At 42.4% G+C, this 111,962-nt stretch carries 93 protein-coding genes; 58 read left to right on the top strand and 35 right to left on the bottom strand.

Annotated features, from left to right (window positions below):
* The first annotated feature begins 340 nt into the window (after nt 1-340).
* The 7 genes from A7P55_RS19400 to A7P55_RS19370 all read left to right on the top strand — a co-directional run bounded on the left by A7P55_RS19400 (nt 341) and on the right by A7P55_RS19370 (nt 21,566).
* The gene (locus A7P55_RS19400; protein ID WP_354667326.1) at nt 341-5,524 is read left to right on the top strand and encodes a YadA-like family protein; all 5,184 of its coding nucleotides are present in this window, start codon (nt 341-343) and stop codon (nt 5,522-5,524) included.
* Nucleotides 5,525-5,584: 60 nt separating this feature from the next.
* Nucleotides 5,585-6,403, top strand: a complete 819-nt coding sequence (locus A7P55_RS19395) for an OmpA family protein (protein ID WP_171553437.1) — start codon at nt 5,585-5,587, stop codon at nt 6,401-6,403.
* 418 nt (nt 6,404-6,821) lie between these two features.
* Entirely contained in the window at nt 6,822-18,029 is an 11,208-nt protein-coding gene (locus A7P55_RS19390) for an ESPR-type extended signal peptide-containing protein (RefSeq protein WP_171553436.1), read from the top strand.
* A gap of 70 nt (nt 18,030-18,099) precedes the next feature.
* Complete coding sequence (locus A7P55_RS19385; protein WP_171553435.1) at nt 18,100-18,918, top strand: OmpA family protein; 819 nt, start codon at nt 18,100-18,102, stop codon at nt 18,916-18,918.
* A gap of 222 nt (nt 18,919-19,140) precedes the next feature.
* Nucleotides 19,141-19,866, top strand: coding sequence for an AraC family transcriptional regulator (locus tag A7P55_RS19380; protein ID WP_171553477.1), 726 nt, complete (start codon nt 19,141-19,143; stop codon nt 19,864-19,866).
* Nucleotides 19,867-19,887: 21 nt separating this feature from the next.
* Nucleotides 19,888-20,778 carry a LysR family transcriptional regulator gene (locus A7P55_RS19375; RefSeq protein WP_171553434.1) on the top strand — a complete coding sequence of 297 codons (891 nt, stop codon included), beginning with the start codon at nt 19,888-19,890 and terminating at the stop codon, nt 20,776-20,778.
* Nucleotides 20,779-20,858: 80 nt separating this feature from the next.
* On the top strand, nt 20,859-21,566 hold the full coding sequence (locus A7P55_RS19370; RefSeq protein ID WP_171553433.1) for a hypothetical protein: 708 nt from the start codon (nt 20,859-20,861) through the stop codon (nt 21,564-21,566).
* A 144-nt stretch (nt 21,567-21,710) separates the two neighbouring features.
* On the opposite strand, the gene A7P55_RS19365 is transcribed toward A7P55_RS19370, so the two are convergent.
* Nucleotides 21,711-22,097, bottom strand: coding sequence for a carboxymuconolactone decarboxylase family protein (locus A7P55_RS19365; RefSeq protein WP_171553432.1), 387 nt, complete (start codon nt 22,095-22,097; stop codon nt 21,711-21,713).
* Nucleotides 22,098-22,587: 490 nt separating this feature from the next.
* Here A7P55_RS19365 and A7P55_RS19360 point away from each other — a divergent pair, with 490 nt between their 5' ends.
* Nucleotides 22,588-23,412 carry a hypothetical protein gene (locus A7P55_RS19360; RefSeq protein ID WP_171553431.1) on the top strand — a complete coding sequence of 275 codons (825 nt, stop codon included), beginning with the start codon at nt 22,588-22,590 and terminating at the stop codon, nt 23,410-23,412.
* Between the two features lie 14 nt (nt 23,413-23,426).
* Here the strand turns inward: A7P55_RS19360 and A7P55_RS19355 are convergent, their stop codons facing one another.
* Nucleotides 23,427-23,789 (bottom strand): helix-turn-helix domain-containing protein, encoded by a 363-nt coding sequence (locus A7P55_RS19355; RefSeq protein ID WP_171553430.1) that lies wholly within the window; start codon nt 23,787-23,789, stop codon nt 23,427-23,429.
* A gap of 423 nt (nt 23,790-24,212) precedes the next feature.
* Here A7P55_RS19355 and A7P55_RS19350 point away from each other — a divergent pair, with 423 nt between their 5' ends.
* The 3 genes from A7P55_RS19350 (at nt 24,213) to A7P55_RS19340 (ending at nt 29,051) form a co-directional block, all read left to right on the top strand.
* On the top strand, nt 24,213-25,958 hold the full coding sequence (locus tag A7P55_RS19350) for a YadA-like family protein (RefSeq protein ID WP_171553429.1): 1,746 nt from the start codon (nt 24,213-24,215) through the stop codon (nt 25,956-25,958).
* A 56-nt stretch (nt 25,959-26,014) separates the two neighbouring features.
* The gene (locus A7P55_RS19345; protein WP_171553428.1) at nt 26,015-27,868 is read left to right on the top strand and encodes a YadA-like family protein; all 1,854 of its coding nucleotides are present in this window, start codon (nt 26,015-26,017) and stop codon (nt 27,866-27,868) included.
* A gap of 298 nt (nt 27,869-28,166) precedes the next feature.
* Nucleotides 28,167-29,051: a hypothetical protein gene (locus tag A7P55_RS19340; RefSeq protein ID WP_171553427.1), complete on the top strand. Its 885-nt coding sequence runs from the start codon at nt 28,167-28,169 to the stop codon at nt 29,049-29,051.
* 188 nt (nt 29,052-29,239) lie between these two features.
* On the opposite strand, the gene ubiG is transcribed toward A7P55_RS19340, so the two are convergent.
* Genes ubiG through A7P55_RS19325 form a run of 3 tightly spaced genes read right to left on the bottom strand, consistent with a single transcriptional unit; the run spans nt 29,240 to nt 31,139 of the window.
* Nucleotides 29,240-29,953 carry a bifunctional 2-polyprenyl-6-hydroxyphenol methylase/3-demethylubiquinol 3-O-methyltransferase UbiG gene (gene ubiG / locus A7P55_RS19335; RefSeq protein WP_171553426.1) on the bottom strand — a complete coding sequence of 238 codons (714 nt, stop codon included), beginning with the start codon at nt 29,951-29,953 and terminating at the stop codon, nt 29,240-29,242.
* A gap of 14 nt (nt 29,954-29,967) precedes the next feature.
* Entirely contained in the window at nt 29,968-30,750 is a 783-nt protein-coding gene (locus A7P55_RS19330) for a helix-turn-helix transcriptional regulator (protein WP_171553425.1), read from the bottom strand.
* Entirely contained in the window at nt 30,750-31,139 is a 390-nt protein-coding gene (locus A7P55_RS19325) for a hypothetical protein (RefSeq protein ID WP_171553424.1), read from the bottom strand. The genes A7P55_RS19330 and A7P55_RS19325 overlap by 1 nt, the downstream gene beginning before the upstream one ends.
* A 433-nt stretch (nt 31,140-31,572) precedes the next feature.
* Between A7P55_RS19325 and A7P55_RS19320 the strand changes: the two genes are divergently transcribed.
* The 7 genes from A7P55_RS19320 (at nt 31,573) to A7P55_RS19290 (ending at nt 40,915) form a co-directional block, all read left to right on the top strand.
* Complete coding sequence (locus A7P55_RS19320) at nt 31,573-33,162, top strand: peptide chain release factor 3 (protein WP_065344059.1); 1,590 nt, start codon at nt 31,573-31,575, stop codon at nt 33,160-33,162.
* Between the two features lie 69 nt (nt 33,163-33,231).
* On the top strand, nt 33,232-34,059 hold the full coding sequence (locus A7P55_RS19315) for a hypothetical protein (protein ID WP_171553423.1): 828 nt from the start codon (nt 33,232-33,234) through the stop codon (nt 34,057-34,059).
* A 119-nt stretch (nt 34,060-34,178) separates the two neighbouring features.
* Nucleotides 34,179-35,096 carry an RsiV family protein gene (locus A7P55_RS19310; RefSeq protein ID WP_171553422.1) on the top strand — a complete coding sequence of 306 codons (918 nt, stop codon included), beginning with the start codon at nt 34,179-34,181 and terminating at the stop codon, nt 35,094-35,096.
* The gene (locus A7P55_RS19305; RefSeq protein ID WP_171553421.1) at nt 35,096-35,911 is read left to right on the top strand and encodes a TatD family hydrolase; all 816 of its coding nucleotides are present in this window, start codon (nt 35,096-35,098) and stop codon (nt 35,909-35,911) included. The genes A7P55_RS19310 and A7P55_RS19305 overlap by 1 nt, the downstream gene beginning before the upstream one ends.
* A 126-nt stretch (nt 35,912-36,037) precedes the next feature.
* Complete coding sequence (gene acnA, locus A7P55_RS19300) at nt 36,038-38,791, top strand: aconitate hydratase AcnA (protein ID WP_171553420.1); 2,754 nt, start codon at nt 36,038-36,040, stop codon at nt 38,789-38,791.
* Nucleotides 38,792-38,901: 110 nt separating this feature from the next.
* The gene (locus tag A7P55_RS19295) at nt 38,902-40,089 is read left to right on the top strand and encodes an MFS transporter (protein WP_171553419.1); all 1,188 of its coding nucleotides are present in this window, start codon (nt 38,902-38,904) and stop codon (nt 40,087-40,089) included.
* A gap of 61 nt (nt 40,090-40,150) precedes the next feature.
* The gene (locus tag A7P55_RS19290; RefSeq protein WP_171553476.1) at nt 40,151-40,915 is read left to right on the top strand and encodes a tRNA threonylcarbamoyladenosine dehydratase; all 765 of its coding nucleotides are present in this window, start codon (nt 40,151-40,153) and stop codon (nt 40,913-40,915) included.
* Nucleotides 40,916-40,931: 16 nt separating this feature from the next.
* On the opposite strand, the gene A7P55_RS19285 is transcribed toward A7P55_RS19290, so the two are convergent.
* A complete protein-coding gene (locus tag A7P55_RS19285) occupies nt 40,932-41,411 on the bottom strand; it encodes a CHAP domain-containing protein (protein WP_016542022.1) in 480 nt (159 codons plus the stop codon).
* 670 nt (nt 41,412-42,081) lie between these two features.
* On the opposite strand from A7P55_RS19285, the gene A7P55_RS19280 reads away from it, so the two are divergent.
* Nucleotides 42,082-42,561, top strand: coding sequence for a copper resistance protein NlpE N-terminal domain-containing protein (locus A7P55_RS19280; RefSeq protein WP_171553418.1), 480 nt, complete (start codon nt 42,082-42,084; stop codon nt 42,559-42,561).
* Between the two features lie 186 nt (nt 42,562-42,747).
* On the opposite strand, the gene dusA is transcribed toward A7P55_RS19280, so the two are convergent.
* From dusA to A7P55_RS19265, 3 genes are all read right to left on the bottom strand, one after another.
* Nucleotides 42,748-43,752, bottom strand: coding sequence for a tRNA dihydrouridine(20/20a) synthase DusA (gene dusA, locus A7P55_RS19275; protein WP_171553417.1), 1,005 nt, complete (start codon nt 43,750-43,752; stop codon nt 42,748-42,750).
* Between the two features lie 112 nt (nt 43,753-43,864).
* Nucleotides 43,865-45,058 (bottom strand): MFS transporter, encoded by a 1,194-nt coding sequence (locus A7P55_RS19270; RefSeq protein WP_171553416.1) that lies wholly within the window; start codon nt 45,056-45,058, stop codon nt 43,865-43,867.
* A gap of 19 nt (nt 45,059-45,077) precedes the next feature.
* On the bottom strand, nt 45,078-45,485 hold the full coding sequence (locus tag A7P55_RS19265) for a Rid family hydrolase (RefSeq protein WP_171553415.1): 408 nt from the start codon (nt 45,483-45,485) through the stop codon (nt 45,078-45,080).
* Nucleotides 45,486-46,351: 866 nt separating this feature from the next.
* Between A7P55_RS19265 and A7P55_RS19260 the strand changes: the two genes are divergently transcribed.
* The 3 genes from A7P55_RS19260 to A7P55_RS19250 are packed head-to-tail and all read left to right on the top strand — an operon-like array spanning nt 46,352 to nt 49,273.
* Nucleotides 46,352-47,479 (top strand): Re/Si-specific NAD(P)(+) transhydrogenase subunit alpha, encoded by a 1,128-nt coding sequence (locus A7P55_RS19260; RefSeq protein WP_016542049.1) that lies wholly within the window; start codon nt 46,352-46,354, stop codon nt 47,477-47,479.
* A gap of 12 nt (nt 47,480-47,491) precedes the next feature.
* Nucleotides 47,492-47,815: a proton-translocating transhydrogenase family protein gene (locus tag A7P55_RS19255; RefSeq protein WP_005051598.1), complete on the top strand. Its 324-nt coding sequence runs from the start codon at nt 47,492-47,494 to the stop codon at nt 47,813-47,815.
* Between the two features lie 3 nt (nt 47,816-47,818).
* On the top strand, nt 47,819-49,273 hold the full coding sequence (locus tag A7P55_RS19250) for an NAD(P)(+) transhydrogenase (Re/Si-specific) subunit beta (protein WP_171553414.1): 1,455 nt from the start codon (nt 47,819-47,821) through the stop codon (nt 49,271-49,273).
* Nucleotides 49,274-49,333: 60 nt separating this feature from the next.
* Here A7P55_RS19250 and A7P55_RS19245 read toward each other — a convergent pair whose 3' ends face one another.
* From A7P55_RS19245 to A7P55_RS19215, 7 genes are all read right to left on the bottom strand, one after another.
* Nucleotides 49,334-50,155 carry an SDR family NAD(P)-dependent oxidoreductase gene (locus A7P55_RS19245; RefSeq protein WP_171553413.1) on the bottom strand — a complete coding sequence of 274 codons (822 nt, stop codon included), beginning with the start codon at nt 50,153-50,155 and terminating at the stop codon, nt 49,334-49,336.
* Nucleotides 50,156-50,336: 181 nt separating this feature from the next.
* Nucleotides 50,337-50,957: an NUDIX hydrolase N-terminal domain-containing protein gene (locus A7P55_RS19240; RefSeq protein ID WP_171553412.1), complete on the bottom strand. Its 621-nt coding sequence runs from the start codon at nt 50,955-50,957 to the stop codon at nt 50,337-50,339.
* 176 nt (nt 50,958-51,133) lie between these two features.
* Complete coding sequence (gene rsfS, locus A7P55_RS19235) at nt 51,134-51,532, bottom strand: ribosome silencing factor (RefSeq protein WP_004655709.1); 399 nt, start codon at nt 51,530-51,532, stop codon at nt 51,134-51,136.
* Between the two features lie 81 nt (nt 51,533-51,613).
* A complete protein-coding gene (locus tag A7P55_RS19230; RefSeq protein ID WP_171553411.1) occupies nt 51,614-52,408 on the bottom strand; it encodes a TIM barrel protein in 795 nt (264 codons plus the stop codon).
* A 23-nt stretch (nt 52,409-52,431) separates the two neighbouring features.
* Nucleotides 52,432-53,298 (bottom strand): NAD(P)-dependent oxidoreductase, encoded by an 867-nt coding sequence (locus tag A7P55_RS19225; RefSeq protein WP_171553410.1) that lies wholly within the window; start codon nt 53,296-53,298, stop codon nt 52,432-52,434.
* 21 nt (nt 53,299-53,319) lie between these two features.
* A complete protein-coding gene (locus A7P55_RS19220; protein ID WP_004655703.1) occupies nt 53,320-54,108 on the bottom strand; it encodes a crotonase/enoyl-CoA hydratase family protein in 789 nt (262 codons plus the stop codon).
* A 128-nt stretch (nt 54,109-54,236) separates the two neighbouring features.
* Nucleotides 54,237-57,047 carry an ATP-binding protein gene (locus A7P55_RS19215; protein WP_171553409.1) on the bottom strand — a complete coding sequence of 937 codons (2,811 nt, stop codon included), beginning with the start codon at nt 57,045-57,047 and terminating at the stop codon, nt 54,237-54,239.
* 149 nt (nt 57,048-57,196) lie between these two features.
* On the opposite strand from A7P55_RS19215, the gene cysM reads away from it, so the two are divergent.
* The 5 genes from cysM (at nt 57,197) to A7P55_RS19190 (ending at nt 63,208) form a co-directional block, all read left to right on the top strand.
* Entirely contained in the window at nt 57,197-58,120 is a 924-nt protein-coding gene (cysM, locus tag A7P55_RS19210; protein ID WP_016164677.1) for a cysteine synthase CysM, read from the top strand.
* 88 nt (nt 58,121-58,208) lie between these two features.
* Nucleotides 58,209-59,030, top strand: a complete 822-nt coding sequence (locus tag A7P55_RS19205; RefSeq protein WP_171553408.1) for a 3'-5' exonuclease — start codon at nt 58,209-58,211, stop codon at nt 59,028-59,030.
* 9 nt (nt 59,031-59,039) lie between these two features.
* Nucleotides 59,040-60,449 carry a 23S rRNA (uracil(1939)-C(5))-methyltransferase RlmD gene (gene rlmD / locus A7P55_RS19200; RefSeq protein ID WP_171553407.1) on the top strand — a complete coding sequence of 470 codons (1,410 nt, stop codon included), beginning with the start codon at nt 59,040-59,042 and terminating at the stop codon, nt 60,447-60,449.
* Between the two features lie 31 nt (nt 60,450-60,480).
* Nucleotides 60,481-62,787, top strand: coding sequence for a bifunctional (p)ppGpp synthetase/guanosine-3',5'-bis(diphosphate) 3'-pyrophosphohydrolase (locus A7P55_RS19195; protein ID WP_171553406.1), 2,307 nt, complete (start codon nt 60,481-60,483; stop codon nt 62,785-62,787).
* A 31-nt stretch (nt 62,788-62,818) separates the two neighbouring features.
* Nucleotides 62,819-63,208 (top strand): hypothetical protein, encoded by a 390-nt coding sequence (locus A7P55_RS19190; protein WP_171553405.1) that lies wholly within the window; start codon nt 62,819-62,821, stop codon nt 63,206-63,208.
* 51 nt (nt 63,209-63,259) lie between these two features.
* Here the strand turns inward: A7P55_RS19190 and A7P55_RS19185 are convergent, their stop codons facing one another.
* The gene (locus A7P55_RS19185) at nt 63,260-64,033 is read right to left on the bottom strand and encodes an SDR family oxidoreductase (protein WP_171553404.1); all 774 of its coding nucleotides are present in this window, start codon (nt 64,031-64,033) and stop codon (nt 63,260-63,262) included.
* 101 nt (nt 64,034-64,134) lie between these two features.
* On the opposite strand from A7P55_RS19185, the gene mazG reads away from it, so the two are divergent.
* The 9 genes from mazG (at nt 64,135) to yjgA (ending at nt 70,793) form a co-directional block, all read left to right on the top strand.
* On the top strand, nt 64,135-64,941 hold the full coding sequence (mazG, locus tag A7P55_RS19180) for a nucleoside triphosphate pyrophosphohydrolase (RefSeq protein WP_171553403.1): 807 nt from the start codon (nt 64,135-64,137) through the stop codon (nt 64,939-64,941).
* Nucleotides 64,910-65,338, top strand: a complete 429-nt coding sequence (locus A7P55_RS19175; protein WP_171553402.1) for a ComEA family DNA-binding protein — start codon at nt 64,910-64,912, stop codon at nt 65,336-65,338. The genes mazG and A7P55_RS19175 overlap by 32 nt, the downstream gene beginning before the upstream one ends.
* A gap of 140 nt (nt 65,339-65,478) precedes the next feature.
* On the top strand, nt 65,479-66,933 hold the full coding sequence (gene pcnB, locus A7P55_RS19170; RefSeq protein WP_216078115.1) for a polynucleotide adenylyltransferase PcnB: 1,455 nt from the start codon (nt 65,479-65,481) through the stop codon (nt 66,931-66,933).
* Entirely contained in the window at nt 66,930-67,418 is a 489-nt protein-coding gene (gene folK, locus A7P55_RS19165; RefSeq protein WP_171553401.1) for a 2-amino-4-hydroxy-6-hydroxymethyldihydropteridine diphosphokinase, read from the top strand. Before pcnB ends, folK begins: the two co-directional genes overlap by 4 nt.
* A gap of 39 nt (nt 67,419-67,457) precedes the next feature.
* A complete protein-coding gene (gene panB / locus A7P55_RS19160) occupies nt 67,458-68,267 on the top strand; it encodes a 3-methyl-2-oxobutanoate hydroxymethyltransferase (protein WP_004655682.1) in 810 nt (269 codons plus the stop codon).
* Nucleotides 68,268-68,270: 3 nt separating this feature from the next.
* On the top strand, nt 68,271-69,116 hold the full coding sequence (gene panC, locus A7P55_RS19155) for a pantoate--beta-alanine ligase (protein WP_171553400.1): 846 nt from the start codon (nt 68,271-68,273) through the stop codon (nt 69,114-69,116).
* A 20-nt stretch (nt 69,117-69,136) separates the two neighbouring features.
* Complete coding sequence (rapZ, locus tag A7P55_RS19150) at nt 69,137-69,988, top strand: RNase adapter RapZ (protein WP_005146575.1); 852 nt, start codon at nt 69,137-69,139, stop codon at nt 69,986-69,988.
* A complete protein-coding gene (locus A7P55_RS19145; protein WP_004804467.1) occupies nt 69,985-70,254 on the top strand; it encodes an HPr family phosphocarrier protein in 270 nt (89 codons plus the stop codon). Before rapZ ends, A7P55_RS19145 begins: the two co-directional genes overlap by 4 nt.
* Nucleotides 70,255-70,256: 2 nt before the next feature.
* On the top strand, nt 70,257-70,793 hold the full coding sequence (gene yjgA, locus A7P55_RS19140; protein ID WP_171553399.1) for a ribosome biogenesis factor YjgA: 537 nt from the start codon (nt 70,257-70,259) through the stop codon (nt 70,791-70,793).
* A 39-nt stretch (nt 70,794-70,832) separates the two neighbouring features.
* Here the strand turns inward: yjgA and A7P55_RS19135 are convergent, their stop codons facing one another.
* Entirely contained in the window at nt 70,833-72,479 is a 1,647-nt protein-coding gene (locus A7P55_RS19135) for an acyl-CoA synthetase (RefSeq protein WP_171553398.1), read from the bottom strand.
* A 264-nt stretch (nt 72,480-72,743) separates the two neighbouring features.
* On the opposite strand from A7P55_RS19135, the gene thrS reads away from it, so the two are divergent.
* The 7 genes from thrS to A7P55_RS19100 all read left to right on the top strand — a co-directional run bounded on the left by thrS (nt 72,744) and on the right by A7P55_RS19100 (nt 78,370).
* The gene (gene thrS, locus A7P55_RS19130; protein WP_005210576.1) at nt 72,744-74,666 is read left to right on the top strand and encodes a threonine--tRNA ligase; all 1,923 of its coding nucleotides are present in this window, start codon (nt 72,744-72,746) and stop codon (nt 74,664-74,666) included.
* Nucleotides 74,667-74,671: 5 nt separating this feature from the next.
* Nucleotides 74,672-75,223 (top strand): translation initiation factor IF-3, encoded by a 552-nt coding sequence (gene infC / locus A7P55_RS19125; protein ID WP_081400781.1) that lies wholly within the window; start codon nt 74,672-74,674, stop codon nt 75,221-75,223.
* A gap of 169 nt (nt 75,224-75,392) precedes the next feature.
* Complete coding sequence (locus tag A7P55_RS19120; RefSeq protein ID WP_171553397.1) at nt 75,393-75,713, top strand: hypothetical protein; 321 nt, start codon at nt 75,393-75,395, stop codon at nt 75,711-75,713.
* A gap of 128 nt (nt 75,714-75,841) precedes the next feature.
* Nucleotides 75,842-76,462 carry a glutathione S-transferase N-terminal domain-containing protein gene (locus tag A7P55_RS19115; protein ID WP_004804476.1) on the top strand — a complete coding sequence of 207 codons (621 nt, stop codon included), beginning with the start codon at nt 75,842-75,844 and terminating at the stop codon, nt 76,460-76,462.
* Nucleotides 76,459-76,908 (top strand): hypothetical protein, encoded by a 450-nt coding sequence (locus A7P55_RS19110; protein ID WP_171553396.1) that lies wholly within the window; start codon nt 76,459-76,461, stop codon nt 76,906-76,908. Before A7P55_RS19115 ends, A7P55_RS19110 begins: the two co-directional genes overlap by 4 nt.
* A 120-nt stretch (nt 76,909-77,028) precedes the next feature.
* Nucleotides 77,029-77,880, top strand: coding sequence for an arylamine N-acetyltransferase (locus A7P55_RS19105; RefSeq protein ID WP_171553395.1), 852 nt, complete (start codon nt 77,029-77,031; stop codon nt 77,878-77,880).
* A 64-nt stretch (nt 77,881-77,944) separates the two neighbouring features.
* On the top strand, nt 77,945-78,370 hold the full coding sequence (locus A7P55_RS19100) for a YqaA family protein (protein WP_171553394.1): 426 nt from the start codon (nt 77,945-77,947) through the stop codon (nt 78,368-78,370).
* A gap of 33 nt (nt 78,371-78,403) precedes the next feature.
* On the opposite strand, the gene A7P55_RS19095 is transcribed toward A7P55_RS19100, so the two are convergent.
* Complete coding sequence (locus tag A7P55_RS19095) at nt 78,404-79,657, bottom strand: MFS transporter (RefSeq protein WP_171553393.1); 1,254 nt, start codon at nt 79,655-79,657, stop codon at nt 78,404-78,406.
* A gap of 237 nt (nt 79,658-79,894) precedes the next feature.
* On the opposite strand from A7P55_RS19095, the gene rpmI reads away from it, so the two are divergent.
* The 3 genes from rpmI (at nt 79,895) to A7P55_RS19080 (ending at nt 81,104) form a co-directional block, all read left to right on the top strand.
* Nucleotides 79,895-80,089 (top strand): 50S ribosomal protein L35, encoded by a 195-nt coding sequence (gene rpmI / locus A7P55_RS19090; RefSeq protein WP_004278281.1) that lies wholly within the window; start codon nt 79,895-79,897, stop codon nt 80,087-80,089.
* Nucleotides 80,090-80,100: 11 nt separating this feature from the next.
* Nucleotides 80,101-80,460, top strand: a complete 360-nt coding sequence (rplT, locus tag A7P55_RS19085) for a 50S ribosomal protein L20 (RefSeq protein ID WP_004664213.1) — start codon at nt 80,101-80,103, stop codon at nt 80,458-80,460.
* Nucleotides 80,461-80,552: 92 nt separating this feature from the next.
* Nucleotides 80,553-81,104 (top strand): NADAR family protein, encoded by a 552-nt coding sequence (locus A7P55_RS19080; RefSeq protein ID WP_171553392.1) that lies wholly within the window; start codon nt 80,553-80,555, stop codon nt 81,102-81,104.
* 48 nt (nt 81,105-81,152) lie between these two features.
* Here the strand turns inward: A7P55_RS19080 and A7P55_RS19075 are convergent, their stop codons facing one another.
* Entirely contained in the window at nt 81,153-82,280 is a 1,128-nt protein-coding gene (locus A7P55_RS19075; RefSeq protein WP_171553391.1) for a hypothetical protein, read from the bottom strand.
* A gap of 72 nt (nt 82,281-82,352) precedes the next feature.
* Between A7P55_RS19075 and A7P55_RS19070 the strand changes: the two genes are divergently transcribed.
* Both A7P55_RS19070 and A7P55_RS19065 read left to right on the top strand, forming a co-directional pair.
* On the top strand, nt 82,353-82,730 hold the full coding sequence (locus tag A7P55_RS19070) for a hypothetical protein (protein WP_171553390.1): 378 nt from the start codon (nt 82,353-82,355) through the stop codon (nt 82,728-82,730).
* Nucleotides 82,731-82,835: 105 nt separating this feature from the next.
* Nucleotides 82,836-83,033 (top strand): hypothetical protein, encoded by a 198-nt coding sequence (locus A7P55_RS19065; protein WP_171553389.1) that lies wholly within the window; start codon nt 82,836-82,838, stop codon nt 83,031-83,033.
* 56 nt (nt 83,034-83,089) lie between these two features.
* Here A7P55_RS19065 and A7P55_RS19060 read toward each other — a convergent pair whose 3' ends face one another.
* Complete coding sequence (locus A7P55_RS19060; RefSeq protein ID WP_171553388.1) at nt 83,090-84,091, bottom strand: hypothetical protein; 1,002 nt, start codon at nt 84,089-84,091, stop codon at nt 83,090-83,092.
* Nucleotides 84,092-84,321: 230 nt separating this feature from the next.
* Here A7P55_RS19060 and pheS point away from each other — a divergent pair, with 230 nt between their 5' ends.
* The 3 genes from pheS (at nt 84,322) to A7P55_RS19045 (ending at nt 88,051) form a co-directional block, all read left to right on the top strand.
* Nucleotides 84,322-85,302: a phenylalanine--tRNA ligase subunit alpha gene (gene pheS, locus A7P55_RS19055; RefSeq protein ID WP_171553387.1), complete on the top strand. Its 981-nt coding sequence runs from the start codon at nt 84,322-84,324 to the stop codon at nt 85,300-85,302.
* Between the two features lie 74 nt (nt 85,303-85,376).
* A complete protein-coding gene (pheT, locus tag A7P55_RS19050; RefSeq protein ID WP_171553386.1) occupies nt 85,377-87,758 on the top strand; it encodes a phenylalanine--tRNA ligase subunit beta in 2,382 nt (793 codons plus the stop codon).
* Entirely contained in the window at nt 87,755-88,051 is a 297-nt protein-coding gene (locus A7P55_RS19045; RefSeq protein WP_000126166.1) for an integration host factor subunit alpha, read from the top strand. Before pheT ends, A7P55_RS19045 begins: the two co-directional genes overlap by 4 nt.
* Before the next feature lie 95 nt (nt 88,052-88,146).
* On the opposite strand, the gene A7P55_RS19040 is transcribed toward A7P55_RS19045, so the two are convergent.
* The 3 genes from A7P55_RS19040 to trxA all read right to left on the bottom strand — a co-directional run bounded on the left by A7P55_RS19040 (nt 88,147) and on the right by trxA (nt 90,727).
* Nucleotides 88,147-88,416, bottom strand: a complete 270-nt coding sequence (locus tag A7P55_RS19040) for a hypothetical protein (protein WP_171553385.1) — start codon at nt 88,414-88,416, stop codon at nt 88,147-88,149.
* A gap of 388 nt (nt 88,417-88,804) precedes the next feature.
* On the bottom strand, nt 88,805-90,073 hold the full coding sequence (gene rho, locus A7P55_RS19035) for a transcription termination factor Rho (RefSeq protein ID WP_004804496.1): 1,269 nt from the start codon (nt 90,071-90,073) through the stop codon (nt 88,805-88,807).
* A gap of 327 nt (nt 90,074-90,400) precedes the next feature.
* A complete protein-coding gene (gene trxA, locus A7P55_RS19030) occupies nt 90,401-90,727 on the bottom strand; it encodes a thioredoxin (RefSeq protein WP_004804498.1) in 327 nt (108 codons plus the stop codon).
* Between the two features lie 273 nt (nt 90,728-91,000).
* Between trxA and ppx the strand changes: the two genes are divergently transcribed.
* Genes ppx through A7P55_RS19005 form a run of 5 tightly spaced genes read left to right on the top strand, consistent with a single transcriptional unit; the run spans nt 91,001 to nt 96,131 of the window.
* Nucleotides 91,001-92,521 (top strand): exopolyphosphatase, encoded by a 1,521-nt coding sequence (ppx, locus tag A7P55_RS19025; RefSeq protein ID WP_004804500.1) that lies wholly within the window; start codon nt 91,001-91,003, stop codon nt 92,519-92,521.
* A 28-nt stretch (nt 92,522-92,549) separates the two neighbouring features.
* Entirely contained in the window at nt 92,550-93,374 is an 825-nt protein-coding gene (locus A7P55_RS19020; RefSeq protein ID WP_016164700.1) for an acetyl-CoA carboxylase carboxyltransferase subunit alpha, read from the top strand.
* Complete coding sequence (gene tilS, locus A7P55_RS19015; RefSeq protein WP_171553384.1) at nt 93,311-94,702, top strand: tRNA lysidine(34) synthetase TilS; 1,392 nt, start codon at nt 93,311-93,313, stop codon at nt 94,700-94,702. Before A7P55_RS19020 ends, tilS begins: the two co-directional genes overlap by 64 nt.
* A 3-nt stretch (nt 94,703-94,705) precedes the next feature.
* The gene (proC, locus tag A7P55_RS19010) at nt 94,706-95,545 is read left to right on the top strand and encodes a pyrroline-5-carboxylate reductase (protein WP_171553383.1); all 840 of its coding nucleotides are present in this window, start codon (nt 94,706-94,708) and stop codon (nt 95,543-95,545) included.
* 16 nt (nt 95,546-95,561) lie between these two features.
* Complete coding sequence (locus A7P55_RS19005) at nt 95,562-96,131, top strand: YggT family protein (RefSeq protein ID WP_171553382.1); 570 nt, start codon at nt 95,562-95,564, stop codon at nt 96,129-96,131.
* A gap of 41 nt (nt 96,132-96,172) precedes the next feature.
* Here A7P55_RS19005 and A7P55_RS19000 read toward each other — a convergent pair whose 3' ends face one another.
* Both A7P55_RS19000 and polA read right to left on the bottom strand, forming a co-directional pair.
* On the bottom strand, nt 96,173-97,303 hold the full coding sequence (locus A7P55_RS19000) for an acyltransferase (protein WP_171553381.1): 1,131 nt from the start codon (nt 97,301-97,303) through the stop codon (nt 96,173-96,175).
* Nucleotides 97,304-97,430: 127 nt separating this feature from the next.
* Nucleotides 97,431-100,196, bottom strand: coding sequence for a DNA polymerase I (polA, locus tag A7P55_RS18995; protein WP_171553380.1), 2,766 nt, complete (start codon nt 100,194-100,196; stop codon nt 97,431-97,433).
* A 188-nt stretch (nt 100,197-100,384) separates the two neighbouring features.
* Between polA and A7P55_RS18990 the strand changes: the two genes are divergently transcribed.
* On the top strand, nt 100,385-103,237 hold the full coding sequence (locus A7P55_RS18990; protein WP_171553379.1) for a DUF2339 domain-containing protein: 2,853 nt from the start codon (nt 100,385-100,387) through the stop codon (nt 103,235-103,237).
* Here the strand turns inward: A7P55_RS18990 and A7P55_RS18985 are convergent.
* A complete protein-coding gene (locus A7P55_RS18985) occupies nt 103,234-104,151 on the bottom strand; it encodes a mechanosensitive ion channel family protein (RefSeq protein WP_171553378.1) in 918 nt (305 codons plus the stop codon). The genes A7P55_RS18990 and A7P55_RS18985 overlap by 4 nt on opposite strands.
* A 9-nt stretch (nt 104,152-104,160) precedes the next feature.
* A complete protein-coding gene (locus tag A7P55_RS18980) occupies nt 104,161-104,982 on the bottom strand; it encodes a hypothetical protein (RefSeq protein ID WP_171553377.1) in 822 nt (273 codons plus the stop codon).
* A gap of 93 nt (nt 104,983-105,075) precedes the next feature.
* Here A7P55_RS18980 and gspE point away from each other — a divergent pair, with 93 nt between their 5' ends.
* The gene (gene gspE, locus A7P55_RS18975) at nt 105,076-106,566 is read left to right on the top strand and encodes a type II secretion system ATPase GspE (protein WP_171553376.1); all 1,491 of its coding nucleotides are present in this window, start codon (nt 105,076-105,078) and stop codon (nt 106,564-106,566) included.
* Nucleotides 106,567-106,629: 63 nt separating this feature from the next.
* Here the strand turns inward: gspE and A7P55_RS18970 are convergent, their stop codons facing one another.
* The 7 genes from A7P55_RS18970 to A7P55_RS18940 form a co-directional block, all read right to left on the bottom strand.
* The gene (locus A7P55_RS18970; RefSeq protein WP_005291879.1) at nt 106,630-107,064 is read right to left on the bottom strand and encodes an organic hydroperoxide resistance protein; all 435 of its coding nucleotides are present in this window, start codon (nt 107,062-107,064) and stop codon (nt 106,630-106,632) included.
* A gap of 87 nt (nt 107,065-107,151) precedes the next feature.
* Nucleotides 107,152-107,589 (bottom strand): MarR family transcriptional regulator, encoded by a 438-nt coding sequence (locus A7P55_RS18965; protein ID WP_171553375.1) that lies wholly within the window; start codon nt 107,587-107,589, stop codon nt 107,152-107,154.
* A gap of 138 nt (nt 107,590-107,727) precedes the next feature.
* Nucleotides 107,728-108,090: a DUF4951 domain-containing protein gene (locus A7P55_RS18960; RefSeq protein WP_171553374.1), complete on the bottom strand. Its 363-nt coding sequence runs from the start codon at nt 108,088-108,090 to the stop codon at nt 107,728-107,730.
* A 211-nt stretch (nt 108,091-108,301) separates the two neighbouring features.
* On the bottom strand, nt 108,302-109,126 hold the full coding sequence (locus A7P55_RS18955) for a carbon-nitrogen hydrolase family protein (protein WP_171553373.1): 825 nt from the start codon (nt 109,124-109,126) through the stop codon (nt 108,302-108,304).
* A gap of 28 nt (nt 109,127-109,154) precedes the next feature.
* A complete protein-coding gene (gene gigB, locus A7P55_RS18950; protein ID WP_005207099.1) occupies nt 109,155-109,676 on the bottom strand; it encodes an anti-anti-sigma factor GigB in 522 nt (173 codons plus the stop codon).
* A 102-nt stretch (nt 109,677-109,778) separates the two neighbouring features.
* Nucleotides 109,779-110,747 (bottom strand): RsbU family protein phosphatase GigA, encoded by a 969-nt coding sequence (gene gigA, locus A7P55_RS18945; RefSeq protein ID WP_005207100.1) that lies wholly within the window; start codon nt 110,745-110,747, stop codon nt 109,779-109,781.
* Nucleotides 110,748-110,877: 130 nt separating this feature from the next.
* Complete coding sequence (locus A7P55_RS18940; protein ID WP_171553372.1) at nt 110,878-111,756, bottom strand: VacJ family lipoprotein; 879 nt, start codon at nt 111,754-111,756, stop codon at nt 110,878-110,880.
* Nucleotides 111,757-111,962: the final 206 nt, after the last annotated feature.

Genomic DNA, 111,962 nt, shown 5'->3' with positions numbered 1-111,962 from the left:
GATATCTTGGGTGGTGGTGTGACCAATGAAGGTGGTCGCCTCAACGGACCATTTACCGTGAATGACAAAGGCTATGACACAGTTGCCGATGCAATTCAGGGAGAAGCAGCGACAGCGAAAACCGAAGTGACCGAAGGTAAGAACATAAGTGTGACCGAGACGATCGGTGAGAATGGACAAAGTATTTATGAAGTCGCAACAGCGGATGATGTTTCCTTTGATTCGGTGCAAGTCGGTAATGTGAATATTGATGGCACCACAGGCAAGATCAGCGGTGTGACTGACGGTACGGTTGCCGCAGGTTCAACTGAAGCNNTTTGATTCAGTGCAAGTGGGTGACGTGAACATTGATGGCACGACAGGCAAAATCAGTGGTGTTGCAGATGGCACAGTTGCAGCAGGCTCTAAGGATGCAGTCAATGGTGGTCAGCTGAATGATAGCGTTGCGTCTACAGGCGATATCTTAGGCGGTGGCGTGACCAATGAAGGTGGTCGTCTCAATGGGCCATTTACCGTGAATGACAAAGGTTATGACACGGTCGCGGATGCGATCCAAGGAGAAGCTGCAGCAGCGAAAACCGAAGTTGAAGCTGGCAAGAACATGACCGTTGAAAGCCGTACCGGTGCCGATGGACAAACCATCTATGAAGTTGCAACCGCGGATGATGTTTCCTTTGATTCGGTGCAAGTGGGTGATATCAACCTCGACGGCAGCACAGGCAAGATCAGTGGTGTTGCTGATGGCACGATTGCAGCAGGTTCAAGCGAAGCGATCAATGGCGGACAACTCCACGGTGTTGCAGACAGTGTTCGAAGCGCAATTGGTGGTGAAACCGTCTTAAATCCAAACGGTTCAGTCACGACCAGCAATGTGGGGAACACAGGCGAAGGTAACATCCATGATGCAATTGATTCAGTGCGTAAAAATGCAGTGACAGCGAAAACCACGGTCACCGAAGGCGACAATATGGTAGTGACTGAGTCGACCAATGCAGACGGCAGTACCAACTATGAAGTTGCCACTGCACGTGATGTCGATTTTGATTCAGTGCAAGTCGGTAATGTGAATATTGATGGCACGACAGGCAAGATCAGCGGTGTGACTGACGGTACGGTTGCCGCAGGCTCTAAGGATGCAGTCAATGGTGGTCAGCTGAATGATAGCGTTGCGTCTACAGGCGATATCTTAGGCGGTGGCGTGACCAATGAAGGTGGTCGTCTCAATGGGCCATTTACCGTGAATGACAAAGGTTATGACACGGTCGCGGATGCGATCCAAGGAGAAGCTGCAGCAGCGAAAACCGAAGTTGAAGCGGGCAAGAATATGACCGTTGCAAGCCGTACAGGTGCAGATGGTCAGACTATTTATGAAGTTGCGACAGCGGATGATGTGTCATTTGATTCAGTGCAAGTCGGTGATGTCAACATTGATGGTGCGACAGGCAAGATCAGTGGTGTTGCAGACGGTACAGTTGCAGCAGGTTCAACTGAAGCGATCAATGGTGGACAACTCCACGGTGTCGCAGACAGTGTCCGAAGTGCAATTGGTGGGGAAACGGTATTGAATCCAAATGGTTCAGTGACCACCAGCAATGTGGGTAATACGGGTGAAGGCAACATTCACGACGCAATTGATTCAGTGCGTAAAAATGCAGTGACAGCGAAAACAACTGTGACAGAAGGAGACAACATCGTTGTAACTGAGTCGACTAATGCAGATGGCAGCACCAACTATGAAGTTGCCACTGCACGTGATGTCGATTTTGATTCAGTGCAAGTGGGTGACGTGAACATTGATGGCAGCACAGGTAAGATCAGTGGTGTTGCAGACGGCACGATTGCCGCAGGTTCTAAAGATGCAGTCAATGGTGGTCAACTGAATGATAGCGTTGCGTCTACAGGCGATATCTTAGGCGGTGGCGTGACCAATGAAGGCGGTAAGCTGAATGGTCCATTTACCGTAAATGACAAAGGCTATGACACGGTCGCGGATGCGATCCAAGGAGAAGCTGCAGCAGCGAAAACTGAAGTTGAAGCTGGCAAGAACATGACCGTTGCAAGCCGCACCGGTGCTGATGGACAAACCATCTATGAAGTTGCCACTGCACGTGATGTCGATTTTGATTCAGTGCAAGTCGGTGATGTCAACATTGATGGCAGCACAGGAAAAATCAGTGGTGTTGCAGACGGTACAGTTGCAGCAGGTTCAACTGAAGCAATCAATGGTGGTCAACTCCATGGTGTCGCAGACAGTGTTCGAAGCTCAATTGGTGGTGAAACAGTCTTAAATCCAAATGGTTCAGTGACCACCAGCAATGTGGGGAACACGGGTGAAGGTAACATCCATGATGCAATTGATTCAGTGCGTAAAAATGCAGTGACAGCGAAAACAACTGTGACAGAAGGCGACAATATCGTTGTAACTGAGTCGACTAATGCCGATGGCAGCACCAACTATGAAGTTGCGACTGCACGTGATGTTGACTTTGATTCAGTACAAGTGGGCGATGTCAATATTGATGGCAGCACAGGTAAGATCAGTGGTGTTGCAGATGGCACAGTTGCCGCAGGTTCAACTGAAGCGGTCAATGGTGGTCAGCTGAATGACAGTGTCGGCTCTACAGGCGATATCTTGGGTGGTGGTGTGACCAATGAAGGTGGTAAGCTGAATGGGCCATTTACCGTGAATGACAAAGGCTATGACACTGTTGCGGATGCTATTCAAGGCGAAGCTGCAGCAGCGAAAACTGAGGTTGAAGCTGGCAAGAACATGACCGTTGCAAGCCGTACAGGTGCGGATGGTCAGACTATTTATGAAGTTGCGACAGCGGATGATGTGTCATTTGATTCGGTGCAAGTGGGTGATGTCAACATTGATGGCAGCACAGGCAAAATCAGTGGCGTAGCTGATGGTACCATTGCAGCGGGTTCAACCGAAGCGATCAATGGTGGACAACTCCACGGTGTTGCAGACAGTGTACGAAGCGCGATTGGTGGTGAAACCGTCTTAAATCCAAACGGTTCAGTCACGATCAGCAATGTGGGTAACACGGGTGAAGGCAACATCCATGATGCAATTGATTCAGTGCGTAAAAATGCAGTGACAGCGAAAACCACGGTCACCGAAGGCGACAATATGGTGGTGACTGAGTCGACCAATCCAGACGGTAGTACCAACTATGAAGTTGCGACGGCACGTGATGTTGACTTTGATTCAGTACAAGTGGGTGACGTGAACATTGATGGCAGCACAGGTAAGATCAGTGGTGTTGCAGACGGCACGATTGCAGCAGGTTCTAAAGATGCAGTCAATGGTGGTCAACTGAATGATAGCGTTGCTTCTACAGGCGATATCTTGGGTGGTGGTGTGACCAATGAAGGTGGTCGCCTCAACGGACCATTTACCGTGAATGACAAAGGCTATGACACGGTCGCGGATGCGATCCAAGGAGAAGCTGCAGCAGCGAAAACCGAAGTTGAAGCAGGTAAGAACATGACCGTTGCAAGCCGTACCGGTGCCGATGGACAAACCATCTATGAAGTTGCAACCGCGGATGATGTTTCCTTTGATTCGGTGCAAGTGGGTGATATCAACATTGATGGCAGCACAGGCAAAATCAGTGGCGTAGCTGATGGCACCATTGCAGCGGGTTCAACCGAAGCGATCAATGGCGGTCAATTGCATGGTGTCGCAGACAGTGTCCGAAGCGCAATTGGTGGTGAAACCGTCTTAAATCCAAATGGTTCAGTGACCACCAGCAATGTGGGTAATACGGGTGAAGGCAACATCCACGATGCAATTGATTCAGTGCGTAAAAATGCAGTTACAGCGAAAACAACTGTGACAGAAGGAGACAACATCGTTGTAACTGAGTCGACCAATGCAGATGGCAGTACCAACTATGAAGTTGCAACAGCGAAAGACGTGAAATTTGACAGTGTCACGTCGACGGATGCAGAAGGAAATGAAACCATTCTGGATGCAAAAGGTGTCAGCTTGAAAGATCAGGATGGTAATACCACCATTCTAGGTCAAGACGGTCTTGGTTTCGCTGACCCGATGGGGAATAGCGTTGGTCCACGTATTAGTGCAAGAGGCATTGATGCAGGCAATACCGTGATCACAGGTGTTGCACCAGGACGTATTACAGCAGATTCAACGGATGCGATTAATGGCAGCCAATTAAAAGGTGTTGCAGACAGCGTATCAACTGCAATTGGTGGCAATACCACAGTCAACCCAGATGGAACTATTATCACCAAGGATATTGGCGGAACCGGTAAAAACAATATCAATGATGCGATTGGTGCCGTAGGTAAAGCAGCGAAAGAGGCTAAAACCACCGTAAGTAAAGCTGAAGGTGATGAAAATGTCACGGTTAGAGGTCGTCCAAATAACGAGGGCGGTACTGACTTTGAAGTTGGCTTGTCGAAGGACATTAACGTCGATAGTGTGACTGCGGGTGATACGGTGCTCAACGACAATGGTTTAAGCATTGCAGGAGGCCCAAGTGTCACTAAAGAAGGCATTGATGCAGGTGATAACAAAGTCACAGGTGTTGCTGATGGTACGGTTGCCGCAGGTTCTAAAGATGCAATTAATGGTGGTCAATTACATGGTGTTGCAGACAGTGTGAAAAACATTGTGGGTGGAAATACCACAATTAATCCAGATGGAACGATTGTGGGTGACAACATTGGTGGTACAGGTCAAGACAATATCAACGATGCGATTGGTGCTGTAGGCAAAGCTGCACAAGCTGCCAAATCATCGGTGAGTAACAAAGACGGCAATATTTTAGTCACACCAAGCACTAAAGCAGATGGCAGTACGGATTATGAAGTTGGTTTAGCCAAAGACATTACCGTGGATAGTGTGACGGCTAAAGATGTCAATGCGAATCAGGTCAATGTCGGAGGTGCTGGTGGAACCACGATTGCCGCAGATGGTGTGCGGATCGTAGATGGACCAAGCATGACCAAAGAGGGCATCAACGCTGGCGGCAAAAAAGTCACAGGTGTTGCTGATGGTGCCATTGCCAGTGGTTCTCAAGATGGGATCAACGGTGGACAGTTACATCGTTCTTATGAAGATGTTGGCAAGGCCTTAGGTGGTGGAGCAGGTTATGACCCAGAAACGGGTTGGAAAGCGCCAAGCTACGAGGTTGCTGGTGGCAAACATGACAATGTGGGTGATGCATTGGGTGCAATTGATAACCGTGTAACCAATTTGGGTGATCAATTACAACAAGCCTTCTACGATACTAACAAGCGTATGGATAAGTTGGAAGACAAAATGTCAGCGGGGATTGCGGCAACGGCTGCACTCGAAAATGCACCTTTTGTTCCGGGTAAACTCACCATGGCAGCAGGTGCAGCGTACTACAACGACCAAAGTGCAATTGGTGTGACCTTCCGTAAGACAGCGGACAATGGTCGCTGGTCATTAACGACGGGTGCTGCGATGGGTAGTCAAGGTAATAGTCCACTTGTTCGAGTTGGTGTAAGTACCATCATTGATTAAGTCTTTTAGGAGAGTCGTAAGACTCTCCTTTCCATATACAAGAATTAAGTGAGAACAGAGATGAATAAGATTCAAACTTTAATGATGATGGTGCTTACGGGTATTACATTCAATGCTCAGGCTTCACCAGAAGTTCCAGTAGCAGAAGCACAGGGCGAAGTGGAATTACAGACGACAGATGAGGTCACTTTTCCTGAGGTGAATAAAAGTTATCTTAAACTGGTGAAACGTTATGAATATAACGATGTTGCGCGTTTAGATGTAGGTATGAACAAAGATCAGTTCCGTCATATTCTTGGCAATCCGCATTTTAGTGAAGGGGTATTTGCGGTCAAAACATGGAACTATGTCTTAGATATTCGTGTACCTAATACACAGGATTATAAGCGTTGCCAATTACGTATTGACTACGACAAGAAATACATTGCAAATCGCTTGTCTTGGAAAGGCGAAGAGTGTCAGGGCTTGATGACATGGGGCGTGAATAATGTTGTGCCTGCAGTTTTACCCGCACCGATTCAAGCTGGGCCACAAACGGGAATAGTGTTCTTTGCGTTTGATCGTTCAGATCGTAATGCGATAGAACCAAGTTCAACCAATCTTGCAACGATGGTGAGTGCAATTCAACAATCTCAAAATCCTGTGCTTGTTTCAGGTTATGCAGATCGGCTTGGTAAATTTGCCTATAACCAAGACTTGTCATCACGCCGAGCGAATACGGTTGCGCAATTGTTGGTACAGGAAGGGGTTGATCCTAAACGGATACAATTACAAGTCAGTGGTGGAACAAGTCTTTATCAGGAATGTTCAGGCCAAGCACGTAATACCCAGTTGGTTCAGTGTTTAGCACCAAACCGCCGCGTCAATATCCAATGGTAAGTTAAGGGCGAAACAAAAGGGCAAGCTGTTTTCACGTTTGTCCTTTTCTATGGGCTTTTTTAATGGATTTTAAATGAATATAGATTATAGAGGGGAATGAATTTTTCAGTAAATATTTTTTGACGATTTTATAAACTTCTTCATTGATATATAGAGAAAATATAGTTTGTAGAATTTAATATTATTTTTTATATAAGTATAAAGTGGCTTATAGAGATGTTTCAATTGTAAATAGAGCTCGCCTATTATGTTGGTTAAATATTCCTATAATGTTGGTATTGGTTATTTTTTAGTTTTGTTTTTAAAACTTACAAAAAAATAAAATCAAATGTTAAATTTTTTGATGTAACTGTTAAATAGTTACTTATTTTATTCTCTAAATTAAATGGTGCTTGATTAATAAGAAAGGCACTGGATCATGAATAAAATATATCGTTTAGTTTGGAATAAATATTTAGGTTTATGGACGGTTGTTTCAGAACTTGCACGTGGCACATCGAAAAAACGTAATGTATCAGCGGATGTAACAACTATTTCACAACCTCCCATTTCTCTTTATACAAAATATTATCTTCCCCCAATTGTGTTAACTGTTGTACTTAGTTCAATTTTCTTTAGTCATAATGCCTATGCAGGCTACGAAGCAGGTGGTGGCTCGACATATAATAATTGTACTGCTGGCGTTGTCGGGAGCGGTACGAAATCAGGCAATAGTGTTGCCATTGGAAATGGTTCCTGTGCTGCAGGCAATGGCGGTATATCTATGGGTTCACGAGCTGATTCGAGTACAGCACCCAATAATATTGCAATGGGCAGTAATGCAAAAACAGGAAATATACTTTCTCCAACAGCGGATGGAGCACCTTTAAATGGTGGCAGTCAGATTGCGATAGGTAAAAATGCACAGACATCTGTAGCGGGCTCAATTGCCATCGGTAATGATAGCAAAACTGGCGCGCAAAATTTTAGTGTGGCAATTGGCGGTTATGCCGAAGCAACGGGAAATAGTGCGGTCGCTTTTGGTCGACGTACAGAGGCAAGTGGCTTTGGTGGGGTTGCAATGGGTGCCAATGCAACTTCATCTGGGAATGACTCAACTGCGGTTGGCTCTCGATCAACCGCCTCTATGCAGGCTGCGACAGCACTGGGAAATCAAACATTAGCTAGTGGTCGAGGGTCAACAGCAGTCGGTTTTGGTGCCAATGCAGTTAGTGTTGGTGCTTCTGCTGTGGGGGTAAACGCGTATGCGGCAGGTAGAATAAAAAATGGTATTGATTGGGAGTCTTCAGCATTTGGTTCCAATTCAAAGGCAGATGGGGCTGGAGCTTTGGCTTTGGGAAATTTCTCAACAGCAACTGCAGAAGAAACAACAGCAGCGGGTAACGGTTCGAAGGCGACTGCTAATTTTGCTACTGCCTTGGGTACTTTAGCTGAAGCAACGGCAGAAGAGACGGTGTCGGTTGGTCATATGTCCAAGGCGCAAAGTCAAGCTGATGTTGCGATAGGAAGCGATGCAACTACAGAAGCTAGCACAAATGGTAAAAATGTTGCGATTGGTAATAAAGTATCGACAGGGGGAACGGGTCAAAATGTTGCAATAGGTTCAGATGGTACCACCGCGAATTCTCGTACAACTGATGGTGGCGCAGTCTCGATTGGTCGAGGGCAGGTCGCGACAGGTGATGGCGCGGTGGCAATTGGTGATCCTAATGTCGTTAATGGTGATGGGGCAATTGCATTAGGTAAAGACAATACCGCGGCAGGGAATGCCGCGGGTACAACTGCAGCAAATGGTGCAGTGGCGATTGGTAACACTAACCAAGCGATTGGACAGGGTTCAGTCGCTTTAGGTAATACCTCAATAGCAGCAGCGGCAGGTGCAATCGCATTGGGTGATACAGCGAATGCCGCAGCACGTGAAGCCATTGCGATAGGTAAGCAAAGTACGGCTGAGAACACACAAGATATTGCACTAGGTCAAGGAGCAACTGCACAAGGTATTACGGAAAATGGCTTGATTCGTACCGCCACTGCGATTGGTCGTGGGGCGAATGCAGATGGACGAAATACATTGGCCGTCGGTGAAGCCAGTGCTGCAACAGGTTCAGCGGCAACTGCGATAAGTTCAGGTGCACAAGCCACAGCTGATTTTACAACAGCAGTAGGGAGTCAGGCGCAAGCCACAGCAGATTTTGCAACTGCATTAGGGAATGAAGCTGTTGCTTCGGCGACAGGTGCTACCGTAACAGGCTCAAATGCAATTGCAAGTGGGGAGTTATCTAGTGCCTTTGGTGCAGAGTCAAATGCAGCGGGGGATCAATCTATTGCTATTGGTAATGTAGCCAATGCGCAAGCGACGCGTGGTGTGGCACTCGGTTCTGGTGCAACGGCAACCAATGCGGATGATGTTGCGCTTGGTGCAGGTTCGGTGACTGAAGCAGCTAATCCAACATTGAATGGTACAGTTGGAGACATTACTTATAATTATGCAGGCACCAGTCCGAGCAGTGTGGTCAGCGTAGGAAGCGCCGGCAATGAAAGACAAATCACCAATCTTGCAGCGGGTCGTGTCAGTGAAACGAGCACCGATGCAATTAATGGTTCACAGCTTTATTCAACCCAACAGGCTTTAGGAAACCTTGCAGACTCAACCGCAAATCATTTGGGCGGTGGTTCGACAGTGAATCCAGATGGTTCTATATCAGAGCCCGTCTATGCGCTGACAAGCAACCCAGCTGCTAATACCGTCAACGTAACCAATAATGTGGGCGATGCACTTAATACTCTGAACACAGCAGTCAACCAGCCGCTAACCTTTACTGGCAATAGTGGTAGCACTGCACAACAACTGGGGAGTACGCTTGCTGTAGAAGGTACTTCTACTACGGGTGGTGGTTACAGTGGTAGTAACCTTCAAACTGTGGTAACGCAGGATAAAATACTTATCGAGATGGCGGACAACCCTGAGTTTACCAGCGTAACCGCAGGTGATACGGTGATTAATACCGATGGTGTGACCATTACCAATGGTCCAAGTATCACCAGGTCAGGGATTAATGCTGGAGGTAACCCAATTACCAATGTGGGTGCGGGTGTTGCGGGCACAGATGCTGTCAATAAAGACCAATTAGATGCAGCAACTGCGGCAGGTAAAAATACTGTGACTGATGGTAAAAATATTACGGTCACAGAATCAAGGAATGCTGATGGTAGTACTAATTATGAAGTTGCCACAGTCGATGATGTGGAGTTTAACAATGTCACGGTAGGCGATGTCAATATTGATGGCAGCACAGGCAAAATTAGCGGCGTGACTGCGGGTGATGTCAATGCGACTTCAACCGATGCGATTAATGGTAGCCAATTGGCAGGCACAGCCAAGAGCGTATCTGATGCCTTGGGTGGCGGCTCAGTGGTCAATCCTGATGGCACGGTGACAGCACCTAGTTATGATGTAAATGGCACAAGTGTTAGCAATGTTGGGGAGGCAATCGAGGCCTTGGATCAAGGCTGGAATTTGCAAAGTAATGCTGCCAAAGCAGGTGCTGTCAAAGCAGGCGACACGGTTGATATTGGTACGGTAACAGGTGAAGAAAATCTCACCGTGACCAAGGATGGTAATACCATCCAATATGGTCTAAATCGTGACTTAAAAGTAGATAGCGTTCGTGCAGGCGATACCTTAATTAACGACAATGGCGTGACCATCAGTAATGGCCCAAGTATCACCAAGTCAGGTATCAATGCGGCAGGCAATCCAATCAGCAATGTTGCAGATGGTACAGCACCAAGCGATGCGGTGAACAAAGGTCAGCTCGATGATGCCGCTGCAGCCGCCAAAACCGAAGTCACTCAAGGCAAGAACATTACCGTTTCTAAAACCACGGGTGCAGACGGGCAAGACATCTATAACGTGGCAACAAAAGACAGTGTCGACTTTAACAACGTGACGGTAGGTGATGTCAATATTGATGGCAGCACAGGCAAAATTAGCGGCGTGACTGCGGGTGATGTTAATCCAACATCGACTGATGCCATTAATGGCAGTCAATTGGCAGGCACAGCTAAGAGTGTATCGGATGCCTTAGGTGGTGGTTCGGTGGTCAATCCAGATGGAACAGTGACCGCACCAAGCTATGATATTAACGGAACGACTGTTGGTAACGTTGGTGATGCGCTGTCAGAATTAGACAAAGGCTGGAATTTGCAAACGAATGGTACCAAAGCGGGTGCGGTGAAAGTAGGCGATACGGTTGATATTGGTACAGTCAATGGTGAAGAAAATCTCACCGTGACCAAGGATGGCAATACCATTCAATATGGTCTCAATAAAAACCTTCGCGTTGATAGTGTTCGCTCAGGCGATACCTTAATCAATGACAATGGCGTGACCATTACAAATGGCCCAAGTATCACCAAGTCAGGTATCAATGCGGCAGGCAATCCAATCAGCAATGTTGCAGATGGTACAGCACCAAGCGATGCGGTGAACAAAGGTCAGCTCGATGATGCCGCCGCCGCTGCTAAAACCGAAGTCACTCAAGGCAAGAACATTACCGTTTCTAAAACCACGGGAGCAGATGGACAAGACATCTATAACGTTGCAACCGCAGATAATGTTGAGTTTAACAATGTCACAGTCGGTGATGTCACCATTGATGGTGCTACAGGCAAGATTAGTGGTGTTGCAGCAGGTGATGTCAATGCGACTTCAACCGATGCGATTAATGGCAGTCAATTGGCGGGTACAGCCAAGAGCGTATCAGATGCTTTAGGTGGTGGTTCAATCGTCAATCCAGATGGCACAGTGACCGCACCAAGCTATAACATTAACGGAACGACTGTAGGTAACGTTGGTGATGCGCTGTCAGAATTAGACAAAGGCTGGAATTTGCAAACGAATGGTACCAAAGCGGGTGCAATTAAAGCCGGTGACACGGTTGATATTGGTACGGTAACAGGTGAAGAAAATCTAACAGTGACCAAGAATGGCAATACCATTCAATACGGCTTAAACCGTGATTTAAAAGTCGATAGCGTCCGCGCAGGCGATACCTTAATCAACGACAATGGCGTGACCATTAGCAATGGCCCAAGTCTCACCAAAGATGGCATCAATGCAGCAGGCAACCCCATCAGCAATGTTGCAAATGGTACAGCACCAAGCGATGCGGTAAACAAAGGTCAGCTCGATGATGCCGCTGCAGCCGCCAAAACCGAGGTCACGCAAGGCAAGAACATCACGGTTTCTAAAACCACGGGTGCAGATGGACAAGACATCTATAACGTGGCAACAAAAGACAGTGTCGAGTTTAACAATGTCACGGTGGGCGATGTCACCATTGATGGCAGCACAGGCAAAATCAGCGGTGTGACTGCGGGTGATGTCAATCCAACATCAACGGATGCGATTAATGGTAGCCAATTGGCGGGTACAGCCAAGAGCGTATCGGATGCCTTAGGTGGCGGTTCAGTTGTGAATCCAGATGGCACGGTGAGTGCACCAAATTATGAGGTGAATGGGGAAACGGTTCGTAATGTCGGTGCTGCGATTGAGCAACTTGATCAAGGCTGGAACTTACAAAGTAATGGTGCTAATGCTGGTGCAGTTAAAGCTGGCGATACGGTTGATATCGGTACTGTTGAAGGTGAAGAAAATCTGACTGTCACCAAAGATGGCAATACCATTCAATATGGTCTCAATAAAAACCTCCGCGTTGATAGTGTTCGCGCAGGCGATACCTTAATCAATGATAATGGCGTGACCATTACAAATGGCCCAAGTATCACCAAGTCTGGCATCAACGCCGCAGGTAATCCAATCAGCAATGTTGGTGCAGGCGTGAATGATAGCGATGCCGTCAATAAAGGTCAGTTGGATGATGCCGCCGCCGCTGCTAAAACCGAAGTGACGCAAGGCAAGAACATCACGGTTTCTAAAACCACGGGAGCAGATGGACAAGACATCTATAACGTTGCAACCGCGGACAATGTTGAGTTTAACAATGTCACAGTCGGTGATGTCACCATTGATGGCAGCACAGGCAAAATCAGCGGTGTGACTGCGGGTGATGTGAGTGCTACTTCAACCGATGCGATTAATGGTAGCCAATTGGCGGGCACAGCCAAGAGCGTATCCGATGCTTTAGGTGGTGGTTCAGTTGTGAATCCAGATGGCACGGTGACCGCACCAAATTATGAGGTGAATGGGGAAACGGTTCGTAATGTCGGTGCTGCGATTGAGCAACTTGATCAAGGCTGGAACTTACAAAGTAATGGTGCCAATGCTGGTGCAGTTAAAGCTGGTGATACGGTTGATATTGGTACTGTTGAAGGTGAAGAAAATCTGACTGTCACCAAAGATGGCAATACCATTCAATATGGTCTCAATAAAAACCTCCGCGTTGATAGTGTTCGCGCAGGCGATACCTTAATCAACGACAATGGTGTGACCATTACAAATGGCCCAAGTATCACCAAGTCTGGCATCAACGCCGCAGGTAATCCAATCAGTAATGTTGGTGCAGGCGTGAATGATAGCGATGCCGTCAATAAAGGTCAGTTGGATGATGCCGCTGCTGCAGCAAAAACTGAGGTCACGCAAGGCAAGAACATCACAGTTTCAAAAACCACGGGAGCAGATGGACAAGACATCTATAACGTTGCAACCGCAGATAATGTTGAGTTTAACAATGTCACGGTAGGCGATGTCAATATTGATGGCAGCACAGGCAAAATTAGCGGCGTGACTGCGGGTGATGTCAATGCGACTTCAACTGATGCGATTAATGGTAGCCAATTATATGGCGTAGCTGATAGTGTTCGAAACTCAATTGGTGGTGAAACAATCTTAAATCCAGATGGCACAGTAACCACAAGTAATGTGGGGAATACCGGCCAGAACAATATTCATGATGCGATTAACTCAGTCCGTGGGCAAGCAGCAGCCGCAAAAACCGAAGTAGAAGCTGGCAAGAATATGACGGTTGAAAGCCGTACTGGTGCCGATGGACAAACTATCTATGAAGTAGCGACAGCGGATGATGTTGACTTTAACAATGTCACTGTAGGTGGTCCAAACGGTGTCAGTATTGATGGAACCACAGGCAAGATCAGTGGTGTAGCTGCAGGTGATGTCAATCCTAGCTCAACCGATGCAATTAATGGCAGTCAATTGGCAGGTACAGCGAAGAGCGTGTCTGATGCTCTTGGTGGCGGATCAACTGTCAATCTAGATGGTACGGTGACAACACCTAGTTATGATGTAAATGGTACAAGCGTCAGTAATGTTGGTGCCGCTATTTCTGAATTGGATAAAGGCTGGAACCTACAAAGCAATGGCTCTGACAATGTCAGTGCAGTCAAAGCAGGCGACACAGTTGATATTGGTACGGTGAATGGCGAAGAAAACCTCACGGTAACCAAGACTGGTAACACCATCCAATACGGTTTAAACCGTGACCTGAAAGTGGATAGTGTGACTGTGGGCGATACTGTCATTAATGATAATGGCGTGACCATTAGCAATGGTCCAAGTATCACTAAAGATGGCATCAATGCTGCAGGCAACCCGATTAGCAATGTTGGCGCAGGCGTTGACGCAACCGATGCAGTGAATAAAGGTCAATTAGACAGAGCGGCAGCGGCAGCGAAAACTGAAGTTGAAGCGGGCAAGAACATGACCGTTGCAAGCCGTACAGGTGCGGATGGTCAGACTATTTATGAAGTTGCGACAGCGGATGATGTGTCATTTGATTCGGTGCAAGTGGGTGATGTCAACATTGATGGCAGCACAGGCAAAATCAGTGGCGTAGCTGATGGCACCATTGCAGTGGGTTCAACCGAAGCGATCAATGGTGGTCAATTGCATGGTGTCGCAGATAGTGTTCGGAGCTCAATTGGTGGTGAAACGGTCTTAAATCCAAATGGTTCAGTGACGACCAGCAATGTGGGTAATACGGGTGAAGGCAACATCCACGACGCGATTGATTCTGTACGTAAAAATGCAGTTACAGCGAAAACCACAGTCACCGAAGGCGATAATATGGTGGTCACTGAGTCGACTAATGCCGATGGCAGTACCAACTATGAAGTTGCAACTGCACGCAATGTCGATTTTGATTCGGTTCAAGTGGGTGACGTCAATATTGATGGTACGACAGGCAAGATCAGTGGTGTTGCAGACGGTACAGTTGCCGCAGGCTCTAAAGATGCGGTCAATGGTGGTCAACTGAATGACAGCGTTGGCTCTACGGGCGATATCTTGGGCGGTGGTGTGACTAATGAAGGCGGTAAGCTGAATGGTCCATTTACCGTGAGTGGCAAAGGTTACGATACAGTTGCCGAAGCGATCCAAGGAGAAGCAGCAGCATCGAAAACCGAAGTGACTGAAGGCAAGAACGTTACAGTGACTAAAACCACAGGTGCTGATGGTCAAGACATCTATAACGTAGCGACCAAAGATGATGTTGACTTTAACAATGTCACAGTAGGTGGTCCAAATGGTGTGAGCATTGATGGCAGCACAGGCAAGATTAGCGGTGTTGCAGATGGCACCATTGCAGCGGGTTCAACCGAAGCGATCAATGGTGGTCAATTGCATGGTGTTGCAGATAGTGTTCGGAGCTCAATTGGTGGTGAAACAGTCTTGAATCCAAATGGTTCAGTGACCACCAGCAATGTAGGTAATACGGGTGAAGGCAACATCCACGACGCGATTGACTCAGTGCGTAAAAATGCAGTTACAGCGAAAACAACTGTGACAGAAGGAGACAACATCGTTGTAACTGAGTCGACCAATCCAGATGGCAGTACTAACTATGAAGTTGCGACTGCACGTGATGTGGATTTTGACTCAGTGCAAGTGGGTGATGTCAACATTGATGGCACGACAGGCAAAATCAGTGGTGTTGCAGCAGGTGATGTAAATCCAACTTCGACAGATGTAATCAATGGTAGCCAACTGGCAGGCACAGCACAGAGCGTATCAGATGCCTTGGGAGGTGGTTCCGTTGTCAATCCAGATGGCACGGTCACAGCACCAAACTATGAAGTAAATGGAGAAACCGTCCGTAATGTCGGTGAAGCCATTACTGAATTGGATAAAGGCTGGAAACTACAAAGTAACGAAGCAGATGCGGGCGCAGTCAAAGCAGGCGATACGGTTGATATCGGCACGGTACAAGGTGAAGAAAATCTGACAGTAAGCAAAGACGGCAATACGATTCAATATGGCCTCAATAAAGACCTGAAAGTCGACAGTCTGACTACAGGCGATACTGTGCTGAATAGCGATGGTATCACGATTGTAGATGGTCCAAGCATCACCAAGTCAGGGATTGATGCAGCTGGTAACAAAATTAGCAATATTGCGGATGGCACGATTGCAGCTGGTTCCAAAGATGCCGTGAATGGAGGTCAACTCAATGACAGCATTGCCTCTACAGGCGATCTCTTGGGCGGAGGTGTGACCAAAGAAGGCGGTAAGCTGAATGGTCCTTTTACCGTCAATAATAACGGTTACGATACCGTTGCCGATGCGATTCAAGGAGAAACCACCGCAGCAAAAACTGAAGTTGAAGCAGGTAAGAACATGACGGTTGAAAGCCGTACAGGTGCAGATGGTCAGACCATTTATGAAGTTGCGACAGCGGATGATGTGTCATTTGATTCGGTTCAGGTCGGTGACGTCAATATTGATGGCGCTACAGGCAAGATCAGTGGTGTTGCAGACGGTACGGTTGCAGCAGGTTCAACTGAAGCGATCAATGGCGGACAACTCCACGGTGTTACGGATAGTGTACGAAGCTCAATTGGTGGTGAAACCGTCTTAAATCCAAACGGTTCAGTGACCACCAGCAATGTAGGTAACACGGGTGAAGGCAACATCCATGATGCAATTGATTCAGTGCGTAAAAATGCAGTGACAGCGAAAACCACGGTCACCGAAGGCGACAATATGGTGGTGACTGAGTCAACCAATGCAGATGGCAGTACCAACTATGAAGTTGCAACAGCGAAAGACGTGAAATTGGACAGTGTCACGTCGACGGATGCAGAAGGAAATGAAACCATTCTGGATGCAAAAGGTGTCAGCTTGAAAGATCAGGATGGTAATACCACCATTCTAGGTCAAGACGGTCTTGGTTTCGCTGACCCGATGGGGAATAGCGTTGGTCCACGTATTAGTGCAAGAGGCATTGATGCAGGTAATACCTTGATCACAGGTGTTGCACCAGGACGTATTACAGCAGATTCAACGGATGCGATTAATGGCAGCCAATTAAAAGGTGTTGCAGACAGCGTATCAACTGCAATTGGTGGTAATACCACAGTCAACCCAGATGGAACTATTATCACCAAGGATATTGGCGGAACCGGTAAAAACAATATCAATGATGCGATTGGTGCCGTAGGTAAAGCAGCGAAAGAGGCTAAAACTACAGTAAGTAAAGCCGATGGCGATGAAAATGTCACGGTGACTAGCAGTCCGAATAGTGAAGGTGGAACGGACTTCCAAGTTGGCTTGTCGAAGGACATTAACGTCGATAGCGTGACCGCGGGTGATACGGTAATCAATGGCGATGGTTTAACTATTGCTGGTGGGCCAAGTGTCACTAAAGAGGGCATTGATGCTGGCGATAACAAAGTCACAGGTGTTGCTGATGGTACGGTTGCCGCAGGTTCTAAAGATGCAATTAATGGTGGTCAACTCCATGGTGTTGCAGACAGTGTGAAAAACATTGTGGGTGGAAATACCACAATTAATCCAGATGGAACGATTGTGGGTGACAACATTGGTGGTACAGGTCAAGACAATATCAACGATGCGATTGGTGCTGTAGGCAAAGCTGCACAAGCTGCTAAATCAACGGTGAGCAACAAAGATGGCAACATCAAGGTAACTGAAACGACCAAAGTTGATGGTAGTAAGGACTATGAAGTCGGCTTGGCCAAAGACATTCAAGTTGATAGTGTGACTGCCAACCAAGTCAATGTGGGTGGTGCTGGTGGAACTACGATTGCAGCAGATGGTGTTCGTATTGCGGAAGGACCAAGTATCACCAAAGGAGGGGTGGATGCAGGAAGCAAGAAAGTCACAGGTGTTGCTGAAGGTACAATTGCACCAGATTCAAAAGATGCAATTAATGGTAGTCAATTGCACAAGTCTTATGAAAATGTAGGCAAGGCTTTGGGTGGTGGAGCGGGTTATGACCCTGTGAATGGTTGGACCCCACCAAGTTATGAGGTTGCAGGTGGCAAACATGACAATGTCGGTGATGCACTTAATGCCCTAAACAATGCCGATCAGGCCCTCGGTGATCGGATTACCAATCTCGGTGACCAAATGCAACAGGCCTTCTATGACACCAATCAACGGATTGATGATGTCAAAAAAATGGCCAATGCTGGTGTTGCAGCAGCGATGGCGCTTGAAACTGCACCTTATATTTCAGGCAAATATACCTATGCAGTCGGTGCAGCCTATCATGGAGGTGAAAATGCCGTGGGTGTAACCCTGCGTAAGACCGCAGATAATGGACGCTGGTCGCTAACAACGGGGGTGGCTGCCGCTTCACAGGGTGATCCAAGTTTCCGTGTTGGTTTAAGCGGTGTGTTTGACTAATCATTGATTTAAATTCAGGAGAACCTTTTGGGTTCTCCTTGCTTGAAACAAGAATAAAGCGAGAATAGAGATGAATAAAATCCAAGCTTTAATGATAATGGCATTTATGGGCACTGCATTGAATGCCCAAGCTTCACCAGAAGTTCCAGTTACAGAAGCACAAGGCAAAGTCGAATTACAAACGACGGATGAAGTCACTTTTCCAGAGATCAGTAAGAGCTATTTGAAATTAGTCAAACGTTACGAATATAACGATGTTGCGCGTATAGATGTGGGTATGAACAAAGATCAGCATCGCCATATTCTTGGCAATCCGCATTTTAGTGAAGGGGTGTTTGCAGTTAAAACATGGAACTATGTTTTGGATATTCGTGAGCCGAATACACAGGATTATAAGCGTTGCCAACTACGTATTGATTATGACAAGCAATACATCGCAAATCGGTTGTCTTGGAAAGGCGAAGAGTGTCAAGGCTTGATGACATGGGGCGTGAATAATGTTGTGCCTGCAGTTTTACCTGCACCGATTCAGGTTGCGCCACAAACGGGCACAGTGTTCTTTGCATTTGATCGCTCAGATCGTAATGCGATAGAACCAAGTTCAACCAATCTTGCAACTATGGTGAGTGCAATTCAACAATCTCAAAACCCTGTGATTGTTTCTGGTTATGCAGATCGACTGGGTAAATTTGCCTATAACCAAGACTTGTCGTCTCGTCGAGCCAATACGGTTGCACAGTTATTAGTACAGCAAGACATTGATCCAAAACGTATTCAATTACAAGTTAGTGGAGGTACAAGTGTTTATCAAGAATGTTCTGGTCAAGCACGTCATACACAACTGGTTCAGTGTTTAGCACCAAACCGCCGTGTCAATATCCAATGGTAATTGATTGAAATTGAGGAGCGAAGCGGAATAATAATGCCAGCAGAAAAAAATTTCTTTTTGACACTGGAAATACCAAACTGAACCTCTAGTCAATAATGAGCAGATAATTTATTGTCTGCTTGTTTAATTTTCCTAAAATGATTATTTAAAAGATATAAAATGTTAAAAATTCAATACTAAAGTTTGATATGCTCTAAAAAGTTGAGATATGAGATGGATAATATGTTTCATACTTTTTCACATTGTGAAAAAAATATAAAACTGCATCTTATTGAAGTTGGAAATAAAGATTTAAAGCATGCAGTTATCTTTTTCCTTTTAGAAATAGATAAGTTTTTTTCACTTATTAATAATTTGTCGTTAGACCATTTTAGAATTGTTTTAATATATCGGTGTGAGGTGTTGAATCAGGATTTTTTAAGTAAAGATATCCTAAATGGATTTAAGTGCTTAATGGATAGTTTAAATGTGAAAAATACACATTTTATATTCGAGCCTAGCTTAGATAATCCGTATAAATACGCATTGTATTCTAGTGATTTGTTTGACTCTATTACAGTTTGTAAGAAGTTCGATGAGCTTTGCTTTGAAGCTTTCTTTGCATCATGTCCACGTACGGGGGAAGGAACACTCGATTTTCTTGAAAAAGTAAATATCCAAATCGGTAATATTTTATCTGAAGGAGAGCCATATTTAATTAAAGTTGCAAAGAAAATGAGACTAACCCCTCGAATACTATCAAAAAAAATAAGAAATGAAGGTGAAGAATTCAAATTATTAGTAAAACAAAAAAGACATGAAAAGGCATTGATTTTATTGAAAAATGAAAATGTGAGTTTGTCTGATATCGCATATACATTGGGTTATACAGAGCATAGTGCATTTACTCGTGCATTTAAGGGTTGGACTGGATGTTCACCCTGCCAGTTTAGGAAGTATTTAAAATAATCCAATGCGAGGGATAAATTTTTGGATATTAGAGATTTAAAAACTTTTATATATGTAGTTGATCATCAGTCCATAACCGTGGCATCAGAAAAGTTAGGTGTTAATCAATCTACTGTGACAAAACGCATCTGTAACATGGAAGAGATTGTCAAAGGTGTGCTCTTTAATCGCAAAACTAGACCTTTACAACTGACCAGACTAGGGCAAAAAGTTTATTTAAAGAGTTGCTTTATTTTGAAGCAATTAGAATTGTTAAAGAGCTTTCATTGTGAAAAGAATGAAACTATCAAAAAATATATTAAAATTGGGATCGCTGAAACATTTATTGATGATATTTTGGACAAAGTCATTCATGAGTCTAAAAAACTAAGTCCGTATCATGAAATTGATATTTATAGTGGCTGGGGATGTAGTTTAGTAAAGCAAGTCTATGAAGGAGAGCTAGATCTAGCTGCATTAATGATTCCCTCTAATCTTGGTTTAACTACGAATATTGCATTCTTTGAGATCGGTACCATTCCATTGGTAATTGTTGCCAAAAAGGGGGAGGCTTATAAATATAATAATTTGAAAATGTGTAGTAAAAGAGGTTGGGTACTGCATCCTGATGGTTGCTGTTTTAGAGAAAGTTTGGCACAGCTTTTATATGATAGAAAGTTAGGGTTTTATATTAATAAAGAAATTTTTGGTACTGAACTCCAATTACAAAGTATTTTGAAGGGAGAGGGGCTAGGCCTTTACCCCAAGTCTTTTTTTGATCAATTTATTTTAGAGTATGAAGGTTTGGAAGTGATTGAATTAAATGATTTTTCTATTTCTTTACAAGTGGGGGTGATTAAGTCTCAACATGCGGGGATGAATGAGGCAAATGCTTTTATCGAGATTGTTAAAAATCATTATTTCAAAGTTTGATTGGGTGTGCTAAGTATTTTTTAAATTAAATTTTCTAAGTACAAATAGGTTTTATTTCATAATTTGATTAAAGGTTACTAATGGATATACTAAAAATAGTTTCCACAATCGGAGCCGTTTTAGCTGTTTTTACAGCTTTGTTTGGTATTACAAAGTTTTTCTTGGAAGTTACAGCGAATAGACGGAAACAATTGAGAGAGGACTATGATGCTCTGCTTTTAGTTCTGAAAAATACAGATGAAAAAGATCTAAATCGTGTAAATATTATTGATTTAGCCGAAACAAAGAAGTATCAGCTGATTGTCGGTATTCCTTCGATTGATAAAAGGTGTGCTCAGAACTTATTAAAGCAGTCTGACAAATCAAATCGTATATATCAATATAGACGTAGTTCATCATTAATTGAATTTTCTGAAGTAGATGATAAATTTAACTATAGTTTTGGTTTTAAGACAAAGTGGATTAGGGCAACCAAAAAGTGGGGAGCCTTAATCTTATATATTATTTGCTTTTTATTGGCTACAGGTCCTCTCTTCTTCTGGAAGTTCCTTGACCCAAATCAGTTGATCTATAATCGACACCTTATGAATAATTCGCTTGAAAGCTTTTGGTCAAGTTTTATTATTTGGGTGCTAATGTTCTTATTCCTTGCATTTACTGCCGTAAATTACGCATCAAAAATTTATTTTGCAGAAAAATTAGTTGAAAATAAGATTAGTCGAAAGCCCATAATGACGAGCTTAAAGCAAAAAATAATAAAATTTTTTAATAAATTAAAGTCAAATTGATTCATTTAAAAAAAGATGCGACTGACACACGCAATTTTAAGGTTTGTTGGCTTATCTCAGTTTTTTCAATGTATTGTGAATACCACATCGTTAATGATGTGGTATTTTTTGCTAAACGCTTAATATGAAAATAGAAAATGAAATTTAAGCATCTTTTTGATATTCATTAATAACTTCTAAGGCTGCCCGAAAGGCTTCCTGTGTTGCTGGAGCACCGCAATAAGGCAGGCTATGCAGTAACACTTCTTGAATTTCCTCAACAGTTGCACCATTGTTCAATGCCCCACGAACATGACCTTTAAGCTCGGTTGGACTTTTTTGAGCTGTTAAAAAAGCAATGGTAATTAGAGAACGGTATTTACGCGGTAAAACACCTTCACGCTGCCATGTTGAACCCCATGCATGTTCATTGATCCAGTCTTGTAGAGGCTGCGTAAAAGGGACCGTATTGTCCTGTGCGCGTTTGACAAATGATTCTCCCATCACTTCGGTACGGACTTTTAAACCATTTTCATAATCTTGTTGTGACATATTTTTACTCTTTTAGCAGTGAGAAAAGCTTGGATTGTTCCTTCAATGTTTCCCATCCTAACGCAATCCTTGTATGAGCTAAAGTAGTTGATCGTCGTAGTGAGGTTTTTCTCATGATGATGTTGTACCTATTCGCAAGGAGTTCGATACTTATAACTTTTTTGAGTTAGGAAATATCAATCTGACATACGGACAACAGAAATGGATGACACATCGAATTCGATGCTATTGAAAATTTGATGATAGAAAGTTTCTGATCTCGGTTTTTGTTTTGGAGTCGACTATAAATTATTTCAATCAATTTAAACTGTTGATAAATATTTGTAAATTTTATTTAATTTTATTATTTAGTAAAAAAATGGGAAAATTTTTTAAAAAAAAGGCTACAATTTTAATCCTCTAAATTGATGAATTCGGCTAGAATAAAAAATAGGGATCAATCTCATTTGTAGCGACGAATTTCTATGTCGTGCTTAATCTTGGAGCTTACATGAGTAAAGACACATCAGCTTTAGTAAAATCTGAAGATACGATGCTGTCTCATGTTACTGAAACAACATTAGAGCATGTCATAAGTATCATGCCTCAGTTAATTCATTGGCTTATTCAGTCTGGTATTGGTTACAATGAATTTTCAACAGCGCTGAAGACATTGTTTTATAATGAAGCAATCAAAGAATTAGATGAGATTAAGCAAAAAAAGACGGACTCCGCGATTAGTTTGTTAGCAGGTCTAAACCGTAGAGATATACGAGCTTTTTCACAAACGTATGGGGAATACGTTTTAATTGATCAGTTTAATCTTCAACTACCGATCAGTGTTCCAGCTCGTGTTGTGGGGATATGGATTGATCAAAAACTTCCCTTAAAGATTCCTTTGCATGGCGATACGAATAGTTTTGAAGGTTTGGTGAAGCAGATCTCCTCAGAGAAGCATCCAAAGTCAATTTTATTAGAACTGAAGCGACTTGGAATTGTACAAGAAGAAAATGAGAGCATTGTTCTTCAAAAATCAAGTTTTACACCTAATCCGCAAGCTGATGAAAGCAAACAATTATTCACGCAAAATATCTCTGATCATCTTTCCGCTGGGATTAGTAATTTAACCAAAAATAAAAATTTTCTAGAGCAGGCAATTTTTGCTGATGAATTGAGTCAAGAATCTGTTGATAAGTTAAATCAATTGAGCACTGATTTATGGAATATGATGTCAAAAGCAATTGTTTCAGCCGCAATCGATTATTGTAAAAATGATGAAGCTTTACCAGATGCAAATAAGCGATTCCGTCTGGGAATTTATCAGTATGATGAATAAAAAAATTAATAAAATTAAAAGATTTGTGGGTTTTTCTCTTTTTTAGTATAGCCAATTTTATTGAGTCCTCTCCATAGAACTGAATAGGAAACTTGATAACCAAATCTTTGTTCAAAAGGTTCAATCAGATCACGAATCTGATTGAACTTTGTCGTTTTTATAAACGCTTCAAAACTTTCCATATCCTTGATCGAAAAGGGCCGACCGTGGCGAATCGCAGGTAAGGGAATTAATGCCTGAGTTTTTTTTTCAAGCCTAATCCATTTATCTAAGGTTGATCTTGCAATATCAAATTGCTTGCAGACATTGGATTTATGCTCTGTTTGACGATAAGCAGCCATAACTTTTTCACGAAGATCTAATGAATATACTCGCATGAATTTACCGCAAGCTCCTTTACTATTTGAGGGGATGTTGAGTCGGGGTGCTTAAAAAGAGGTATTCATATCGGCTGGTGCAATAAAAGATTGTTATGCCAAGAAATTTATCATTAAAAATAAAATATGTACATATTGAACATATTTTTTTAAAACTTTTTTATTTTGTTTCTCTTAAAAAGATGCGATTTATATTTATTAATCTATATAAATCAAAAAATTATATTGATATTTTTATTATTCAACATGAATTTCACAACTATTGCGAACGGCTTAAGTCTATGCTAGTTTTTTAAATATGTGCATATTACACATATAAATTGATTTTATTGAATTGCTTTGCTTAATTGTGAGTTTAAATAAAATCTTTATTAAAATTTATACTTATCAATAAGATAAATATCATTTAGAAGGGATCGTGTAATGAAAAAGACTTTTCAATTGTCAATAATGGCAACCGCTTTGTTGGCTGCAAATGCGTATGCGGGCATCACAAACATTGGTTCAGGAAATACTGCAACTGGACCAGATACAACGGTTGTCGGTACAAATAATGCGGCAGCGAATACAACTGTGGTTGGTACAGACAATACTGGAACAGGTAATGAAGGTTTCACTGGTGGTACAGGAAACACAGTAAATGGACATTGGTCTGCTGTAATCGGAAATGGCAACAGCACAACTGGTATTCGCTCGAATGTGCTCGGAAATGGCAACACCACAGATAAAGATTATGCTACAGCAGTCGGTAGTGATATTACTGTAAATGGCCAAGCATCGCAGGCGGTTGGAAATAAAATCACGATTGCAGATAATAATGGTACGGCAGTCGGTGGCAATATTGATGTCAAAGGCGATCAGGCCAGTGCATTTGGTGACTCTGTCACTGTTGATGGTGAGGGTGCGACGGCTGTGGGTTCTACATCACAAGCAATTGGTAAAAAAGCCACTGCTTTAGGCTATGGAGCACAAGCAACCGCAGAAAATGCCATTGCAACAGGTAGTGCTGCAGCAGCGAGCGGTATTAATTCGATTGCGATTGGTAATGCCACAGAAGCCAGTGCAGAAGGTGCAATTGCTTTAGGGAATGGCGCAAAAGCAACAGCAATGGGTGCAGTCGCAATCGGTGCTGGTACGGTCAACAATGAAGCAAATACTGTTGCACTTGGCAACTCAGGAAGCGAACGCCGAATGACTTGGATGGCTGATGGTATTGGCGATAATGATGCAGTAAACGTGCAACAGTTAAAATCAGAGCTTGCCAAAATTAATAATGCGCCTGCACAAGCAGACTTGGATGCGATTAATACTAAGATTGATACTGAAAAAGCGGATCGTATCGCCGGTGATACGCTTTTAGATGGCAAAATTGCACAAGAAGCTGCAGACCGTACCACAGCAGTGAACAATGAAAAAGCTGCTCGTATTGCAGGTGATGATGCTTTACAAGTGAAGATTGATAATGAAGCAACCTTACGTGCCGATGCAGATACTGCAGAGAAAAATGCCCGTATTGCAGGTGATGCAGCCGAAAAAGCAGAACGTACCGCAGCGATTAATACTGAAAGAGATGCCCGCATCTTAGCAATCAATAATGAAGCAACGCTTCGTGCTAATGCAGATGCACAAGAAACAGCCGACCGTATTGCAGGGGATGCTGCAGAGAAAAATGCTCGTATTGCAGCGATTAATAATGAAGCAACCTTACGTGCGAATGCTGATGCGACTGAAAAAGCGGCTCGTATTGCAGGTGATGCAGCCGAAAAAGCAGAACGTACTGCAGCGATTAATACTGAGAAAACTGAACGTATTGCAGGTGATACGGCATTAGGTAATCGTATTGATGTAGAAACGGCAACCCGTGTCACAGAAGTCAAACGCTTAGATGGTCGTGTGGATCAGTTAAATACACGTTTAGATCATGTTGAAACTACAGCAAACCGTGGTATTGCCATTTCATTGGCAGCTTCACAAGCAATTCCAAGCCTTCAACCAGGTCAAGTAGCCGTGTTTGGTGGCGTTGGTTATTACGAGGGTGAAGCAGCTGGTGCATTGGGTGCTGTGACTTCATTTAGTGACCGTTTCTCAGGAAGTGGTGCATTTGGTGTTGCTGATGGTGGAAAAGTAGGTGGTCGTGCTGGCGTAGCGTATGTCATCGGAGGGAACTAAGTCGTACTTGGTGATACAGACTGGGTGAGATTTAGTCATAATAAAAGGATGATGTAATGAAAAAAACTTTTCAATTATCAATAATAGCTGCTGCCTTGATGGTAAGCCATGCTTATGCAGCACCTGTATGGGAAGGGCCAACAGGAACAGGCTCTGGTTTGAGTAATGCAATAGGTGGGCAAACGAATTATGCCAATGTTCCATCTACAGCCAACGGTATTATTTTGGGTCAACTCAATGACGTAGATAACACCAGTATTGGTATGGGTTATAACAGTAATGCCATGGGGAAAAATGGTTTTGCTGCGGGTACAAACAATGAGGCTACAGGTGATTCTTCTATCGCTATAGGTGCTGAGGCTCATGCCAGAGGTGAGAGCAGTATTGCAGTAGGTTCATGGATTAATGCAAATGATACGAATAGTACAGCTGTTGGTACGGGAATTAATGTAAACAAAGCAAATAGTGTTGCTGTGGGTAATAGCCAGAATGTCTATGACGAAAATGCCACTGCGGTTGGTGGGCATAGTGAAGTTCGTGGTAACCAATCGAGTTCTTTTGGTGATTGGGCATGGGCTAGTGGTGGTAATGGTGCAACTGCGGTTGGTAGCCAAACATGGGCAAATGCTGAAAATGCAACCACACTTGGTTATAACGCAGAAACAGGCGGTCAAAATGCGGTACGTATGGGGGCTGAATCTGCGGGTTCTGGCTTAAATTCTGTGGTGATTGGCAGTCATGCGACAGGAAATGTTGAGAATGTCGTACAGTTGGGTTCGGGCAGTGGCGGCGCAGTTGGTGCGACAGCAGGTGTTCCCGGAACTTCGATTGCAGATGATAAAAACTCTGTTGCGATTGGTTATGGCTCTGATACACAAGGTCAAGGTGCAAGCGGTGAGAATACGGTCAGTGTTGGCGGTTTGTTAGGTGGTGCGATTCGCCGTATTACCCAAGTGGCGGATGGTGTAGACAATATGGATGCGATTAACGTCTCGCAGCTTAACCGTGAAATTGCTAAAATTGGCGTAGGTGCACAACTGATTGATCATGCAGATAGTTTGCTGACGCTTGAAAAAACTGAACGTATCGCAGGTGATAAAGATTTAGCCGATAAACTGGCGGTCGAGATTGCAGCACGTCAGAAAGCAGTTGATGATGAAGCTAAAGAGCGTGCTAATGCGGATATCGCCCTTTCAACAGCGATTGGCAATGAAGCAAAACTTCGTGCAGCAGCAGATGATGCCGAAAAAGATGCACGTATTGCAGGCGATGCAGCGACCAAAGCAGAACGTATCGCAGTCGTGAATGCTGAACGAGATGCACGTATCGCAGCCGTCGATAACGAAGCAAAACTTCGTGTAGCAGCAGATGCGGCAGAAAAACAAGCGCGTATTGCAGGGGATGCCGCAGAGAGAGATGCTCGTGTCGTCGCGATTGCCAATGAAGCCGTACTTCGTAGCAATGCAGATGCACAAGAAACAGTAGACCGTATTGCGGGTGATGCAATGACCAAAGCTGAACGTATTGCAGCGGTCAATGCTGAACGAGATGCACGTATTGCAGGTGATACTGCATTAGGAAAGCGTATTGATCTAGAAGCCTCGACTCGAACTGCTGAAGTCAAGCGTTTAGATGGTCGTATTGATCAGGCAAGCCGTCGTTTGGATGATATTGAGAAGAGTGCGTATCGTGGTGTAGCGATTGCTTTGGCTGCACAACAGGCAGTACCTAATATTCGGGCAGGTCAAGTTGCCGTATTTGCAGGGGTAGGTCATTTTGAAGGTGAAACTGCGGGTTCGGTTGGTCTAGTCACTTCATTCTTTGCAAATCGTGTTTCATTGAGCGGTTCTGTTGGTTATGCCGGTGGCAATGAAGTCGGTAGTCGTATTGGTCTGAGCTATGCCTTCTAACTGATCACTATAGATAACATGGTAGACGAATAAAAATAATAAAGTAAAGAGAAGCTGAGTTTTCTTGATTGGCAAAACTTCAACTTGGATTCTCTTGAACAGAAGTTCCTCTTGGGTTGTTCTTTATCAGCATGAAGACAACCTTTTTTTATGGAAAATGACTTAAATAATAGAGGTTTGGCGTAATTAAAAATGTATTATCTATTTGGGTATCTGTTAAAATATCAAGGCGACAAGAAAACAGGTAATAGGATGTTATTTGTCAAATATTGATAATAAATTTTAATGAGAAATGTTTATGGGACACGTAAATTTAAAACCTTCCTTAATCTTGGTTGGGGTTTTGATTTTAACTGGATGTAAAGATGAAAATGGTAATTTTAGTGTAGGGGTGAGTTTGGGGGGAACTGGGACTGGGGGAGCACCTGTAGGAACGGAAAGTCCTGTACCAAAACCTCAATTAGATGTTAAACCTGATCGTATGGAAGAAGATGGTTTGCTATATGCAGTTGCTTATCCAAATCCTATTACTCAAAACTGTGGCGGAATAGAGCGTACTATTCAGTTTGTACGCTATTATTCTCCTCATATTCCCATGGTGATGGGTGATCGTATGGATCTTTTGGGGATGAATGATTCATCTCGCATACGTTTAAAGCTTCAAGTGGTTGTCAAAAATAATACCTCATCTCCAATTTATGAATATATCAATAGTTGTAAGGCCGCTTTTCAACTTACGGGTAGCAAAACTGTAAAAACAACCCAAACAGATTACTGCTTAAATGATGAAACAGTGAATGTCTATCAATCCAATGAATCAAGAACGTATTTTTATACATTTAATTTGCCCAATATTTTACAAAATTGGACAGCAAGCTATCAGGCGCAATATTCTAAAAAACTCTATGCAGAGAGTCAGGGCTCAAGTTATGACGATGAAAGTATAAAGGATAGAACGCAATGTGATCCTTTAAGCACGATCTTGTTGTTAGATGAATATCCATCTACAAGAGATGGTGCACCACCTTCCACAAACCCAAGAAATGAGAATGGCACAGATTTGGGGCAGACGGATTCGACAGCATCTTCTGAACCCCCGATTTTTGGAGGGTTTGATTTGGAGGAGGAAAAGAATACGAATTCTTCTCTGTTCGGGAGTTTTGGTTTAGGGGATGAACTTTAAATCTATCTCGTTCCAAAGCCATCTGATGGTGGCTTTTTTTATTGAGTCGCTCAAACCAACCTCAAGTTGTGGTATTGGCTAGATGAAAGATCAGTGATGGGCTTTTCAGAATCAAATGTATACACACTCTTTTCAATCAATACCTATTGATTATGATCATTAATGAGAATGACGAAAAAGCGCTCACTTCAGTATCCGTTTTTAATACAACTCGTCATATAGTTAACCGTGATGTCCGGTGCTAGCCAAAAATATCGAGTGATCGGATTGTAGTGTAGGCCAATCGTATCTGTTTGGGTTAAACCCGCAGTTTTTGAAAAAGATCTGAGTTCATTGGGACGAATATATTTGGTGAAATCATGAGTGCCTTTCGGCATTAATTTCAAAATATATTCACCTGCAATAATGGTAAATAAATAGGATTTTGGATTTCGATTAATTGTAGAAAAGAAAGCCAAGCCATTGGGTTTTAATAATTTTGCACAAGCCTGAATGATGGATGCCGGATGGGGAACATGTTCTAAAAGTTCCATACAGGTTACGATATCGTATTGTTGAGGAGCTAGAGCAGCCAATTCTTCTACAGCAATATTGCGATATTCAATCTTCTGGATATTTTCCAAAAGTGCATGATCGCGAGCGATTTGGATACTTTGCTCGCCAAGGTCAATTCCAAGGACATTCGCGCCATCTCGAGCCATACTTTCAGCCAAAATTCCGCCACCACACCCCACGTCTAAAATTTTCTTATCTTGAATACCGTTCGCAACAGATTTTATCCAGCCTAAACGCAAAGGGTTAATGCGGTGTAGTGGTGCAAATTCACCTTGCCTATCCCACCAGTTTTTTGAAATGGATTCAAATTTAGCAAGCTCGTGACGATCATAATTCGATGGCTTCATGTTTGATTCTCCAATCACATTTGTCGTTCGGCATAAAATTTTTTAGGTGAAGATTTCATGGCTTTTTTAAACATGGTGATGAATGCACTATCTGAAACGTAGCCTAATTCATTGGCAATATAGGTAATGCTTCGGCCTTCATTCATTTTTTGTAAAGCCAATGTGATATGCAGCCGGCGACGCCAATCATTTAAAGAAAGATGGGTTTCCTCTTTAAAGCTACGCGTCAGGCTTCTTTCACTCATACAACACATGGCTGCCCATTCGGCTAAATTGGTTTTTTGATCAGGTTGTTGTAGCAAAGAATCCGTAATCATCTTCAAACGTTTATCTGAGGGTAGTGGTAAATATTGCCATTGCTGAGGTGCATGAATGATTTCATCGACTAAAACCTGCATGAGACGAGTATCAGTGGGAGTGGAGGTGTACTCAGCTTTGATTTTCTCCGTTCTGATCAACAAGGCATTTAAAAATTCATTCACTTGAATGACATGACAATCGTGCTGATTGAACAGATTTTCTTGAGTAAAAACGATAAAGCAGGTTGAAAGACCAATTCCGACAGATGAATGTGGGATATTAGCTGGGATCCAGATCGCGGTATTGGGGGGAACCACCCAGATGCCTTTATCTGTCGAAATGGTAATTAAACCCGATACGGTTGCCATCAACTGACCGTAGTCATGCTGATGCCAACCTAACTCCCAATCGGGGATATCAGCATCAATTTTGAGTACCCTGATTGGATCGCTCAATGGATTCGAAAACTGAATATCCTGAAAATTATTGATGACCATTAGCAATTTAAAAGCTTTTGGACAAGTTGATCAGATTCTTCTTTACTCGAAACCACATACATTGGATAACCTGAAAACTGTAAATATACTTTTGCAAACTGTTCAGCTTTAGCGCGTTGTTCACGATCTGATTCAGTATGTACCAATCCTAAAATTAAACCAGATAAGGTTTCACGTTTTGCTTTTACCCACGCTGCTATTCGCTTTCTGGATTCATGGTCATTATTTTGCTCGGTTTCATCAAAGGCACCTTCACTAATAAAAACAAATTTTTGATTTCTAGCGAGCAGGATATTAAATGAATCAAATAATTCATCTAAAGTTTGCTGATCTTGAGCTTTATAACTCAGGGTCACAATGGGGAATTTTTCGATACTTTGAATGTACATGATAGACACCTTAAACGATAATGATTCTCTTTATTGTATCTACCTTTTGTGGATTAACTTCTTTGTTTGGGTCAAAAAACTTTTCAATCCAGCCATTATTCTCAATTTAGGTCAGAGATGGACATGGTCTAGTCGCTGATTTTATGGATGAATGAAATCAGGTTACCAGTGTTTATCATCACCACTATGGCTTGTTTTGTGCCGGATTGGAGGAGCCTTCAAGCATGATCTTGTGTATGAAAACGAGTATCCATGCGTTAGATAAATTATGTAATTTTAGTTGTGATGTGGATAACTTAAGACATATCAACAATCGATCAATATGTTCTGTAAATCTGCTACAATTGCGCCAATTTTAAATTCTTTCGCATGCCATCTGTTCTTGCCATTGTTTGCAGATACATATGGGTGCACAAATTGTAGATTTTTTAGCATGTTTAAAGATGAATTAGCGGCACAGGTTGCCCAACGTCGCACCTTTGCGATTATTTCCCACCCCGATGCGGGTAAGACCACCATGACAGAAAAACTGTTGTTATGGGGGAAGGCGATTCAGGTTGCGGGGATGGTCAAAAGCCGTAAGTCTGACCGTTCTGCTACGTCTGACTGGATGGAAATGGAAAAAGAACGTGGTATCTCGATTACCACGTCGGTGATGCAGTTCCCTTATAAAAAGCACACCATTAACTTACTCGATACGCCGGGGCATGAAGATTTCTCGGAAGATACCTACCGGACCTTGACTGCCGTTGACTCAGCTTTGATGGTGATCGATGGTGCAAAAGGTGTCGAAGAACGAACCATTAAATTAATGGAAGTGTGTCGTATGCGCGACACGCCTATCATTTCATTCGTCAACAAAATGGACCGTGAAATTCGCGAGCCTTTAGAGTTGCTCGATGAAATTGAAAATGTCCTGAATATTCGCTGTGTGCCAATCACATGGCCTTTAGGTATGGGGCGTGATTTTGCTGGCGTCTACAACCTGCTTGAAAATAAGCTATATGTCTATAAAGCAGGTTTTGGTTCGACTATTACTGATATTGAAGTGCGTGATGGTTATGATCATGCCGACATTCGTGAAAAAGTAGGCGAATTAGCATGGTCATCCTTTGAGGAATCTCTTGAATTGGTACAAATGGCCAATGAGCCACTTGACCGTGAGTTATTCTTGCAAGGTAAACAAACTCCAGTCTTGTTCGGTACTGCATTGGGTAACTTTGCAGTAGATCATGTCTTGGATACCTTTATTAATTGGGCGCCAGAGCCGAAGGCACATCCAACGCAAGAACGTATTGTTGAAGCCAATGAAGAAGGCTTCACTGGCTTTGTCTTCAAGATTCAAGCCAATATGGACCCAAAACACCGTGACCGTATTGCCTTTATGCGTATTTGCTCAGGTAAATATGAAAAAGGTCTGAAAATGAATCATGTGCGTATCGGCAAAGATGTGCGTATCAGTGATGCCTTAACCTTCCTTGCTGGCGAGCGTGAACATCTGGAAGAGGCTTGGCCGGGTGATATCATTGGTTTGCATAACCACGGCACCATTCAGATTGGCGATACCTTTACCAGTGGTGAAGATCTGCATTTCACTGGGATTCCGCACTTCGCACCTGAAATGTTCCGCCGTGTTCGCTTAAAAGATCCTTTGAAATCCAAGCAGCTGCAAAAAGGCCTGAAAGAGTTATCTGAAGAAGGTGCGACCCAAGTGTTCATGCCACAAATCAGTAATGATCTGATTGTCGGTGCAGTCGGTGTGCTACAGTTTGATGTGGTTGCTTACCGCCTCAAAGAAGAATATAAGGTTGACTGTATTTACGAGCCAGTCAGTGTACATACCGTTCGTTGGGTGCATTGTGACGATGACAAGATTCTGAATGAATTTAAGAAAAAAGCACATGACCAACTTTCAGTGGATGGCGGTGGTCATCTGACTTATCTTGCACCAAGTCGTGTAAACTTACAGTTAATGCAAGAACGTTGGCCAGATATTCAGTTCCGTAACACACGAGAACACTAAACTGCACAAAAACAGCTTCTAATTAGAAGCTGTTTTTAATTGAATGCTCTAAAAATAAAGGATGATGCAATGAACACTTTAAAACCACTTTTAGCTGTCAGTATGATGATTGGCATAATGGCTTTAACGGCATGTGATCATCCGAATAAAAATGAAAGCACTAAGGAGCAGACCAAGGAACAGGCTGCGTCATCAGTCGAAAAGGCTGAAGTATTGCCTTACTTAAATATGAAAGAAGCCAAGGCCGATTATGCCTTGCCATTCTGTGAAAAGAAGAACTGTATTGATCTCGATATTCAGACAGTCAAAACCCAAGATGAATGGCTGAATGCATGGATTGCAAAAAATCAGGCCAATGTGATTCAGCAACAAATAGAACAGAATAAAAACCTGACCCTGCAACAGGCGATTAATGCCTACGTGAAAAAGTCAGATGAGTGGCAAGATAAATATTCTAAAAACAAAGTCTATGAACTGCATATAACCACACGTATTGCCTCGCAACGAAATCAATATGTATTGTTGCAAGTGGGTGTGGATACACAACAAGAAGATATTGCGGTGAAAGATCGCTTCTACTTTTTTGTGGCGGATCGTAAGCTGCAAAAGAGTGTCAGTGTTTTGGATGTGATTCAGAAAAATCAGCAAAATGCCTTAAACCAGATTATCCAAAGCCACTATCAAACATGGGTAGACAAGCAATCGGCAGAAGTCAAAAAGCAAGTGCCGAAAAAATTGTATTGGGGACAGGCCGATTGGTTCTTTGATGGGGAAGGCATTGGAGTGCATTATCGTGCCAATGAAATCAGCAAAGATGCACCACAACTAGATATTTATTTGACTACGGAACAAAGCAAACAAATGCTACAGGCTGAAATATATCAGCAAATGTTTTAATTGAGCCAGAGGCTACTATTCTAAGTTTCGTATAGAAATTGCATGTGCCTGTAGCGGTTTTGCTTTAACTTCGATAGCATTTAAAAATCTTGTGTAATAACAATGCTGATAGGTTTTAAATGAAAAAATTTTATAAATTTAGCGTCCTTGCATGTGCAATTCTGCTTGCCGCTTGCCAGCCGAAATCAGAGCCGAAAGAATCACAGGATAAACCCGCTGATCCACCTGTGGTACAGCAACCCGCCGAGCCAATCTTACGCGGTGAAACCGTGAAGTTACAGGTGAGTTTGCCTGAGTGTAAAGGCAATACCTGTCCTGATTTTACGGTTGAACGATTACAAAGTAATTTCCCGTTTATTGATCAATTACTGGATCAGCAAATTCTTGAGCAATTGGGCAAGATTTTAGATGTGGTCGATGCGGATGTTTCTGCGACTTCAACGCCTAAGACTGCTGAGGATAAATCGAGTTTGGATGCTCAGGCTCAAGCCTATGCCAATGCCTTTGTGAAAATCGATGAAGAGTTAAAAGCGCTCAGCAGTAGCCATCAAATTAGCTTGATGATTAAGCCCAAAATTTTGCAACCGAAAGGAACATTGGCGACAGTTGTATTAAATAGCAGCAGTTATTTGGGGGGAGCGCATGGCTCGACCTCACAGCGTTATTACAACTTTGATTTGACCACTCAAAAACAGATTCAATTACATGATTTATTGTTGCCTAAACAAAAAGCCACTTTAGACAAATTGGCACATGAGGCCTTTAAAACCTGGATTGTTGATTCCAAACTTGCAACGGATCCAAAGGAATATGAACAGGCTTGGCCTTTCCAAGTCACTGATAATTTCCTGTTAGGTGAGCAAGGGTTAATTTTGCAATATGGTGAATATGAAATTGGTCCTTATGTGGTCGGATTACCACGTTTAGTCATTCCATTTAGCGAATTACAAGGCGTGTTAAAGCCTGAGTATTTACCTAAAATAGATAAGCCAGCAGCAGCATCAACCCCTGCTGCAAGTACGCCAAGTCAAAGTTAATGCAACTGTTCGATACCCATACCCATTTTGATGTTGCCGATTTTGATATTGATCGGCAACATCTGGCTGAACAAGCAAAACAGGTTGGGGTCGATGCTTTAGTGTTAATCGGTTTTGTTGAATCACGATTCGATGAACTGACCCACACCCATCAACAATTACAATATTGGGAAAATGTGCCACGCTCTTATCTGGCCCCTGGTTTACATCCTTTTTATATCGAACAACATCAGCCAGAACATTTACAGCGACTTGAGCAGATGTTACAGCAGCATGACTGTGTGGCGGTGGGTGAAATTGGTTTAGATACTTTTTTAAAACAACATAAACAGCCCGAACTGTTTGCCAAACAGCAGCATTATTTTATTGAACAATTGGTATTGGCAACACAATATCAAAAACCAGTGTTATTACATATCCGTAAAGCACATGCAGAAACGATTGCCATTTTAAAAGCACAAAAATTTAAATTGGGTGGCATTGCCCATGCCTTTAGTGGTGGGGTGGAAGAGGCCAAGGCCTTGGTGAAATTAGGCTTCAAAATTGGGGTGACAGGACAAATTACCAATCCAAATGCCAAAAAACTGCATCAAGTGGTACAAGCGATAGGCAGTGAAAACTTGGTGATCGAAACTGATTGTCCAGATATGACGCCGTTGTGTTGCCAAACTTCGACCGAGCATCGTACCCGTAATACCCCTGTCAACCTACCTTATGTGCTGGAGAGTTTGGCTCAGACCCTTAACCAGCCTGATTTACAGCTGGCTGCACAACTTTGGCACAACTCACTGGCTGCGTTGCGACTTAAATTTTAAGAGAATAAGCAAATAATCTCGTTAAAAATAAGATACTAAAAGGGAACACATGCTTTTCTAAACAGGGGTACATTAAAAGAACAATTTGATAATAAACACATCAGCCAATACTGGGAGGGCGACCTTATGGCCAGATATAGCAAAATCAATAGTTTCAATGCATTACAAACACTCAGCGTCGGTTCGACATCCTATCAAATCTTTAGCTTGGCGCGAGCAGCTCAAACCCTTGGTAATATTGAACGATTACCGAAGTCTTTAAAGGTTTTGCTAGAAAATTTACTCCGTTTTGAAGACCAAAAAAGTGTAAAAGTGGAGCATATTCAAGCGCTGGTCGATTGGCAAAAAAGCAAACGTTCAGATCAAGAAATTCAATATCGACCTGCACGGGTACTGATGCAGGATTTTACTGGTGTTCCTGCAGTGGTCGATCTGGCTGCAATGCGTGCCGCAATGTCTCAAGCAGGCGGTGATCCTAACCTCATCAATCCTTTGTCACCCGTCGATTTGGTGATTGACCATTCGGTGATGGTCGATCATTTTGCCGATGAAAATGCCTTTGCCGAGAACGTTGAAATTGAAATGCAACGGAATGGTGAGCGTTATCAATTCCTTCGTTGGGGACAATCTGCATTTAATAATTTTAGTGTGGTGCCACCCGGGACAGGGATTTGCCACCAAGTCAATTTAGAATATTTAGCGCAAGCCGTCTGGTTAGGTGATGATGAAGGTCAGGTTTTTGCCTTTCCAGATACCTTAGTTGGAACAGATTCTCATACCACCATGATCAATGGACTGGGGGTTTTAGGTTGGGGTGTAGGGGGGATTGAAGCCGAAGCAGCCATGCTCGGGCAACCTGTATCAATGTTGATTCCAGAGGTGATCGGATTCAAACTCACAGGTAAGTTGAATGAAGGGATTACTGCGACCGATTTGGTTTTGACCATTACCCAAATGCTGCGCCAAAAAGGCGTGGTGGGTAAATTCGTTGAGTTTTATGGCGATGGTTTGGCTGATTTACCATTGGCTGATCGTGCGACCATTGCCAATATGGCACCTGAATATGGTGCAACCTGTGGTTTCTTCCCGATTGATGAGGTGACGCTGGGTTATTTAGCATTGACGGGACGCAAACAAGACCGTATTGATTTGGTCGAAGCTTATAGTAAACAACAAGGCTTATGGCGTCATGCAGGCGATGAGCCAGTTTTTACCGATACGCTCAGCTTGGATATGAGTACGGTACAAGCCAGTCTGGCAGGACCAAAACGTCCACAAGATCGGGTTTTGTTGGGCGATGTTCCGAAAACCTTTAATGCGTTGATGGAGCTTAATTTAAAACCAGCGAAAGAAGCCAAAGAACGTTTAGAGAATGAAGGCGGCGGTACGGCTGTCGAAGCCAAGAAAGCGAATTTAGCGCATGAAGAGCCCTCTTGCACCATTGAAGGTAAATCTTATCCATTGAAGGATGGTGATGTGGTGATTTCAGCAATCACCTCATGTACCAACACCTCTAATCCAAGTGTGATGTTAGCTGCGGGTCTATTGGCTAAAAAAGCCATTGAAAAAGGCCTGCAACGCAAACCATGGGTGAAAAGTTCATTGGCGCCGGGCTCTAAAGTGGTCACTGATTATTTAGCGGCTGCAGGTGTAACGCCGTACTTGGATGAGTTGGGTTATAACTTGGTTGGTTATGGTTGTACCACCTGTATTGGTAACTCAGGGCCTTTACCTGAACCCATCGAAGAAGCGATTCAATGCCATGACTTAAATGTTGCTTCCGTACTTTCAGGCAATCGTAACTTTGAGGGACGTGTCCATCCATTGGTAAAAACCAACTGGTTGGCGTCTCCACCTTTGGTCGTGGCTTATGGTTTAGCAGGGAATATCCGTACTGATTTAACCACGCAACCGATTGGACAAGGTAAAGATGGACAAGATGTTTATTTGAAAGACATCTGGCCAAGTCAGTTTGAAATTGATCAAGTACTGCAAAAAGTGAATACCGACATGTTCCATAAAGAATATGCAGCAGTGTTTGATGGGGATGCAACTTGGCAGGCGATTCAGATTCCACAAAGCCAAACTTATGCGTGGCAGGATAATTCGACTTATATTCGTCATCCACCATTTTTTGAAGAAATTAACCAGCCTCCGAAGGCCATTAGCAATATTGAACAAGCACGAATCTTGGCGGTATTGGGCGACTCGGTCACCACCGATCATATCTCTCCAGCAGGGAATATCAAGAAAGATAGCCCAGCAGGACGTTATTTACAGCAGCAGGGGGTTGAACCGAAAGATTTCAACTCTTATGGTTCTCGACGTGGTAATCATGAAGTGATGATGCGCGGAACTTTTGCCAATATCCGAATCAAGAATGAAATGCTGGGTGGTGAAGAAGGTGGAAATACCATTTTCATTCCAACAGGTGAAAAGCAGGCCATCTATGATGCATCAATGTTGTACCAGCAACAGAAAACACCGTTGGTGATTATTGCAGGTAAGGAATATGGCACAGGTTCGTCACGAGATTGGGCTGCAAAAGGGACTAATCTCTTAGGCGTTAAAGCGGTCATTGCTGAAAGTTTTGAACGGATTCACCGTTCTAATTTAGTAGGCATGGGCGTATTGCCCTTACAGTTTGTGGATGGGCAAACCCGTCAATCCTTGAGCCTCACTGGCCGTGAAGTATTGTCGATTCATGGACTATCTGATGATATCCAACCGCATCAAACGCTGGATATTCAGGTACAGCGAGAAGATGGCAGTCAAGATCAGTTCAAAGTGTTATGCCGCATTGATACCTTGAATGAGGTGGAATACTTTAAAGCAGGTGGTATCTTGCATTATGTATTACGCAATCTGATTGCTGCATAACGAAACACACACTTAAATCAAAGATGAAAGCTGGTCTTTCATCTTTTTTTGTTTGAATTTCAAGCATTCAGCGTTAAGGTATTCAGGCCCGTTTAAATTGGATAAAGGTTTTGAATCAGTTACCACGCTATGTTTATTATCTCTTGGCTGCGCAGGCATTTAATTTAATTGCCGCTGTTCTGTCTGTTACTGTGGCTGCAATTGTGGGTTTAAAGCTTGCACCAACTCAGGCCTTAGCTACAGTGCCGTATGGTTTGCAGTTTTTAGCGATGTTACTGACCACCTTTATTTTTTCATTTTTAATGAAAAAGCTCGGACGGCATTTGGTTTTCCAGTTTGGTTGCGTCTGCCTGTTCTTGGCAGGTGTTCTCGGTTATTTGGCCCTACAGCAGCAACAATTTTATTTATTGTGCCTGAGCCATTTTTCACTGGGTTTATTCATTTCCACCGCTAATTTTTATCGTTTTGCGGCCTCTGATCGTTTGGCCACTGATTTAATTCCGAAAGCTACCGCGATGGTCATTTCGGGTGGTGTGGTTGCTGCGGTTATTGCACCGATGTTGGCAATTCAGTTTCAACAGGTAGCAGGCTTACCCGATTTCACTGCGATCTATTTCATCTTTAGTGTCTTGGCCTTGCTGCTTTCTCCGATCTTGTATCTTTGGAACAGAAAATTCCAACGCCAGCAGATACAGCAAGTGCTGATTGAACCAACTCAACGTAGCAAACTGCCAAGCACTTTAATTATTGCTGCGGTGATCAGCGGTGCATTTGCCTACTATATTATGAATGTGATGATGATTATGTCCTCCTTACATCTCAAGGAGCATCACTCATTTCATTATGCTTCGATCTCGATTCAGCTACATGTATTGGCGATGTTTATCCCGTCCTTCTTTGTCTCTAAACTGATTCAACGCTGGGGAACGCATACTACGATTTATGTTGGTTTTGCTTTGCTGATGCTATCTTCATTAATTCCAATGTTTGGACAAGTGGGGATCTATATTAATGCTGCCTTGATCGTGCTCGGTGTAGGCTGGAATTTTGCTTATTCAGGTGCATCAACCTTGTTAGCGGGCCTTAACGAGGAGCAAAAACATCGTGTCCAAGGCATCAATGAAACAGGAATTGCCTTATTTGCAACCTTAGGCGCATTTTTACCTGCACCGATTTTGAGTGGTCTTGGCTGGATCAATGCCAACCTGTTGGCTTTGTGCATGAGCCTGATGGTTTTTATTCTGTTACTAATCTTAAGTCGCCAAGGTCAAGCATCAAGCAAAGTTTCATCAAGCTAACCTAAATGGGTTTAAACACGCTAAAATAGTGCTTTGATTAGAAAGATAGACCACGACTGTGATGACCGATGTTCCTGTAAATGATGAATATGAACGCCGTTTTGCTGGTGTTGCCAAAATTTATGGAGAAAATGCCTTTTCGCATTATGAACACAGTCATGTCATGGTGATTGGGATTGGTGGTGTTGGCAGTTGGGCGGTTGAGGCACTGGCACGTACAGGGATTGGTGAATTGACTCTGGTCGATATGGATGTGGTAGCAGCATCAAATATTAACCGTCAATTGCCAGCGATGAGTTCGACATTAGGTCAAGAAAAAATCGAAGTGATGGCGGAACGTTGTCGCCAGATCAATCCACGCATGAAAGTGAATGTGATTGATGACTATCTGACGCCTGAAAATGTCAAAGAGATTTTAAATCCAGTGCCAAGCATTGTTTTGGATTGTATTGATGATGTCAAAGCTAAACTTGCCTTGATGCTGCATTGTCGTTTTAACAAAATCCCGTTAATTGTTTCGGGTGGTGCGGGTGGCAAACTCGACCCACTGAAAATTCGGGTGGCAGATTTGTCCAAAACCGAACAAGATCCAATGTTGGCAAAGTTACGCACGCAACTGCGTTCTATGGGGATTTGCAAAAAGCCAAAAGAGAAATTTGGCATCACTTGCGTGTATTCGATTGATAACCCATTTTCCAGTGCGGATGTTTGTCCAAGTGCGGGTCTGCGCTGCGGGGGATATGGTTCGGCGGTGGTGGTGACTTCAAGCTTTGCCATGGTGGCGGTAGCTGAAGTCTTAAAAAAACTGGATAAAATCCGAACCTAAATCAGATTTCAATTGACTAAGCCTGTGGATATTGCGGCGCTAAACGGTAATAGGTATAGGTGACATTTGGGTCTTTATAGACGTCATAACTAGTTTGCTTAAAATCAGAAACCCATTGTGAACCGGTAAAGCCAGCAATGTGCCCATAGCGATGTTTTTTAGTGCGGTGGATAATGTAAATATCACCAGGTTGCGGGTTGTTAAACGCAGGTGTAATTTTTTGATAACCAATCTGTTGTAAAGTGCGGCCCCAGTCTGACGCAGCCACTGGATGCTGGACAATATTGGCACCTGCTGACTGTAGGGCGATTCTGACAAATTTAGCGCACTGTGATGAACTACGATAAGAGGCACGCTTTGCCAATTTCTGAGAGAATTTATCAACATCAATTGCTGGCACTGATGCAGGCTTCGGCATTTCTCGATAAGGAATAACCACCTGTTGCGAGGGTGGGTGAATCATACTGTGATCAACTGAAGGTACATCATAAATCATTGTGCATCTCTACCGCATTTTCAAAACAACTGAACGTGTGCCAGAATTTATTACGGCGCCCATAGTAAGCGATAAATCTTAAAAAAACTGAAATGTAACGTAATAATATAACATTTGAGCTGTTGTACAGATCACTTAGCTGAATTGCTATTTAAGAATCTTTTTCATTATCAGTAAGTTGTTGGTTGATTAGTTTAGATAAAATGATTTGTAAGATTATATTTCATTTTTGATTAAAAAATAGACATGTTAGTGTGGGCTATTAGATCTGCTTTGATACTTGATGTTTATATAAGTTTTTGTTTAATATCGTTATATTTGGTAGGACGGTGAAAGTGTTTTGTTCAGAAAAATCTTCTGATCTCGATCAGATCGTGCAACTCATTTAGCCATGTATCAAAGTTTTTGTTATGAATACAAGCATCTTTAAAATATTCAGTTCAATATTGCGACGCTTGATTGTGAACACTTCAATATAAATCACCTTATTTTTAATAAAAAACAGGGCCATTAAGTCGTATTGTTTTTTGCACGAAATCTATAAATATCCCTTTAGCTAACATGAGTATCGCAGCACTTGCTTTGGTCGCATGCCTGAACGTATAGTGATGCGCCGCGTAGTATTGAACCTGCAATGAATTTTAAATATTGAGTTTGAGGGAAATTGGATATGAAAAAGACATTGCTGACTTCCTTTGTTTTTGCCAGTATCAGTTTGGGATGTTCACAGTCGAATGAGGCAAAAAATCAAAGTAATGCGCAAGCACAAACACCAGATCTACACTCAAATAAGCAACATTCAGTCAATCATCCTGAGCTTAAGGCATGGGTCGGGCATTATTCTGGTGTCGTTCCATGTGCGACATGCGTGACAAGTTGTGATGGCTGTTTGGGTACAGGAATTGATCTTAAAATCAACGCAGATCAAACTTTTGTATTGGAACAAAGCAATAATAATGATAATCGCCCAGCTAAAATTTATGCAGGACAATTTAAGTTTCTGGATAATGATCAGTTAAAGATTCAGCTACAAGGTGTTCCCACTCGGAATATGATTATGTTAGGTGATGAACAGATTGAAATCATTGATACAAAAACGCAGATGCCTTTTGATTCTTATGAAGAGTTTCAGTTAGCTAAAAAAGCTTAAATCAACTTCGGTTGTTTCTGTAAGATAAAATTGTGAAACCGTGCTTGAGCATAACGGTTAACGCGATTTGTTAAGCTCAAGGGGGATGAGAAGTTTGGATTTATAGCAAGTTCAATGCTGATGCAACATAGCGGCTTTTGCGCTATGTCCCATTGCAAAAACGTTATGCTTAGTTAGCATATCAGATTAGTCCTGATGCTCTTTTAAATAATCTTCAGTACGTTGCATCGCAGCTTGAATATTTTGAATGGCATGTTCAATATCGGCGATGGTTTTGGCATTACCACCACTCAGCGCCTGACGCCATTTACGTGCACCTGGTAGGTTTTGAAATAAGCCCAGAATATGACGGGTGATAATTGAAAGCGGTGCACCTTCGGCCACACGTTGATGAATATAAGGCATCATTTGCTGCATGATCTCAAAACGATCAACTGCTTCCAAATTCCAGAGCTGTCCCATTTCAGCCAATAGATACGGGTTATGGTAGGCTTCGCGACCAATCATCACGCCATCGACATGCTGTAAATGTTGCTGTGTTTCATCAAAGGTCTTGATGCCACCATTAATTTCAATGGTGAGATGCGGACGTTCTTGTTTGAGACGATAGACATCTTCATAACGTAATGGTGGAACTTCACGATTCTCTTTTGGCGATAAGCCCTGCAAGATGGCAATACGTGCATGTACAATAAAATGGGTACAACCTGTGGCAGCAACTGTATCGACAAAATGCAACATCTCTTCATAAGAATGCATGTCATCAATCCCGATACGATGTTTTACCGTCACTGGAATTGACACTGCTTTTTGCATGCTATGAATACATTCAGCCACCAGATTGGGTTCCGCCATTAAGCAGGCGCCAATTTTATTATTCTGTACACGATCACTTGGGCAGCCAACATTTAAATTGACTTCGTTATAACCCCAGTCTTCCGCCATTTTGGTACAGGTCGCCAACTCTTGTGGGTTGGAGCCGCCGAGTTGCAACACAATCGGCTGTTCTTGTTTGTTGAAATCGAGATGACGATTGGCACCGCCATAAATAATTGCACCTGTGGTCACCATTTCGGTATAGAGCACCACATTTGGGTTAAAAAGACGGGCAAAGAAACGATAGTCCTTGGTTGTCCAATCCATCATCGGCGCGACGGAAATACGTGGCTGTAATGATTCAAGTGATTGCATAAACAGATCTCGGATGTGGACAAGCAAAGAAAGGGCAGCATTATACGAGTTTTGTGATCAATTCACCAATGCTGATCCTCATCACTTTAATTTTCAGTGTGAGGATAAATCTTTAAGAGGTGGACATTTGGTTTTTCTTTGTTGAAAGATGGTCGAAGAAACTAAACAACATACAAGCAAAGACCAGACTGATTCCCGCTAAACAAGTCATACTCCAACCACCATGATTCCATGCAAAAATACCGAGTGCCGAACCACATGCACCACCAGTAAAGTAGGCGGTCATATAAATGGCATTGATACGAGACTTCGCATCAGGACGTAAACGGAAAATCACACTCTGATTGCTGGTATGCACTAAGGCCAATGCCAACTGAATCAATGCAAAGCCGAGGATATAACTGAATAAGAAGCTTTGCCCAAAATAGAAGCAGATCCAACTCAAGATAAATAAAGCACAACCCATCCAAGTTAATTGGCTGGTATAGCCCTGATCTGCATATTTACCGATATATTGCGTAGAGAGGGCACCAAAGATCCCGACCAAAGGCACCATACCAATCAACAGATCTTGCAGATGGTGGGCCGAGGTCAACAGTAGCGCAATTGTTGAATATAATATACTGACCGCAGCAAAGGCGAAGCCACCTGCCAGCGCACGTAACAGCAAACGCTTCTCTTGTTTGAGCAATTGCGCCATGGAGACAAATACTTGCCCATAATTCATTTTCATGCGCATGGCATAAGGTAAGCGGCTTTTCAGGGCATAGGCCAAGATCAGCATGAGCACGCCACTGACCACATAAATCACTTTCCAATGAAATAGATTAGAAAATAAGCCAGCAAGACTGGTGGAAAGTAAAATACCCACCAGTAATCCACTCATCAAGATACCAATGACCTCACCCGTCTTTTCGGGTTTCACGGTCATGGTGGCAAGCGGAATTAATACCTGTGCCGCCACGGAGAATAGCCCTGCCATGACAGTACCGAGCCAAAGCATAGGTAAGTTGACCGAGAAAGCGCTAATAAATAAACCTACAGCACAAAATACCATCAGTAACGGAATGAATTTGGTTTTGTTCACCACATCGCCCATTGGGACAATAAACAGCAGGCCAAGGGCATAAGAGACTTGCGCAAAAGTTACCGTAAGCGCCGCTTGACCTTCAGTCACTGCAAAATACTGCTGAATCGAGTGAATCAAAGGCTGACTATAATAGTTGGCACCCGCACATAAACCACATGCTGCAGCCATAAACCAAAGTAAGGTTTTATTTTGACTAATATCTTGAGGGGCAGACATAATTTTCTCTATTACTGGTTTATGCGGTATAGGCGGTTGCTTCAACTTCAATTTGCATCCCTGTTAATGCCAAGTGTGATACAGGAATAAGGGTACAGACAGGAAAGGCATGCTGCGGCCATAAGTGTTGTATGGTTTGAGCCAAGATGTGAAGTTTCTCCGCATTATGGTCAACCACGAGCATACGTAAAACCGCAATATCTGATAGTTGTGCTTGGGCTGAAGTTAAAGCGTGTTGAATATTATAGAAGACTTGTTGTACCTGTTGGTCAAAATCTTTAGAGAGCTCACCATTTTTATTTTCACCGCCCTGACCTGCAATATGAATGATCCGCATATTGGGTGGAACAATGCTCACATGACTATAGCCATTACTGCGTGGATCATAAAGTTCACTGGGATTGATCATTTTAAAGGTCGGTTTCATCGTGACAGATCACATTGAAGGTGGAGATGCCTCAGTATCAAAGCTCAATCTAACTTGAGGTCAAGAATATTTTGAACTTAAAGCGAGCAGAAGTCAGAATAAATGAGCGATTTCTGCGGATTTGGTTTTTTTAAAAATTAAATTGAAGCGATGAATTGAGTGAGTGTTTAATATTTGCACCAATATTGTGCAATAAAGCGGCTTTTGCTAGACAAAACCATACAAATATCACTTGAAAAAATGCCTATTTAAGTTTTTTTCATTCTTTTAAATTTTTCTGAGCAACTTAGTTCATTCAATTCAGATTTATTGATAAAGAGAAACCTCCCTTTATAGGCTCTCTTGATGGCTTGTTATAAATTGTTTGATAAAAACTCGCCGAAAAGACCAATATAAAGTGAAGAGAAGCCAATCCCTCGCCACAACTGCATGATTATGATGCCGATTCAACCAATACATCGCTAGAGCGTCAAAGAAATAACCAATGTCGATGAAAATGGATTTGGTTAAACGCTCCTGATGATCAGGATGAGAAGTAGAGATGTTGAATAGATACCGCTGTGATCGTCCAAATCAGGAAGGGCACAGTATAGAAATGAACCGATTCAGTGCGTAAGCGGTCAGATTTGTATGTGAAGAAGAGATGAAAGATCTGCCTTGTTCGATCAAAAGGCAAACCTGCGGATCATACAAGCTCTAAATATAAATGTGAATCATCAGTTCAAAATATAGGTATTTATTAAATAAATATTGGGTGGAAATTTAAAAAAGTTCCATTAGAATCCAAATTTCTACAAAGAATACTCCTGGGGGAAACATTGCTATTTGCGATGTTTACTTAAGAAAAACTAGCTTGAGGAACGCTCATGCAGATCGGAATCCCAACCGAAACTATCCTCGGTGAAAGTCGCGTAGCGGCAACACCAGAGACAGTTAAGAAGTTGATTAACGCAGGTCATAGTATTGTCATTCAACGTGGTGCTGGTGTTAAAGCTGCGTACATTGACAGTGCTTATGAACAAGTTGGCGCAACCATTACGGACGATGCTTATACAGGCAGCCAAATTATTTTGAAGGTACGTGCCCCTAAAGGCGATGAAATTCAAAAGCTTGCGGCAAATACGACTGTAATTGCAATGTTTGACCCTTACCGCAATCCAGAATTAGACCAGTTTGCAACTCAGCAAGTGTCTGCTTTTGCGTTGGAATTACTGCCACGTACGCTATCACGCGCACAAAACATGGACGTACTTTCTTCTCAAGCAAACTTGGCGGGTTATAAGTCTGTATTGTTAGCTGCGGCTGAATATCAACGTATGTTCCCAATGTTAATGACGGCTGCAGGTACTGTGAAACCTGCGCGTGTTGTGATTATGGGTGTTGGTGTTGCGGGTCTTCAAGCGATTGCGACTGCAAAACGTTTGGGTGCAGTGGTTGAAGCAACTGACTTACGTCCAACAGCTAAAGAGCAGGTTGAGTCTTTAGGCGGTAAATGGCTTGATGTGCCAATGTCCGATGAAGAAAAACAACGTGCTGCTGAAGCTGCGAAAAGCGGCTATGGTTGGCAGCCGGGTGAGCAATACATTAAAGATCAAGCTGCGATTGTAGATAAAGCGGTATCAAATGCTGACATCGTAATCACCACTGCATTGATTCCAGGTCGTAATGCTCCACGTTTAATTAAAGCTGAAACCGTTGCCAAAATGAAACCGGGTTCTGTCATTTTAGATATGGCAGTTGAAACGGGCGGTAACGTTGAAGGTTCTAAAGAAGGCGAAACAGTCACAACTGAAAATGGCGTGAAGATTTTGGGTATTCCAAATATTCCAGGCACAGTTGCAACTGAAGCATCTGCATTGTATGCACGTAACGTTTTTAACTTCCTTGAGACATTATTCGACAAAGATAAAGCTTTTGCGATCAATCAAGAAGAAGAAATCCAAAAAGCGTTACTTGTGACACATGGCGGTCAAGTACTGCTCAAGCGCGGTTAAGGGAGAGTTCTCATGGTTGAAACGATTACAATTTTCGTCCTTGCCATCTTCGTGGGTTATTACGTGGTTTGGGGTGTAACACCTGCGTTACATACACCACTTATGGCAGTAACCAATGCGTTGTCTTCAATTATTGTTGTTGGAGCAATGATCCAAACTGTGGGTATGCCAGTGATTGGATTAGATGCAAATGTTGCATTTCAAAGCGTAAACGTAGTCAGTGTCCTTGGTGCGATTGCTGTGTTCTTGGCAAGTATCAATATCTTTGGTGGCTTTGCTGTAACTGCGCGTATGCTTGAAATGTTCAAGCCAAAGCAAAAGAAAAAAGAGGGCTAATCGATGGAATTTATTCGAGACTATGCGGAATGGTTCTACCTGATCGGTGCCGTCCTTTTTATCTTAACCTTACGTGGTTTGTCAGGTCCTAAGACTGCGATTGCAGGTAACCGTTACGGTATGATCGCTATGGCGATTGCTGTAGCAACAACGTTCTTTGTTGCAGAACATCCTGTCGTTTGGATGATCGTTGGTGCAATGGTATTAGGTGGTATTGTTGGTATCGCTCGTGCGAGAACAGTGCCAATGACGCAAATGCCTGAAACAGTTGCATTGATGCACTCATTGGTCGGTTTGGCTGCGGTATTAATTGCAATTGCTGCAATTTTGCATAACAACCAATTGACGGCATTATTTGCTGAAAATGAAGCTGCTTTAACTGCTGCTGGCGTACAACATGCTCATATGAGTAAGGTTCATTTATTTGAATTGTTTGTTGGCTGCTTTGTTGGTGCAATTACTTTTACTGCGTCAGTATTTGCTTACGGTAAATTAGCTGCGAAGAAATGGGCAAAAACCATTTCTGGTGCATGGGTTAAACCTGTTCAAGCGCTTATCTTTATTGCAATGCTTGCAGCAGGCATCATATTCTTCTTAACGAATAATATGACTGCATTCTGGGCAATGACAGCACTTGCACTTGCATTTGGCTGGGTATGGATTGCACCAGTCGGTGGTGGTGATATGCCGGTTGTGGTCTCACTTTTGAACTCCTTCTCTGGTTGGGCTGCAGCAGGTATTGGTTTCACACTTGAAAACAATATGTTGATCGTTGCGGGTTCATTGGTTGGTTCTTCTGGTGCGATTCTTTCTTACATCATGTGTAAGGCGATGAACCGTTCAATCATCAACGTATTGTTTGGTGGTGCAATGGGCGGTGCAGCAGTTGCATCAGCAGATAAAGGTGAGCAAGTTCAACGTAACCACCGTTCTGGTTCAGCAGATGATGCAGGCTTCCTGATGTCAAATGCAGACAGCGTTGTGATTGTACCGGGTTATGGTATGGCGCAAGGTCGTGCACAGAATGCGGTGAAAGAATTGTGTGAAATCTTGAAAGAGCAGGGCGTAAAAGTTCGCTTCGCGATTCACCCAGTTGCAGGTCGTATGCCTGGTCACATGAACGTATTGTTAGCAGAAGCGGATGTTGCTTATGAAGACATCTTGGAAATGGATGAGATCAACTCAGATTTCCCTGCAACAGACGTGGTACTTGTTATTGGTGCAAACGACGTGGTGAACCCTGCAGCGAAAGACGATCCGACATCACCGATTTACGGTATGCCGATCCTTGAAGCACACAAAGCACGTACTATCATGGTGATCAAGCGTTCTATGGCAACAGGTTATGCTGGCTTAGACAATGACTTGTTCTACAATGAAAAAACTATGATGATCTTCGGTGATGCCAAGAAAGTTGTGGAAGATATGACCAAAGCAATCAATGGTGGTGGTCACTAATCTGGCCTCAATCAAGATTGTAAAAGCCACCCTCGGGTGGCTTTTTTATTTGGCTTATTTTTAAAGAAACTTTTCAACCAATTGCATAGATTGTTGATAAAGATCACGTGCCAATTGCTGGTTTTTGGCATGTGGAGATTTCCAATCTGGCATATGCGCACTGACATACGCTCCATTACGATTTTTCCATTCGTCTCCAATTGCCATTTTGCTAATCAAATTTGCAGGAACAGAGGTTGGGACTAAACCTAATTTCATCGCCGCATAGACAGGTTTGGGTAGATCGCGATAAATATCCGAAGCGACGCCACCTGGGTGTAACGCATTATTGGTAATTGAGCTATCTGCTAGTTGTTCTGCTAATGCATTGCTGAACAGTAAATTCGCGAGCTTGGATTGTCCATAATAAAATAGTGGATTATAAAACCCCTCTGCGCGGAATTTGTTGGGTTTGATTGAGCCTGCCCAATGTGCAATTGAGGCCAAATGGACAATACGTGCTTGAGGCGATTGTTTTAAAACAGGAAGCAGTTTTTGGGTCAATAAAAAATGACCGAGATAATTGACACCAAACTGTTGCTCGAAGCCATCAGCAGTCAGTTGTTTGGTTTTGGCAAATAAGCCAGCATTGTTGATCAACACATCCAGATTGCCATAACGGTCTACAATTTCATCTGCTGCTTTTCGAGTTAATTCAAGGCTGTTGAGGTCGAGGGAGATGAGATCGACTTGCCCTTGGTCGAGCGCCCGTAATTTGTTTTGTGCTTGTTGTGCTTTCTGTGGGTTTCGGCAGGCCAGAATCACGTGTTGCCCTTGTTTAACCAGCTGTTCTGCTGTGGCAAAACCAATGCCTGTATTGGCACCTGTAATCAGTATTTTCACTTCCTGTACTCCAGTTATGCTATTTATTGGTGGGATTGCAAGAATCTGTATAGTGCTGCAATTTTGACAATTTGTCATGTCAAATTTAAAGGTGGGAGATGGTCGACATTTGCTCATCTTTTGGTGAGAGCGATATTGTTGTTTGGGGATTATGTTTTTGATGAGTTCTTTAAATTAGAAGTTAGTCGAAATAAGTATTCTCCGGTAATCCCTGTAGTAACTCAAAAAATTGATGGATTTGTGCCTCGGTAACACGCGCTGTAGAAATTGGAGGTAATTCATCCTTGCCAAAGAAAGCCACCTCCGAGGTTTCTATGCTTGGTTTGAGTTCGCCACCAATCAGTTCACACCAAAAAAAGGCTTTATACACGTGTAAGAACATGGCAGGGTGAGGGTGCTTTCTACGATCTGTGAGTGCGAGGAGTCTAACGGCTTTCACCTCTAACCCAGTTTCTTCAAGGACTTCTTTTTCAGCATTTTCTGCAGCGGAATAGCCAACATCTGCCCAACCTCCAGGAATAGACCATAAGCCATCCTGTGTCTCTTTGGCTAATAGAAGTTTATTGTCCTTAAAGACAACAGCGCGCACATCGATTTTGGGTGTTGCATAGCCAATATCTTGCAAGACATTGGAAATAAAATGAGTGGTATCAATTTCTTTTAATTCAATCAGGGTACGGACGTGATCAAGTAATTGCTCATAACGCTCTTTATCGTATACATCTTTGCTGTAGTGCAAACCTGATTGAGCCAATCCAGTAATCTTATGGAGTGTTTCAATCCATGCGGCTGAATCTTTCATCTTATTCTAGCTGTACTTGAGGAGAGGATTTAATACTAGCACTGCGATTATATTTTACAACGAATGGTCGGAAATTTAGGGCTAAATCGGCTTGTTACGTGTTCTTGTTTAGGGCTATTTTTGACTTGAATTCGCTATAAAAAAAGCGACCTATTCGGTCGCTTTTTTGAGGAGCTTTACGCTACAGATTCGGGCGCACGCCATAAGCTTTCTAAGTCGTAGAACTTACGCGCGGTTGGTAACATTACATGTACCACAACAAAACCGAGGTCGATTAGGATCCACTCAGCATCGCGTTCACCTTCGACACCGATTGGGCGGAAACCTGCTTTACGTGCTTCATCAGCAACATTGTCTGCAAGGGCTTTAACATGACGAGTCGATGTACCGCTTGCAATCACAATTGCATCGGCAACATTACTGATCGTACTTACGTCAAGTTCAAGAATATCTTTGGCTTTTACATCAGTGAGAGCTTCATGTACAACGTTTAGGCACGCTTGTACATCTTTGTTCGCTGTTTTGATTTTTAGGTCGTGAGAATTAGAAGCGCTGGGCGATGGTTCTAAATTCATAGAGGGTATATTTTCCTGACAATTGCTCATTGTCAAATATACCGTTTTTCTCTAAAAAGTTCAAATTTTAGCAGTAACAGTTTATGTATTCACATCATTGGAAAAATACTTGTTTTTCCATGCAAAAGATTGATCTGACTGCGTTTTTGGTCTGTATTCCGCTGCAATTAGACCTCGATAGTCACTTTGTAGCAACCAGTCAAAGATTTGTTTATAGGGGATATTTCCAGTATCGGGTTCATGCCGGTCTGGACAGTCGGCAAATTGGATGTGCCCAATCTGATCGATATTTTCCTGTAATCCCGCTAATACATCTTCACCCATCATCGCCATGTGATAACAGTCATATTGCATTTTCAGGGCGGGATGGTTGATGGCTTCCAGCATTTCTTGGGCTTGGGCAATGTTCTGAACCAAGAAGCGTGGCATATCAGTACCATTGATCATTTCAAAAACGGGTTCAATACCTTGTTCCGTGAGCATGTGACACGCCAGTTTTAAATTACTTGCAAGCGTGTTGAGACAAGGCAGCAGATCTGCATCCAGCGGTTGTTTACCTGCCAGAATGTTGACGCGTGGAACATCTAATGCAGTGGCATAACGAATGGCCAACTCAAGCGCTTGATGAAATTCAATTTCTCGTCCCGGCACACCTGCAAGTCCATTGCCGCCTTGCATCAAGTCACCCGCAGGAACATTAATCAGGCAGAGGGAGAGATTGTGTTGCTCAAGTTGAGTTCGAATATCAATCACATCGAGTTCATAGGGGAATTGAATTTCTACATGCTGAAAACCGTGAGCGTGTGCTAAGGCGAAACGCTCGATTAAAGGAACTTCAGTGAAGATCATGGATAAATTGACTGCAAGATGGCTCATTTTCAGACTCCCTGAATCAATAATTATTGTTGTGTAATTTTGATGATAGTCGCTAAATCCTTATCAGCAAAGCCATTTTCTTGGTGAGCTTGTAACTGTAATAGAGCTTTTTGTGCCACAGGTATCTTTAAGTTAAAACTCTGTGCTAGAAGTAGGGCATTGTTTAAATCTTTTGATAAGGTTTGCACCTTCCATTGTACTGGTTCAAAAGTATGTGTTGCCATACGAGGAGCAAGGATTTGAAAGGGTTTTGAGTCGGCAAAGCCGCCCGCGAGTGCAGGTGCAAGTAATGCGGTGTCGACGCCTGCTTGATTGGCAAGGGCGACAGCTTCTGCGATCAGGGTGCTATTGGCGGCAACAATCAGCTGATTACAAATTTTGGTCGCTTGTCCTGTACCTGATGTTCCCATACGGGTAACACGCTGTGAGAGGACATTGTAAATCGGGGTGAGCTGCTCGATCGTCTCAGCATCACCTCCTGCAAAAATCACCAATGTACCTTGTTCAGCTCCCATGGTTCCGCCTGATACGGGTGAATCAATCCATGTGACCTGTTGTTGTTGAGCAGACTGAGCCAATTGTTGAGTCGCAGAGACCGATAAGCTGGAGAAATCAACGATGATCTGTTCAGCTTTCAAATATGGTTGAATTTGGGCGAAAACATTTTGCACTGCTTGATCATCGGCTAAACAGGTCAAAATAACAGGGTAGCTGCCGATGTCATTTAGCTTTAAGTGTGATGCACCTTGTTGCTGCAGAGGTTCACATGCAAGTGGACTACGATTCCAGACCGCCACAGGATAACCTGCTTGTAAGAGTCGGCTGGCCATACGTGTGCCCATTAAACCCATACCCAAGAAAGCGATTGGTGTTTTTTGATTCGCATGCATGTGAATATTCTCCAGTCGGAATTATTTGTATTGGCGCGGCAGGAATTGAACTTCTGGGTTCTTGTCCTTTTTGCGTGCCAGACTACTGTTTTTACCTAAAAGTAGTTTGAGCTGCCAAAGTTTTTCCAAACGTAATGCTTTTTCAGGTTGGTGCTCCATCGCATCTAACACCCGTTTGGCTGCCATAATGGCATCTGGTGAGCGTTGTAAAATCTCTTCCGCAATGATGTTTGCTTTTGCTAATGGATCATTGTCTAAATGGGTGACTAGACCAATTTGTTTGGCATATTCAGCATCAAAGATACGTGCAGTTAAGGTCAGTTCTTTGGCCAAATCAACGCCAATCAGTCCTTTCAATGAACGGGTGAGCCCCATATCTGGTACAAGGCCCCAACGACTTTCCATGATTGACATTTGCGTGCTTGGCGTTGCAATACGAATATCCGCTGCAAGTGCGAGCTGCATGCCTGCACCAAAGCAATAGCCTTCGATTGCTGCAATCACAGGGATCGGCAGGTTCTGCCAGATCAGAAAGGCTTTTTGGAACAGACTTTGCCCTGGTTTGATCAGTTCCCATGCGGCAAAAGCAGTATTTTTAGGATTGTTTAAATCAGAAAGGTCGATGCCTGCACTAAAGACTTGTGCTTCACCAGTGAGAATGACACAGCGGATTGAACGATCTTTTTCAATTTTTTTGGCAGTTGCCACCAGCTCTTTGAGTAAGGCAAAGCTCATTGCATTACGTTTGTCAGGTCGGTTTAGGGAAACTGTTGCGATTCCATTGTTCTTTTCAACGCGTAAAAGTGCCATCTGCCTTACTCTTATTGTGTTTGATGAGGCAGCATAGCACGAGTCTTTAGGTTGAAACATGACAGGGCAGTCACAAAAAGACGGCCTGTATTTTAATCATTGACTATCCAATATCCCAACTCACAGTTTTACGAGTCATGCGCATGTAGGATCAAGTTAGCCGCTTGTCTCACTTGTTCAATCGCCGTGCTGAGCTCATTGAAACGATGCGTGGTTTCACGAATAAACACATCATCCGCTTTACGGCGTTCTTTACGTAAGGTCGAGACAAATTGTTCAAACTCACCTGAGACTTGCTGTAAGTTTGGCGTACCGACATAGCGGGTCGCGCCATAAAGACGATGTAGGACATGCTCGAGTTGTGGAAAATCTTCCATTTCAATCAATTGCTGCATTTCCGCCAGTTCCGTATCGAAACTATCCACCAGCATATTCAATAGATCTTGCGCCAGATCTTCTTTGTTGGCTGCAAGTTGTACGCTTTGTTGCCAATTTAGGATTTGAGGATCAATAGATTCAATTGGTCGCTTGGGTTCAATGCTCGCAGGTTGGGCACTGAAGTTATTTTTGGTCCAATGGGTCAGGATTTGAATGATTTGCTCCATCTGAATCGGCTTGGTCACATAATCATTCATCCCAACTTTGAGCAGTTTCTGCTTTTCATCGGCCAAAGCATGTGCTGTGAGTGCAATAATTGGCAGTTGCATCCCATTATCAAGTGTTGATTCCAGTGAGCGAATGGCGCGAGTGGTATCAATCCCCGACATCACCGGCATTTGAATGTCCATAAATACCAAATCAAACGGCGGCGATTTTTGTTCGATTCGCTCTTGGATAATGTCGATGGCCTTTTGTCCGCTTAAGGCTTTGGTGGTGGTGACATTGAGCTCACCGAGTAAGGCTTCAAGTACAATCAAATTAGGCAGATGGTCATCCACAGCCAAGATGTGTAAACCTTGGCCATTAAAGTCTTCTGGTTCTTGCTCAAAAACAGGTTCATTGCCAAGTAACTGGACCAACTCACGACGACTCAATGGTTGATACAGCGGGCGAGCGCGATATTCGTTGAGCATGTTCGGCTCAAGACTCATCTGGTAACCATAAACCGCTAAGTTGCCATGATAGCGTTGACGAATCTCTTTGAGTAAGGCCTCTGTATCCCCACTATGATCGACAATTAACCAGGTATTTTCCTGCTGATTCAGGTGATTTAAACGGCTGAATAAGTCCAGAATGGATTGTGTCTCAATATGAGAGACATGATAATTCTCAAGGTATGAACGCAGTACGCTGGCCGTTGCAGGGTGGGCAAGATATGACACCACTTGCAGATGATCGAAATGAGGATGTTCAACAAACTCATCTTGTTCTTCAACTTTAAATGAGGCGGTGAACCAGAAGGTTGAGCCTTTCTCTGTCGGTGCACGCTCTTGGTTGTCTTCAAAACCGATTTGACCATGCATCAGATGCACCAGCTGTTTGGAAATCGCTAAACCTAATCCAGTACCACCGAATTGGCGGGTGACCGATGCATCGCCTTGAGAGAACGATTCAAACAGCTTTTTACGATCAGTGCCGCTGAGGCCAATTCCGCTGTCTTGTACACTAAAGTGCAATAGGCATTGTCCAATTTCATCATCTTCCATACGTACACGCACAATAATCTCACCATCAGGTGTGAATTTGATTGCATTGGAAATTAGATTAGTCAGAATCTGTTTAAAGCGTAAAGCATCTCCTACCACATGTTTTGGAATATTCTCTGCATAATAGAAGGCCATGTTGATATGCTTTTGTGCCGCTAGGGGCGAGAGCATATCCATCACATCGAAAATGGCTTCTTCAAGGTCAAACGGTGCAGTTTCAAGTTCGAGTTTGCCTGCATCAATTTTAGAGAAATCCAATACATCGTTAATCAGTGCCAATAAGTGTGCAGATGATTTTCGGATGGTTTGCAAATAAAGATTTTGCTCATTACTCAGATTCTGCTGACGCAGTAATAAGTGAATGAAGCCATCAATACTGTTCAAAGGTGTTCTAAGTTCATGACTGATATTGGCCAAAAACACCGACTTGGATTGGTTTGATGAAATCGCTTGGTCTCGTGCCTGACGATAGGTAATGTTCTGAACTTCTAGGGTATCGAGTGTTCGACGTAAGTCTTCTTCGGTTTGTTCGGTATGTTCTTTTAATTCTAAAAAACTAAAGTGCAGACGTTTTACCACATTGGCAATATCACGTTGCAGCAAACGCAGTTCACCCGTACTGTTCACGACAATATGCTGATCTAGGGTGTCGGCGTTGAGGCGTTGCATTTGCATGCGAATTTCATACAACGGTGCGAGCCAACGACGTGAGAACACGTTTAAACAGAACAGCAGAATCAGTATGGTGATCAGCCCAGTCACGACCAGAGACAGTAGAATTTTATAGCGAGCCAATTCGAGGGGTTGATTGTCTAATTCAATCATGAGCCAAACAGCGTTAGGGTCGCCACTGTCGAGCTTCGAACCATAGATGCTGTTGTGATTATGCGCAATTGGACCAAAGAAGTTGCTGTTTTCTGGGAAGTTTGGCCAAAAGCGATTGTTTTGATAGCCAACGCTTAAATAAGTCTGACCGCGATTATCAATCAATACTGCGCGCTGTAGGTTTTTTTCATCAAACATCTTCTGCATGATGTTTTGAGCACGATCATATTGATCGGGTTGTTCTTGTACCAGTTTTAATAAATCATTCGCGGTTTGATGGTAGCGCGCCAAAATGGCTGAAGCATCAGAGCGTTGTTGTGATTTTGCGGAGCTGGTCGTTTCGGATAAAACCCAAAGAATACCAACACCTGTCAAGATGGCAATCGGCACTAAAATCAGTGCAATCAATTGCCCATAAGCATGATTGAGGCGTAAGCGTTTCGATATGGTCTTATTGAAATTTGACATAGTACGGTCAGATTTATCATTCTGCGCAACATCTTAGCACGCTTTGTGAAAATCAAGGACATCTGCTTGCCAATAAAAAGCATAGTGAAAAGGTGCAGTATCTCTATTTTTTTCATACAATAGGCGCCACCTTGATATCGGTGTCGATCATGACGAATACGCAAACTGATTTTTTAGCAGATGAATTTTTACTGGACGATTATGTCGGTAAAACCCCTTTAGTACGTTTGCAACGTTTAGCGTGTCATACCCAAGCCACGGTATTAGCAAAATTAGAAGGTAATAATCCAGCAGGTTCAGTCAAAGATCGCCCTGCTTATAACATGATTGTTCAAGCGGAAAAGCGTGGGCAGATTCAGCCAGGGGATACCCTGATCGAAGCAACCAGTGGTAACACTGGGATTGCTTTGGCGATGGTTGCAGCGATGCGCGGCTATAAAATGAAGCTGATCATGCCGAACAATATGAGCCAAGAACGTAAAGATGCGATGTTGGCCTATGGCGCAGAGCTGATTGAAGTCACACAGCAGCAAGGCATGGAAGGTGCACGCGACCTAGCTTTACAAATGCAGGCTGAAGGCAAAGGCTTTGTGCTGAATCAGTTTGGTAATCCAGACAACGTCGAAGCACATTACCTGACGACTGGTCCAGAAATCTGGAAGCAAACGGGTGGGAAGATTACCCATTTTGTTAGCTCAATGGGGACAACGGGAACCATCATGGGTGTCTCTAAATATCTCAAAGAGCAAAACCCTGATATTCAAATTGTGGGTTTACAACCTTCAGACGGTTCAAGCATTGCGGGGATTCGCCGTTGGCCGGAAGAGTATTTGCCAACTATCTTTGATCGTCGCCGTGTCGATCGCATCATTGATATTCCACAGATTGAAGCTGAAAAAACCATGCGTAAGCTGGCGCGTACTGAGGGCATCAGTGCTGGAACATCTTCTGGTGGTGCAGTTTGGGCTTCGATCAAGATTGCTGAAGAATATCCTGATGCGGTGATTGTCTGCATTATCTGTGACCGCGGTGATCGTTATTTATCAACGGGATTATTCTCAGTACAAGATTAGAATCTCCCCCTTAACCCGCTCTTTTTAAAAGAGGGGGATCTCCTCCCTTTATAAAGGGAGGTTGGGAGGGATTTAAGGCGTTCCTAAAATGAATTTACGTTTTCCGATTTTAGTTTTTGATATTGAGACACTGACCGATTTAAAGGCAGGTGCGCATCTTTATCATCTTGATTTACCCGAAGCAGATGTTGAACAGGCACTGACCAAAATCCGTCGCCAAGAGTCAGGGGTAGATTTTCAACGCTTACCATTGCATGAAATTGTATGTATTTCTGGATTGTGGATTGATGAGAAAGGCTTTCGTCTATTTTCATTTAGTCAGGAGCAGCATAGCGAAGCTGAAATGTTGGCAAAATTCTTATCGATCTTTGACAAGAAACAACCCACATTAGTCAGTTGGAATGGTTCGCAATTTGATTTGCCTGTCATTCTATTTCGCGCTATGTATCATGGTTTGTCTGCACCAAGCCTGTTTGATCAAGGTGAAATTGATCATCAAAAGCGTTTTAATAATTATCAGAACCGTTACCACCATCGTCATGTTGATTTGATGGATGTGATGGCAATGTTTAATGGCCGTAATTTCCAAAAATTGGATGATATGGCTTGTTTACTCGGGTTCCCTGGGAAACGCGGTGAAACTGGCTATCACGTGCCTGAATATGTACGTAACAAACAATGGTTAGAATTGACCCGTTATTGTGAAGGCGATGTGTTGAATACATGGTTGCTCTATATTCGTTGGTTATTGTTGAAAGGCCAATTGAATCAATCAGATCACCAACAGTTACTGCAATCAACGATTGCTTATTTACAAACGCAAACGCAACAAACAGAATTTTTACAGGTATGGCAGCAAACATCGCAATATACTGTATTCACCGCAGATACTTTTGCGCCAAAAAATTAGGTTCATCTTTTGAAACACAAAGCGAAACAACGTCCAGCTCAATATCCAACATACACCTTTCAGATTGAAGCTTTTTCTCATGAGGGGCGTGGTATTGCGCATTATGGAACACATCCAGATCATCCTAAAGAAAAACACGGCAAGAAAGTTTTTATCCGTTATGCCCTCGTCGGGGAAACGGTGCAGGCAAAAATTACCAATCAAACTTCGCGTCTAGAAGAGGCGGACATGATCACGCTGGAAAGTGAAGCGGCTGAAAGTCGAGTCGATCCAATGTGTCCGCATTTTGGGGTGTGTGGCGGCTGCAGCTTGCAGCACATTCATCCTGATGAACAGATTTTGTTAAAGCAGAATGTTTTAAAATCTCACTTACAACATTTTGCAGGCTTACAGCCAGAACAATGGCTCGATCCGATTCGTTCGGTTAAAGCAGATTATCGTCGCCGTGCCCGAATCGGGGTACGCTATATTGCCAAGCAAAATCGTTTGGTGATGGGTTTTCGTGAGCATCATAGTAATCATTTAACTGAAATTCAGCAGTGTAAGGTACTTGATCAAACCTTATCCGAATGTTTACCAGAACTTAAGAAACTACTCGAAAGTCTTACAGGCAAAGCGCATATTGGTCATATAGAATTAGCCATGGGAGACTCTGAGGTTGCATTATTAATTCGCCACTTAGATGAATTAAATGTGTCGGATGTCAACCAATTACGTCAATTTACGTTACTCAAAGGATGGCAGTTGTATTTGCAGCCAAAAGGGGCAGATAGCTTACATCGCGTGGATGATTCACAAGCGGCAATGCGTTTGCATTACAGTTTGGATGATTTTGCTGTCAAATTCGCGTTTTCACCGTTGGACTTTACGCAGGTCAACAGTGGTGTAAATGCACAGATGATTCACTTGGCATGTGAATTGCTTCAATTACAGAAAGGGGAAAGAGTACTTGACCTATTCTGTGGGTTGGGTAATTTTTCACTCCCGATTGCACGTTGTGTGGGTGAGGCAGGTCAAGTGGTCGGTGTTGAAGCGAGTGATGAGATGGTTAACAGAGCAACTGAGAATGCGCAAGCAAATCATTTGTCTCAGGCAGCGTTCTTTTCACAAGATTTAACAAAAGACTTTTCGCATCATTCTTGGGCGAAACAAGGATTTGATGCATTATTAATTGATCCTCCACGATCAGGTGCATTTGAAGTTATGCAATATGTACCTAATTTTGGAGCGAAAAGAATCGTTTATGTTTCATGTAACCCATCAACACTGGCAAGGGATGCAGGTGTACTGGCACAATATGGCTATCAATTGAAGAAAGCAGCAGTCATGGACATGTTTACGCATACTGAACATGTTGAATCGATTGCCCTGTTTGAAAAAGTTGAACGGCTTGAAAAAATCGAAGAGATAAACGATTAAAAAATGAGTTACATATCCAGAGGAGAAAGGTATGGTCACAGTACGTGAGCAGTTACCTGGGCGGCTCCAAGAGCTGTCTGAGGAAGCGACTGTAGAACATGCCGCTGAAGCGCAAAGTAGTCTAGTCTCTTGGCTAGATCGAGTGCGTGGTATTTTGGATGGGGCAGAGCTGAAGCAACTTCAACAGGTTGCGGAGCTGACCTTAGCAAAAGAGTTACAAGCAACGGAAAATCATCGTATCAATACCTTTAGTACTGGTATTGGCATGGCGGATATTCTGGCCCATTTACATGTCGATGAAGATACGCTTTCAGCGGCGGTGTTGTATCGTAGTGTACGTGAAGGGTTGATTACCTTAGAGGATATTCAACAACAGTTTGGCGAGCAAGTTTTGGCTTTGGTTCAAGGCACACTTGCAATGGGTAAACTGTCTGAGTTGATTGAAAAGAATAAACGTCTAGAAGATCATTTTAATAATAACCAGCGCGAACACTTAAATGGCATTTATAAAATGCTGATTTCAGTGACGGAAGATGTTCGTGTTGTCCTGATCAAACTGGCAGAGCGGACCTATGCTTTGCGTGAGCTGGCGACTGCAAGCAAAGAGCGTCAGGAGCGTGTGGCACGCGAAATTCTCACCATTTATTCTCCATTGGCACACCGTTTAGGGATTGCCCAGCTCAAGTGGGAATTGGAAGATCTTGCCTTTCGTTATTTAGCCCCAGAACGTTATAAAGAAATTGCATCTTTATTGAACGAAAAACGTTTGGAGCGTGAGCAGTATATTCAGTTTGTCATCGATAAATTGAAAACTGAACTGGCGGCTTATGATATTCAGGCCGAAATCACAGGGCGTGTGAAGCACATTTATTCGATTTATCGAAAAATGAAAAGCAAAAATCTGAGCTTCGATCAGCTTTACGATATCCGTGCAGTGCGTGTATTGGTGAAAAGTGTCCCTGATTGTTATCACGCTTTGGGTATCGTACATCAGATATGGCGTCATATTCCGAACCAGTTTGATGACTACGTCACTAATCCGAAAGCCAATGGTTATCGCTCATTGCATACCGCGGTGATTGCTGAGAATAAGTCTTTAGAAGTACAAATCCGTACCTTTGAGATGCATAACGAAGCAGAGCTTGGGGTGTGCTCGCACTTTAACTATAAAGAAGGTGCCAAGAATACAGATCATTCTTTTAATGATCGTTTGCATTCATTACGTGCCGTGCTTGAGCATTATCAAGAGCGTACTGAAACCACCCCACATGGTGAGGATGACGAGTCGAATGGTATTGATCAAATTCAAGATTTTGAGAATTTTGAAAAGATCTATGTGTTTAGTCGTGATGGAGACATCAAAGAGTTGCCACGTGGCTCAACCGTTCTCGATTTTGCTTATCATGTGCATACCGAAGTCGGCAATAAGTGCTATGCAGCACGTGTAAACCAACGTTATGTGCCCTTAACTTACACCTTAAAGACCGGTGAACAGGTTGAGATTTTAACCAAGAAAGATCGTGAACCGAACCGTGACTGGTTGGTGAACTCGCTGGGTTATATCAAAACCGCACGTGCACGTGACAAGCTACGTCATTGGTTTAGACAACAAGATCGCAGTAAGAATGTTGAAGTTGGGCGTGAGTTGCTCAATAAAGAGTTGGCCCGTTTAGCGATTCACCCGAAAAGTATCGACCTGAAAGATTATTCATCGCATTTTAATCTGAAAGCAGGTGATGATATTCTGGTTGCCTTGGTCAGTGGTGATATCAGCCTGCATGCCTTGATGAATCAAGTGAATCGTCAGATGCACTTGGATCAGGACGAGCCAGAACTGGTGTTAAAACCTGCGTTAAATCCACGTGCTAGCCATACTTTATCGGCGCATGGGATTTTGATTGATGGGTTGGATAATGTTGAGTTGCATATTGCGCAATGTTGTCAGCCTGTACATGGTGAGTCGATTGGCGGATATATTACTTTGAACCGTGGTGTCAGCATTCACAAGATTGCGTGTCCAGATTATTTACGTATGACCACGCAAGAACCTGAGCGTGCGGTTGAAGCCGATTGGGAAATGCAGCCAACCCGCGGTCAGAGTGTGCAGATCGTGGTAGAAGCGTATGATCGTCGTGGTTTACTCAAAGATTTGACACAGGTGATTTTCTCAGACCAAATCAATATTCGTCAGGTCAATACCATTTCTGAGGCAGATGGTATTGCCAATATGAAGTTATTGATTGAAGTCAAAGGCTTGGCACAGTTGTCACGTTTGTTGGCTCGTTTAGAGCAGCAACCTGGGATTATCAGTGCCAGACGTTTGGTTCAAGGTAGCTAATTGATCATATTTCGGAAGGGATGATCATACGATGCCTCGTGCAAAGTTAATCTCGACTAGAGGGCGATATTTAGCTGCTGTGATCGAGGTTGATCAACAGATCTATCATGTATTTGATGAGTTTAGCCTTGATGAGGTGAAGAACGAGGAGCAGCACTGTTTTGATTTTGACTGGTCGATACAGTGTGCTGATGATGAAAGTTGGGATGAAATATTCAACAATAACGCCGAACAAAAGTATGGTTTAGTGCATCTTAGCGGTTGGGCTTATCATGCATTTGGTCAAATTATTGATGTGAATCCCGTTGTCGTTGATTGTCAGGTTTTACAGGTTGAAGATGTTGTGGTTTCAAGTGATGAACATCTGATAGGTGAGTGGGTGGGTTTCACGATTTGCCGTTTAGGCTGTTTTAGCAATTAATGATTCAAGTTATTAAAAAGAGGCTTTAATGTATTTAAAGCCTCTTTTTTTTTAGCGCTTCGCTAAAAAGAGATTGGTGAGTCGGTTTAAGAACTGTGGGCTCATGCTGGATAACTGATACATCAGTTTGGTTTTTATCCCAACAGGGGTGTGGGTTGGAAGCAAGGCATGGTCTTTTTGTTGCGCCAAATGCAGCACTTGTTTTGCGACATCGGCAGGGGTTAAATCGACACCAATATTTTGAATACTCCCAGCATCCATATCTTTCACCATACTGGTTTGTACAAACAGGGGCATCACGTCTAAGACACGAATATTGTATTTTTGCCATTCCACGTCCAACGCTTCGGTTAAACCGCGCACAGCAAACTTGCTGGCTGAGTAAGAAGCTAGATCGGCCTGACCATAAATCGCGGATGCTGAGGACAGGTTAATCACTCGGGCAAAGCTGGCTTGTTGTAGATGGACTAAGGCGGTGTGACAGCCATTGAGAACACCCTTAACATTAATATCAATGGTGCGGTGATGCGATTGGATTGGTGTATTTTCAAATGCGCCAGAATACAAAATGCCTGCATTGTTAATCAAAATGTTGAGTTCACCTGCCCAATTCTGAAATTCTTGCAATGCAGTTTGCCATTGGTCGTAATTACTCACATCGAGGTAACCTGCTTTGGCATGTACTCCAAGTTCTGCAGCTAAAGCCTGTGCTTGTTCTTCATTGATGTCATAGATTCCGACTTTAAAGCCTTTTTGATGAAAAAGACGGGCAATTTCAGCGCCAATTCCTTGTGCGGCGCCACTAATAAAAACACTATATGGCATGACTTTCCCTTGCTTTATATTGATAATTTTTGCGTGCGTGTATATTACGCATATGCAGCTTGGTGCTGCAACAATTTGCTTATTTGGGTTTGGAGATCATCATGGAAAAATTATTGGCAATCATGCAAGAGTTAAGACAAAAATGCCCGTGGGATCAACAACAAACCCCTGAAAGTTTGACACGATATGCCATTGAGGAGGCATATGAAGTTGAGGCTGCAATTCGCTCTGGTGAGGTGAATGAAATCCGCAATGAACTCGGTGATTTATTATTACAAGTGGTGTTTCAATCTCAAATGTTTGATGAAAAAGGATTATTTAACTTTCAAGATGTGGTGGAAGCCATTAGTGAAAAATTAATTCGTCGCCATCCGCATGTATTTCAGGCTGAAAAATATCAAAATTTGGATTCCGAGCAGGTCAGTGAGTTGTGGAAACAAATCAAACAACAAGAAAAACAAGGTAAAATACAGTCAAGGTTAGATGAGATTAAACATGCGCCAGCCTTGGTTCAGTCACATGAAATTCAGAGCAAAGCCGCTCAGTTAGGCTTTGATTTTGAAAGTGTGGATGATGCTTATGCCAAATTAGATGAAGAGTTAGAAGAGTTACAACAGGCAATAAAAAGCCAAGATGTTGATCATATTCAAGAAGAGTTCGGTGATTGTTTATTTTCTTTAATCAATGTGGGGAGAAAGTTGGGGGTGTCGAGTGAGACCGCACTACTGGCAACAATCCATAAATTTAGAAGCCGTTTTGCTTTTATTGAACAACAAGCTCAACAACAACAGAAAGACTTGCAAGCAATGAGTTTGGCTGAAATGGACGAACTCTGGGAGCAAGCTAAACAACAATTAAAATCTCAGGAGAAAGACAATGAAGTTGCCGCATCTCCGCAGCAAACTTAATTTTTTTATAGGCTTCATTCTCTGCTTGGGAGGTGCTTCACACCTCCACGCACAGCAGTTTGACCAATCTTATCAGCAATGGAAAGCACAGCAGCAAGCGCGTGATCAGCAATTGGCGAAGCAGTCGGACAATAATTATTATTTATCTCGACCAACGCAGCAGCACACTTCAAAGCAAGTTCCATCATCTGTAAATATTCAGGGTGATAAAATAAGCCTGAACCAAGCGAGTTTGCTGCAATTACAGCTATTAAATGGTGTTGGCGAGAAAAAAGCGCAAGCCATTATGGAGTATCGGCAAAAAAATGGTGGCTTTAAACAAGTTGACGAGTTAATGAATATCAAAGGCATTGGGCCAAAATTACTTGAAAAAAATAGAGCAAGGCTCATGTTATGAACTTGGAACGGTAGAAATCGGATTGATTAGGCAGACTGAACTGTTGAAACTTCCAACAGAATAAATTGCCCTTTGTGTGTGTTAGAGCTATGATTAGCGACAAATTGTTATTTACGTCCTGACGTAGGAGACAGTGTCTTTTGCAAACTTTGCGTGCGTCAAAATGTGGTTTGTCCACAACTCAACTCCCTTCCTCAATTCTAGATGTGATTGATAGCCTAACAAAAGCAGGCTACGAGGCATATATTGTGGGTGGTGGTGTTCGAGACATGATGTTAGGTCTTAATCCAAAGGATTTTGACGCGGTTACTAATGCTACACCAGCTCAAGTCAAAGAGGTTTTTGGTCGACGTTGCCGAATTATCGGACGACGTTTTGAGTTAGCACATGTCTATTCTGGTCGCGAACTGATCGAAGTCGCGACCTTCCGTGCTCCACCGAAAAAAGCAGTCACCAGTGCATCTGGGATGATTCTTCGTGATAATAACTGGGGAACGATTGAGCAAGACTTTGCTCGTCGAGACTTTTCGATCAATACTTTGTACTACCAGCCGCGAAAAGGGGTTGTACTTGATTTCTGCCATGCAGTAGATGATATCAATACCCGGACCTTGCGTTTTCTGGGGGAACCTGCACAGCGTTTTGAAGAAGATCCTGTGCGCATGTTGCGTGCTTTGCGCTTTGCCGCAAAATTGAATTTTAAAATTGATCAATCCATTCTTGATGTTTTTGATGCTGAGATGACGCAATTATTGCGTGATGTTTCGCCACATCGTTTATATGATGAGTCTCAAAAACTATTCACCATGGGACATCTGACCCGTGTTCTACCGATGTTGATTGAGTTTGGTGTTTGGAAACAGCTATTTGCTGAAATTCCACCGAATCTTACTGCCTTTATTGAGCGTGCAGCACGGAATACCGATCAGCGAATTCAAGTTGGTAAAACCATTAATCCAGCATTTTTCTATGCTGTATTGTTATGGAAGCCATTTTTAGAGCGTTGTGACGCCTATCTAAGTAAAGGGGTTGTTCCTGCGGAAGCGCGTGCACAAGCTGGTTTGGATGTGTTGAAGCGTCAAGCGACGCGCACCATTATTCCTCGTTTTGCTGAAACCTTTATTCGTGAAGTTTGGGAAATGCAAACCCGTTTGCTTAATCCAAAACCACAACAAATCGAAGCACTGGCTGGACATGCGCGTTTCCGTGCAGGATTTGACTTCCTGCTGTTGCGGGAAAAATCAGGTGATAGCAGTACTGAAGGTATGGGCGTTTGGTGGGAAGCCTACCAAGAAATGACCACAGACCAAAAAGAAGCGGTGATTCGTCAATACAACCGTCAACGTAGTAAGACACGTCGTAAAGCAGCTGAAGTGGATGAGCCGAAGACGACTGAAATTGAGCCTTTGGTCAATGTACCTGAGCCGAGAAGTCATCGAGGCAAAAAAGAGCGTGTTAGAGCTGATGAGTCGGCCAGCCGCTTTATTGAAAAAGCATCTTCGACTTCAGGTCAAATCAATGCAGATCATCCGATTCTCAAGCGTAAACGTGTACAACGCGATTTAAGCCATGTTGTTTTCGGACCGACACAATGACCATTCGTACCTATATCGGCTTGGGGAGTAACTTAGGTGATTCGCAACAGATTCTGAGTGAAGCTGTTGCGAAGCTCGCGACCTTGGGAGCTGTACAGGTATCACGACTTTATCAAAGTCCGCCGATGGGACCGCAAGATCAACCCAACTATTTAAATGCCGTTGTTCAATTGGACACCACGCTAGCACCACTTGCTTTACTTGATCAATTACAACAATTTGAGCAAGAGTCTGGACGTGTCCGGTTACGACGCTGGGGAGAGCGTACCCTTGATCTGGATTTATTAATCTATGGTCAAGAGCAGATCCAAAATGAACGTTTGACCGTGCCGCACATTGGTCTCTTGCAACGTGATTTTGTGATTATTCCCTTATTAGATTTAGATGCTCATTTACAATTAAATGGACATTCATTAAAAGATTTAGAACTGGTGCAGCAAGCAAACTTGACTGTAATAGCAGACCAGTCTTGGGCAAGTGCTTAAGACTGTTTCGTTCTGGAAACGCCTGTAGAGGACATCATCATGATTAGTCTAAGTGACTTAAGAAAGTTTAAAGCCGAAGGACGTAAGTTCTCATGCCTCACTTGCTATGATGCAAGTATGGCGAAAGCGATGGAATTGGCTGAAATTGATACGATTTTAATCGGTGACTCTCTAGGAATGGCGATTCAAGGCAGAGACTCTACACTTCCTGTCACTGTCGAAGATATGGCTTACCATACCGCAGCTGTACGTCGCGGTAACGCACATGCCTTAATCATGACTGATTTGCCATTTATGAGCTATGCAACGCTTGAAGATGGCTTGAAAAATGCCAAGACTGTGATGCAAGTCGGTGCACAAATGGTCAAGATCGAAGGTGGGGCTTGGCTTAGCGAATTGGTTACGGTATTAACCCGTAATGGTATCCCTGTCTGTGTCCATTTAGGTCTAACACCACAATCTGTGCACGTGTTTGGCGGCTATAAGCTTCAAGCAAGAACACGCGAAGCCGCGGATCAATTGATCGCAGATTGCCAAGCGGTGGTTGATGCGGGCGCTGCTGTTTTATTACTTGAGTGTGTCCCAGCTCAACTGGGCAAAGAGATTGCTGAATTATTCCCGAATACGCCAGTGATTGGAATTGGTGCGGGCAATGAAACAGATGGTCAAGTGCTGGTGGTACAGGACATGCTTGGTTTGACCTTTGGTCGCGTGGCACGTTTTGTGCGCAACTTTATGAAAGAGCAAGCGGGTGAAACTGCAATTGTTGATGCGTTTAAATCGTATCATGCCGCAGTGCAAGATCAGTCGTTCCCTGCCAAGGAACATACCTTTCAAGTTGAGCTTTAATTCATGAAAACTGAAACAACAATACAAGGCTTAACCGCATCATTGGCACCTGCGCGCAGCTCAAAAAAATTAATTGGTTTTGTACCGACCATGGGGAATTTGCACGAAGGTCATTTGACTTTGGTGCGTGAAGCAAAAAAACTGTGTGATGTGGTGGTGGTCAGTATTTTCGTCAATCCAATTCAATTTGGTGCTGGCGAAGATTTCGATAGTTATCCACGTACTTTAGAGCAAGATAGCCGTTTATTGGCAGATGTGGGGTGCGATATTATTTTCGCACCATCTGTTGAGCAAATGTACGGTACTCAACCGCGTTTAACCAATATCAGCATTGGTCAAATTACCGATGATCTTTGTGGTCAATCGCGTCCTGGCCATTTTGATGGTGTTGCTGTTGTTGTCACTAAGCTTTTCAATATTGTACATCCAGACTATGCTTTCTTTGGCCAAAAAGATTATCAGCAATTGGCTGTAATTCGTCAGTTGGTTCAAGACTTGAACATGCCATTAGAAGTCATTGGTGTACCGATTGTTCGTGCTGAAGATGGTCTTGCTTTAAGCTCGCGTAATGGGTATTTGACTGAACAGCAACGTGCTGTCGCACCGACGATTTACCAGTTGCTCAAACAAGCCGAACAGCAATTGCATGAAGGGCAAGCTTTGTCACAAGTGTTAGAAAATATCTCTGCTCAATTGACACAAGTGGGTTTTGTTGTGGATTATGTGGAAGCTCGACAAACCAACTTGCAACCTATTCAACAATTTGACCAAAACTTGGTGTTATTTATTGCGGCCAAGCTCGGTTCAACACGGTTGATTGATAACCTACAAATCGACTTTAAAACATAAAAAATGAAGGGCAAAACGCCATGAAGCGTATTCTTATCGTTACAGGTCAATCCGGTTCAGGAAAATCCTCTGCATTACAAGTGCTTGAAGACTTGGGCTATTATTGTATAGATAACTTACCTTTGGCGTTATTGCCTGAAATTGTGGCAAAACTAGATCATGAAAATAATCTGGAGCAACTTGCGCTTGGGGTCGATATTCGAAGTACCCGTGCAGATATGCAAGAGTTTGATCATGTCTTTGAGCAATTAAAAAGACATGGTTCGGTCGATGTGATCTACCTGACCACTCAGGATCAAGATTTGATTGCGCGTTTTAGTGCATCGCGTCGACCACATCCTTTGGCCAGTCGTTTTAATAGTCTGTTGCAATGTATCCAAGAAGAGAAGCAATTGCTCATTCCGATACAATTCCGTTCCACAGTACATATTGATACCACTGATAAAAGTGTTCATGATTTAAAACATATTTTATTGTCTAAGCTTGGGCAGTCAGATAATTTAATCGTCATTTTACAGTCCTTTGGTTATAAGCATGGTATTCCGTTAGACGCAGATTATGTTTTTGACGTACGACATTTACCAAATCCACATTGGGATTTAGAATTACGCCGTTTTTCAGGTTTAGATGAGCCTGTACGCCGCTTTTTAGAAGGTAGTCAACAAACCAACGAAATGTTTGAAGATATTTATACTTTTCTAGATAAGTGGTTGCCTGCTTTTGCAGAAGGGCATCGCCATTACATGACCATTTCTGTGGGATGTACGGGCGGGCAACATCGGTCGGTTTATATTGTAGATAGACTCAAACAAGCCCTTGAGGCAAAATGGGCTGTCCAAATCTTACATAGAGAAATGAAGCACTGGTCATGATAGACACAACAATTGATGTAATTAATAAACTCGGCTTACATGCTCGTGCATCTGGTAAACTTATTGAAGTGACGACGAAATTCCGTTCTTCTATCCAAATTGGTAAGGGCGATAAGTTGGTCGATGCAAAAAATATTATGTCATTGTTGATGTTGGGTGCAGGTAAAGGCACCACATTAAGATTGGTAATTGAAGGTGCTGATGAAGATAAGGCACTGGAAGAAATTCAAACGCTGTTCGCAGCAAAATTTTACGAGGCAGAGTAATAGTGGCACGTGGTACCCAACGTTATACCGATGAAGATTTTGAGTCATTAGAAGGACGTGCGAGTAGGACTGAGCAAAAAAAAGCTGTGCAGCGAATGGCAGCTTTAGGTGAGCAATTGGCTCAGCTGAATAAAAAACAGATTCAGAAACTTCCAGTTGATGAGCGTCTCATTGATGCTTTACTTGAAATACAAAATATTAGTGCGCATGAAGCACGCCGCCGTCAATTTTTACGTATTGGTAAATTATTGCGAAATGAAGATGAAACCATCATTTTATCGTATTTAACCCCGCAACAAGGCGCTAAAAAACAAATGCAATTAATGCGTTGGGTTGATCGTATGATTGATCAGGGTGACCCGATCATCAATGAGTTTAGCAAGGTGTTTAATGCATCTGAACGCCATACCTTGCGCCAGCATGTATTGCGAATTCACCGTGATATGAAGCAGCAGGTCAGTGAAGAAGAGCTTGCAGCGTCTAAGCTTAAATTTGTGAATTACGTGCAACAAGTTGCTTTGTTATCTGAGCAAGGTTAAAACTAAAAAAGAAGTTTCCTTGGAAACTTCTTTTTTTGATTATGAGTTTGTTGAGCTATCTGCCGCCCGTTCTTTGGCCCACTCTCTTAAAATAAATTTCTGTAATTTTCCTGTCGAAGTTTTTGGGATCTCAGTAATCACTACATCTTTCGGAACTTTAAATCGAGCGAGTTCTTTTTGACAATGTGCAATGATTTCTTCGGCTGATGCGGATGCACCTTGTTTGAGTTCAATAAAAGCACACGGCACTTCTTGCCAACGTTGATCAGGTTTGGCGACCACCGCAGCAGTGAGCACAGCAGGGTGGCGATAAAGCACATCTTCAACTTCGAGCGAGGAAATGTTTTCACCGCCTGAAATAATAATATCTTTCGAGCGATCGGTAATCTTGGCATAACCATCAGGATGACTCACCGCTAAATCACCTGTGTGAAACCAGCCACCTTTAAACGCTTCTTCCGTGGCTTGAGCATTTTTCAAATAACCTTTCATCACGATATTGCCACGGAACATGATTTCACCCATGGTTTGTCCATCATTGGGCACAGGTAGCATGGTGTCAGGATCGAGCACGCGCATGCTGTCTTGTAATGGATAAGGTACGCCTTGACGTGAGTGGAGTTGCGCTTGTTCTTGGATAGATAAATCGCTCCAGCCTGCTTGAGAAGCACAGAGTGCGGAAGGACCGTAAGTTTCAGTCAAACCATAAACATGATTGACGTTAATACCGATATTGCGCATCCCCTCGATGATCGCCACGGGTGGTGCTGCACCCGCCACCATGACTTCAACATGATGCTCAAAAGCCGTTTTCTGTTCGCTTGGCGTGTTGATTAGCATGGACAATACTATCGGTGCACCACAGAAATAATCGACTTTATATGCTGCAATGTATTTGAAAATTAACGTGGGGTCGACACGACGTAGGCAGATATTGGTACCACCACTGGCGGCAATTGACCAAGCAAAGCACCAACCATTGCAATGAAATAGAGGGAGTGTCCAAAGGTATACCGCGCGGGGTTTCATGCCACAGGCCAAAATATTGCTGGCTGCATTCAAATAAGCACCGCGATGGTGATAGACCACCCCCTTGGGATTACCCGTGGTGCCAGAGGTATAGCTGAGGCTAATCGCATCCCATTCATCTTGAGGAAGTAGCCATTCAAAGGCAGGGTCACCTTGTGCTATCCATGCTTCATATTCATATTGACCAATCGCAATTTGTTCACCATCAAACTCAGTATCAAAGACATCAATCACAGTAATGTCTTGTGAGACAAGCGTGAGCGCTTCTTCAGCCACTTGACGAAATTCAGGATCGACCAATAGCACTTTGGCTTCCGCATGTTCGAGCATAAAGGCAATGGTTTTGGCATCGAGTCGGGTATTCAAGGTGTTGAGTACTGCGCCAGCCATGGGGACTGCAAAATGCGCTTCAATCATGGCGGGGATGTTGGGTAGCATTACTGAAACGGTATCATTTTTTTGGATACCCAAATTTGTTAATTGATGAGCAAACTGACGGCAGCGCAGATAGGTCTGTTGCCATGTGATTTGACGTTCGCCATGAATAATTGCGGCTTGATGGGGATAAATATAAGCAGCCCGTTCCAAGTAGCGTAACGGCGATAAGGCAACAAAATTTGCTGGATTTCTGGGTAGTTCGTCATATGCACTGACCATGTGTCTTGCTTCCTTTCTGTTCTTTTCATTAATTACTATTAAGCTAGTCTGTCATCGAGTCTAAAGCATTTAGGCTTTAGTCGGAGATGAATCTCAACTGATCTTGGGTTTTTCTGGTTCAGAGGTTTCATCCACAGCTAAACCCGTGTAAAATCTTGTATACTTTTTTATCCGCCGTTTTTTATTTTTTGAGGCTTGCCTCAATACATAATCTCGCGGTGATATGCTCCTTCGTAGAGGGCATCACTCCTTAAGGATTTTATTATGCCAATCATTACTTTACCAAATGGTGATCAGAAACAGTTTGATCATCCGATTTCTGTGATGGAACTTGCTCAGAGCATTGGTCCAGGTCTTGCAAAGAATACTGTTGCTGGCCGTATCAATGATCGCTTGGTGGATGCTTGTGATTTAATCACAGAAGATGCAACAGTTCAGATTATTACCCCTAAAGATGAAGAAGGTTTAGAAATCATTCGTCACTCATGTGCGCACTTGGTAGGACATGCCGTTAAGCAATTGTTCCCAGAAGCGAAAATGGTGATCGGTCCTGTGATCGAAGAAGGTTTCTACTACGACATCTGGATGCCACGTCCATTCACTTTGGATGATATGGCTGCGGTTGAAGAGCGCATGAAAAAGCTCATCGACCAAGACTATGACGTCATCAAAAAGATGACACCACGTGAAGATGTGATCGCTGAATTCACAGCACGCGGCGAAGAATACAAGTTACGCTTGATCGCAGACATGCCAAATGAAACTCAAATGGGCTTGTACTACCATCAAGACTATTTAGATATGTGCCGTGGTCCGCATGTACCTAATACTAAATTCTTAAAATCATTCAAACTCACTAAAATCTCTGGTGCTTACTGGCGTGGTGATGCGAAGAATGAACAGCTACAGCGTATTTATGGTACTGCTTGGGCGGACAAAAAGCAGTTAGCTGCTTATATCAAACGTATTGAAGAAGCTGAAAAGCGTGACCACCGTAAAATTGGTAAGGCATTAGACTTGTTCCATATGCAAGAAGAAGCACCGGGTATGGTGTTCTGGCATCCGAACGGTTGGACTATTTACCAAGTGCTTGAACAATACATGCGTAAAGTTCAGCAAGACAATGGTTACCAAGAAATTAAGACACCGCAAATCGTAGACTTTACGCTTTGGGAAAAGTCTGGGCATGCGGCAAACTATGCTGAAAATATGTTTACGACGCATTCTGAAAGTCGTAACTATGCAGTCAAGCCAATGAACTGCCCATGTCACGTACAGGTCTTTAACCAAGGTTTAAAATCTTATCGTGATTTACCAATTCGCCTCGCTGAATTTGGTTCTTGTCATCGTAATGAGCCATCAGGTTCTTTGCACGGCATTATGCGTGTTCGTGGTTTTACTCAAGATGATGCACATATCTTCTGTACCAAAGAACAGATTGGTAAAGAAGTTGCAGACTTTATTAAGCTGACTTTGGATGTGTATAAAGACTTCGGTTTTGAAGAAGTGCAAATGAAATTGTCTACACGTCCAGAAAAGCGTGTGGGTGATGATGCACTTTGGGATTTGGCTGAAAAATCTTTAGCAGATGCTTTAGATGATGCTGGCTTGGCTTGGGACCTACAACCAGGTGAAGGGGCATTCTATGGTCCGAAAATTGAATTCTCATTGAAAGACTGCTTAGGCCGTGTATGGCAATGCGGTACAATCCAGTGTGACTTCAACTTACCAATTCGTTTAGATGCATCTTATGTCACTGAAGACAATGATCGTGATCAACCGGTCATGCTTCATCGTGCAATTCTTGGCAGTTTCGAGCGTTTTATTGGTATACTAATTGAACACTATGCGGGCTTCATGCCACCATGGCTTACACCAATCCAAGCTTGTGTCATGAATATTACTGATTCACAAGCGGAAGCAAGTGAGCAAGTGGTCGCAAAACTCAAAGAAAATGGTCTTCGTGCCATTTCTGACTTGAGAAATGAAAAGATCGGATTTAAGATTCGTGAGCGTACCCTAGAGCGTATTCCTTACCTTCTGGTTCTCGGTGATCGAGAAGTTGAAGAAGGTACAGTCAATGTGCGTACTCGCTCAGGAAAAAATTTAGGTACTATGTCAGTAGATGCATTTATTGACTTAGTGAAATCTGCCGTTGCCGAACGTGGCCGGTATATCGTGGAGTAATAAAGATTAAACAGCCTGACCGTAACCAACAACAAGGTGCTAAAAGTAACCGTCCTGCAATTAACGATGAGATCCGTGCGAAAGAAGTACGCCTCGTCGCTGCAGATGGAGAACAAAAAGGTGTTGTTTCATTAAATGAAGCATTGCGTGCTGCAGAAGAAGCTAATCTTGACCTTGTTGAGATTGTGGCGAATGCAGAACCACCTGTTTGTAAAATCATGGACTACAACAAGCACTTATTTGACTTAAAGCAAAAGCAAAAAGATGCGAAGAAAAAACAGCATCAAGTGCAAGTGAAAGAAATCAAATTACGTCCTGCAACGGATGTGGGTGATTACCAAATTAAATTGCGTGCAATTTTACGTTTCCTTGAAGAAGGAAATAAGGTAAAAATCACTTTGCGATTCCGTGGTCGTGAGATGGCACATCAACAGCTTGGTTTGGCTCAATTGCAAAAAATTGAAGCAGACGTTGCTGAATTTGGCGTGATTGAACAAGCGCCGAAGATGGAAGGTCGTCAAATGGGCATGTTAATTGGTCCGAAAAAGAAAAAGTAATTTTTCTTATAAAAAAGCACCGCTCTCAGCGGTGCTTTTTTATGCCTAAAAATTTATAACCTAATCTGGGATAAATCTGTTAAATAATTCTAAGCATCATTGGAACAGATAAAAACAAGCTATGATAGGGGGTGTTAATAATTACACTATTTAAAAATAGGAACAAGACATGTCTACAATTACTGGTACTCAACAACTCTCTGAAATTAATCAAAAAGTACTACAAGAAGGCGAGGTTTTACCACAAGTCACATTGAAAGATGGCAGTCGAGTACAAACCGGTACCGTCGCGACCATGCTGCACAATATTAATTTATATAATGCAGGCGTTCGCGGTGTGGTCGAAGAGGAGTTGATCTTAGCGGTGCCCACCTTATTTAAAGTGGGGATGTTTGATTTGTTCTCTGTAGAAGAGTGGATTAATGGCAATAATGCTGGCCGTAAATTTGTCGGAGAGAAAGCCCAAGAATTCTTGGATAATCAAGCTTAAATCTTTGCAACATTGTCTTTGAAAACACCGCTTTATTGTTTCTTTTCGTGCTTGTCTACTGATCAATAAGTAGGAAGTGTGCTATAACGCAACAACAGTCAAGATAACGATGAATAGGACAATATAAAATGATTGACTTATATTATTGGGGCACACCCAATGGCCATAAAATAACAATCGCCTTAGAAGAAATGGGACTTGAATATCAGATTTTCCCCATCAATATTTTGGAAAATGATCAGTTCCAGCCTGATTTTTTAAAAATCTCTCCCAATAATAAAATTCCAGCGATTGTCGATCAAAATGGTCCAAGAGGTGAACCGATTTCAGTATTTGAGTCGGGTGCGATCTTACAGTATTTAGGTCGAAAAACAGGTTTGTTCTATCCTACCGATGAGCAAGAGCGAGTCGAGGTTGAACAATGGTTGATGTGGCAAATGGGTGGTTTTGGTCCAATGCTTGGGCAAAACCACCATTTCAATAAGTTTGCCTCTGAACGTATTCCTTATGCGATTGATCGTTATGTGAATGAAACCAAGCGTTTGTATAGTGTCTTAAACAAACAGTTGATTGGTCAAAAGTTTGTAGCAGGTGAATACTCGATTGCGGATATGGCGATCTTACCTTGGGCATTGCGTTACGAATGGCAGGGCATTCAACTTGAAGACTACCCGTATGTGCAAGATTATATTGAACGCTTAACAGCTCGTCCTGCGATACAAAAAGCCTTATCGATCAAAGTTGGATGAGTCTGAATCAAAAGGCTGGATGGCGTTGCTATTTCAAACATTGGGTGATTGCAATGGGATTACTCTTCATCACAGCAATTTCATGCAGCCTAATGCAGTATTTCCTTGGAATTGATATTTTTTGGTTTATTGTTTTCGCCTTTATTGGAAGTCTCAGTTTAATTTTTTCATCTTTATTTGCTTGGTTACAGCTTGAAACTGGAAACTCATATTTCAGTACAGGGGTGTTTGTTGGATTTTTAAGTGTATATCTATTGTTATACATTTATCTTGACCTTACTGTGTCTATTGACTGGGCAGCAGTCTCTGCGGGGGAAATGCAACTGACGTGGTATCAAGAAATGGTCAAGTCTGATCTTACATTTTGGATCGCATTTCTTTTTCCATTCATTTTTTCAGTTGCGCATTTTTCTGTTCGATCCAGAACAGCTAAACGCAAAAACTAATCCTTGGCAAAGTCATGCTTTCAATCGTGTAAGCTTGATTCTTTTATAATTGTGTAATTTTTCATCTGGTCTATGCATGTTCAAGCTACGATGATTTAAGTTCATTAAAGATCAAGCATCATGCAAGCAAAAATATCAGCCCTTTATTTAAAAAAGCTTGGTTTTGACGGCGAGTTTTTACCGACCTTGGATCATCTTAAGACCTTATTAAATCTCCATGTGCAAACGATTCCTTTCGGTAATTTTTCCTCTTTTCTTGGAGAGGAGGTCTCTTTAGAACCCAATCAACTTGCTCAGAAATTATTGCTTGATGGACGCGAAGGCTATTGCCTCGAGCAGAGTACCTTGACCAGAATCGTACTTACTGAATTGGGCTATGAAGCCTTTAATGTGCTAGGACGGGTCTATTATCAAAGTTCGCCTGTCAGTACGCCTGTGAGAACTCATTTGGTCACACTGGTACGTATAGATCAGCAATTGTTTTTGTATGATCCTGGATTTGGGGGAATGACCCCGACCACGGTTCTATCTCTTGATCAAATTGGTGAAACACAGCAGACACCACTCGAACCTTTCAGATTTGTTGAGCTTGCACAGAGTGGTCTGGATGTGACAGTGCTGACGGAAATGACATATATGCTGCAAGTCAGTATTCATAATCAATGGATCAATGTCTATGCGATTAACCCCCAACAGCAGATTGCAGACGCAGATGCCTTGATTGCGAATTGGTATATTTCCACCTCACCTGAATCCTTATTTACCCAGTATTTAATGTTATCTACTGCCAATGCCGAAATGCGAATTACCTTAAAAGATCGTGTTTTAAGAACACATGGCAAAGGAAACTCTGATAAGAAAGAGTTATCTACTTTTGATGAGTTTGAGGATGTGATTAAAACAGTCTTTCGGATTGATATTTCGCAGGGGATGCTTGAAGCGACTTGGGCAAAATTAACCTTGAATCCATAGCGTTCACGTTATATGGTCTGCTCTTCATGCTGTGTGGCTCCGAGTTTAAGAGAACCTTGTTTTGATGTCTTATTTGTTATTGTTTCTCTCAGCCTTCGGTGCTGCCACCTTATTACCGTTACAGTCTGAAGCGGTATTAATGACCTTGCTGGTACAAGGGCTTTCTAATCCATTCTATCTCATCTTAGTTGCGACGGTAGGCAATGTATTGGGCTCCTGTGTGAATTGGTGGCTAGGACTAAAAATTGAACACTTTAAAGATAAAAAGTGGTTTCCTGTTTCAGAACAACGGTTGTTACAAGCACAGCAGATTTATCATAAATATGGTTTTTATTCGTTACTACTGAGTTGGACGCCTGTGATTGGTGATCCCATTACCTTGATTGCTGGACTGATGAAGGAAAACTTTTGGCGATTTTTATTGATTGTTACCATCGCCAAAGGTGGGCGTTATTTAACGTTATATGCTTTATATCTCGGGCTGTTTTAATGAGAAAGGGAAAGATGGCTCTTTCCCTTTTATTTAGTGATCCGAACCTTTAGTAATATCGACTTTGAATAAGTCATTGGTTTTAAACCAGCAATAACTCACTACGGCAAGTGTCATACAACCGCCAAGAATAGTTGCAGTGATTGTGCCGAGGTATTTGGCTGCGAGACCCGATTCAAAAGCACCGAGTTCATTACTCGACGAAACGAACATCCCATTCACTGCTGCAACGCGACCGCGCATATTTTCGGGTGGAAAAATTTGCAAGATGGTTTGACGAACCACGACCGAAACACTGTCACAAGCACCAGTCATGGCTAAAGCAAATAATGAGAGCCACATATGATTTGAGAAGGAGAACAGAATGGTAAAAATACCAAAACCTGCTACCGCTAGTAACATATTTCGCCATGCATGTTGCATTGGCGGAAATTTGGTCAGTGCAATCATGGTGATCAGAGCGCCAATAGATGGTGCAGCACGCAAATAACCAAGACCTTCAGGGCCGACTTTTAATATTTCTTCGGCAAAAATTGGCAATAATGCAATTACACCACCAAATAACACCGATACTAGATCAAGTGAGATCGCCCATAAAACGATTTTAGTTTTCCAGATAAAGCGGAAACCATCAGTCAGGCTTTGTAGTACATTCTCCGTTTCCATTTTCGGGAAAGTACGTTTTTGCAAACGCGTAATTAAGATAAAGCAGGTGGCCAATAAAGCTGTAACAGCAAATAAGCTGGTTTCACGTCCCAAAAAAGCTAGCATAAAACCACCGAGCATAGGACCGATGATCACACCACTTTGCCAGCCAATTGTGGTCCATGTTGCACCATTGGCATACAGTTCACGTGGAATCAGAAAAGGTTTGAGTGAGGTTGCCGATGGATTATAAAAACCTCGAATGGTTCCTAAGGCAAAAATGACGGCATAGATCCCCAAAGAAAGACTGCTGATTCCAATTTTTTCTAAACCATGTAAGTGGAACAGCGCCCAAAGCACTAAGGGTAAAGGAATTGAAAAGAATAAGCAGATTTTCATAATGGTCTGCTTATTCAATTTGTCGGCAAAATAGCCGCCCCATAAAGACAGCGTGATAAATGGAATCGCTTCTGCCAAACCAATGAAACCCAAGGTGAGTGGATCACGGGTGATTTGATAAAGTGAATAGGCGACGATAATTTCCTGAATCAAAATTGCCAGTGTTAAGCAGAATTGATTAACGGTCACGATAGAGAAATCTCGGTACCGCAATGCAGCGAAAGCATCATGTTGTATAGTCATATTCTTTTGAATTTAAGAGCTTGTATTTATTATAGGTGTTAATTTTATGGATGTTTCTCGTAATTTGAGAATTGGTTATAGAAAATAACGTTTATAGAAAAGAGACGATTTGCTATCAAAAAATGAGCATTTTACTTTTGTTTTAGCTTACTATGCTTTAGAATACTGGCTCCCTTACCTGCAGGTCGTTTTTGCAATGGTGCAAACGTTCCGAACAGGTGTTCAAAAGAGGTTGTTATGCCTAAGATGAAAACTCGCCGTGGTGCAGCTAAACGCTTCAAAGCGACTGCAAACGGTTTTAAGCGCAAACAAGCGTTCAAACGCCACATTTTGACCAAAAAATCTGCTAAGCGTATCCGTCAATTGCGCGGCTGTGTAATGGTTCACGTAAGTGATGTTGCATCAGTTCGTCGTATGTGCCCATACATCTAAGGAGATTATAAATGGCTCGTGTAAAACGTGGTGTAGTGGCTCATCGTCGTCACAAAAAAATTCTTGCTCGCGCTAAAGGTTACTATGGTGCTCGTTCACGCGTTTATCGCGTAGCGTTCCAAGCGGTAATCAAAGCTGGTCAATACGCTTACCGTGACCGCCGTCAAAAGAAACGTCAATTCCGTGCTTTATGGATTGCGCGTATCAATGCTGGTGCTCGTCTTAACGGTTTGTCTTACAGCCGTATGATCGATGGCTTGAAAAAAGCTCAAGTGATCATCGACCGTCGCGTATTAGCTGACATCGCTATGCATGATGCAGTTGCATTTGCTGCTTTAGCTGAAAAAGCTAAAGGCGCATTAGCTGCATAAGCTTAGAGATTCAAAGAAGGCCGCTTTTTAGCGGTCTTTTTTATTTTTAGTGAATTGGATTTTCAATAATAGATAATAATCAGAGATAGATGATGCAAGATAAACAATTTTTAAATGATTTAATTCAACAAGTCCAACAAGGTCGCTCATTTAAATATTTATATTTCTGGGGACATACCCCAAAGCAAACCAATCATGTCGACAAAAGTTGTTTTAGCCAGTGGTTTCCATCGCCATTCAAGCAGGAGGGTATTGAATATCTCACGGCGGAACATTATATGATGGCGCAAAAAGCAAAACTCTTTAACGATGATGAGAGATTTAATCAGATTTTGAAGGTCACACATCCGAATGAAGCAAAACAGTTAGGTCGAAAAATACAGCACTATGACGAACAGCTGTGGCAGGAAAAGCGTTTTGATATCGTGGTACAGGCAAATTTGGCTAAATTCTCACACTATCCAGAATTAAGAGATTTTTTAGTTGCCACACATGACCGTATTTTGGTTGAAGCATCGCCTGTCGATAAGATTTGGGGGATTGGTATGGCACAAGATCACCAGCATATCCAAGACCCGAGCCAATGGCAGGGATTAAACTTACTTGGTTTTGCACTCATGCAGGTGCGCACTCAGTTGCTATAGGCACAAAATAACAAGGCCACTTTTAGCAGTCTTGTTATGCTTTATATTTTACTTTCTGGACCAAATCATCAGAAAAGTAATCACGCCAAGCGTTATTACTATAAATTTGGCGAATTCATAATGGTTAACCAACCAGAACACCCCGTAGAGTAGCCCAATGACAATTGCTAGAAAGAAGATCAGATAAAGCGTCGAGGCCGTAACAGATGTTGGCTTTTCTTCTGTCGTTCGATCATTGTTGAGCTCATTATTTGCTTCAATATTGATCTGGGGTTTATGTTGACGTGATTGTGGTGGAATATAGGAAAAATCTTCGTTCACGTATGCTTTCTCATAGCTATTTGCACTATGTGAAAGTAGGTTGATTAATGCATTGTTTAAATCTGCTTGGAAAAGATCTATTTCTGTATAATTTTGATCAATAATATCAGCATAAAATGATCTTGAAGCTAGTGCCATTGCCACTTCAGTTTTGATTTGCTCTTGTAAATCACAGAGCTTATTTATCCAAGAAAATGCCAGATTGAATTCAGGACTAGGCTCATCAAGAAAAGGATATTCGGCTATTTCATTTTTTAAAAATAAGTTATTGGTTAAGACAAGGCTTTTATCTTTCCTGAAATTAAACGAACTATCTAAAAATGTATTTTGAAAGTACTCATGTAGGTTTTTCCAATTTAGGTTTTTCTTAAACTCATCAATAACTTGTAGTTGTTTTTTATCTAATTTAATTAGAGTAAATAATAGATATTTATGATAGTTTTGAGAGGATGTAAAACCACTAAATTCACGGGGATCCGTAGACATCGAAAATTTTTTTACTTTTTCTGCATGTACTTTAACTAAAGCAAAGTTTTGATCTGTTCCCAAGAAGATGGCTACTGGATAATTGCTTATATCAAAAATGAACTGTTTAAAATGCTGAGTAAACTCAGGAAAGAGTAGATCAAAAGGAATGAGTTGGCAGCGCTGAATCTGTTGATCTCTGAGATCGGCAATGAGATGAGAAATTGAATCGTAACGTAATTCATTGGTTTCTAAATCACGTAGCATAAAAAGGTCATGAGTTCTATCACACCAGTCATGTTCGATATGATATTCAGCAATTTTATGATCAAAATAGCGTTGAGCATTATGTTGTAAGCCTAAGATAAAGGTCCAGTAATTATCGGTCATTGTTTTATGTATGCTGTTATTGGTGGGAAGCTAAGCTTATGATCATAGCTGAAATTAATGATGGATTAAAACGTGCGCAGACAATATCACTTTAGGCAAGTTGGAGCGGATACTTATATTTGGGATGTTCATCATTTGCTTGAGCTAAGCAAAAACTTGATGCCTAAGAAGGTTTTACTGGCTGATATTCAAGAGTTAAACGAAGCCTATTGGTTTCCAGATCAATATCCAACAACACAACAAATCATTGAGCACTTTCAACTGATTCAAGATGCTGATCTGAGTTATCCGATTATCTTATGTGCACAAGGGCGTGTGATGGATGGGATGCATCGTGTCGCTAAAGCCAGTTTACTTCAACACACAGAGATTTTCGCCGTGCAATTTGAACAAACCCCTGAACCTGATTTCCTCAATATGGATGAAGATGATTTAGATTATGATGAGTAAGACAATCTATTGATTTATCTAATGATTACATAACCCAAACATGTTCGATTAGACTTTTACACTGAAATCTTTTTACAGTAAAGAAAACAGCATCAGGATAAAAATATGTTAGTGAGCGTAGAAGGGTTACAGCAAGGCGCATTTGAAACAGAACTGATTATTGTGCCTAGAAAGGGTGAAACCATCCGAATTTTTTATGGGCCAGATGCTGAAGTTGAAGGTGAAATTGAAAATGTACATCACATTGTTAATCAGCATGATGGCGGGCATAAAGTGATTATCAGAATTCGACCGACTTTCTAAAACGATAAAAGAAAAACCTAGATGGCGTGATCTAGGTTTTTTCATGCATGGTGTTGCTACAGACCAAAATAATAAGCAAGCAGACAGATAATTACCGTTAGGATAATCAGTTTAATAACCCCTGATGTGCCAACTATATGATGTTGGGTTTTATCTAGTTGATGCGGGATTTCCATGGTCCGGTCAATGATTTCAGGTTCTTCTGCTGTAAGTTGGGCGGTTTGGTAATGATTTGCTGTTTTCACAATCAATTTTGCAAATAAATCATCGGTCTTCTGGGCGAAATTACGCAAATTGATTTGTTCTTCAGGACTGATCAATTCACCTGTCGCATGATAAGGATGTTGTCTTTGTTGTTCCAAATAATCAGCCAAAGCTTGAGTACGATGTAACAGGCGATGCGCACAATCAGCGGGATAATCAGTTGGAATCAATGCAAGTTGCTGGTTTGTTGTACTGATCGAATCAAATTCATAGCCATAGAAAGGAAGGTCCTGTTGTTCTGGCTCAGAAAAATGTTCTGCATATTTACTATCGAACAGTTCTTTCTCCAAGAAAATGACAACCTGATTCCAATTCACCTTCTGTAAGTCAGCATCAATTTTTTTCGCGTATTTATCATTCAACTCATAACGCCAAAACACTTCTTGGCGGAGTGTTGTTTGTTGGGATGTGGGTGCATCAAAGGCTTGATCGTTGTTATCCCATTCAGCCAGTTCATGTCCACAAATCCATGCGGTTTTTTTATTGCCTTGATGGCTTACAATAAAATGTGCAAAGGGAAGCAGCTCAACATTGGCATTGGGATTCTGCTCATCATTAAGTACGCTAGATAAATGTAGACTGAGTTTTTTAACCCCTTGTTTTTTTAAGCCTTCAAGCCAAATCTGGAAATGTTGTGCCAACAGGTGTTGAGAGAGTAAATCCCTAAAGATCAGTCGATTTTGATTGAAAATCGGATGTTCGATCCAACGACTAAAATTGAGTTCACCTGCAAGAAACTCGTTGCCATAAGTCACAAGTGTAAGCTGTTGTTTCCAGATTTGATCAAGCGCCATCGTTATTCTTTCTCATTGACGATATCGGTATCTTATACATTTTATTCAATTATTGATTAATTTTTACGAAAATTTAAGTCATCTGCTTCATATTCTTGTTGTTTTATCTTTAAATTAAAACTGAAAAAGTACTCTATTTAAACAGTCGTTTATCTTCATTAAATAGGTAAAAAGCTGATAAACTATAGCGTTTTATTATATTTCTATATTTTGTTGCTTTGAGAGTTACTATGTCACTGGAAGCCCTGACCACTGAAGCGCTTGCTGCCATTGCAGCGGCTCAAGACCTTGCTGCACTCGATCAAGTCCGTGTGCAATTTACAGGGAAGAAAAGCCAGCTTGCAGAGCAGTCGAAAGCACTTGGAAAAATGGATCCTGAAGAACGCAAAGTACAAGGTGCTGCGATTCATGCTGTTCGTGAAGCAATCAATACAGCTTTGACTGAGCGTCTACAAACATTACAACAAGCTGAACTTGCAAAAAAATTAGCAAGTGAAACCATTGATGTTACTTTACCAGGTCGCGGTCAGCGTATGGGAAGTATTCATCCTGTTACTCAGGTGCAAGAGCGTATCTGCCAGTTCTTTACCAAAGCTGGTTTCCAAATTGCGTATGGTCCTGAAGTTGAAGATGATTATCATAATTTTGAAGCCTTAAACATTCCGGGTCATCATCCAGCTCGTGCTATGCATGATACCTTCTATTTTGATGCAACGCATTTGCTTCGTACCCATACCTCGGGTGTACAAATTCGTACAATGGAAACTAGTCAGCCGCCAATTCGTATCGTGTGTCCAGGTCGTGTATATCGTTGTGACTCGGATCAAACGCATTCGCCTATGTTCCATCAGATCGAAGGCTTATACGTTGCAGAAAACACCAGTTTTGCCGAGTTAAAAGGTTTATTGATTAACCTGTTAAATGAATTCTTTGAAAAAGATTTGAAAGTACGCTTCCGTCCTTCTTATTTCCCATTTACTGAGCCAAGCGCTGAAGTAGATATTATGGATGAGCGTGGTCGTTGGTTAGAAGTTTTAGGTTGTGGCATGGTACATCCAAATGTACTGCGTGCTGCAGGGATTGATCCTGATAAATACAAAGGCTTTGCTTTTGGTTTAGGGGTAGAGCGTTTTGCAATGTTGCGTTATGGCATCAACGATTTGCGTATGTTCTACCAAAATGATGTGCGTTTTTTACGCCAGTTTGCCTAAACAGATTTGGACCTCTCCCTAACCTCTCCTAAAAGGAGAGGGGATCAAAAGTAGATTTATAGGTTTTTAACAAAATGAAAATTAGTGAAAATTGGTTACGCACGTGGGTGAACCCTGCAATTGATAGCGAAGCACTTTCTGATCAATTGACCATGTTGGGCTTGGAAGTTGATGAGTTAGCACCTGTAGCAAAACCATTTACTGGCGTGGTAGTCGGGGAAGTTCTAACCGTTGAACAACATCCAGATGCAGATCGTTTACGTGTAACCACAATTAATATTGGTTCTGGTGAACCATTACAAATTGTATGCGGCGCGCCAAATGTTCGCGTGGGTATGAAAGCCCCTGTTGCAACCATTGGTGCGGTATTGCCTGGCGATTTTAAAATTAAAAAGGGCAAGCTGCGTGGTGTGGAATCACAAGGCATGCTCTGCGGTGCTTCTGAAATTGATTTAGAAGACAAAATCGATGGTTTGTTGGAATTACCTGCTGATGTACCAGTGGGCATGAATATTCGTGAATACTTAAAGCTTGATGACAATGTCATTGATATCAGTATCACTCCAAACCGTGGTGACTGCTTTAGTATTCGTGGGATTGCGCGTGAAATTGCAGTAATTAACCAGCTTGAAGTAAATGAACCAAATATTCAGGCTGTTCCTGCATCAATTACTGATGAGAAAACAGTAACGATTAGCACAGAAGGTACGCCTCGTTATTTAGGGCGTATCATTAAAAATGTCAATGTGAAAGCGCCGACACCTGAGTGGATGGAACAGGCATTGGCACGTTCAGGGATTCGTACCCATAGTATTTTGGTTGATATTACCAACTATGTGTTGCTTGAATTGGGTCAACCCATGCATGCATTTGACTTGGCAAAAATTGAAGGTTCGATTCAAGTCCGCCAAGCACAGCCACAAGAAAAATTGACCTTGCTCAATGATCAAGACGTTGAATTGCAAGATGACATGATGGTGATTGCGGATGATCAGAAAGTTCTGGCTATTGCAGGGATCATGGGTGGTTTGGACTCATCGGTTACTGATGATACTCAAGACATCTTCCTTGAAAGTGCATTCTTTGCACCTTTAGCGATTGCAGGTCGTGCGCGTCGTTTTGGTTTGCATACCGATTCATCACAACGTTATGAACGTGGTGTGGACTTTGAATTACCAATGATTGCTATGCATCGTGCTTCTGAGCTGATTCAAGCCTTTGCTGGTGGTGAGTTTGGTCCAGTAACTGTTGCTGAACAGACAGAATTGCTTCCAAAGCGCGAAGCAATTGTATTGAAGCAAGCACAAGTTGATCAATTGCTAGGTTATGTTGTAGCGAGTGAATTTATTGCGGATGCATTAACGCGTCTTGGCTGTGTGGTTGAAAGCAAAGCTGAAGGTGAGTGGAGTGTTGTTCCACCATCGCATCGTTATGACATGGCAATCTATCAAGATTTAATTGAAGAAGTTGCCCGTATTCACGGTTATGACAACATTCAAATCAGTTTGCCAAAAATTGATGTAAAACTGCAAACATACCAAGACCGTTTTGAAATTGCACAATTACGTCAAACTGTGGTGACACTAGGCTATCAAGAAGCAATTAGCTTTAGCTTTGCCGATGCAAAACTTGAAAAGCAATTAAATCCAAATGTACAGCCATTGATGCTTGCCAATCCTATTTCAAGTGATTTGGCTGCAATGCGTAGTACTTTGTTGTCTAGCTTAATTCCGTGTGTACAGTACAACTTAAACCGTCAACAGCAGCGTGTACGTTTCTTTGAGTTGGGGCTACGTTTTGATTATCAGGGTGCGCAAAACATTCATGATCTAAAACAGATCCCAACTTTAGCATTGATTGCTGTTGGTGCTCGTGTAGCAGAATCATGGCATGCAAAACCTCAATCAATGGATTTCTTTGATTTCAAAGGTGAGATTGAAGAGATTTTAGCTGCCGGTCGTATTAATGCTGACTTTGTTCGTACAGAGCGTGCATGGTTGCATCCTGGTCAATCGGCAGAAATTTTGGTGGATGGACAATCGATTGGTTATTTAGGTCGTCTGCATCCATCATTGGAAAATGAACTTGATTTGGGTGTAACTTGGGTCGCAGAGCTGGATCAACAGGCAGTTTTGCAATCTTATGTATCTAATTTTACAGAATTATCACGTTTTCCATCGGTTAGACGTGATATTGCGCTTTTAATCTCTGATAATATTGAGGTAAGAGATATTCAGCGGTTAATTGAGCAGACTGGTGGTGAGTTACTCGACTCAGCATGGTTGTTCGATGTGTATACGGGCCAAGGGGTTGAACAAGGCAAGCGTTCTTTAGCTTTTGCAGTGTTATGGCAACATCCAACTCGTACGCTTGAAGATGCTGAAATTAAATCTGGTATGGATAACATTATTCAAGTGTTGGAAGACACTTACCAAGCGACATTGAGGGCCTCATGACAGCATTAACAAAAGCAGATATGGCGGACCATTTAAGTGAGCTTACTAGCTTAAATCGCCGCGAAGCAAAACAAATGGTCGAGTTATTTTTTGACGAAATTAGCCAAGCATTAATTGCGGGTGAACAAGTCAAACTTTCTGGCTTCGGTAATTTCGAGTTACGTGATAAGCGTGAACGTCCAGGACGTAATCCAAAGACAGGTGAGGAAATTCCAATTTCTGCACGTCGAGTGGTCACGTTCAGAGCGGGTCAGAAATTTAGACAGCGCGTTGGGAATGAGCAGATCGATTGATCTGCTTTTTTTATGCCAATCTTTTATTTATAGAAATGTTAGGCATAAAAAAAGAGAACCGAAAGGTTCTCTTTTTTCGATAATCTAAAACTAGATTATTGAGCAGCAGAAGCTTCAACAGGAGCAGCTTCAGTAGCAGCAACGTCAGAAGCAGCAGCAGCAACGTCAGAAGCAGCAGCTTCAGTAGTAGCAACAGCTTCAGAAGCAGCAGCATCAACAGCTTCTACAGCTTCAGAAGCAGCTTCTACAGCTTCAGATGCAGCAGCAGTAGCGTCAGTAGCTGGCGCTTCTTCTTTCTTAGAGCAACCAACGAAAGCTAAAGTAGTAGCAATAGCAGCAACAACAGCGAATTTTTTGAATAACATGGCATCACTCTCATAAAATTGTGAGATTAAAAAAAACCTTAAGTTAGTCTGTTTGTGCTTTTATTATTCCTAAACGCTTTAGGTAACAACGCAGGGAGCAGCCTAACTGGTCTGATGCTATCCTATCAAAGCAATTCATGAATTACTACTGTTCTGTCCAACAAAACGACAAAAATGGGCAGAATTTGGCTGTTTTTTGATAGAAAATAACTATGGAGAATAAATTTTAAATCGGTAAGTTGTGGAAATAAAATGACTTATTTTTTAAATATTCAAATAAATCAACATAATAGTGTTTTTGATAACTTTTTTTAAAAAATGTAAATATTGTGTAATCAAGTCAACCAAATAAAAAAAGCTACCATTAAGGTAGCTTTTTCTTTGGACTTTAGGTCGATGCCTTTCGTTTCATTTGATCGAAGAAGTCATCATTGGTTTTGGTTTCTTTCATGCGATCTAATAAGAATTCCATCGCTGCAAGCTCATCCATCGGATGTAATAACTTGCGTAGAATCCAAACTTTACGAAGATTCTCTTCGCTCATGAGGCGTTCTTCACGACGAGTACCTGATTTCTTGATATTCATTGCAGGGAATACACGTTTCTCTGCAATACGACGATCAAGGGTAATCTCTTGGTTACCTGTACCTTTAAACTCTTCATAAATCACATCATCCATTTTACTGCCAGTTTCAATCAAAGCAGTAGAAATAATGGTGAGTGAACCACCTTCTTCAATATTACGTGCAGCACCGAAGAAACGTTTTGGACGCTCTAACGCATGTGCGTCTACACCACCAGTTAATACCTTGCCTGATGAAGGCACTACAGTGTTGTAGGCACGAGCAAGACGGGTAATCGAGTCAAGCAGAATCACAACATCTTTTTTGTGTTCAACCAGACGTTTCGCTTTTTCAATTACCATTTCAGCAACTTGAACGTGACGGGCTGGTGCTTCATCAAATGTAGATGCAATCACTTCACCACGAACAGTACGCTCCATTTCGGTAACTTCTTCAGGACGTTCGTCAATTAAAAGCACAATTAAGAATACTTCAGGGTTATTACGGACAATCGATTGCGCAATGGTTTGTAATAACATTGTTTTACCCGCTTTTGGCGGTGCAACAATAATAGAACGTTGACCTTTACCAATTGGCGCGACTAGATCGACAACACGAGAGGTTAAGTCTTCTGTTGTACCGTTACCCAATTCCATTACTAACTGCTCAGTTGGGAATAATGGAGTAAGGTTTTCAAATAGAATTTTATTACGTGAGTTTTCAGGCGTATCGTAGTTAATTTGGTTTACTTTTAATAAAGCAAAATAACGTTCACCTTCTTTCGGTGGACGAATTGTGCCAGTAATCGTATCACCGGTACGTAAATTAAAGCGGCGAATTTGTGATGGGCTGACATAGATGTCATCTGGTCCTGCTAGATATGAGCCAGCAGCAGAGCGTAAGAAGCCAAAACCATCAGAAAGAATTTCGAGAACACCATCACCAAAGATTTCTTCGCCGTTCATGGCGTGGCGTTTTAAGATGGCAAAAATAATATCTTGTTTACGGTTACGTGCCATGCCTTCAAGGCCCATAAACTCCGCAATTTTAATGAGTTCGCCAATGGGTTTTTTCTTGAGTTCAGTTAAGTTCATAAGTGGTCAGACAGAATGGAATAAGTGGAGGACTACGTTAGGGAAAGAATAAAAAATCGACCGCATACATACATGCTGAGGTAATTGTATTTACACAACCACGATTCAGTAGTCTGGTTCATTGTTTCAGAGAGAAATGTGAAAACAATTGTTATTGCCGAGCGGCGATCTTATGTTTTGTCTTGTAAGAAGCGCAATGAAGTAGATTCCATTCAAAGCTTCTTGATCCAGAAATATAGAGGAAATCAAGTAAATTGTCAATTTTTACGGAGAAATACGCGATTCAATGAGTCGCGTATTTCTTGTATTGACCGTGTGACAATCGAATTAGATGTTTTGGTCAATGAATGCTGCAAGTTTTGAACGCGGTGCTGCGCCAACTTGTTGAGCAACAACTTCGCCATTTTTAAACATCAATAATGCTGGGATATTACGAATGTTATATTTTACAGCAGTATCTTCACATGCAGTCACGTCAACTTTAACGATTTTTACTTTTCCTGCATATTCAGTTGATAGATCTTCAAGAACAGGTGCAATTGCTTTACATGGTGCACACCAGCCAGCCCAGAAATCAACAAGTACAGGGGTTTCAGCATCTAAAACATCTGCTTGGAAGTTAGCATCAGTTGTATTAACAATAGTCGCAGACATAAGGTTGCTCCAAATTTAAGAAATAAAGTGCGAATTTAATCATCATCACGATGAATATTACATTGCCGCTTTATTCAATGTAAGGGTTTGTTCTGATTATTCAAGTTTGAAAATGAAAAGTCTAATGGATGCTCACGATGTTGATCATCGACTTCTACAATCATTTATGCACGAAAAGCGAAAATACGCGACTTTTATTGCTTAAAATGACTTTAAAATTGTAAGCATGTGAATTACTCTAATGCGTGAATTGAGCATGGGTTTATATGAATAATGTCTGATTTTCTGATTGATGAAGAATTACTTGCTGCGATTGATATGGGATCGAATAGTTTCCATCTGGCAATCGCTCGTGTTGATCACGGTGAAGTTAAGAAAGTTGCTTCAATGTCAGAAAAAGTACAGTTAGCAGCTGGGCTTGATGAAAATAAAAATTTAACTGAAGCCGCGCAACAGCGTGGACTGGCATGTTTAGCCCGTTTTGTTGGGCGTTTGAGCTCAGTACAACCGAATCGTTTACGTATCGTGGCAACCAATGCCTTAAGACAAGCAAAAAATGGTCACGAATTTATCCAAAAAGCAGCCGAAATTTTACCGAAACCGATTGAAATTATTGCGGGTCGTGAAGAAGCACGTCTGATTTATTTGGGTGTTTCACATACCATGGCCAATGGTGGTCGACGTTTAGTCGTGGATATTGGTGGCGGTTCAACCGAGTTTATCATCGGTGAGGAGTTTGAGCCGCTGCATACCGAATCCTTACAAATGGGCTGTGTGGCCTATAGTAAAACCTATTTCCCTGATGGTGAAATTACCAGCAAAGCATTTGATAAAGCTGTGGTTGCTGCACGCAAAGAAATGTCCGCGATTGCCAATACTTATAAATCTGTGGGTTGGGATACCGTCGTCGGATCAAGCGGAACCATTAAAGCCTGTCGTCAGATTGCGGTTAATCTCGGTTTAAGTGATGAGCAAGAAAACCTGACCCGTGATGGTTTATATAAATTAAAAGACCGTTTGCTTAAATTTAAACATATTTCTGAAATTGATTTTGAAGGTCTACGTGAAGACCGTCGAGCAGTTTTGCCAGCCGGCCTTGCGATTTTGTATGCCATTTTTGAAGTTTTAGATATCGACAAATTGGCATATTCTGACGGTGCACTACGTGAAGGCGTGATGTATGACTTGCTCGGTCGTTTTAAGCATGAAGATATTCGTGACCGTAGTGTACAGGCGTTAATGGGGCGTTATAACGCAGACCCAAAACAAGCAGAACGGGTGGTGAATACCGCACAAGAGTTATTTGATGGTGTGGCTGATGCATTAAATTTAACGACTGAAGACAGTGACTTACTGCGTCGTGCAGCTTATCTGCATGAAATCGGTTTGGCGATTAGCCATGGTGGTTATCACCGTCATGGGGCATATTTATTGCAACATTCGGATATTCCGGGTTTCTCACAAATTGATCAAAATCATCTTTCGCACTTGGTTTCACATCATCGTCGTAAGTTACGTGCAGATGCAAAAAATGACGTTTTAAAGGTCGGTGGTAGTCATTTAATCTACCTGTGCTTATTACTTCGTCTTGCAGTTTTGCTGAACCATAGTCGTAGTGATCAGATGCTTCCTGCCATTGAACTGAGTGTTGTAAATGATCAACAATGGCAACTCAGCGTTTCTGGCGATGCTAAACAATGGCCTTTATTGGTTGCTGACCTGCATGATGAGCAGGTGCAATTTAAGCATTGGGACATTGAGTTAAATATTCAGTCAGACAAATTTGTTGATTAACCATATTATTATGGACCATTCTTGACTTATGAAAAATAAAGCGACTCAGTCCAAGGCTTGGGCTACGGTTCAAATTGCACGACACCCTGAGCGTCCGCAATTTCTAGATTATGTCAGTGAAATTTTTACTGAATTTGATGCACTTCACGGCGACCGTTTATTTGGTGATGATGGTGCCATGATCGGTGGTTTGGCGCGTTTCGACGGACAACCTGTGATGGTGGTTGGTCAACATCGTGGTCGCAGCACACGTGAAAAACTACAGCATAACTTTGGGATGTGTAATCCAGAAGGATATCGTAAATCACAACGTTTACTCGATATGGCGGAACGTTTCAATTTACCGGTGTTCACCTTCGTCGATACCATGGGTGCATACCCAGGTGTAGGGGCTGAAGAACGTGGTCAAGCAGAAGCGATTGCAACCAGCTTGGCACAACTTTCAAGTTTAAAAGTTCCTGTGATTGCCACGATTCTTGGTGAAGGCGGTTCAGGTGGTGCTCTCGGTATTGGTGTAGCCGATCGTGTGATTATGCTGTCACACAGTATTTATTCTGTGATTTCACCTGAAGGTTGTGCGTCTATTCTATGGAAAACCGCAGATAAAGCAGCACAAGCGAGTGAAGCACTTTCTCTAACTGCAGATAAACTTCGAGCTTTAGGCATTGTTGAATATGTTGTGGATGAAGGTGACGGTGCACACTTGCAGCCTGAAAAAGTCATGCATGATTTGAAAGATGTGTTAAAACAAGCTTTAGATGAATTGCAACCGATGGATGCGCAAGAACGATGCGACGCACGTTATCAACGTTTAATGAAGTTTGGCAGCAGCAATTTAGGCATCGCGTCTTAGCACAAACCCAGCATTTTTCTGAACAAACTCAATTCTTGATTGGGTGTAGCGGCGGCATGGATTCCATGCTGTTGCTGTTTCTAATGTCTGAACTTTTTCCGACTCAAACCCGTGCGATTTATGTTGATCATCAACTTCAAACGATGAGTGCTGAATGGGGCCATGTTGTACAGCAGCAGTCAGATGCCTTAAATATCCCGTGTATTATTCAACAAGTAGACGTTGCAACAGGCAATTTGGAACAACAAGCACGTCAAGCGCGTTATCAAGCGTATCAACAGCATTTACAACCCAATGAAATTCTAGTCTTGGCACATCATCAGCAGGATCAGGCTGAAACGCTATTATTACGCTTGCTTTCTGGAGCCGGTGTGCATGGCTTGGCTGCGATGCAGCAAATTGATATTCGTCAAGACATGACCATTTGGCGACCATTTTTAGATGTGAGTCGTGAGCAAATTGAACAATGGTCGCAGCAACTTGATTTTGACTATGTGACAGACCCAACCAATCACGATACACACTATGATCGGGCGTGGTGTCGAGAAGAATTATGGGATGTCTTACAAAAACGCTTCCCAAAAATGCAGGCAGCTGTGGCACGGACCAGTTCTCTGATGCAGGATGCTGCGGAAATACTGGATGACGTGTTACAGATGGATTGGCAACAATGTGCGACCGAGCGTGTACTTGATCTGATCGAGTTGCAGCAACTCTCGGCTGCGCGACAACGTCAATTGTTATCTGCTTGGATGAAGGGTTCGGATCAGTATCGCCCGAGTTATGATATGGTGCAGCGATTGCAGCATGAAGTCATTCTTGCAAAGCCAGATGCGCAGGCAACTTTACATCTCAATCAGCATTATTTCGTTCGCTATCAGAAGACGTTATATCGTTTAACTCACGATGAGTTGTACGCAGAAAAATTATTTTCCTTTCCAGATACCTCGTCACAACAGTTTGATCTGGGCGAAACCATAAATGTTGCGGCTGGACAATTTAAGATTGAAACTCAAAAAATTGGTTTTTCATCTCGGCTTTTAGGACGAGAGTTAACGTTGCTTAAACGACAGGGGGGTGAAAAAATTCATCTTTATGGTCGTGTTGGACATTGGCCTCTGAAAAAAGCCATTCAAGAGCTACAGATTTTGCCTTGGTTACGTCATACAATTCAAATATTAGTCGTAGATAATGTTATGCTTGGGGTTTTTAGCCCAAAGGGTTTTTGGTTGGCGCAATCTGATTATTTAGAGCAGGGCGGTTGGCAACCAAGTTTAATTTCTGACAGTGATGACTTTTTTCATCCGTCTTTATCATATGACGAGTAGGACATGGCGACAGCATTGAATAAAAATATTTGTTTTATTGGCGGTGGTAACATGGCGCAAGCCTTGATTGGTGGACTGCTTTCTCGCGGTTTACCCACAACCCGCATTACCGTTTCTGATCCGGTAGAGCAAATTCGTCACATATTAGAAGAAAAAGGCATTCAAACCACAACCGATAATGTTGAAGCTGTGAAACATGCAGATGTGGTGGTATTGGCGGTAAAACCCCAAGTGTTGGCAACGGTATTACAACCATTACAAGGTTTATTGTCAGATAAACTGGTGATCTCAATTATTGCGGGTGCTGAAATTCAAACAATTTCAGATTTAATTGGGGGCAGTCAACGTGTTGTGCGTGTCATGCCAAATACACCTGCATTGGTTCAAACGGGTGCACATGGGATTTATGCATCAGAAGCGGTCAATGCTCAAGATCGCGAGTTAACCAGTCAAATTTTAGCGGCGACTGGTTTAACGATTTGGGTGGAGAGTGAAGCCCAGATTGATGCAGTAACTGCAGTCTCTGGTTCGGGTCCTGCATACTTCTTCTATTTGATGGAGAGTATGATCCGTGCAGGTAAAAACTTAGGGCTCGATGAAAAAGTGGCGACGGCATTGACTTTGCAGACAGCCTTAGGCGCGGCGCAAATGGCGATTACCAGCTCCAATTCTCCAGCAGAATTACGTAAAAATGTGACTTCTCCAAATGGCACAACCCAAGCAGCTTTAGAGGTGTTTGATCGTGCGCAGATTTCACAAAATATTCAAGCAGCGCTTGCAGCAGCTCAGAAGCGTAGCCAAGAGCTTGCGCAAGAGTTGAGTGACAAGTCTAAATCGGTTTAAGTAGGATAAGACAATTATGGGTGCAAGTTCTGCGCTAATTTTTGGTGTTTTGATCAATGTTGCAATTTTATTGGTCTTTTTCCGTTTTTTAATGCAATTGGCGGCAGTCAGTCCATACAATCCTGTGGTGCTTTCAACTGTGAAAGCCACCAAGATTGTCGATCTGTTTAGCCGCATTTTCCCGACGACAGGTAAGGGCCGTGTCAATTTAGCGGCAGTTGCGTTGTTGGTGATATTGTATCTCCTGAAAATGTTTGGTTTGATGTATTTATCTGGACAGATGCCACATAGTGCGGTGTATCTGGTGATCACGACATTTGTGACCATGATTCAGGACTTGATTCGTTTCTGTCGTTATTTGATTTTTGCAACGATCATTTTAAGTTGGGTGGTGATGTTTACGCAGTCACGCTCACCTTATATCGAAGTGATTCAGGAACTTGCTGAGCCTTTACTGGCACCTTTCCGTCGTTTATTACCAAACATGGGAATGATTGACCTCTCTCCAATTTTGGCATTTTTGGCTCTATATGTAGCTGAAATCCTGATGAATGAAGCAGCTAAGGTACTTTTAACTGGCCTTTAAGCAAGCTTGGTTCAATAAAAAATGGGCGTGATGCCCATTTTTTATTTCTTTATTAAGCGTTGTCGGATGACTTGATTGAGTGGATTGGAAAAATAGCGTGCGATCAAAGCACCCAGTCCAATGGCAAGAACGAAATAGATTAATAATAAGACCAGTTTAATGTTGCCCTCGGTGATTGCAGGCGTATAAAACAGTTTAAAAAAACCTAAGATAATCAGATGGAATAAATAAATTTCATAACTGTTCTTACCGATGTTTTGTAGCAATTGAAAGCGTTGTTGCTGCCTACCAGTCTGTTCATTTGCCACATTCGCCAGAATCACGATTGCGGTCGCAAGTGCAAATAGACTGACTCCCCAAATACAGTTTTCTTTAATCGGTGCAGAAAAATAAATGATAAACATGGTCGCAATAGCCATGTATTTCAGACCTAACCAGGTTTTGGTTTGCAGTTTAAGTTGAGGAGCAATGAGTGCTGCGATACAACCCAAAGCAATCCCATCAAAACTAGAAAAGTAATGATAGAGGTACGCGCCACTTTCCTCACCATAATGTAAATATCTAAAATAAGGTGCAAATACAATCAGCGCGAAACAGATAAATAGAAAGTAGGGTTTTTTCTTAAAGAGCAGTGCTGTTAGTGGGAAAAGTAGATAGAAAACCTCTTCTACAGATAAAGACCATAACACCCCAAGCGCATAGTTGACCCAGCCATTCTCGATAATCAGGATGTTCATCCAAAAGGTCAGTGCTGCAAGATTGACGGTTGATTGAGCCACGACAATGCCATTAGGGGCTTGCGTCATAAAGGGTCTTAGCTCAAAAGCAGCTAAAAAATTAACCAGACAGATCAGCAAGATCAAGGTGGGCATGATGCGAGCAAATCGTGAAATGTAAAAGTCCCGAGTATTAATCTGATGTAATGCACCCCAACGTTTGATGGTGTGTGAGGTGATGAGATAACCTGAGATCACAAAGAACATGGTGACACCATAGTTACCATTTCGTGCTAAAAGCGTGGTGATGTTTTCACCAAAAACCTGAAAATTGATCGAGGTGTCAAATAACTTATAAGGAATATTGAAGTGATGCAGTAAGACCAAGAAAATTGAAATACAACGTAATGAATCAATAGAGTGAAAGCGGTTAAATTGAACTTGATTAAAGGACATATTGCATTCCTTTCTCCTATACGAAATAATTTTTATAAGATATTCTTTATTTTCAGTTTTCTTGTAGCGCAGGGGAGTTTATCCCCTGTCTGCAAGAAACATTTTGTTTTTGTGGTGTGCGGATGAGTTAGTGTGCTGCATCCCAGTTTGGACCTTGTCCAACTTCAACCACAAACGGCACGGAAATTTCTAATACCGATTGCATCACTTCAGCAATTTGTTTTGAAAGTTCATCGGCAATCGCAGCATCCGCTTCAAACACAAGTTCATCGTGTACTTGTAATAACAGCTTGGCCTGATCTTTAGGCAGAACTTTGTCCACTGCGATCATGGCAAGTTTAATAATATCTGCGGCACTTCCTTGTAACGGCGCATTGATTGCCGCACGTTCAGCCGCTTGTTTGATCATTTTATTGGTTGCCATAATGTCGGGTGTGTATAAACGACGACCTAAAATGGTTTCCACAAAGCCTTGTTCACGTGCAATCTGACGAGTACGTTCCATATAATCCAATACGCCCGGATAACGCTGGAAGTAACGTGCGATATAGCTCCGCGATTCTTCACGCGTAAAGCCGAGCTGACGGGTTAAGCCAAATTCAGACATCCCATACAGCAGACCAAAGTTAACAGCCTTGGCTTGGCGACGTTGGTCATTGGTCACATCTTCAATATCGATACCCAGTACTTCAGAAGCGGTACGACGATGCACATCCTGACCTTGCTGGAAGGCATGCACTAACGCATCATCTTGAGAGAAATGTGCCATTAAACGCAATTCGATCTGCGAGTAATCGGCTGCCAATAATACGCGACCTTCAGGTGCGATAAAGGCTTTACGAATTTGACGCCCAATCGGGGTACGGATTGGGATGTTCTGAAGGTTTGGATCAGTTGAAGACAAGCGACCTGTTGCAGTTAAGGCTTGATGATAGCTGGTATGCACACGATGCGTTGTATCATGCGATTGTTCAATCAGGCGATCAGTATAAGTATTTTTGAGTTTTGCCAAGCCACGATGTTCCAAAATGACTTCAGCCAATGGATGTTCGATTTTTTCTAAAATACTTTCACTGGTACTGTATTGACCTGTTGCTGTTTTCTTACCGCCTTTGAGTCCCAGCTTTTCAAATAGGACTTCGCCGACCTGTTTTGGTGAGGCAACATTAAAGGCTTCACCTGCCAGTTCTGCCGCCTGAGCTTCAAGCGTTTGAATGGTTTCTGAAAATTCAACACTAAGCTGATCGAGGAATTGATGGTCGAGCTTAATGCCATCTTCTTCCATTCCTGTGAGGACACGGGCAACTGGCATTTCAATATTATGTAGAATATTGACCAGTTCAGGAGAGCTCTTTAATTTCGCAGCGAGTACTTCATACAAGCGATAAGTGACATGTGCATCTTCAGCGGCATAATGTGCTGCAACTTCAAGCTCAATCTGATTAAAGGTTTTTTGCTTTGCGCCTTTACCTGCGATTTGTTCAAACGTCGTGGTCAAATGACTGAGATAAAGACGTGCAACATCATCCATACCATGTCGCGTTGCCGCAGCATTCAATACATATGAAGCCAGCATGGTATCGAAATACCAACCTTGAATGGTGATACCATGATTGGCAAAGATATGCGCATCGTATTTGAGATGATGACCAATTTTCCGTACTTGTTCATTTTCAAGAATCGGTTTGATCTGAGCGAGAAGCTGTTCTCGATTCAGTTGCTCAGGTGCACCTTCATAATCATGTGCAACAGGAACGTAATAAGCGTCCTTGGCATCAAATGCGACCGAGAAACCGACCAATTCAGCCACACGATAATCGAGGTTGGTGGTTTCCGTATCAATCGCAAAATGATCGGCTTGCTGCATACGTTGTAATAATGCATCCCAATCTTGTTGGTTCAATACCGTATGATAAGTCGCATTACCGAGTTGATCATCTTGGCTTGAAAGATTGGCATGATCTTCAGCAACCACGGGTTCTGCTTTTTGTTCAGCTTTGGCAATACTTTGCGATGTTTGCTGATAAGCAGGACTATTTGGATTATTTGGATGGTCTAAAGATTGTAACTGGTTGCGAAACTCTAATTCGGTATAGAGCTCGCGGAGCTGATCCACATTGGGATTGGCGAGTTTAAGGTCATGCCAATCTAAGGCAAGATCGAGATCACAGACGATACTGGCAAGTTGATGGTCAACTTTGATGTTGTCTACATTATCTTTAATATTCTGGCTGAGTTTGCCTTTAAGCTGATCAGCATTGGCAATAATATTGTTGAGTGTGCCATATTCATTCAACAGCTTCGCCGCTGTTTTTGCGCCCACACCCGGAACGCCCATGATACCATCAGATGCATCGCCCATCAGGGTAAGGTAATCGATAATTTGATTTGGATGCACCCCGAACTTTTCAAACACACCGGCTTCATCTAAAACACGTTCTTTAAAACTGTCTTCCAGTTTGACATGTTCATTGACCAACTGTGCCATGTCTTTGTCACCGGTCGAAATGAGGACATGATGACCTTCTGCTAAGGCCCGTTTGGTTAAAGTCCCAATAATGTCATCCGCTTCCGCACCCGCAAGAAAATACAAAGGAATCCCTTGCGCTTTGATCAAAGCGTGTAGATAGGGAATTTGTTGTGACAATTCCTCAGGCATACTTGGGCGATCACCTTTATAAATCGGCGATAACTTGTGACGAAAGGTGGGTTCAGGTGTATCAAAAATCACAGCCATGTGAGTCGGCTGAGTGCGACGCATCAGTTTTTGGATTGCTGAAATTGCACCACGTATTGCATTGGTATGTAAGCCAGTAGATGTGGTTAATGGTGGTAAAGCGTGAAAAGCACGAAATAAGAAATAAGACCCGTCAACCAAGACAAAAGGTGGCATTGCGCAAATCCTAATTATAAATTAGCTGCTATTTTACGTGAAAAAGCCGTGGCTGTCTTATCTGAACGTGGAAGAGTACGGCTAGTTGTGTCGTTGAAAATTTGCAGTATTTTGTATGTAACATTACCTGCTGAACTAGTGATCAAGTAATATGACTGCAATGAAGCTGTCAGAACTGATATAAGTCTATGTATAAAAACGACAAACAGGGAATTGTCATTGTTCTAATCGCGCTGACGATACTGCTCGCTTGTGCAGTTGCCTTCAAATGGCAAGGGACCATTGTTGCCGCTACAATTGGTTTGACCGTTGTTATTGTGCACATCCTGTCTGAAATTCATCAGCGTTTACTTCAACTAGAACAAGCAGCACCAAGCTATTTTGCATTGGGGGCTGGTATTGGCATACAAAAAATTGTGATATATGGCGCGGCACTCGTTGCGCTATTTGCCTATGCCAATACATGGATATGGCTCGCAGGTGGCGCTTTATTGGTATTACTCTTATGTTTGATTCATACCATCAGTGCCTTTCAGACTCGATTGTTGCATTTAGAGCAATATGCAACCCAATCACTACACCCAGATGTTTCAACTCAAGCTCAACAACAGGCTCTAAGCACTGAAGAATCTGTTGAATTAGTTGAAACGACAGCTTCAAACTCTTCTCGCTTTGAACAACAGCCTGCTTGGATGCAGGCTAAAGCTGAATCTTCACAGCATTCAAGTGATCCTGCCCCTGTACAGTTACCCAATTCAGCTCCAGTGCAAACACCTGCTTGGTGGCAGCCTGCACTGGACTGGATGATGCACGGCAATCCGATTCTCCGTGTTGCGGTCGCCATATTAATGGTTGGTGTGATTTTATTATTACGTTTTGCCAGTGAGCATTGGCAGCTCAGCCTAGGCGTAAAATTGGGTTTTATTGCAATTGCAGGTGTCGTCACCACAGTTGTAGGATATTTATTGCAAAAGAAAAATCAATTATTTGCAGTCGCTCTACAAGGTGTAGGGTTGGCGGTGATCTTCTTAACCTTGATTTTCTCACATCATTTTGCAGTGATTGCCAGCTTAAGCACCGCCAGTATGCTGTTTGTCTTTTTATTATTGGCAACGGTCTATCTGAGCTTAAAGCAACAGGCCTTGTATTTGGCTATGTTGGCATTGACCATGGCCTATCTAGCTCCACTGGTGATTCCTCAAAATCATCCTGATGTGATTTTCTTGTTTGGCTATTACTTTGTGATTAACTTGGCCGTGGCAGCGTTGAACTTTATTCAACCATGGAAAATTCTGCATCAAATTGCGTTCTTTGCCACCATGTTTATTGGTGGGGCAACCATTGGGATTTATGCCAAGACCACGCAGTTTGATACCTTGGATATCATTCTCTGGTTGCATATGGCGTTATTCATCTGGCTCAGTATTCGCTATAGCCAGTTGATGCTGCGTGCTCAAAACCAGCAGCAACAAACAGATCCGTCATCTGAGCGCTTACAGCCGATTTTAGATGTCGGTCTGATCTTTAGTGTGCCTGTCTTGGGCTTTTCCTTACATGCTTATTTGATGCATAACTCGACGACAGCTCTCACTTGGGGCGCTGTTGCACTTGCCGCGACTTATATTGCTTTAAATCTTTGGATTAAACGTCAGCATCCACAACTCTCAATTTTAGCCAAAAGTTTCTTTATTCTTGCCGTAGTATTTTTTGCATTGATTTTCCCGTTGGCTAAAGGGGCGCATTGGACCTCAACGGGTTGGGTGATTCAGGGTACGGCATTGATTGTCTGGGGCGTGACCGAGCGTTACCGATTAAGTCGCTATGTTGGTGTGGCACTGGTGCTATTAAGCTCAGTGGCATTACTGTTCCAAGTTTGGTCAAATGATCATTTCCCAATTTTAAGTACCGCGATTTTTGCGCTTGCCCAATTTATTTCGGCCTTTTATTTACTCAGCTATCAGCAAGTGGAAAAATATTTTAGTGCCAAAATGTTGAGTGGTGTTTTTCTTACCTTGGGAATGTATGCTGGGGCAATTGCTTGGGTTGAATTTCGACATTGGCAAGGGAACGGTCTGAGTCCTTATTTATTGACAGCGAGTGCTTCGTTGGCAGTTTTTAGTCTCATTGTAAAACGTTATGCAAAAACTTCGTGGGATACTTTGCAATTGCTGTTACTTGGGGCATTGGTTGCATTAGCTTATATTGAAAGTTTTGCTGCAAATATCTATCAACAGTTGCATTGGCCTACAGGTTTGCAACAAGAACAGTTTGTTGTGGCAACGATTATTTTGGCTTCTATTGTTATTGATGTTGATCAGCGTAGATTTGGGATTTGGGCAACGATTTTTTGGCTCAATTTAGCGATTATAGGTTTGGCTTTTTTCCCAATTATGCCATTGATTGGTTTTGCCATAATTCCAGTATTTTTTGCAGTCTTTTTATTTGCTACTAAAAATATTCAGCTGTTACAGCAATCTCCTGTTTGGTGTCTTAGTTTATTTTGGCTCGTCTTAGTCAGTTTAGATCTGCATTCAGCTGAGCAATATTATTACTTACCTTTACTTAACTTCACTGACTTACTGTCTTTACTGGTGTTTACAGGTCTGATCTGGGTGATTTATCATCATGACTTTAGTGCAGAGCGTTCGATGGAATGGGGCTTTAAAGTCACTACCATTTTGATTGGCCTATTGGTGCTGAGTAGTGTAGTGGTGCGAGCCATGCATCATTATCTGGGCACACCATTCTGGAGCGCAGCAATTTGGTCGAATGGTGATGTGCAACTCAGTTTGACACTATTGTGGGTTATTTTAGCCTTCATTCTGATGACCTTTTCCAGCCGCCGCCACATCCGACAAATCTGGTTTGTCGGTGCAGCTTTGTTAGGTATTGTGGTAGCGAAACTGTTGCTATTGGATTTATCGCAAAGTGGCACTTTAACCCGCGTGATTTCTTTTATTGGTTCGGGAGCTGTGATGCTGGTCATTGCTTATCTGGCGCCTTTACCCCCGGCAATAGAACAGAGTCAGAAAGAGAATTAACTCTCTTTCTGTTCCTTTTTGAGTTCTTTTTGATTGGCATATTGATCAACTTCATCATTCTCTAAGGGAAGAGGTCGATCAATCAGACCCATCTTCGGCACAGGAATCTCGATCTCATTTTCCAAGAAGCCATTACGAATGCGTTCCTGCATTTCATCGCGTACTTTGAGTGAGTTTTCCTGACGACACCACACTGCAAATAACAGTTCAATAGAGGATTCTCTAAAAGCCGTCACTGTGACCGTGGCTTTAGGGTCATCCATCACCAATGGATATTTGGCTGCCACTTCTAACAGAACATGTCGTACTTTAATAATGTCTTCGTGAAAGTTAATCGCTAAGGTGATTGGAATACGCCGTATCGGGTATTTAGACAGATTCATCACTGGTGTTCGGATCAGCTGTTCATTCGGCAAACGAATATAAACATTATCCAGCGTCAAAAGTTTAACTGAGAGTAGATCAATCGAAATCACTTCACCTTCAATGGTCTGACCTCGAATTAAGGTGATTTGAATAGTGTCACCGACTTCAAAAGAGCCTTCACCAATCAAAAACAAACCACTAATCAAGTTACTGGCAGAGGTTTGAGAGGCGAAACCCAAAGCAACCGTTAATATCCCTGCAGCACCTAAAAATACGCTGAGTTTAAAACCAGCTTCCCTTAAGCTAGTCATAATGAATAGCAAGAAGATGAAGTAAAAAATACCCCGACGCCATAACAAACGCTGATGTGCATTAAAGCGGCTGCCTACCGTACGAATAAAGGCATTTGAAACCAAACGTGCAATCAGGAAGCCGATAAAACATAAAATAATGGCGACTACGATTTCACTGAGTCGCTCCAAGTTAATGTTGGTGAAAACACTGGTTAGGCTGCCTGCAACATCTTTGGGAATATTCGAATTTGGCATCGCGACCCCTTAAAAAAATGAATCAAACATATTAAATAAAGTACTGCCAGGTGCACGAGGGGGATGCACATAGGTGACTTCACCCGCTTGGGTTGGGGTCTTGTTTTCAATACGAATACGTGCCGGATGATCTGTCCCTTCATAATAGACTTTGATTTGTGAGGTCCATAAACGACCTGTACTTTCACTATAAAATAAAGGCAGTGCTGGGACGGGGACATTCATACGGTCAAAACGCAGTTGATGGTGACTGGTATTGTGGAACTCAATTGGAGTCACCGCACGGAAAGCACGTGGTTTGAGTAGGTTTAAATCAATACGTCCATCGACTGAGGTGGCATAGCAAATCTCACCATTTTGTGGATCTTTACCGAACCATGTGTCCTTGGGTTGAATCACTGGAATATCAAATAAAGGTTCAGAGAGTCCATCTACCAAACCTGCAATCCATAAAGGCGTGCTGATATATAAGGTGCCACGCTGACCCGCAGGAATATAAATCGGATCAACGGGTCGAATCACCACCGAACGATCTGCCAAACGTGGCATCAAATGAAAGCTGCTATTGGTTTTGTGAAACATGTAGCGTTCGATTTTTGCAGGAGGTGGCATGGCAAATTCGATATCATTCAATATTCGCCACTGCTGCTCGTAGTCATATTGAAATTGAGGGCGATGATATTCCAAACGCCATTCTTTGATGCCGCGAGTAAGACGAAATAGCAATGAACCGAATTGCCAAGCTTTGGCCTGTTGAATTTCGAATTGTTGTTCGCCCCACCATTTCAAAGTATTGGAATGTGGCGCTTCATATTGATTATTTTGAGACAAGATGCAAAATTCCTGTGTGAGTATGCTAAACAGACTTCACGCTGTAATCTGCTTAGAGTACACTCACTGCTTTCTTTTATCATTATTTGTGTGATGCAAATACTTAAACAAATACAAATTCCTTATAGTTTCGCTAAACGACATGGCGTTTTGTTACGTTATGAAGGCGATCAAGTTTTTATTGTACGACGCAAGGACACCGCGCGTATTGCTTTGCAGGAAGCTCGTCGAATTTTGGGGAAATCAGCTCATGATCAACTTTGTACTGATCAAGAGTTTCATGCCTTACTGAGTTCCAGTTATGCAGGGGATACTGGGGAGTCGCAGCAGGTTGCAGCAGGCTTGGAAGATCATCCAGATTTATTGAGTTTGGCGGATCAAGTGCCTGAAGCGGAAGACTTGATGGATCAGGAAGATGATGCACCGATCGTGCGTCTAATCAATGCCTTATTGTCAGAAGCGATTCGGGTAGGTGCCTCGGATATTCATATCGAAGCCTTTGAGAAAAAACTCTCGGTACGTTTACGTGTCGATGGTCAACTACGTGAAATTGTCCAGCCGCGTCGTGAATTAGCGCCGTTGTTGGTATCACGTATCAAAGTCATGGCCAAGCTGGATATTGCCGAAAAGCGGATTCCGCAAGATGGACGTATCTCATTACGTCTTGCAGGGCGTGAAGTGGATGTGCGTGTTTCGACCTTACCTTCTTCGCATGGTGAACGTGTAGTCATGCGTTTACTAGATAAGCAGGCAGGGCGTTTAAACATGACCCATTTGGGTTTAATGCAAAATGACTATGAGCGTTTAACGCAACTGGTTCATCGCCCACATGGCATTATCTTGGTCACTGGCCCAACGGGTTCGGGTAAAACCACCACCTTATATGCGGCGCTATCGGATCTGAATGACAATACTCGCAATATTTTGACTGCCGAAGATCCGATTGAATACCAGTTGGAAGGAATTGGTCAGACTCAAGTCAACACCAAAGTTGATATGACCTTCGCACGTGCGCTTAAGGCGATGTTACGTCAAGATCCTGATGTGGTGATGGTGGGTGAGATTCGTGATCTGGAAACTGCGGAAATTGCAGTACAAGCCTCTTTGACCGGTCACTTGGTACTTTCCACATTGCACACCAATACCGCGATTGGGGCAGTAACGCGATTAAAAGATATGGGGATTGAACCGTTCTTGCTTGCCAGTTCACTGATCGGGGTGATTGCACAGCGTTTGGTACGAACTTTATGTCCGCATTGTGTCACGTGGCGTAAGGCTGATGATTTTGAACGACAAGTATTTCAGCATCTCAAAGTTGATGAACATATGGAATTGCCTGAACCACATGGTTGTGAAAAATGTTCACACGTTGGTTTTAGTGGGCGAACCGCAATTTATGAAATCGTGCCCGTAGATGAATCGATGCGCCGTCTCATTCATGGCAATGCAGCTGAATTTGAGTTGGAAAATCATGCGCGTCGTTACGCAGCGTCAATTCGTGATGATGGTTTATTGAAGGTCTTAGCTGGAAAAACCACATTGGAAGAAGTGCTTCGTGTGACCAATGAAGCTGCAGAAGAGTAAGCTTTTATCTTTAAATAAAAAAACAGCATGGTCAAACCATGCTGTTTTTTTTGAGCGGGAGGATTATGCAGTGGTCACGATATTGAATGTCACATCGATATTGCCACGCGTCGCATTTGAATAAGGACACACAATATGTGCAGCAGCAACCAATTGTTCTGCTTCAGCTTGTTCCATTCCAACTAAATAAACATTCAGTGTTACTTCGATACCAAAACCATTTGGAATCGGGCCAATGCCGACTTCACCCTCAACATAGGCATCTTTCGTAATCTTGAATTTATCTCGATTCGCAACAAACTTCATTGCACCTAAGAAACATGCAGAATAACCCGCTGCAAACAGTTGTTCTGGGTTGGTCACTGCGCCACCAGCACCGCCCATTTCTTTTGGCACACCTAATTGAACATCTAAAACACCGTCAGAAGACGTTGCACGGCCATCACGACCGCCAGTTGCTTTTGCTTTAGCACGATAAACCACTTGTTCTAGAGACATGATTATTATTCCTAAATATTATTGAATGCAATTAAATCGTACACGATATAAATAAAAAGACAAGTTATTCTTGTGTAAATTTTAAGCTTATTTGTTTAGGTTGCTACGAAGTTCGGAAAGCTGATCTTTTAGTGCCAATAATGTTGTAGGTGAGCACGATGCAGCTTGAGTCAATTGATTGGGAATATCAGTGGCTTGTAATTGTAAAGCTTGACCTTGTGCGGTCAGGGTAATAATCACTTGTCGCTCATCTTGACTTGAGCGTTTGCGAGTAATAAGGCCACCTGCTTCAAGTTTTTTGAGTAAGGGCGTAAGTGTAGATGACTCTAGAAATAACCGTTCACCGATGTCTGAAACCGTCAGTTGATCCTTTTCCCATAACACCAACATCACCAGATATTGTGGGTAGGTTAAGCCAAGTGGCGTGAGTAATTGGCGATAAACTTGATTCAAGGCAAGATTGGTCGAATAAATCAGAAAACATAACTGATTATCTAATAACAGTTGCGGATGTTCTTCGCCCATGCCGTCCTCAAATGGTAATTGAATCGGATCAGTATATCTTGCTCTGATCAATTACCTAAATAGTTTCAGTATCAATTCAAATCAAAAAAGCATAAGTTGCAAAAACCTATATTTTCTATAGATAACTTAAATTGAAAATTACCAAAGCTCAGCAATTTTTTTCATTAATCGTGCCCGATAGCGCGCGGTAGGATTGCTGAGATTATTTTGTGCTTCAAGTTCAAAATGTTGTTGCCAAGCTTTGATCATATCTAGGGTTGTGCCTTTTTGCTTAATCACGGCAACATCTTCACGTTGAATATTGTCCAATCTTTGTCTAGCACCTTCAGCACCCGTTCCCCAGCCAATGATCCATTGGCCAAAAGCATTGAGTGATAAGTTTTGCGGGGTAGACAAAACGCGAGATGATTGAGTGGATTCATCACCATCTACATCCACAGATGTCGCGTGAAGTTGTGCAGCTGTCCCCAAAAAAAAGAAAATAACAATAAATCTAAACATGTATAAAACTTAATAAGAATTAACGGATGATGTTACATCATAGCTCGCCCAAAGTTAGTTGACTTTGTTCTACTATGATCAATAATTTGTATTAAATCATGATTCTATAGGCCAGGCATTTATAAAAGTTGATCATTGCAGTCAGATTGATCTTATGTGTTTGTATTTTGTACAGTAGTGCATTGAAAGTAGTGTAAGGATGAAGAGGGAATTAATAGACAATAATCTTACGATGTTGCATTAACGGCATTGCAAGACGAAGTTTGTTTTGTGTTTCAAGATCAAACTCACTGGTGATTAGGCCGTGTCCTTCAGTTTCAATGCTTTGCAGCAATTGGCCGCGGCTATCTGTAATAGCTGCATGTCCCCAAGTTTGACGTTGTTCACCATGCCAACCTTGTTGTGCAGCACCTAAGACATAACATTGGCTGTCCATGGCGCGTGCTTGTAGCAATAATTGCCAGTGGAGCTGACCTGTGGTGTAAGTAAAAGCCGCAGGAGCAGTAAGAATATCTGCATTTTTTTGACGTAAGCTTAAAGCAAGTTCAGGGAAACGTAAGTCATAGCAGACCATCAGACCAATATTGCCAAAAGGTGTTTTTGCGACAACGACTTCATCACCAGGCTCAAAGAACTTGGATTCTTGATAACCACCTACAGCATCACCGACTTGTACATCAAACAAGTGGATTTTGTCATAACGTGCTTCAGTCCCTTCAGGACTAATACATAAGCTGACCGTGCGAACACGGCCATCTTGAATGACCGAGCCATCTGGACGGAAAGGGCATGGGAGTGTACCTGCAACAATCCAGATTTGATAACGATGTGCCAATTGTTCTAAACGTGCTTGAATTGCTTCGAATTGTGCTGCGGTTTCACGCTGCTTACCTGCAGCAAAGCAAACAAAATTTTCAGGGAAAACAATCAGCTCAGCGCCTTGAGCCTTACTTTGTTGAAGTAATGATTCGATGACATCGAAGTTTGCTTCAATGTCATTTTGAGAATTCATCTGCGCAACAGAAAGTAAGGTCATAGGGAGATCACGATACTGAGTTTAACGATCAAGCGTTTTGTTTTTGTACGTCGAGATTTAAGCAATCTTGCTCTTTTTGCAATTGCTTAACCAATGGTTCAAACATATTTTGGTTATTTTCGTTCAAGTGCATCAGTGTTTTGTGTGCATCGAGCACAGTGTTGAGCATTGCGCTATGCGTCACTTGCTCTTCTGTAAGCTCCAATGTACATACACTTGGATCACCACAGTAGTTTAAAATCACAAATACTTGCCCAAGCCCCATGCTATTGGCCAAGGTAGTAATGTCTGGATTTGTCGAGAGCATAACGGCTTGTATGTGATGAACTTGCTTAAGCTTTAAACCTAGTTTTGCCAATATACCTAAAACAGTACTGTCAATAAACGTGGTTTCGGTTAAGTCAACGATTGCACCAACAACATTTTGCTGTTGTTCAATTCGATTGAGTAGTTTGTCTAGACTTATACAAGAGTGAGCACGCACTTCGCCAATAAGCTTGAAAATATGCGTTCCGTTCAAACTTGCATATTCAACATGACCTGTTGACATATAAATGCCATTTTCAGAGAAAGGATATGAAATTATCCCATAGTGATATTGGAGACACAAGTGGTTGAGGGGTGTGATTTAATTAAGATATTGATTTTATTATTAATTCATTCGACATATGCTCAAAATTGCAATGTCGTCTGCTACATGTTCAGGGGCTTTGAATGAGTCATTTTGAAGATGTTCGACCAATTGATTAAACTGATCGTTTAGACCACCATCAAATGGTTCCAAGGCACCATCAGAGCATAAAATGAACCGTGCATGACGACTTAATTTACAGTGGTGCTCTTCGACTTCAAGCTCTTCAGTCAGGCCAAGTGGAAAGCTACTGGTCGTTAAAATCTGAGGTGGCTGATTCGGTTCAAAAATAATGGGGGGAGGGTAATGTCCTGCACTTGACCAACGCACTTCATGAGTGACTAAGTTTAAGATTCCAGCCACCATGGTAATGTGTTTTTCAATATTCTCTTGTACCAACATCGCATTAAGCTTTTGAATCAATTGGCTTGGTGTTTTTGAACGGCCATGAAAGGCTGCCATCCACGAGGTTAACAAGCTGCTGGTAACGCCATGTCCCGATACATCTGCAAGATAAAACAAAACCTCTTCATCATTTAAACGCCAATAATCATACCAATCCCCAGATAAATAAGCAGACGGTTGAAAAAGGGATTCAAACTGATAGTTTGGTAATTCGATTGGGTTCGGTAAAAGACGTTTTTGTAATTCGGCAGCGGAGGGCAAATCTCGACTATCTTGATTACGTTTGTATTGAGCATCTATTTTAAACAAAGAATGAATCGGATTTTTTGGCAAACTATCCCAAATCCAACCTGCTAATGCACCTTGTTCCCATGCTTGTGCTAACGCTGTGCCTTCATGTTCAAATGCAAGTACAATTGTTGGGAGTTTCCACTGATATTTTAAAAAGTCTTGTACATCGGCAATTGCAATGATGGTTTGATCATACAAATCCAAATCATCAATTTGAATGATCTGCAAACTCGGTAACTCAGTTAAAGCTTGATCTAAACAAGGTACGGAACGCGTGGGTTGTATGAAATACATAGATGAATAGCCAATCCTTTGTATGATCATTTAAAATTCATCATAGATGAAACATGACCTTGGATATAGTATTGCCAGAGTTTAAATTCTCTGGCAATACATAAGTTTGTAAAACATTATTTTAAATTAATCATTTTTCATTGGAAGAACTGTCATCAGTGTCATCTTCATCGCTAATGAAAGAAACATCATTTGAGTCGCCACGCTTTTCTGCGATCTGGAAAGCTTTACGTTGTAAATAGAAATCACGAATCATTGCGTACTTGTCACCTTTTAGACTTTCTTCAATATCAAGAATTTGAGAACGTGCATCAACTGCCTGTAAGACATTGGTTGACCAATAAATACTTTTTTGATCATCTAATAAGTATTTTTGTGGACGACCATAGCTATCTGCGGCTAAACCAAAACCATCACGGAATGTACTTGGGCCGAAGAAAGGCAACATCACATAAGGACCAGATGGAACACCATAATAGCCTAGAGTCACACCAAAACTTTCTTCTTCAGTGCTTAAACCCAAACGACGTGCTGGATCAGCAAAACCCAAAGTTGTTAAAGTATTTACTGTAAAACGTCCTAAAGTTTTTGCGGCGCGCGTTGGGCGACCTTGCATTAACTGGTTAACTGCATTCCAAGGTTCACCTAAGTTTTTGCGAAATTGGCGATAAGGACTACGCACAGGTTCTGGCACTTTAGCAACATATTGAATTGCAATAGGCTTTAATAAGTTACGGTCTAACATGTCATTGAATGCATAGACTTGGCGATTCAATGGTTGTAAAGGGTCTTTAACTGAATCTGGTTGTGCTGCATTCGCATTCACCTTTAAGTCATCTTTAGTTAAATGCTTTAAATCTTTAATCGCCTGAATCGTTGAAGTCTTTTGCTCCGCAGTGACTTGGCTTGTTAAAGCATTAGCTGAATCGCTGGGAGTTTCTTGTGCGAATACTGTTGAACATGCTCCAGCAGTTAACAACCCAAGCAAGATAAAATTTGAGTAATGCATATAAGTCCTTAATCGCTGTGAGAGCGAAATAATACAGCCATTAAAATGATTGCGTCATAGAACGCGAAACATAAAGATGAGCATATAGTTTAGTTGTTCTCCTATTATTAAAACAAATTCGGTCGAAAAATATAAGAAAAATTGTGATTTTGGTTTAAAAATGTTCACTCGAATAAAAAAGAATGAAAAGGGGGTTGCACCTGACC

The organism is Acinetobacter sp. Ac_5812 (assembly GCF_013072695.1).
Classification (GTDB): domain Bacteria; phylum Pseudomonadota; class Gammaproteobacteria; order Pseudomonadales; family Moraxellaceae; genus Acinetobacter.
The sequence above is the reverse complement of the archived record's forward strand: the minus strand, read 5'-3'. Positions and strand labels throughout refer to the sequence as shown.

Coding starts and splice junctions, on each gene's coding strand:
- A7P55_RS19395 (WP_171553437.1), top strand. CDS start 5,585: ATGAATAAGATTCAAACTTTAATGATGATGGTGCTTACGGGTATTACA.
- A7P55_RS19390 (WP_171553436.1), top strand. CDS start 6,822: ATGAATAAAATATATCGTTTAGTTTGGAATAAATATTTAGGTTTATGG.
- A7P55_RS19385 (WP_171553435.1), top strand. CDS start 18,100: ATGAATAAAATCCAAGCTTTAATGATAATGGCATTTATGGGCACTGCA.
- A7P55_RS19380 (WP_171553477.1), top strand. CDS start 19,141: ATGTTTCATACTTTTTCACATTGTGAAAAAAATATAAAACTGCATCTT.
- A7P55_RS19370 (WP_171553433.1), top strand. CDS start 20,859: ATGGATATACTAAAAATAGTTTCCACAATCGGAGCCGTTTTAGCTGTT.
- A7P55_RS19365 (WP_171553432.1), bottom strand. CDS start 22,097: ATGTCACAACAAGATTATGAAAATGGTTTAAAAGTCCGTACCGAAGTG.
- A7P55_RS19360 (WP_171553431.1), top strand. CDS start 22,588: ATGAGTAAAGACACATCAGCTTTAGTAAAATCTGAAGATACGATGCTG.
- A7P55_RS19355 (WP_171553430.1), bottom strand. CDS start 23,789: ATGCGAGTATATTCATTAGATCTTCGTGAAAAAGTTATGGCTGCTTAT.
- A7P55_RS19350 (WP_171553429.1), top strand. CDS start 24,213: ATGAAAAAGACTTTTCAATTGTCAATAATGGCAACCGCTTTGTTGGCT.
- A7P55_RS19345 (WP_171553428.1), top strand. CDS start 26,015: ATGAAAAAAACTTTTCAATTATCAATAATAGCTGCTGCCTTGATGGTA.
- A7P55_RS19340 (WP_171553427.1), top strand. CDS start 28,167: ATGGGACACGTAAATTTAAAACCTTCCTTAATCTTGGTTGGGGTTTTG.
- ubiG (WP_171553426.1), bottom strand. CDS start 29,953: ATGAAGCCATCGAATTATGATCGTCACGAGCTTGCTAAATTTGAATCC.
- A7P55_RS19330 (WP_171553425.1), bottom strand. CDS start 30,750: ATGGTCATCAATAATTTTCAGGATATTCAGTTTTCGAATCCATTGAGC.
- A7P55_RS19325 (WP_171553424.1), bottom strand. CDS start 31,139: ATGTACATTCAAAGTATCGAAAAATTCCCCATTGTGACCCTGAGTTAT.
- A7P55_RS19320 (WP_065344059.1), top strand. CDS start 31,573: ATGTTTAAAGATGAATTAGCGGCACAGGTTGCCCAACGTCGCACCTTT.
- A7P55_RS19315 (WP_171553423.1), top strand. CDS start 33,232: ATGAACACTTTAAAACCACTTTTAGCTGTCAGTATGATGATTGGCATA.
- A7P55_RS19310 (WP_171553422.1), top strand. CDS start 34,179: ATGAAAAAATTTTATAAATTTAGCGTCCTTGCATGTGCAATTCTGCTT.
- A7P55_RS19305 (WP_171553421.1), top strand. CDS start 35,096: ATGCAACTGTTCGATACCCATACCCATTTTGATGTTGCCGATTTTGAT.
- acnA (WP_171553420.1), top strand. CDS start 36,038: ATGGCCAGATATAGCAAAATCAATAGTTTCAATGCATTACAAACACTC.
- A7P55_RS19290 (WP_171553476.1), top strand. CDS start 40,151: ATGACCGATGTTCCTGTAAATGATGAATATGAACGCCGTTTTGCTGGT.
- A7P55_RS19285 (WP_016542022.1), bottom strand. CDS start 41,411: ATGATTTATGATGTACCTTCAGTTGATCACAGTATGATTCACCCACCC.
- A7P55_RS19280 (WP_171553418.1), top strand. CDS start 42,082: ATGAAAAAGACATTGCTGACTTCCTTTGTTTTTGCCAGTATCAGTTTG.
- dusA (WP_171553417.1), bottom strand. CDS start 43,752: ATGCAATCACTTGAATCATTACAGCCACGTATTTCCGTCGCGCCGATG.
- A7P55_RS19270 (WP_171553416.1), bottom strand. CDS start 45,058: ATGTCTGCCCCTCAAGATATTAGTCAAAATAAAACCTTACTTTGGTTT.
- A7P55_RS19265 (WP_171553415.1), bottom strand. CDS start 45,485: ATGAAACCGACCTTTAAAATGATCAATCCCAGTGAACTTTATGATCCA.
- A7P55_RS19260 (WP_016542049.1), top strand. CDS start 46,352: ATGCAGATCGGAATCCCAACCGAAACTATCCTCGGTGAAAGTCGCGTA.
- A7P55_RS19255 (WP_005051598.1), top strand. CDS start 47,492: ATGGTTGAAACGATTACAATTTTCGTCCTTGCCATCTTCGTGGGTTAT.
- A7P55_RS19250 (WP_171553414.1), top strand. CDS start 47,819: ATGGAATTTATTCGAGACTATGCGGAATGGTTCTACCTGATCGGTGCC.
- A7P55_RS19240 (WP_171553412.1), bottom strand. CDS start 50,957: ATGAAAGATTCAGCCGCATGGATTGAAACACTCCATAAGATTACTGGA.
- rsfS (WP_004655709.1), bottom strand. CDS start 51,532: ATGAATTTAGAACCATCGCCCAGCGCTTCTAATTCTCACGACCTAAAA.
- A7P55_RS19230 (WP_171553411.1), bottom strand. CDS start 52,408: ATGAGCCATCTTGCAGTCAATTTATCCATGATCTTCACTGAAGTTCCT.
- A7P55_RS19225 (WP_171553410.1), bottom strand. CDS start 53,298: ATGCATGCGAATCAAAAAACACCAATCGCTTTCTTGGGTATGGGTTTA.
- A7P55_RS19220 (WP_004655703.1), bottom strand. CDS start 54,108: ATGGCACTTTTACGCGTTGAAAAGAACAATGGAATCGCAACAGTTTCC.
- A7P55_RS19215 (WP_171553409.1), bottom strand. CDS start 57,047: ATGTCAAATTTCAATAAGACCATATCGAAACGCTTACGCCTCAATCAT.
- cysM (WP_016164677.1), top strand. CDS start 57,197: ATGACGAATACGCAAACTGATTTTTTAGCAGATGAATTTTTACTGGAC.
- A7P55_RS19205 (WP_171553408.1), top strand. CDS start 58,209: ATGAATTTACGTTTTCCGATTTTAGTTTTTGATATTGAGACACTGACC.
- A7P55_RS19195 (WP_171553406.1), top strand. CDS start 60,481: ATGGTCACAGTACGTGAGCAGTTACCTGGGCGGCTCCAAGAGCTGTCT.
- A7P55_RS19190 (WP_171553405.1), top strand. CDS start 62,819: ATGCCTCGTGCAAAGTTAATCTCGACTAGAGGGCGATATTTAGCTGCT.
- A7P55_RS19185 (WP_171553404.1), bottom strand. CDS start 64,033: ATGCCATATAGTGTTTTTATTAGTGGCGCCGCACAAGGAATTGGCGCT.
- mazG (WP_171553403.1), top strand. CDS start 64,135: ATGGAAAAATTATTGGCAATCATGCAAGAGTTAAGACAAAAATGCCCG.
- A7P55_RS19175 (WP_171553402.1), top strand. CDS start 64,910: ATGAAGTTGCCGCATCTCCGCAGCAAACTTAATTTTTTTATAGGCTTC.
- folK (WP_171553401.1), top strand. CDS start 66,930: ATGACCATTCGTACCTATATCGGCTTGGGGAGTAACTTAGGTGATTCG.
- panB (WP_004655682.1), top strand. CDS start 67,458: ATGATTAGTCTAAGTGACTTAAGAAAGTTTAAAGCCGAAGGACGTAAG.
- panC (WP_171553400.1), top strand. CDS start 68,271: ATGAAAACTGAAACAACAATACAAGGCTTAACCGCATCATTGGCACCT.
- rapZ (WP_005146575.1), top strand. CDS start 69,137: ATGAAGCGTATTCTTATCGTTACAGGTCAATCCGGTTCAGGAAAATCC.
- A7P55_RS19145 (WP_004804467.1), top strand. CDS start 69,985: ATGATAGACACAACAATTGATGTAATTAATAAACTCGGCTTACATGCT.
- A7P55_RS19135 (WP_171553398.1), bottom strand. CDS start 72,479: ATGGTCAGTGCATATGACGAACTACCCAGAAATCCAGCAAATTTTGTT.
- thrS (WP_005210576.1), top strand. CDS start 72,744: ATGCCAATCATTACTTTACCAAATGGTGATCAGAAACAGTTTGATCAT.
- A7P55_RS19120 (WP_171553397.1), top strand. CDS start 75,393: ATGTCTACAATTACTGGTACTCAACAACTCTCTGAAATTAATCAAAAA.
- A7P55_RS19115 (WP_004804476.1), top strand. CDS start 75,842: ATGATTGACTTATATTATTGGGGCACACCCAATGGCCATAAAATAACA.
- A7P55_RS19110 (WP_171553396.1), top strand. CDS start 76,459: ATGAGTCTGAATCAAAAGGCTGGATGGCGTTGCTATTTCAAACATTGG.
- A7P55_RS19105 (WP_171553395.1), top strand. CDS start 77,029: ATGCAAGCAAAAATATCAGCCCTTTATTTAAAAAAGCTTGGTTTTGAC.
- A7P55_RS19100 (WP_171553394.1), top strand. CDS start 77,945: ATGTCTTATTTGTTATTGTTTCTCTCAGCCTTCGGTGCTGCCACCTTA.
- A7P55_RS19095 (WP_171553393.1), bottom strand. CDS start 79,657: ATGACTATACAACATGATGCTTTCGCTGCATTGCGGTACCGAGATTTC.
- rpmI (WP_004278281.1), top strand. CDS start 79,895: ATGCCTAAGATGAAAACTCGCCGTGGTGCAGCTAAACGCTTCAAAGCG.
- rplT (WP_004664213.1), top strand. CDS start 80,101: ATGGCTCGTGTAAAACGTGGTGTAGTGGCTCATCGTCGTCACAAAAAA.
- A7P55_RS19080 (WP_171553392.1), top strand. CDS start 80,553: ATGCAAGATAAACAATTTTTAAATGATTTAATTCAACAAGTCCAACAA.
- A7P55_RS19075 (WP_171553391.1), bottom strand. CDS start 82,280: ATGACCGATAATTACTGGACCTTTATCTTAGGCTTACAACATAATGCT.
- A7P55_RS19065 (WP_171553389.1), top strand. CDS start 82,836: ATGTTAGTGAGCGTAGAAGGGTTACAGCAAGGCGCATTTGAAACAGAA.
- A7P55_RS19060 (WP_171553388.1), bottom strand. CDS start 84,091: ATGGCGCTTGATCAAATCTGGAAACAACAGCTTACACTTGTGACTTAT.
- pheS (WP_171553387.1), top strand. CDS start 84,322: ATGTCACTGGAAGCCCTGACCACTGAAGCGCTTGCTGCCATTGCAGCG.
- pheT (WP_171553386.1), top strand. CDS start 85,377: ATGAAAATTAGTGAAAATTGGTTACGCACGTGGGTGAACCCTGCAATT.
- A7P55_RS19045 (WP_000126166.1), top strand. CDS start 87,755: ATGACAGCATTAACAAAAGCAGATATGGCGGACCATTTAAGTGAGCTT.
- A7P55_RS19040 (WP_171553385.1), bottom strand. CDS start 88,416: ATGTTATTCAAAAAATTCGCTGTTGTTGCTGCTATTGCTACTACTTTA.
- rho (WP_004804496.1), bottom strand. CDS start 90,073: ATGAACTTAACTGAACTCAAGAAAAAACCCATTGGCGAACTCATTAAA.
- trxA (WP_004804498.1), bottom strand. CDS start 90,727: ATGTCTGCGACTATTGTTAATACAACTGATGCTAACTTCCAAGCAGAT.
- ppx (WP_004804500.1), top strand. CDS start 91,001: ATGTCTGATTTTCTGATTGATGAAGAATTACTTGCTGCGATTGATATG.
- A7P55_RS19020 (WP_016164700.1), top strand. CDS start 92,550: ATGAAAAATAAAGCGACTCAGTCCAAGGCTTGGGCTACGGTTCAAATT.
- tilS (WP_171553384.1), top strand. CDS start 93,311: ATGCGACGCACGTTATCAACGTTTAATGAAGTTTGGCAGCAGCAATTT.
- proC (WP_171553383.1), top strand. CDS start 94,706: ATGGCGACAGCATTGAATAAAAATATTTGTTTTATTGGCGGTGGTAAC.
- A7P55_RS19005 (WP_171553382.1), top strand. CDS start 95,562: ATGGGTGCAAGTTCTGCGCTAATTTTTGGTGTTTTGATCAATGTTGCA.
- A7P55_RS19000 (WP_171553381.1), bottom strand. CDS start 97,303: ATGTCCTTTAATCAAGTTCAATTTAACCGCTTTCACTCTATTGATTCA.
- polA (WP_171553380.1), bottom strand. CDS start 100,196: ATGCCACCTTTTGTCTTGGTTGACGGGTCTTATTTCTTATTTCGTGCT.
- A7P55_RS18990 (WP_171553379.1), top strand. CDS start 100,385: ATGTATAAAAACGACAAACAGGGAATTGTCATTGTTCTAATCGCGCTG.
- A7P55_RS18985 (WP_171553378.1), bottom strand. CDS start 104,151: ATGCCAAATTCGAATATTCCCAAAGATGTTGCAGGCAGCCTAACCAGT.
- gspE (WP_171553376.1), top strand. CDS start 105,076: ATGCAAATACTTAAACAAATACAAATTCCTTATAGTTTCGCTAAACGA.
- A7P55_RS18970 (WP_005291879.1), bottom strand. CDS start 107,064: ATGTCTCTAGAACAAGTGGTTTATCGTGCTAAAGCAAAAGCAACTGGC.
- A7P55_RS18965 (WP_171553375.1), bottom strand. CDS start 107,589: ATGGGCGAAGAACATCCGCAACTGTTATTAGATAATCAGTTATGTTTT.
- A7P55_RS18960 (WP_171553374.1), bottom strand. CDS start 108,090: ATGTTTAGATTTATTGTTATTTTCTTTTTTTTGGGGACAGCTGCACAA.
- A7P55_RS18955 (WP_171553373.1), bottom strand. CDS start 109,126: ATGACCTTACTTTCTGTTGCGCAGATGAATTCTCAAAATGACATTGAA.
- gigB (WP_005207099.1), bottom strand. CDS start 109,676: ATGTCAACAGGTCATGTTGAATATGCAAGTTTGAACGGAACGCATATT.
- gigA (WP_005207100.1), bottom strand. CDS start 110,747: ATGTATTTCATACAACCCACGCGTTCCGTACCTTGTTTAGATCAAGCT.
- A7P55_RS18940 (WP_171553372.1), bottom strand. CDS start 111,756: ATGCATTACTCAAATTTTATCTTGCTTGGGTTGTTAACTGCTGGAGCA.